This is a genomic window from Stenotrophomonas sp. TWI169 (genome assembly GCF_039674705.1).
Taxonomy (GTDB): domain Bacteria; phylum Pseudomonadota; class Gammaproteobacteria; order Xanthomonadales; family Xanthomonadaceae; genus Stenotrophomonas; species Stenotrophomonas maltophilia_P.
On sequence record NZ_JBDJOB010000006.1, the window covers coordinates 55,383 to 162,016 of the forward strand.

Sequence of the window (106,634 nt, forward strand, 5' to 3'; positions counted from 1 at the left end):
TTTGCGGCGCTGCGCCAGGTCCTGTGGGCCGGCCTCGCCAAAGCGGCGGCGGACCAGATCACGGGCGTTCTCCTGCCAGTCGCCCTCGTAGCTGTCCATCGCTGCGGCAATCGCGGCACTGTCCAGCCCATGGGTCCCCAGTTCGGCACGCACATGGATGGGGCCGTAACCGGTGTTGGCCCGCATGCGCACCAGGTTCTCGGCAAACCGGGTGTCGTCCTGCCACCCCGCCTCGGTCAGCTTGGCGACCGCTGCCTGCGCGGCTTCGTCTTCGATACCCCGCGCAGTCAGTTTGCGGGTCAATTCCTTGCGTGAATGCTCCCGGCGGACCAGCAGGCCCAGTGCCCGCTGCACCGGAGTCTGCTCGCGAGGCCGGCGCTTTCGGCCTGTCGAGGTAGGTTCGTCGCTGTCGGACATCAATCCCTCCAGGGGTGGCGCCGTCCCTGGCACCCTGCCCATCCTGGGCGGTTCGAACCTGCGGGGTAGAGCGACGTCACTGACGGCGTCACCCTACCCCACAGCAAGACTTACTCGTCGTCGCCTTCGTCGTCGCCGTCCTCACGGACGGCCTCGGACGGCTGGAATTTCTCGCGCAGCTCGGCTTCGAGCTTGGCGGCGACGGTCGGGTTGTCACGCAGATAACCGCGGGCGTTGTCCTTGCCCTGGCCGATGCGCTCTTCGCCATAGCTGTACCAGGCACCGGCCTTCTCGACCAGCTTGGCATCCACGCCCATGTCGATCAGTTCACCTTCACGGCTGATGCCTTCGCCATACAGGATCTCGGTGATTACCTGCTTGAACGGCGGGGCCAGCTTGTTTTTGACGACCTTGATCTTGGTCTGGTTACCGATGATCTCATCGCCCTTTTTGATCGCACCGATGCGGCGGATGTCCAGACGGACCGAGGCATAGAACTTCAGCGCGTTGCCACCCGTGGTGGTCTCCGGGCTCTGGCCCGGCATCATCACGCCGATCTTCATGCGCAGCTGGTTGATGAAGATCACCAGCGTGTTCGAGCGCTTGATGTTGCCGGTCAGCTTACGCAGCGCCTGGCTCATCAGGCGGGCCTGCAGACCCGGCAACTGGTCGCCCATCTCGCCCTCGATTTCGGCCTTCGGGGTCAATGCCGCGACCGAGTCGATCACCAGGATGTCCACCGAGCCGGAACGGACCAGCATGTCGGCGATTTCCAATGCCTGTTCACCGGTATCGGGCTGCGACAGCAGCAGGTCGTCCACGTTCACGCCAAGCTTGGCGGCATAGATCGGGTCGAGAGCGTGCTCGGCATCGATGAAGGCAGCGGTGCCTCCCATCTTCTGGCACTCGGCGATGGCCTGCAGCGTCAGCGTGGTCTTGCCCGAGGACTCCGGTCCATAGATTTCCACCACGCGGCCCTTCGGCAGCCCCCCGATGCCCAATGCGATGTCGAGCATCAGCGAACCGGTCGGGATGGCTTCGACGGGCTCGACCACACGGTCGCCCATGCGCATCACCGAGCCCTTGCCGAACTGCTTTTCGATCTGGCCCAGAGCAGCAGCCAATGCGCGCTTCTTGTTCTCGTCCATCGTATTGGTCCTTGCAGAGGTCATTTCGTTGGGGGTGCTGTCTTTGGGGGTCTTCTTTGCCATGGGTTCACTTTAAGGCGGACGTATCGCACAGGCTGAGATTCTGCCCGGCGCTTTGAAAAGAATTATCGGACATCCGTACCAACCTCGGTGGAACCAGAGAATCGCCACAAAAGACCGCGGGGTAACGCACCTTCGAACGCTTCAGCGATTCGGCCGCAACAGGCCGCAGTACAGGCCTTCGATCGAAAAGTCCTGGTCGGGAAGCACTTCGATCGGCTTGTAATCGGGGTTCCGGGGCAACAGCCGGATACGGTCCTTCGCGATCTTCAGCAGCTTGACGGTGATCTCATCATCGATGCGCGCCACCACGATCTGCCCCGAATGGGCGTCGCGGGTGCGGTGCACGCCGATCAGGTCACCATCGAAGATGCCTTCGTCGATCATCGAGTCACCCTGCACCTTCAGCAGGTAATCCGGCGCGGGCGAAAAGAACACCCGGTCCAGCACCACGAAATCGTCCGAGCCGATATCCGCGCCGATAGGGAGGCCGGCGGCGACCCGCCCCAGTACTGGCAGCCGCAGCACGCTCTCGGGCAGCCCGGGCTCGGCCAGGGTCTCCACGGGGGGAGCCTGCACCAGGCGGATGCCCCGGGCCTGGCCGGGAATGCGGCGGATCGCTCCCGCCTGCTCCAGCGCCTCCAGGTGGTACTGGGCCGCGCGTACGCCCTTGAAGCCGAACGCACGTGCGATTTCAGTCTGCGACGGCGGCGCGCCTTCGCTCTCGATACGCTCGGCGATCAACTGCAGGATCGCCTGCTGGGTGTCGGTCAGGTCCATGGTTAGTAGTATTACTACTAACTACGGGAACTGCAAGTGCCGGACACGACAGGGCGAAGCGTGCCGGGCGATACCGCAGCGAACGACACTCAGTCGTGCCTGCCACTTCTCCAGATGGAGAACAGGATCCAGACGCCGCAGATACCGGCCCCGACGAATCCGGAAACCCCAAGCGCCAGCAGCCAGCGGCTGGAGACCCCACCGACGCTGTGCATGACGATCGATGAGCCGATGATCAGCGCTGCAGTCACGATGCCCATCACCATTCGATTGGCCGCACGGTTCACCTGCTCGCCAAAGCCCTGCAGCGCACTGGTCTCGACCTTCAGCTGCAGGCGCCCGCGGCGCGCCGCCTGCACCAGCTTGCGCAGATCGCGCGGCAGATCGCCGGCGAAGTCGATCATTCCCAACAGGCTGCGCCGGCCGCGTTTGAGCAATGCCCGCGGCGCGTAGCGCTGCAGTACCACCCGCTCCAGGAAGGGGCGTGCGGCACTGGCCATGTCGAAGTCCGGGTCGAGCTGCCGGCCCATGCCTTCCAGGGTGAGGAACGCCTTGATCATCAGTGCGAGGTCGGCCGGCAGGGTCAGGCTGTAGCTGCGCAGCAACTGGGTGATGTCGCCCAGCATCAGGCCGATGCGCAGATCCTTCAGCGGCACGCCACGGTACTGGTCGACGAACTGGCTGATGTCGTGCTGCAGCCGGTTCTCATCCACCTCCACGCCCCCGGCCCAGTCCAGCAGGACGTCGGCCACCCCCTGCGGGTCCTGTTCGACCAGCCCGTGCAGCAGTTGCGCAACCTGGAAGCGACGCACTTCGGACAGTGCCCCGACCATGCCGAAGTCGATCACGCCGATGCGGCCGTCACGCAGATAGATGATGTTGCCCGGGTGTGGATCGGCGTGGAAGCTGCCGTCCTCGAGCACCATCTTCAATACGATGTTGGCACCGCGCCGCGCCAGTTCGCGACGGTCCAGCCCTGCTGCGTCCACGCCGGCAAGATCGCGGCCCGGAATGCCGTCCACGAAGTCCTGCACGTTCAGGCTTTCGCAGGTCCACTGCCAATGCACGCCGGGAACAAGGATGTCGTCGCGACCTTCAAAGTTGCGTGCGATGCGCTCCGCGTTGCGGCATTCGGCCGCGAAATCGAGTTCGCGCCGCAGCGATACGGTGAACTGCTGCACCACCTCTGCCGGCCGGTAACGGCGCAGATCCGGAAGACGCGCCTCGACGATTTCGGCCAGCCGTGCCAGCAGGCGCAGGTCGGCTTCGACCACGTCACGGATGCCGGGACGACGCACCTTCAGCACCACTTCGCGGCCGTCCAGCAGGCGCGCGCGATGGGCCTGCGCCAGCGAGGCCGCCGCCATCGGTGTTTCGTCGAGGAAGGCGAATACCTGCTGCGGAGGCGCGCCCAGATCGGCCTCCAGCTGCGCGCGGATCTGCGCATAAGGAAGGGCCGGTACCGCATTCTGGAGTTCGGAAAGCTCGGCGATCCACTCCGGCGGCAGCAGATCGACACGGGTCGCCAGCACCTGTCCGAGTTTGACGAACGTCGGGCCGAGGTCCTGCAGCGCGCTGCGCACCCGCACCGGCGCGGTCATCCGCAGCAGATGCTGGCGGTCCTCGTTCCAGTGCAGCAGGCGCCCGGCACGCTCCAGCACCGTGGCCAGGCCTATCCGGCGCACCACGTCGCCGAAGCCATAACGGATCAGGACCGCGGCAATTTCCTGCAGCCTCCCCAGGTCACGGACGGTGCCCAGCGTTTCCCACATCATGCGTGCTCCGGACGATTACCGCAGCAGCATGTCACAGCTGGGCGTCGATACCGTGCAATGCCGCAGCGACGGTTTGCCTGCGGATGGCTTCGCGGTCGCCATCGAACTGGAACAGTTCCGCCCGGGCGTATCCGCCGCGGCGCTTCCAGCCGATCCAGACGCTGCCGACCGGCTTGTCCGGGCTGCCGCCACCAGGACCGGCAATGCCGGTAACCGCCACCGCGATGCCGGCACCGGAGTTGATCAGAGCGCCGGACACCATCTCCAGCACCGTTTCGCGGCTCACCGCACCGAACTGCTCCAGCGTCTGCGCGCGTACCCCCAGCAGGCGCTGCTTGGCTTCGTAGCTGTAGACCACCATGCCGCAGTCGAAGAACGCCGAGGAACCGGCGATGTCGGTCATGGTCTTGGCGATCCAGCCGCCACTGCAGCTTTCAGCCGTCACAAGCTGCAGCGAGGCCTGCTGCAGGCGCTGCCCGAGTGCGGCAGCTTGGGCGTTGAGGTCGGCGTCGGTAGGGATGGACATCGAGATGACAGTGGGGTGAAGAACCCGCCTGTTGTACCGCAGATCGCAGACGCGTGTCGCGTCCCGGCCGGTACGCGCCCGACTACGCAGCGGCGCGCACCGGGATTGTGCGGCGCTATCTCACCATTCCGGCAGCTTTTCCGGCAGCAGGGCACGGATCGGCCCGCCATCAATGCCCGCCGCGAGTTTTTCGGCTTCGGCAATCGGAAGATCGACCTGCAGCAGCCAGCCCTCCTCGTCTGCCTGCTCGCTGCGGATCACTTCCAGCTGATGCAGGCGCGCGCGCAGGCGGCCCGCATCCGGCGGCAGGCGCAGCTCCCCGGTCACATGCTGCAACCCCAGGCGCTTGCCCAGCACCGCCTGCAACAGCTCCAGGCCCTGCCCGTCACGCGCGGAGATCCAGACCCGCTCGCGGCGCGACTCGTCCGGCACGCCATCCTGACCATCGTGGCGCACTTCGGCGCCCTCGATACGGTCGATCTTGTTGAACACCAGCAGCTGCGGCAGATCACCCGCACCGACCGCAGCCAGCACCTCGTCGACCTGGGCGATGCGCTCCTCGCGGTGCGGATCGGCCGCATCGACCACGTGCAGCAGGAAATCGGCCTCGCGGGCCTCGGACAGGGTCGAGCGGAACGCGGCCACCAGGTCGTGCGGCAGGTCACGGACGAAGCCGACGGTGTCGGCCAGCACGACGTTTCCACCCGGCACAGCGATGCGGCGCACCGTCGGGTCCAGGGTCGCGAACAGCTGGTCGGCCGCATAGGCCTCGGCGCCGGTCATCGCGTTGAACAGGGTCGACTTGCCGGCATTGGTGTAACCGACCAGGGCCACACGCGGCAGTTCGCTGCGCACGCGCGCACGGCGCATCTGGGTGCGCTGGACTTCGACCTTCTCCAGCCGCTTCTGCAACTGCTCCACCCGCTTCTGCAGCAGACGGCGGTCGGTTTCCAGCTGGGTTTCGCCCGGGCCGCGCAGGCCGATCGAACCACCGCGCTGGCGCTCCAGATGGGTCCAGCCGCGCACCAGCCGCGTCGCAAGGTGGCGCAGCTGCGCCAGCTCGACCTGCAGCTTGCCTTCGTGGCTGTGAGCGCGCTGCGCGAAGATGTCCAGGATCAGCCCGGTACGGTCGATCACACGGCGCTCCAGGAAGCGTTCCAGGTTGCGTTCCTGGCCGGGGCTCAGCGCATGGTTGACCAGCACCAGATCGGCGCCGGTGGCGTCGGCTGCTGCCTTGATCTCATCCAGCTTGCCGCTGCCGATCAGGGTCGAGGGATTGGGACGGTCCAGGCGCGCGGTGATCGTGGCAGCGATGCTGGCCCCTGCCGAGCGGGCCAGATCACCGAACTCTTCCAGCACGTCGTCTTCCAGCTTGCCGAAGTGCGGCTGGATCAGCAGGGCATGTTCACCCTTTTTCGAGCGGTCAAACATTCACCGCTCCGGTCTTACTCGTCTGCTTCATCACCTGCCTGACCACCTTCACCCGACTGCACATAACCACCGCCCGGCCCAACCTTCACATTGCGTGCCGGCACCACGGTGGAGATCGCATGCTTGTAGACCATCTGGCTGACCGTATTGCGCAGCAGGACCACGAACTGATCGAACGACTCGATCGTGCCCTGCAGCTTGATGCCGTTGACCAGGTACACCGAAACCGGCACGCGTTCGCGCCGCAGTGCATTCAAGAAAGGATCCTGCAGCGATTGCCCCTTGGACATTGCTCACTCCTGATTATTGTTCTTATTGGGTTGCCGGCGGCCGCCGCGGCCCCCGAGCCGCCCGCCGGACAGTGATGTTACACGGCTGGCGGCGGTTCAGCGTGCGACGAAGGTCGACACCGCGTCGGCCAGCCGCTCGTGGTCGATATGGGGGTCGAACCAGCGCGCGTCAAGCTCACCGCGCAGCCAGGTCAGCTGCCGCTTGGCCAGCTGGCGGGTGGCGAAGATCGCCTTGTCGCGGAAGCCGCCGGCATCAATCCGGCCGTCCAGATGCTCCCAAGCCTGGCGGTACCCGACCGCACGCACCGCCGGCAGGTCCAGCGGTGCCGCGACAGCGGCCATTTCCGGCATCGCGCGCAGATCGCGCACTTCGTCGAGGAAGCCCTGGGCCAGCATGGCATCGAAGCGGGCCTCGATCCGCCGGTGCAGGATTGCCCGGTCGCGCGGCGCCAGGACCAGCTTCAGGGTGCGTACCGGCAGCGGCGCCACGCCGGGCCGGCGCTGCCACTCGCTGATCGGCGTTCCCGTCAGTCGATAGACCTCCAGCGCCCGCTGGATCCGCTGTGGGTCTGTCGCATGGATGCGGGCAGCAGCGGCGGGGTCCACCTTCGCCAGTTCGGCATGCAACGCGGCCCAACCGCGCTCGGCGGCCTCGGCTGCCAGCGTGGCGCGCAGGGCCGGGTCGGCCTCCGGCATGGGGGACAGTCCCTGCAGCAGGGCGCGGAAGTACAGGCCAGTGCCCCCGGCCAGGATCGGCATCCGTCCACGCGCAACGATGTCGGCGACGACGCGGCCGGCGTCGGCGGCGAACTCCGCCGCTGAGTAGGTCTGCCACGGATCACGCAGGTCCAGCAGATGATGCGGCGCCTGTGCGCGCTCGGAAACGTCGGGCTTGGCCGAACCGATATCCAGATGGCGATAGACCAGCGCCGAGTCAACGCTGACGATCTCGCCATCCAGCTGCCGGGCCAGGGCGATCGCGGTGGCCGTCTTGCCACTGGCGGTCGGCCCCATCACGGCAATCGCCAGCGGCCGCCGGTCAACGCCCATCAGTCTTCGTCCGGCCAGCTGATCGTCGGCCGGGTGTCATCGCGTGGCGCCGGCACGGCGTCCACTGCCTGCCAGATCTTCAGTGCATCGACGGTGGCGGCGACGTCATGTACACGCACGATACGCGCACCGCGCTGCACGGCAATCAGGTGCGCGGCCACCGACGCCGCCACCCGGTCGGCCGGCGCTTCACGCCCGGTCAGCTCGCCAAGGCTGCGCTTGCGCGACAGGCCCGCCAGCATCGGCACACCCAGTTCCAGAAAACGCTCCGAACGCGCCAACAGGGTCATGTTGTGCGTGGTGTTCTTGCCGAAGCCGAAACCCGGATCGATGACCAGATGCTTCTTCGCGATGCCGGCCATCTCGGCGGCGAACAGGCGCTGCACGAGAAACCCGTGGACCTCGGCAACGACGTCGTCGTAGTGCGGATCGGCCTGCATGTTGCCCGGCTCGCCCTGCATGTGCATCAGCACCACCGGCACGTTGGCCGCAGCGGCCGCTTCCAGCGCGCCGTCCTGGCGCAGGCCGAAGATGTCGTTGATCATGCCGGCGCCGGCGGCCACCGCCGCGCGCATCACCTCAGGCTTGAAGGTATCGATGCTGATCGGCACGGAGGTACGCGCCGCAAGCTGCTCGATGACCGGAACGATGCGGCGGAGCTCTTCCTCCACCGATACCGGTACAGCGCCGGGACGGGTCGATTCACCCCCGATGTCGAGCAGGTCGGCGCCCTCTTCCACCAGCTTCAGGCCATGCGCGACTGCGGCCTCCGTGGTGTCATGGTGCCCCCCGTCAGAGAACGAATCCGGGGTGACGTTGACGATGCCCATGACCCGGGCACGGTCCAGGCGCAGGATGCGACCGGCGCAGTCGAGCTGGGGCGAGGTATCGAACATGGGCAATCCTGCAGGGACAACGGCGGGTAGTTTAGTTCGGCAGGGCTGCGCCCTGCACCCGCAGAGGCCAGAGCGACAACAACAGCCAGAGCAACAGCGGGTTTGCTGATGAAAGGCGGGGCCGGTCCGGTTGCAGGGCGTCAGCCCTGCCGACACCCCTCAACGGCGGCGGCGCTTGCGGTCCACGTACAGGGTCCTGGCAATGCTCAGGACGATGCCGATCGCAATACCCACCACGCAGCCCAGCAGCAGATTGTCGGCCCCCAGGCCCACACCCACGCCGACCACGGTGGCGATGACCATCTCGACGGTGTGGGAAATCGGTTCGGGCTTCGGGGCGGACATGCGGGCTCCAGCGTCAGATCGGTTCTTCGGGATGGGCCGAGGGCCCGGAAACGACGAAGCCGGGTTGCCCCGGCCTCGTCTGATGTCACGTGCGGCGGGGCCGTCAGTGCGATTCGGCCGGACCGGCGATCGGCGGCAGCGGACGGGCATCACCGCCCTTGTCGTTGCTGCCACCGTCCTTGTTCGACTTGTTCCAGCCCGCCGGCGGCGGCGGCTCGCGACCTTCCATGATGGCGTCGATCTGCGGCGCGTCGATGGTCTCGTACTGCAGCAGCAGCTGTGACATCGTGTGCAGCTTGTCGATGTTGTCGGTCAGCAGCTGGGTGGTGCGGGCGTAGGCCTTGTCGAGGATGTTGCGCACTTCCTCGTCAATGCGGCGCGCGGTGTCGTTGGACACGCTCTTGTGCTGCGTCACCGAGCGGCCCAGGAAGACTTCGTCGTCCTCCTCGCCATAGGCGATCGGACCGAGTTCTTCGGACAGGCCCCACTTTGTGACCATGTTGCGGGCCATCTTGGTGGCGCGCTCGATGTCGTTGGACGCACCCGTAGTGACCTTGTCGGTGCCGAAGATCAGCTCTTCGGCGACGCGGCCGCCGTACAGCGAGCACAGCTGCGACTGGATCGCCACGCGGTTCATCGAGTACTTGTCGCCCTCAGGCAGGTACATGGTCACACCCAGGGCGCGGCCGCGCGGAATGATCGTGACCTTGTAGACCGGGTCGTGCTCGGGCACCAGGCGGCCGACGATGGCATGCCCGGCTTCGTGGTAGGCGGTGAGGGTCTTCTCCTCCTCGCTCATGGCCATCGAACGGCGCTCGGCACCCATCAGGATCTTGTCGCGGGCACGGTCGAAGTGGTCCATGCGGACTTCCTTCTCGTTGCCACGCGCAGCAAACAGGGCTGCCTCGTTGCAGAGGTTGGCCAGGTCCGCGCCGGAGAAGCCCGGGGTACCGCGTGCGATCACCAGCGGCTCGACGTCGTCGGCCAGCGGCAGCTTGCGCATGTGCACCTTCAGGATGTGCTCGCGGCCCTTCACGTCGGGCAGACCGACCACCACCTGGCGATCGAAGCGACCCGGGCGCAGCAGCGCCGGGTCCAGCACGTCCGGACGGTTGGTCGCGGCGATCACGATCACGCCTTCGCCACCCTCGAAGCCATCCATCTCGACCAGCAGCTGGTTCAGGGTCTGCTCGCGCTCGTCGTGGCCGCCGCCCAGGCCGGCACCACGGTGGCGGCCGACGGCATCGATCTCGTCGATGAAGATGATGCACGGGGCGTGCTTCTTGGCCTGCTCGAACATGTCACGCACGCGGCTGGCGCCGACACCGACGAACATTTCCACGAAGTCCGAACCGGAGATCGAGAAGAACGGCACCTTCGCCTCACCGGCGATGGCCTTGGCCAGCAGCGTCTTGCCGGTACCCGGCGGGCCGACCATCAGCACGCCACGCGGAATCTTGCCGCCCAGCTTGGTGAACTTGGACGGGTCGCGCAGGAAGTCGACCAGTTCGCCCACTTCCTCCTTGGCCTCGTCGCAGCCGGCGACATCGGCGAAGGTGACCTTGATCTGGTCCTCGCCCTGCAGCTTGGCGCGCGATTTGCCGAAGGACATCGCGCCCTTGGCGCCGCCGCCGCCGCCCTGCATCTGGCGCATGATGAACAGCCAGAAGCCGATGATCAGGATGACCGGCAGGAAATTCATCAGGATCGCGCCCAGGGAGATGCCGCTGGAGGGCTCCTCCTGCACGATCTCGACGTTCTTGGTGCGCAGCACGTTGATCAGGTCGCGATCGAACGGCGCGGTGATGGTGGACGACTGTCCCCCCCGGGTGGTGTAGGTGATCTGGCTGGTGCCGCCGCGCATGTCGCCGCCGAAGGCGACCTTCTGCACGTTGCCGCTGTCCACCTGGTCCAGGAACTGCGAATAGGACGCACCCTGCGCACCGGCCCCGGAGGACTTGGGCGAGAAGCTCTGGAAGACCACCATCAGCACGACGGCGACGACCACCCATAGCAGGAGGTTCTTGGTCAAGTCGTTCATCCTCATTGGCTCCGGTGTTCCTCTCAGTGCGGGCGTTGCGTTGGGGTTGAAACTTACGTTGCGAGCTTACTTCATGTGGGCGCGTTTGCCCTGACCCAAGGCGTACACCTCGGGAGAGCGTTTGCGCGACGCTTCCGGCTTGCGGATGGAGACCTTGTCGTAGCGACGGCGCATTTCACGCACGTAGTCGTCAAAGCCCACACCCTGGAACAGCTTGATCAGGAACGCCCCGCCGGTCTTCAGGTGGTTGTCGGCGAAGTCCAGCGCCAGCTCCGCCAGATGCATCATCCGCGGCTGGTCGACCGCGTCCATGCCACTTTTATTGGGGGCCATGTCCGACAGCACAAGGTCCACCGGCTCGTCCCCGAGCATGGCTTCAAACTGAGATAGGACGGCTTCTTCCCTGAAGTCACCGTGAAGGAACTCCACACCCGCCAGCGGCGGCATGTCCAGGATGTCCAGCGCCAGCACGCGGCCGGTATCGCCCATCTGTCTCCGAACCTGCTGAGACCACCCGCCAGGGGCGGCACCGAGGTCCACCACGACCATGTTCCGCTTCAGCAGGCGGTCACGTTCAAGCAACTCTTCAAGCTTGTAGGCCGCCCGCGAGCGCATGCCTTCGGCCTGCGCCTTCTTCACGAAGGGGTCGGAGAAGTGTTCCTTGAGCCAGCGCTGGCTGCTTTTGCTGCGGGTTGCCATTGGAAATAGGGGCTGATGGGGCCGTCATGATACCCTGATCCCCCCATTCAACCGTCTTTTCCTGCATGTCCATCGCCCTGACCGCCTCCCAGACCCGTTTCCTGCGCGGCCAAGCCCACGACCTGAAGGCCCTGCTGCAGACCGGCGGCAAGGGAGTGACCCCGGCCTTCATCGCGGAGCTGAACGAAGTGCTGGAGCGCCATGAGCTGGTCAAGGTCAAGGTCGCAGCCGAGGACCGCGAGGCCCGGGACGCGATGATCGGCGAGATCGTCGAAGCCACCGACAGTGCGCTCGTGCAGCGCATCGGTCACGTTGCCGTGCTGTATCGCCCGAGCAGGGAACAGCGCCAGATCGTGCTGCCGCGCGGCTGATCGCGCTACCGCCATGCAGCTGAACCACGAGCCGCCCGATTACGCCTACAGCCTGCGCGCTGCCGATGGCCGCTCGGCCAAGGTCAATGACACGGTGCTGGCCAGCAGCTTTCTGCTGACGCCGGACCAGCTGGTCGAACATTGGCCTGTCGCCGATGCGGCGGCGCTGACGGTGGCCGACCTGGAACCGGTGCTGGCACTGAGTCCTGCATTGATCGTGCTGGGAACCGGCGAGCGGCAGGTGTTTCCGTCGGCTGCGGTCATGGCCGCCTGCCTGTCGCGCGGGATCGGCCTGGAAGTGATGAACAACCCTGCCGCGGCGCGCACCTTCAACATCCTTGCCGGCGAAGGCCGCAAGGTGGCGGCCGCGTTCATCCTGGAAGGTTGAGGACCACCGCCGGGCATGGCCCGGCGCTACCTTGATGCGCATACGCCGGGCATGGCCCGGCGCTACCGTACCTGCCTGCGCTAGCGCGCTGGCAGGTACTGCTGCGGATCGACCGGCTTGCCGTTGTAGCGGATTTCAAAGTGCAGCATGTCGCGATTCGCGCCGGTGCGCCCCATCTCGGCAATCTGCTCACCCGCCTTCACGCTCTGTCCCTCATTGACCAGGCGCTTGCGGTTGTGGCCGTAGGCCGACAGCCACTGGTCGCTGTGCTTGATGATGATCAGCTCGCCATAACCGACCAGTCCGGCACCCGAGTACACCACCACACCGTTGGCGGTGGCCTTGACGGCCTGCCCGCTGGTACCGGCGATGTCGACGCCCTGCTTGGTTGCGTCGCCGGCCACGTAGCGGCCCACGATCGCGCCATCGGCCGGCCAGCGCCAGGCGATGTTGCTCTTCACCGGACCGGCCGGTGCCGTGGCCGGTGACGTGCTGCCGCCGCTGCGCGGCGCGGTGACCACGGTGGTCGGTGCGCGGCCGCTGCTGGCCCCCGGCGGATACAGGCGGATGACCTGCCCCGGATAGATCGTCGACGGGTTGTCCAGGCTGTTCCACGCGATCAGATCGGCCGGGGTGATGTCGTGGATGCGGGCCAGCGCGTAGATCGTGTCGCCCTTGCGCACGACCACGGTCTGCCCCGGCTTGGCCACCGAAGTCTTGGGCGTAGTGACCGCCGCCCCGCCACCACTGCCATTGGGCCGCACCACCGTGGCAGTGCCACAGGCAGCCAGGCCGGAAACCAGCAGCACCAGCGCGCCGACGCGCACTCCCTTGCTCAGACGATCAGCACTCATGCGAACTTCGACCTCCATACAAGCCAGGCGATCAGCACCACCACCAACGCGGTGGCGATCCAGCCCAGCGGTTCAATCCAGCGACGCAGCGCCGCTTCGGCGCGCGCTCCACCGATGCGGATCACGGCAGCGAGCACATACACGCGCTTGCCGCGTCCGATCAGCATGCTCAGCAGGTACTGTGGCATCGGTACGCCGACGATACCCGATGCCCACGTGAAGACCTTCATCGGGATCGGCATGAAGCCGCCCAGGACCAGGAACGTGAACACCGCCCACGGCGATTCGGCCATCTTCTCCTGCACGGTGGTGATGCCCTGTTCGATTGCCGGCAACATGCCCAGCACTTCGAACAATGGCTTGATCGCCTCGAATGCGAAGTGACCCAGCGCATAGCCGACCACGGCACCGACCATCGAACCGGCCAGGCTGAGGGTCGCGAACCACCAGCCGCGCCGGGGTTGAGCCACGCACATCGGCGCCAGCATCACTTCCGGCATCACCGGAAAAATGATCGCCTCGAAAAAACTCAGCACCGTCAGGTAGGTCGGTGCGCGTTCGTGCGCCGCCCACTTCATCGCCCGCTCGTACAGCGGTCCGAAAATCTTCATGCAACCCTGCTCCGTGGATTCAGTCCAGCATGCCAGACAGCAGCGGCACGAAGGTGACCGGTGCCAGCACGCGCTGTTCGACGCTGCCGTCGGCCCTGCGGTCCAGCTGCACCAGCGACTGCGCGCTGGCACCGCCGACCGGCGCCACCAGCCGGCCACCTTCGGCCAGCTGCTCGATCAGTGCGTCGACCAGCGCCGGGGCCGCAGCTGTGACGACGATGGCATCGAACGGGCCGTGCTCGGCCCAGCCGACACGGCCGTCATCGTGCTTGGTGCGGATGTTCATGCCGAGTGCGCGGAACCGCTTGCGGGCCTGCCGCAGCAGGTCGCCGATGCGCTCCACGGTGTAGACCTCCAGACCCAGTGCACCAAGCACGGCGGCCTGGTAGCCGGAGCCCGTCCCCACCTCCAGCACCCGCTTGGGCGCCACCTGCACGACCGCTTCGGTCATCCGGGCCACCACCCAGGGTTGCGAGATGGTCTGGCCGTGGCCGATCGGCAGCGCGGTGTCTTCATAGGCCCGCGAGGCCAGGGCCTCGTCGATGAACAGATGGCGGGGCACCACCCGGATCGCGTTCAGCGTGGATTCGTCGACGATGCCGGCTTCGCGCAGGCGATCGACCAGACGATCGCGGACGCGCTGTGACGTCATGCCGATGCCGACGGCTTCCGGTTGCAGGCGCAGGCGTGGGCTCATGCCGGCTGGTCCAGCGCGGCGCTAAGACCGCCGACCCAGCTGGCCACTTTCTCAAGCGCCTGATAGCGGGTCAGATCCACCTGGATCGGGGTGATCGAGATATGCCCGGTACGCACCGCGTGGAAGTCGGTGCCGGGGCCGGAGTCCTGCTCGCGGCCCGCCGGACCGATCCAGTACACCTCGTTGCCGCGTGGATCCTTCTGCGGGATGCAGCCTTCGGCGCGATGGCGGTTGCCCAGCCGGGTGACTTCGAAACCCTTGACCTCGGTCCACGGCAGGTCGGGCACGTTGACGTTGAGGATGGTGTCCGCCGGCAGCGGGTCGGCCTTGAGGCGGGCGACGATTTCCACGGCGGCACGCGCCGCGGTCTCGAAGTGACGGGGATCGTGATTGCGGGTCACCAGGGACACCGCCACCGCGGGCAGGCCGAGGAAGCGCCCCTCCATCGCCGCCGAGACGGTTCCGGAATAGATCACGTCGTCACCCAGGTTGGCGGCGTTGTTGATGCCCGACACGACAATGTCGGGTTCGAACTCCAGCAGGCCGGTCAGCGCCAGATGCACGCAGTCGGTGGGCGTGCCGGCCACCGACACGGTGTAGTGATCGATGCGCTTGAGCCGGATGGGCAGGTCCAGGGTCAGTGAATTGCTGGCGCCTGAGCGATCGCGGTCGGGTGCGACCACCGTCACTTCGTGGCCGGCGTCACGCAGTACCGAGGCAAGCATCCGGATACCTGCGGCGTCGACGCCATCGTCGTTACTGACCAGAATTCGCATCTTCGATTTAACCGCTTGATTTTCCAAGAATTCGATTCCGTCACCGTGCGGTGTTGGCGGGACCGTCGTGCTTCCCTGCGGAAGCCGACGACCTTGCAGGGGCATCGTCTATTGTGCCGCATGCGAGCCGCAGGTCCTACCCTGCCGGCGGTCACGACTGGCCTCGCATTGCGATAGGCAGGCCCGCGTCACCGGTTTACCCTGTGCGCATGTCGCATCCAGAAGACGAAGACCCTGCCGCGCTCTTCCGCGCGGCCATCGGCGAAGTGACGCCGCTGCGCAAAGAGGCCGAACCCGCGCCGGCCGCTGCCCGGCCGAAGCCGCGCGCGCGCATGGCCGAACGCGACGAGGCCGAGGCCGCCGGCGAGTTCGCCCGGCTGTTGCGCGACAGCGCACCGCTGGAAGCCGGGGATGTGGCCAGCTACCGGCGCGACGCCCTTCCGCCGCGGCTGTTCCAGCGTCTCAAGCGCGGCCAGTACTCGGTGCAGGACGAGCTGGATCTGCATGGCGCGACCGCAGCGCAGGCCGAGGCCATGCTGCGCCAGTTCCTGCTGGAGGCGCACGCACATGAGTATGGCTGCGTGCGCATCATCCACGGCAAGGGACTGCAATCCGACGGTGGTGCGCCGGTCCTGAAGAATCTGGTCGACCGGCTGCTGCGCCTGCGCAATGATGTGCTTGCCTTCCATTCGGCGCCGACCAGCCAGGGCGGAACGGGTGCCGTACTGGTGCTGCTGTCCCGGCGCTGATGCAATCCGCTCAGGACTGCGCCGCGTCCTCGACCGGCCCGAGCTCGTGCAGGACCGCGGTGGCGTAGCAGCCCGGCGGCAGCGCGAACGACAGCTCAAGCACATCTTCCGCCAGCCATTGGTGCTGCAGCAGCGCAGGACGCAGGCGCAACGCGCGGCGCTCCTGCTTCAGCCGTGCCTCTTCCAGTCCGGCACGCAGCGCCTTCGATTCCTCGTCGTCGAGCGCACGCAGTTCGAGCTCGCGGGCGGCGCCGGTACTGCGCAGCTCGCCCTCTCCCCACAACGGCGCGCTGGGATGGATATCGAACCCGGCCAGCCGCGCTGCCAGTGCATCGGTGTAAGGCTCCGGACCAAACACGCTGCGGCTGCCATCCAGCATCCACACCTCACCGTCCAGCGGCTGGTCCCAGACACCCTGCTCCACGCGTGCGGCAAGCACGCGATTGAACAGTGCCGAACGCGCAGCCGACAGCAGCAGCGAGCGCTGGTCCTTGCGCATGCGGCGGCCACCGAACATCGCCAGCGCTGCCGGAACGTTGCCGCCATCGCGGCCGAAACGCTGCTCGCCGAACCAGTTCGGCAAACCACGATCGGCAATCTGCTGCAGGCGTTCGCTGATTGCGACCGCATCGCCGCGTACCTGGCGCAGCACCAGCCTGAAACGATTGCCGGCCAGCGCGCCACGCTGCAGCTTGCGGTTGTGCCAGGTTGCATCGAGCACTTCGATATCATCGCTGGCCAGCAGCGCCAGATCCGGCGCGACGCGCTTGGGCAGATGCACACTGAAGCGCTGGGTGGTGACCGCGTGGCGATCCTTCATCCCGGCATAGCTGACCGCCATCTCCGGCAAGCCAGCCCACTTGGCCAGCACCTTGGCCACATGCACGGTGTTGGCACCGCGCTTGCGGACATGCAGCAGCAGATGCTCGCCCTCGCCCGTGGCCTCAAAGGCCGGCAGCTCGTCGACCTGGAAATCCTCCGGCGTGGTGCGGATGCGCGCCTGCAGCAGCGGCGCACCGAACGCGAGCGGCAGCGGAATCATGCCGCCACCAGCAGGACCACAGCCTGTGCCGCGATGCCTTCACCGCGACCGGTGAAGCCAAGCTTCTCCGACGTGGTGGCCTTTACGCTGACCGCATCCAGTGGCAGCTGCAACAGTGCCGCGATGCATTCACGCATTGCCAGCGCATGCGGCCCGACCTTCGGTCGTTCACAGATCACGGTGACATCGCTGTTGCCGACGCACCAGCCACGCTCACGCAGGAGAGCGTCGCAGTGGCGGACGAAGTCGCTGCTGTCGGCTCCCTTCCAGCGATCATCGCTGGGCGGAAAGTGCTGGCCGATGTCGCCCAGCGCCAGCGCGCCGAGCATGGCGTCACACAGCGCGTGCAGGATCACGTCGCCATCGCTGTGCGCGAGCACACCGTGGCTGTGCGGCACGCGCACGCCTCCCAGCATGATGTGGTCACCCTCACCAAAGGCGTGGACGTCGTAGCCCTGGCCGATGCGGACGGGCGGGAACGGAGCAGTGCTCATGGATGCAACCCTTGCAGCAGGGCCGCGCGGGCGTTCAGCCGGCGCGGCGGGAAAGTACGAATTCGAAGCGGTCCAGGTCGGCGGGCGTGGTGACCTTGAAGTTGTCCTCGCTGCCTTCAACCAGCAGCGGGCGCTGGCCCTGGCGTTCCATGGCCATGGCTTCGTCGGTGACGTCCACGCCGGACGCAGCGGCGTCGGTCAGCGCACGGATCAACTGATGGCGGCGGAACAGCTGCGGGGTCAGCGCGCGCCACAGGCGCTCGCGGGGCTCGGTGCCGTCGATGCCACCATCGTCACCGGCCCGCTTCAGGGTGTCGCGTACCGGCGCGGCAAGAATGGCCCCGACCGGATCGGTACGGCCAACCTCCAGCAGGCGACCCAGGTCGGCCAGCGACAGATTGGGCCGCGCGGCATCGTGCACCAGCACGAACTCATCGGCGCGGACGCTCTCCGGCAGCGCAAGCAGGCCGGCCAGCACGGAGGCGGCGCGGGTCGCCCCCCCCGTGCAGGTCAGCACCGGCTTGCCGGCCCATTCGCTCCAGCCCGGCCAATCCGCGTCATCCTCGCCGATCACCACCATCGCGCCGGCAACGGCCGGGTGGGCCAGCAGTGCCTGCAGGGTGTGGGCCAGCAGCATCTGCCCGCCCGCCTGCAGATACTGCTTGGGCAGTGGCGCACCGAAGCGGGCGCCACGACCGGCAGCGGGAACGACCACCCAGATCGCCGCGCTCATGGCACGTCCGCCGGGTGGTCGCCCGCCTGTTCGGGCATCGGCACCGGCGGCTGCGCCGGACGAACCGGCGCGTCGTCGACCACCCGGTAGAACTTCTCGCCGGGCTTGATCATGCCCAGCTCACTGCGTGCGCGCTCTTCGATGGCGGACTGGCCTTCCTTGAGGTCCTTCACTTCCGCAGCCAGCGCATCATTACGCTGCTGCAGACCTTCGTTGTCCCGTTCCTGGCCGGCAACCTGGGCTTCGAGCATCATCACTTCCCCCGAATTGCCCGGGCCGAACCAGAAACGGTACTGCAGCCATGCCAGCAGCAGAGCCAGCACCAGCAGCAGCCAGCGCCAATCGCGCATGGCCTCAGCGCTTCAGCGAAACGAACGCGTCACGACCGGCGTAACGCGCGCCGGCACCGAGGGCTTCCTCGATGCGCAGCAGCTGGTTGTACTTGGCCACGCGATCGCTGCGGCACAGCGAGCCGGTCTTGATCTGGGTGGCAGTGGTCGCCACGGCGATGTCGGCGATGGTGGTGTCTTCGGTTTCACCCGAACGGTGCGACACGACAGCGGCGTAACCTGCGCGGTCAGCCATCGCAATCGCTTCCAGGGTTTCACTCAGGGTGCCGATCTGGTTGACCTTGATCAGGATGGCATTGGCAGTACCGGAGTCGATGCCCTCCTGGAAGATCTTCGGATTGGTCACGAACAGGTCATCGCCCACCAGCTGCACCTTCTTGCCGATGCGATCGGTCAGCAGCTTCCAGCCCGCCCAGTCGTTCTCGGCCAGGCCGTCTTCGATGGTGATGATCGGGTACTGCGCGGCCCAGTCGGCAAGGAAGTCGACGAACTGCTCGGAGGTCAGGCGCTTGTTCTCGCCGACCAGGTTGTACTTGCCGTTCTCGAAGAACTCGCTGGAGGCCACGTCCAGACCCAGCAGCACGTCCTCGCCCGCGGTGTAGCCGGCCTTGCCGATCGCTTCGAGAATGGTGTCCAGCGCCTCGACGTTGCTGCGGAAGTCAGGTGCGAAGCCGCCTTCGTCACCGACCGCGGTGCTCAGGCCATGCCCCTTCAGCACCGACTTCAGCGAGTGGAAGATCTCGGTGCCGGCGCGCAGCGCTTCGGAGAACGAGGTGAAGCCGACCGGCAGCACCATGAACTCCTGGAAATCGACGTTGTTGTCGGCATGCGCGCCGCCGTTGATGATGTTCATCATCGGCACCGGCAGCGACGGGGTCACGCCGGTCCTGCCGGCCAGGTACTGCCACAGCGCCTGCTTACTGGATGCTGCGGCGGCGTGCGCGGCCGCCATTGAGACACCGAGCAGCGCGTTGGCGCCCAGACGGCCCTTGTTCTCGGTGCCATCAAGGTCGATCAGGCGGCGGTCCAGGCCTGACTGGTCGGTGGCCTCGAAGCCCTTCAGCGCGGCAGCGATGGTCGTGTTGACGTTGTCGACGGCCTTGCGCACGCCCTTGCCCAGGTAGCGGGTCTTGTCGCCGTCACGCAGCTCGACCGCTTCCTTGGTGCCTGTCGAGGCGCCGGAGGGAACCGCGGCACGACCGAACGAACCGTCCTCCAGGGTGACTTCGGCTTCCAGCGTGGGGTTGCCACGGCTGTCGAGGATTTCACGGGCGTGGATGCTGCGGATCGTACTCATGGTCGGGCCGGTTACCTGTATGGAGAGGGGGCGACAAAACGAATGCCGCGTGATTATCCCCGGCTGCCCGCCCGTTGCCAAATGGCGTGAACGGCGTCAGCCCCGGCTGGCCCCCGCCCCGGCAGCAGCAGCGATACCAGGAGCACCCGCAAAGCAGCGGCCATGGCCGGACAGACGGTGCCATGCCTGCGCCGCGAGCCTGAGCGCGATCAGGCCCTTGGGCCAATCGCGTGCAGACGTGCTCGCATTCATCACAGCATTCCGTAGGACAGCGCACCGAGCCACAGCGAAAGCAGGACAACCGCCAGCCCGGCGGCCACCTTGCCGCGATTCAGGCGCCAAGCCAGCACGGCGGCAGCGATGCAGCCGCCGGCAGTCAACAGTTCGCCAGCCAGCAGCGCCATGAAGTACGCCCGCAGATTGAGCACGCTGCTGCCATCACCCGGGGACCGCACGGACGCTGCGCCGATCAGCACCAGACCGAACACGCCCGCCGTGAACAACCCCGCCAGGCCCAGTGCGATCAGGCCCCACGGCCACTGTTTCCAGTGCCGGCGGCGACGCTGGGTTTCCAGCGCCGTCCATGGGTCAGACTTCACGCGAAGCGTGAGAAACCGTGCTTCTTGGTCACCGCATCGAGCTCCATCAGCGTTTCGAGCAGTGCTTCCATCTGGTCCAGCGGCCATGCGTTGGGACCGTCGGAGAGGGCCTTGGACGGGTCAGGATGGGTCTCGGCGAACAGACCGGAGATACCCACCGCCACCGCGGCCCGGGCCAACACCGGCACATGTTCGCGCTGGCCGCCGGAGCTGGTGCCCTGCCCACCCGGCAGCTGCACCGAATGGGTGGCGTCGAACACCACCGGGCACCCGGTCTCGCGCATCACCGCCAGCGAACGCATGTCGCTCACCAGATTGTTGTAGCCGAAGCTGGCACCGCGTTCGCAGACCATGATCTGATCGTTACCGGTCGCCTTGGCCTTCTCCACGACCGGCTTCATGTCCCAGGGCGCCAGGAACTGGCCCTTCTTGATGTTGACCGGCTTCCCGGCCGAGCAAACCTTGCGGATGAAGTCGGTCTGGCGAACAAGGAATGCCGGGGTCTGCAGCACATCCACGACCGAAGCCACTTCGTCCATCGGGGTGTACTCATGGACGTCGGTCAGCACCGGCACGCCGATCTGCTTCTTGACCTCGGCCAGGACTTTCAGCCCCTCCTCCATGCCCGGGCCGCGGAAAGCGGTACCAGACGTGCGGTTGGCCTTGTCGAAGCTGGACTTGAAGATGAAGTTCACACCGAGCTTGCCGGTGATCTCCTTCAGCTTGCCGGCGGTATCGAGCTGCAACTGCATCGACTCGATCACGCAGGGGCCGGCGATCAGGAACAGGGGCTGGTCCAGCCCCACTTCGAATCCACACAGTTTCATGGCGTTTCCTTAGAGTTGTCCGCTACATCGAACGGGCCGATGCACTTGGTTCAAGCGAGCAAGATGGGGCCTGGCGGGCCCCATCGCAAGTCAGGCGCGCGCTTCCTGCAACAACTGGCCACCGGCCTTGCGCTCGCGTGCGGCGCGGATGAAGCCGATGAACAGCGGGTGGCCGTCACGCGGCGTGGACAGGAACTCCGGATGCGCCTGGCAGGCCAGGAACCAGGGATGCGCATCGCGCGGCAGCTCGACCACTTCCACCAGGGTGTCGTCCATCGACTTGCCGGCGATCACCAGGCCGGCGTCTTCCAGCTGGGTGCGGTAACGGTTGTTGAACTCATACCGGTGGCGGTGGCGCTCGGCCACCACGTCCTTGCCGTACAGCTCACGCGCCAGCGTGCCCGGCTTCAGGCGCTGCTCCTGCAGGCCCAGACGCATGGTGCCGCCCAGGTCGCTCTTGTCGTCGCGCTTCTCGACGTCACCGGCAGCGGTGCGCCACTCGGTGATCAGGCCGATCACCGGATTTGGCGACTGGCGATCATTCTCGGTGCTGTTGGCACCTTCGAGGCCGACCACGTTGCGCGCGTAATCGACCACGGCCGCCTGCATGCCGTAGCAGATGCCGAAGTACGGCACCTGGTTCTCGCGGGCGAACTTCGAGGTCAGCACCTTGCCTTCGAAACCACGGTCGCCGAATCCGCCCGGCACCAGGATGCCATCGACATCGGCCAGCGCGGCCATGTCCGTGCCTTCCAGGTCCTGCGCTTCCAGCCACTTCAGATTGACCCGGGTGCGCTGGCGCAGGCCACCATGCTTGAGTGCTTCGCCGACCGACTTGTATGCATCCTGGTGGTCGACGTACTTGCCGACCACGGCGATGGTCACCTCGTCGAGCGGATGCAGCGTGGCGTCGACCGCGTCCTCCCACACCGACAGATCGACAGGACCGGCCTTGTCAGCGAGCTTCAGCTGGTTGACGACAATCTCATCCAGGCCCTGCGCATGCAGTCCCGAAGGGATGCGATACAGCACATCCACGTCCGGCACGCTGATCACGGCGCGTTCGGAAACGTTGGTGAACTGGGCGATCTTGCGACGCTCCGAATCGGGCACGGCCTGCTCCGAACGGCACAACAGCACATCCGGCTGGATGCCGATCGAACGCAGCTCCTTCACCGAGTGCTGGGTCGGCTTGGTCTTCAGTTCGCCGGCCGCGCCGATGTACGGCACCAGGGTGAGGTGCATGAACAGCGCCTTCTCCGGACCACGCTCGGTACGCACCTGGCGGATCGCCTCCAGGAACGGCAGCGATTCGATGTCGCCGACGGTGCCGCCGATCTCGACCAGGGCGACGTCATAGCCTTCGGTGGCTTCGTCGATGCAACGACGGATCTCGTCGGTAATGTGCGGAATGACCTGCACGGTCGCGCCAAGGTAATCGCCGCGACGCTCCTTGCGGATCACGTTCTCGTAGATGCGACCGGTGGTGACCGAATTCTTGCGGCTCAGGCGCGTCCGCACGAACCGCTCGTAGTGGCCCAGATCGAGATCGGTCTCGGCACCGTCATCGGTGACATAGACCTCGCCGTGCTGGAACGGGCTCATGGTGCCCGGATCAACGTTGATGTAGGGGTCGAGCTTCATCATCGTGACCTTCAGGCCACGGGCTTCGAGAATGGCGGCCAGCGACGCAGCGGCAATGCCTTTGCCGAGCGAGGACACCACGCCGCCGGTTACGAAAATCAAGGGAGTCATGGCTGCAAGCATCCTGTCTGGAAATGGAAAACGACAGCGCCACGCACGCCCTGGGGGCGGACATGGCGCTTGAAGGGGGTTTTCCGGTTCGCTGGGGCAGCGAGGGAGGTGCCGATCCGTGCGGCGGCTGGCGCCAGACGGTAACCATCGCGCGAGGTCGGGGCAACCGCGCCGGTCACATCGACCGTCACCTGCGACCCGCATTGCTGGAGGCCACGCATGGCCGTGCCAGCCCATTCGCAAATGGTGGACACGCACTACTCCCGGAAAGCCATAGTTTACAGATAGATGGCCGCCAACCCAAGAGGCTTGTGCAGGCCGACCGAACGAAAAACGCCCCCTTGCGGGGGCGTGGCGTCGCCAGAAGCCCGCTTCTACAGGGCTTCCGCGGGAAAGGGAGGGTGCGCGTGCGCTCAGCGCTTCTTGCGCGCCTCTTCCTCTTCTTCCTGCTGCGGAACCGGCTGGCCCTTGGCCTTCAGCTCCGCATTGGCCTGCGCGCGGCGCTTGGCCTTGGCGTCGGCTTCGGCCTGTGCCTTGTCGGCCTGGTCACCCTGCTGCGGGGCCGGCTGGCCGGCGTTCTGCGCCATCACCAGCGGCACCGCAACGGCGGCAGCGGCCAGGATCGCAATGGTCAGCAACTTCTTCATGGAGTCCTCCTCGCGGTATGGCTGGGACATGGGGACGCTGGCGTCCGGATTCCAGCGGCTGCCATTTTACCCCCTCCCCGGTGGCGAGGCTGAACCGCAGGCGTGCAAATTCGCCGCCCAGACCGCACACTTGCGCGTCGCTCCGCGCTTTAGAACATAGATGAACGCCCGCTATAACGCCGCCGATATTGAAGTCCTGTCCGGCCTTGACCCGGTCAAGCGCCGTCCCGGCATGTATACCGACACCGCGCGCCCCAACCACCTGGCGCAGGAAGTGATCGACAACTCGGTGGACGAGGCCCTCGCCGGCCACGCCCGCTCGATCGAGATCACCCTGTACAAGGACGGCAGCGTGGAGGTCAGCGATGACGGCCGTGGCATGCCGGTGGACATCCATCCGGAAGAGAAGATCCCGGGTGTCGAGCTGATCCTGACCCGCCTGCACGCGGGCGGCAAGTTCAGCAACAACAACTACACCTTCTCCGGCGGCCTGCACGGCGTCGGCGTCAGCGTGGTCAACGCGCTGTCGACCCTGGTGGAGGTGCACATCAAGCGTGAAGGTGCCGAACACCGCATCACCTTCCGTAACGGTGACCGCGCCACGCCGCTGGAAGTGGTGGGCACGGTCGGCAAGAAGAACACGGGCACCCGCGTGCGCTTCTGGCCGGACCCGAAGTACTTCGATACACCGAAGTTCGCGGTGCGCGCGCTCAAGCATCTGCTGCGCGCCAAGGCGGTGTTGTGCCCGGGCCTGACCGTGAAGCTGACCGACGAAGCCACCGGCGAAGTCGACACCTGGTACTACGAGGACGGCCTGCGCGACTACCTGAAGCTGGAGCTGGGCGAGCGCGAAATGCTGCCGGCCGACCTGTTCGTCGGCAACCTGAAGAAGGACACCGAAGTGGTGGACTGGGCCGTGGCCTGGCTGCCGGAAGGCGAGCTGGTCCAGGAAAGCTACGTCAACCTGATCCCGACCGCCCAGCACGGTACCCACGTCAACGGCCTGCGCACCGGCCTGACCGAGGCGCTCCGAGAGTTCTGCGACTTCCGCAACCTGCTGCCGCGTGGCGTGAAGCTGGCGCCGGAAGACGTGTGGGACCGCGTGTCGTTCGTGCTGTCGCTGAAAATGACCGATCCGCAGTTCAGCGGGCAGACCAAGGAACGCCTGTCCTCGCGGCAGGCCGCCGGTTTCGTGGAAGGTGCCGCGCACGATGCATTCAGCCTGCTGCTGAACCAGAACGTGGAACTGGGCGAGAAGATCGCGCAGATCGCCATTGAGCGCGCCAGCGCACGCCTGAAGACCGAAAAGCTGGTGGTCCGCAAGAAGGTCACCCAGGGCCCTGCCCTGCCGGGCAAGCTGGCCGACTGCATCAGCCAGGACCTGTCGCGTACCGAACTGTTCCTGGTGGAAGGTGATTCGGCAGGCGGCAGCGCCAAGCAGGCACGCGACAAGGATTTCCAGGCGATCATGCCGCTGCGCGGCAAGATCCTGAACACCTGGGAAGTCTCCTCCAACAGCGTGCTGGCCTCGGAAGAAGTGCACAACCTGGCCATCGCCATCGGCTGCGATCCGGGCAAGGATGACATCAGCGGCCTGCGCTACGGCAAGGTGGTGATCCTGGCCGACGCCGACTCGGACGGCCTGCACATCGCCACCCTGTTGACGGCGCTGTTCCTGAAGCACTTCCCGGCGCTGGTCGACGCCGGCCACGTGTTCGTGGCAATGCCGCCGCTGTTCCGCATCGACGTGGGCAAGCAGGTCTTCTACGCGCTGGACGAGGAAGAAAAGCGCTCCATGCTGGACAAGATCGAGCGCGAGAAGATCAAGGGCGCGGTCAATGTGACGCGGTTCAAGGGCCTGGGCGAGATGAACCCGTCGCAGCTGCGTGAGTCCACCATCCACCCGGACACCCGTCGCCTGGTGCAGCTGACCGTGGACGATCGCGAGCAGACCCGTTCGCTGATGGACATGCTGCTGGCCAAGAAGCGGGCGTCTGACCGCAAGGGCTGGCTGGAGACCAAGGGCGATCTGGCGTCGCTGGAAGTCTGACCCCAGCGCGGGCCGGGGCCGTTTCCTGTCGGGAAACGGCTCTGGCTGCATGGCCTGGCAGTACCGCTTCAGGCCGCCCACCGGGGCATTACACCCCCATCGGCAAACCCTGCGGGTCCATAATGCGCGCTCATCCGCGTGGACCACCGCATTGCCCAGCCACTCGCTGCTGTTCCCCGGCCTGCCCCTGCACAGCACGCGGCTGGTCCTGAGCCCGATCCGTCGTGATGACGCTGCTGCGTTGTTCACGCTGCAATCCAACCCGGCGGTGATGCGCTGGTGGAACCATCCTGCCTGGACACGGCCGGGCGAAGCCCGCGAACAGATCGACGACGACCTCGCCGCACACGCCATCGGCACCCAGCTCAAGCTGGCCGTGCGCGAATCGCTGGAAGGGCCGTTGCTGGGCATCTGCGTGGTGTTTGCCGTCGATCGCGATGCTGCGCGTGCCGAGATCGGCTATCTGCTGGCACCTGAGGTCCAGGGCCGGGGCTACATGCATGAGGCGTTGCAGCAGGTGCTGGCCTACCTGTTCCGGACGCTGCGCCTGCATCGCGTCGAAGCCGAGATCGATCCGCGCAATGCGGCCTCCGCGCACGTGCTTGAACGCCTCGGCTTCCATCGTGAGGGCCTCCTGCGCCAACGCTGGCGCATCCAGGGCGAGTTGGCCGACTCGGCTGTGTACGGGCTGCTGGCCGATGACGAAGCCGCGACCGCCCTGCCCACTTGACCCAATCTGGCCGCAACCGACGACAACGCCCGGCCATGGCTTTGGACACATACGGCGCGGCACCCTGGAGGCCTAGCATCGAAACCCCCTTCCGCTGCCGATCCGGTGCCATGAAGTTCCTGCTGCACACTGCCGCGCTCTGCGTCGGCCTGCTCATCGCTCCTGCCAGCGTGCTGGCCGCGCCCGCCGCCGAGTCCAAGCCCGATGCCAGAGACGACAGGGCCGAAGCACCTGCGCTGCCGGCCGACGCCTCCACCCGCCAGAGCATCCGCCTGGCAGGCCGCACGCTCGACTACACCGCCACCGTAGGGACCCTGCCGGTACGTGACGAGAAGGGCAAGGTGATCGCCGATGTAGTGTTCACCGCCTACACGATGCCCGGCAAGGACCGGCCGGTGACCTTCGCGCTCAACGGCGGGCCCGGCGCGTCCTCGGTGTATCTCAATCTGGGCGCCATCGGCCCGAAGGTCGTGACCTTCGGCTCGGAGGGCGACAGCGCGTCGGCGCCGGCCACGCTGCACGACAATCCGGGAACGTGGCTGGACTTCACCGACCTGGTCTTCATCGACCCGGTCGGCACCGGCTTCAGCCGTGCCCGCATCGGCGATGACGAAGCCAAGAAGGCACTGTACAACCCCAGTGCCGACATCGAGTACCTGTCGCGATCGATCTACGACTGGTTGCTGCGCAACCAGCGCATGGCGTCGCGCAAGTATCTCACCGGTGAGAGCTACGGTGGCTACCGCGGCCCACGCATCACCCACTACCTGCAGACGCGGCTGGGCGTTGCGATGAACGGCCTGGTGCTGGTCTCGCCGTACCTGAGCCCGACCCTGGAAGACAACGCCGACGTCTCGCCGATGGCGTGGATGCAGACGCTACCGTCGATCGCAGCGGCGCACCTTGAGCGCCAGGGCCGCCTGACCGACGCGGCGATGCGCGAGGTGATCGAGTACACCCGCGGCGATTACGCCACCGCCCTGATGAAGGGCCGCAGCGATCCACAGGCCACCGAGGCGATGCTGCGCCGGGTCACCGAGCTGACCGGGCTGGACCCGCAGTTCGTGCGTCGTGCCGGCGGCCGCCTGGAAACCCAGGCCTATCTGCGCGAAGTGTTCCGCGACAAGGGCACGCTGGGCAGCCGCTACGACTCGAACGTGACGGCGTTTGATCCGTTCCCGAACGATCCGGAACAGCGCGCCAACGATCCCCTGCTCGACAGCATCATCGCGCCGACCACCACCGCGATGGTCGACTTCGTCACCCGCGTGGTGGGCTGGAAGGTCGATGCGCGCTACCAGGCATTGAACTACGAGGTGAACCGGCTGTGGGACCGCAACGGGGACCTGCGCCAGGGTGCGGTGACCCAGCTGCGCCAGGCGGTGGCGATCGATCCGAATCTGCAGGTGCTGATCGCGCACGGCTGGAATGACCTGTCATGCCCGTTCATGGGCTCGATCCTGACCGTGGACCAGATGCCGGCGATGGGCAGCAACCCGGACCGCGTGCAGGTGCGCAGCTACCCGGGCGGGCACATGTTCTACAGCCGTGCCGACAGCCAGGCGGCATTCCGCAAGGATGTGCAGGCACTGTTCCAGCGCAACTGAGGGGTTCGGCCGGGCCTGCGGCCCGGCGCCCGCTGACGGCAACGGCAACGGCAACGGCAACGGCAACGGCAAAAGCCGGGTTTCCGTGGGCTGGCGAGGTTCCTGCTGCTGTTGGTGGGTGTCGACCTTGGTCGACACGCTGGATACGGAAAAACGATCTGCCCATGAAAAAAGCCCGCCGGAATCCGGCGGGCTTTTTCATTTCCGGGGTCAGATCCCTATCTGCAGGGAAAGGGCTCTGACCCCAGGGTTGCTGGCATCAGGTCCAGCCGAACAGCTCGAACAGCTTCAGGATCAGGTACGCACAGCCGCCTGCCGCCGGGATGGTCAGGATCCAGGCCCAGACGATGCGCTCGATCACGCCGAACTTCAGCGAACGCGGATTCTTGGCAAAGCCCACGCCCATGATCGCGGTGGAGATGCTGTGCGTGGTCGAGACCGGCATGCCGAAATGGGCGGCCAGGGTCAGGATGGTGGCCGAGCTGGTCTCCGCCGCGAAGCCGTGGATCGGATGCAGCTTGACCATCTTGTGGCCCAGCGTCTTGATGATCTTCCAGCCACCCGAAGCCGTACCGGCGGCCATCACCACCGCACAGGTCAGCACGATCCACATCGCGATGCCGTCACCGGCCTGCGCATCCGGGTGCATGAAGGCCAGCCAGGACGGCAGGTTGTCCAGTGCACCGGTGGCTTCGGCACCGATCAGGGTCATGGCGATGATGCCCATGGTCTTCTGTGCGTCGTTGTGCCCGTGCGCGAAGCCCATGTAGGCGGCCGAGACGATCTGCGCCTTGCCGAAGAAGGCATTGACCCAGCGCGGACGGGCCAGGCGGCCAATCGCACCACCGACCCTGGCCAGACCGGCAATCAGGCCCCACAGCAGCACCATCACCACGATGCCCAGCAGGAAGCCGGCAATCGGCGAGGTGATCATCGGCACGAACACCTTCCACAGCAGGCCCTTGTTCTGCGCCCAGCTGCCGAGCCGTTCGGACCAGATCAGCGCGTCCCAGTTGTTGTGCGCGGCCGCCAGCCCGGCGCCGCACAGGCCACCGATCAGGGCGTGCGAGGACGAGGACGGCAGCCCCTTCCACCAGGTGATCAGGTTCCAGATGATGCCGCCCAGCAGGGCGCACAGGATCACCTGCGGGGTGACATCGACCACGTTGGTGTTGAGCAGGCCCGACGCGATGGTCAGCGCCACCGCCGTACCGGTCAGGGCACCGATCAGGTTCATGAAGGCGGCGAGCATCACCGCCCAGCCGGGCGAGAGCACCTTGGTCGCCACCACGGTGGCGATGGAGTTGGCGGTGTCGTGGAAGCCGTTGATGAACTCGAAGACGAGCGCAGCCAGGATCACCACCAGGACGAGGGTCAACATGCGGCGGCGTCCGTCAGCTGTTCTTCAGCACGATCTGGTACGCCACCACGCCGGCCTCGCGGCAGCGGTCGATGGCTTTTTCCAGGATCTCGAAGAATTCCTTGAGCAGGAACATCTGCAGGTTGTCCAGGCGCCCGGAATAGATGTCACGGTACAGCTCCAGCATCAGCCGGTCGGCCTCGTTCTCCAGCGAGCGCAGCTTCTCGTTGAGCGCGGTCATCCGGTCCAGGTTCATGTGGCGCAGGTCGGCCACCATCTCCACCACCACGCCGGCGGCCTGCTCCAGCATCGCCGCGCGCGGCGCGAAGTCGATGTGCTCCAGGTGGGTCGTGGCCAGCGAATAGCGATCGGCGAACTTCTCGATCTGCTTGGGGATCTTGTACAGCGCCGACCCCAGCGCTTCGATGTCTTCACGCTCGATCGGCGTCATGAAGCTGTCCACCAGCGCCTGGCTGATCTTGTCCGACGCCGCACGCTCGCGCAGGCGGGCCAGCTTGAAGGCGTCCAGCGCGGGCTGGCGGTCGGCCTCGCGCAGCATGGAATGCAGCGCCTTGGCGGCGTCGGAGGCCGCGACGGCAGCCTCATCGAGCAGGGTGTAGAACTGTTTGCCGGAACCGAAAATGGTCTGCAGAGAGAACATTGAGAAACCTGTCAGCCGTCGCGGGAAGGACGGCACCGGACGGAATTATGACGGCTAGATGACCATCTCGGGTATCCCCGCCCCCTTTCCGGGGGTGGAACCCGCCAACCTGAACAGGCAGTTGCCACCTTGCCACGGCCCTTTGCTAAGATGCCAGCGCGCCCTCGGGCGCACCTTATGGACGACGACCCTTATCCCCCAGCGCCGCGCCGGACTCTGCTCCTGAGCGCCTGCCGCCATCGCAAGCACCCGCCCTCCCTGCCACCAACCGGGGACGACGCCCGTGTTTGAAATGATCCTGATTGTCTTCGCGCTGGTTCTGTTGAACGGCTTCTTCGCCATGTCCGAGATGTCGGTCATGACCTCGCGCAAGAGCCGTCTCAAGCAGATGGCCGGCAGCTCCAAGCGCGCCGCCAAGGCCCTGGAGCTGTCCGAAAAGCCCGAGAGCTTCCTGTCCACGGTCCAGATCGGCATCACCGTCATCGGCGTGCTGACCGGCTACCTGGGCGGCGACGCCATCGGCGACGCCATTGCCGGCTGGCTGCAGGGCCTGATGCCCGGCTTCACCTACGCCTCCCAGGTCGGCACCACGCTGGCCGTGACCCTCATCACCTTCGTGACCCTGATCTTTGGTGAGCTGGTGCCCAAGCGGCTGGCCCTGACCCGCTCCGAGGCCATTGCCAGCCTGGTGGCCATGCCGATGAGCTGGCTGGCCAAACTGGCCCTGCCCTTCGTCTGGCTGCTGTCCAGGACGACCCAGCTGGTGCTGAAGGCACTTGGCCTGGGCAAGGACGAAGCCGCCTCGGTGACCGAAGAGGAGATCCGCATGCTGGTGGCCGAAAGCCACGAGGCAGGTGTGATCGACACCCATGAGCGCGACATGATGAACCGCGTGATGCGGCTGGGCGATCGCACCGCCGACAGCCTGATGACGCCGCGCAACCGGATCGCCTGGCTGGACACGCAGGCCGGCCTGGACCGCAACCTGGAAATCATGGCCGAGCATGAGTTCTCGCGCTATCCGGTATATCGCGACAACGACATGGATGTGGTCGGTGTGCTTGAACTGAAATCGCTGGCGACCCGCATGGCACGCGGCGACAACGCGCTGTTCCAGACCCTGCGCGAGCCGTTGTACGTTTCCGAGTCCACCCATGCGATGAAGCTGCTGGAGATCTTCCGGGAAGAACAGCAGTCGATGGCGCTGGTCGTCGACGAATACGGCGAGATCCAGGGACTGGTCACCATCAGCGACCTGATGGGCGCAGTGGTCGGCCGCCTGCAGGCGGTGGAGAATGCCGACGAGGACGCACTGGTGGTGACCCGTGAGGACGGCTCGCTGCTGGTGGACGGCTCGCTGCCGGTGGACGACCTCCGCGAGCTGATCGGCAGCAACGAGCTTCCCGACGCCGAAGAGGGCGACTACTACACCCTGGCCGGCATGTGCATCCACTACTTCGGCCGCATCCCGCACGCGGGCGAGTACTTCGACTGGGCCGGCTGGCGCTTCGAGATCGTCGACCTGGACGGTGCACGTGTGGACAAGCTGCTGCTGCGCACGCTGTCGGACGAGCAGGCCGATGAGCTCACCGCCTGAGTCCGGCCCGCGCGACGCAGCACCTGCCTATCGCAACGAAGGCATCCGCACGCTGCTGGAAATGTTCGCCTGGGGTGATCCGGCCCAGCACATGAAGCTGGGCCAGATCCTGCAGGATCTGCAGCAGAGCGCCTTCGGCGTTTTCCTGTTCGTGGCGATCCTGCCATCGTTCATCCCGATTCCGGGGCTGGGCGGTGCGGTCAGTGGCCCCCTGGTGATCCTCATCGGCCTGCAGATGCTGTGCTGCATGCGGCGCCCCTGGTTGCCGGGCTTCATCGCCCGCCGCGGGCCGAAGCGCGGCACCATGCACCGGTTCCTGGACCGCATCGACCGCCCGCTGCGGCGCTTGGACCGCATGCTCAAGCCACGCCTGCCACAGCTGCTCAAGCCGCTGCCGGCCCACGCGTTCACCGGCGCACTGCTGGTCCTGCTGGGCATCCTGCTGTCGCTGCCGATCCCTTTCACCAACTATCTGTTCGGCTTCCAGCTGCTGTTGTTCTCCCTGGCCCTGCTCGAGCGCGACGGCGCGCTGATGCTGGTCAACTGGATCGGAGCATTGGCGGCAATCGCGTTCTTTGGTTTCAGTTCCGGCCAACTGGTGAGCTACACCGTCGAACTGTTCCAGCGCTGGTTCTGAACCGGGCCCATCAACGCAGGTCGACGAAACCGTTGTCGGCAAGCTGGCCTGGCTCATCCTGTACCGCAGACAGCACGAACGTCAGCGCCCTGCCCAGCAGCGTGCCCGGTCCATCCCAGTACTCGGCCGATTCAGCCTGCACGTGGATGAGCCGAAGGTTCGGATCGTCCTTGCCGCCGGGGAAGAACAGCTTCATCGCTGGCGACCACAGCGCTTCCACCTTGGCTCGATCGTCGACGATGCGCGCGTTGCCCGCCACCGACACATAGGTGTTCTTCGACGTCGAGGCGTAGGCCACGTTGACCCGCGGATTGAGTGCGATCTCCGCCACCTTCGGGCTGTCGGCTGCGGTAGCGAACCAGAGGTCACCATCGAAGGCGACCTGCTGGGTACCAAGCGGACGGCTGTACAGGCGACCATCGACACCGACCGTGGTGAACATCGCCACCTCCACGTCCTTGATCAGTTCGGCCAGCTGGGCGATGTGTTCTGCGCGGGAATCCGACATGGGGAGCTCCAGGGGTAGGGAGCCCCCATCAGACGCGGAAGGTCTGCAATGCGCCGTGATGCAATCGTTCAGCCCGCGTGGCGATCGTGCCACGCCCGCATGGTCAGCTCGAACGAGCGCAGCCTCGCGCGATGGTCATACAGATTGGCGGTGAGCATCAGTTCGTCAGGTCGATGGCGTTCGACGAACGCGGCGATACCCTCGGCCACCTGCTGCGGATCACCCAGCACCGTGCACGCCAATGCCCGCTCGACACCCAGTTTCTCGTGCGGCTCCCAGAACGATTCGATGTCGTCGATCGGTGCCGGGATCTTGCCGGGACGCCCCCGGCGCAGATTGACGAAGCTCTGCTGCTGGCTGGTGAACAGGCGGCGCGATTCGGCTTCGCTGTCGCTGGCCACCACGTTCAATGCCAGCATCGCGTGCGGTTGCTTCAACGTGGCCGAAGGACGGAATTCGCGGCGGTAGACTGCCAGCGCCTCATCCATCGCGTCCGGGGCGAAGTGCGAGGCGAAGGCGTACGGCAGCCCCATCGATGCCGCCATGCGCGCACCGAACAGGCTGGAACCCAGGATCCACGTCGGCACCCGCAGGCCTCCGCCAGGCACGGCCTGCACCGCCTGACCGGGCTGGACCGGCTCGAAGTAATGCAGCAGCTCACGCACGTCCTGCGGGAACTGGTCAGCGCTGTCGAAATAGCGCCGCAGCGCGCGGGCGGTCGGCTGGTCGGTGCCGGGCGCCCGCCCCAGCCCCAGATCGATGCGGTCCGGATAGAGCGAGGCCAGCGTGCCGAACTGCTCGGCCACCTGCAGCGGCGCATGGTTGGGCAGCATGATGCCGCCTGCACCGACACGGATGCGCTGCGTGCCACCGGCAACGTGCCCGATCAGCACGGCGGTGGCCGCGCTGGCGATACCGGGCATGTTGTGGTGTTCGGCCAGCCAGTAGCGGCGGTAGCCCAGCGCATCGGCATGCTGGGCCAGTTCCAGCATGTTGGAGAAGGCGGCGGTGGTATCGCTGCCCTCGCAGACCGGGGCCAGGTCGAGGATCGACAACGGGATCATCAGGCGGTTTCCGTCAAAAGATCCCCTCTGCATGGGGTCGGCCCGGCACGGCGGCCAGTGCCGGTGGCGGGACGCTGATTCCTGCCGGGCGGGTCAGCTCCCCAGGTGGACCGGACAGCCGTGCACGACCGGCGCCCGGGACAGCCGCTCAGAAGGCGCTGGGGCGTGGTTCCGGCAGCGGCTCATCCACCAGCGGCCTGAGCTCCGCATCCAGCGCCACCCGTTCGTCGAACACGAAACAGCGCCCGTCGTAGCCCTCGCCGCCCACCTCCTCGAAGTAGCCAAGAATGCCGCCATCGAGCTGCAGCACGTTGTCCATGCCGTCATTGAGCATCCACAGTGCGGCCTTCTCGCAGCGGATGCCACCCGTGCAGAAGCTGACCACGGTGCTGTCCTTCAATGCGTCGCGGTGCGGCGCCAGGGCCTCCGGCAGATCGGTGAACTTGTGGATCGGCAGCACCAGCGCGTCCTTGAACGTGCCGTACTCCACCTCCTGCAGATTGCGGGTATCGAGCATCACCACCGGCTTTCCCGCATCGTCGTGGCCCTGCCGCAGCCAACGTTGCACGGTGGCCGGATCGACCGCCGGCGCGCGTGGATAGGCCAGCGGCTGGCCGTCATCGCGGCGGAAACTGATGATCTCCGGCTTCACTCTGGCCTTGAGCCGCGCGAAGGGCTGATGCTCGCTGAAGCTGGTCTTGACCCGCATTCCGGCCAGACGCGGATCCTCACGCAGTGCCGCGTAGAAGCCCTCGATGGCGGCCGGGGCGCCCGCCAGGAACAGATTCAGGCCCTCGCCCGCCACCAGGATCGTGCCGCGCAGCCCAGCCGCTTCGGCACGCGCCAGCAGCTGGTCGCACAGAACCTCGGGGGCGTCGATGGCGGTGAAATGATAGGCGGCGGTATTGGCGATCATCCGCGCATTTTAGCGCCTGGCCGCCATCGGGTCAGGCCCCGGGGTCAATGATCGGCGGCTGGAGCGCCCTACCCCCGCAGCAGCATGAACGGCAGCAGCACCAGGGCAGCAGCGCCCAGCATCGCCAGCAGTACCAGCACGACATACAGCGGCCGGCGCCGCAGCAGGCTGCCGAAGGTCTCGGCCGTGCCATCACGCAGGGCCTGCTCACGCTCGGCCCGGATGCGTGGCGCGCGCTCGGCCTGGTACTCGGCCATCAATGCCTTGGCGCGCGCATGATCGCCGTCCTCGCGGAGCCACAGCCCGCCATTGGAAATGCCCCAGGGACTGGGCTCGGTGCGGTACCAGGCGATGCCGTGGCGATCCAGGAGCGTGCAGACGTCGGCGTATTCGTCATCGCCGACATTGCGCAGATTGAGCAGGAGTTTGGCCATGGCGCCATGATACCCGGCGCCGATGCGCTACCCTTGCCGCCCTCGCCCTGCGCCCGACGGAGATGCCCGATGCGCCGACTGCTGCTTCCCCTGTTGCTGTCCCTTGCTGCTGCCGGCTGCTCGATGGAGCCGTCCGGCCCACCACCGGGAGGCTCGCTGACCACCTTCGAGCGCATCGACATCCAGCCCGGTACCGGGGCCGAAGCGGTGGCGGGACGGAAGGTCACCGTGCACTACACCGGCTGGATCTACGACAACCGCACCGAGAGCAAGCATGGCAAGACATTCGACAGCTCGGTCGGACGCGGCCAGCCGTTCACCTTCGTGCTCGGTGCCGGCCAGGTCATCCGCGGCTGGGATGAAGGCGTGGCCGGCATGAAGGTCGGCGGCAAGCGCACCCTGATGATCCCCCCGGACCTGGGCTACGGCAGCCGTCGCGCCGGCCCGATCCCGCCGGGCTCCTCGCTGGTGTTCGATGTCGAGCTGCTCGATGTCCAACCCTGATCCACATGCACCGCGCCGCGTGGCTGTCGTCGGTGGCGGCCCCGCGGGGCTGTTCGCCGCGGAGCGCCTGCGCGCTGCCGGCCTGGACGTGGATCTCTATGAAGCCAAGGGTTCCCCCGGTCGCAAGTTCCTGATCGCCGGCAAGGGCGGGCTCAACCTGACCCACTCCGATGCGCGCCCGCTGTTCGACAGCCGCTACCGCGAGCAGGCCGGTGAAGTCGGCCGCTGGCTGGACGGGTTCGACGCGCAGGCACTGCGCGACTGGGCCGCCGATCTCGGCGTGGAGACCTATGTCGGCAGTTCCGGCCGCGTGTTCCCGGTCGATCGCAAGGCTGCGCCCCTGCTGCGCGGCTGGGTGCGCCGCTTGAAGGAGCAGGGCGTACGCCTGCACGTGAATCACCGCTGGTGCGGATGGGCCAGCGACGGTGCGCTGCGCTTCAACACCGAAGACGGCCACCTCGACGTGCACGCTGATGCCACCGTGCTGGCGCTGGGCGGCGGCAGTTGGCCGCACCTCGGCAGCGACGGTGCCTGGGTGGCACCGCTGCAGGCACGCGGCGTGGACATCGCGCCGTTGCAGGCCGCCAACTGCGGGTTCGATGTTGACTGGACGCCCCTGTTCGCCCAGCGCAATGCCGGTGCCCCCTTGAAGCCAGTGGTGGCGCACTGGATCGACCTGACAGGCCAACCACGGTCACTGCAGGGCGAATGCGTCGCCAGCGACTATGGCATCGAAGGCAGCCTGATCTACGCGCTGGCGGCCGACCTGCGCGAAACCATCAACCGCAAGGGTTGTGCGCCATTGTGGCTGGACCTGGCGCCGGGTCGCGATGAAGCACGCCTGCTGGCCGATCTGTCGCGTCCACGCAAGGGCCGCAGCTTCGGTGAACACCTGCGCCGCCAGGCCGGAGTGGACGCAGTGAAAGCGGCACTTGTGTTCGAGCACCTCGGCAAGGATGCGGGCCAAGATCTTGCAGCGGTCGCAGCGACGCTCAAGCGCCTGCCGCTGAAACTGCTGCGCCCGCGGCCGATGGCCGAGGTGATCAGCACGGCCGGAGGGGTAAGGCTGGACGCGCTCGACGCAGGGCTGATGCTGCGTGCCCTGCCCGGCGTGTTCTGCGCTGGCGAAATGCTGGACTGGGAGGCGCCGACCGGCGGCTACCTGCTGACGGCCTGCTATGCCAGTGGCCTGCGCGCCGCCGAAGGCGTGATCCAGTGGTTGGCCACACGCTGAATCGCCTGTGGTAGCAGCGGGCGGGGCTCGGCGCTACCGGAAGCAGCGCCTCACCACGGCCTTCGCATGCGTACAGAGGCGAGTGGTACCCCGCTGGGATGGGGATAGATTTCCTCGCGTTCGCGGATGAAACCCTGCCGCTGATAGAAGGACACGGCATTGAGCGAGGCCGACAGCACCACCTCGCGCCCCGGATCGGCCAGCGCCAGCAGACGCTGCATCAGCGCCTGGCCGATACCCTGTCCGCCACGATCCGGATCGACGAACAGCGCATCCACCTCATTGCCATCGATATCGAGCACGCCAAAACCGAGCAGCTCGCCCTGCCCGCCTTCGGCCACCACGCATCCGCCCTGCGACAACAGCCGCGGATACTGCGCCGGCGGCGGCGACGCCGCCCAGGGTGCGATCACCTCCGGCGGATAGTGACTGCTGCAGGTCTCGCGCACGCACCGCGTGCGCAGGGCCCACAGCGGCGAGACATCGTCGATCGTCCCGGTCCTGAACTGCATGCAACCTCCGTGTGGAACCCATCACCGCGACTTGCTGGCTCTCAGCGCCTGGATCCGGGCCGGCGGCTGGAATGAATCACTGCGCGCGTCTGCCCAGAACGCATGGAATACCGCGTGATCCGGCACCCGCCGCAGCAGTTCTCCCGGCTCCAGATAGCGATACAGCGTCGCCAGCGAGCGGATCTCCACCGGCGACACGCGGCGCAGGATGTGCTCCGGCCCCAGTTCGGCCGGATCATTCAGGCCGGCCGCGCACAACAGCTCCTTCAGGGCATGCAGCGTGTGCTCGTGGTAGCTGTGCACGCGCGTGGCCTTGTCAGGCGCGTCGAGGTGCTTCCAGCGCGCCGGGTCCTGCGTGGCGATGCCGGTCGGGCACTTGTCGGTGTGGCAGCTCAACGACTGGATGCACCCCAGTGCGAACATGAAGCCACGACCGGCATTGCACCAGTCCGCGCCGAGCGCGATGGTCCGGGCAATGTCGAATGCGCTGGTGATCTTGCCGGCCGCACCGATGCGGATGCGCTCGCGCAGGTCCAGCCCGACCAGGGTGTTGTGGACCAGCAGCAGTGCCTCGTGCATCGGCACGCCGACATGATCGACAAACTCGGCCGGTGCCGCGCCCGTGCCGCCCTCGGCGCCATCGACAACGATGAAGTCTGGCAACAGGCCGGTCTCCTGCATCGCCTTGGCGATACCGAACCACTCCCAGGGATGGCCGATGGCCAGCTTGAAGCCGACCGGTTTGCCACCGGACAGTTCACGCAGGCGGGCGACGAACTGCAGCAGTTCGACCGGCGTGGAAAACGCCGAGTGCCGCGACGGAGATACACAGTCCACCCCCATCGGCACGCCCCGGGTCACGGAGATCTCGGCCGTCACCTTCGGCGCGGGCAATACGCCGCCATGACCGGGCTTGGCCCCCTGGGACAGCTTGATCTCGATCATCTTCACCTGGTCATGGGTGGCGTTGGCGACGAACCGCTCTTCGCTGAAACCGCCCTTCTCGTCGCGGCAACCGAAGTAGCCCGAACCGATTTCCCAGACCAGATCGCCGCCCATCTCACGGTGGTAGGGCGAGATCGAGCCTTCGCCCGTATCGTGATAGAAGCCGCCACGGCGTGCGCCTTCATTGAGCGCGCGGATCGCGTTGGCCGACAGCGAGCCGAAGCTCATCGCCGAGATGTTGAACACACTGGCCGAATAGGGCTTGGCGCAGCCTGCGCCGATCAGCACACGGAAATCGTGCCGGGCGATGGTGGTCGGTGCCAGCGAATGGTTGATCCATTCGTAGTCCACCGCATATGCACTACGCAGCGTGCCGAACGGCACCGTATCCATCTCGTTCTTGGCACGCTGGTAGATCAGTGCACGCTGCTGGCGCGAGAAGGGCACGTCTTCCAGATCACTCTGCACGAAATACTGGCGGATCTCCGGGCCGATCGATTCCAGCCCGTATCTGAAGTGCGCCATGACCGGATAGTTGCGGCGCAGGGTGCTGCGCTTCTGCAGCAGATCCCAGGTCCCCAGCGCCACCATCGCGGCGGTCAGACCGACGCCCCAGTACCAGGCAGGCCATATCGTGGCCAGCCACAGGCAGACGGGGAACATCAGGATGGCGAGCAGGTAGACGATATACCGGTGCATGGCGTTCCTTGGTTGCAACTGCAGCCGAGTCTACCGCGCCCGCCATCATCAACGCCTACAGGCGATCGTCGACCACGCTGCGCGGCCAGGCCGATTTCACGTCATACACCAGGCCGCCGGGCGCCAGCAGGCCGCGGATGCGGGCTTCATCCATCGCCTTGAAACTGGCATGCGCCACTGCCAATACGACCGCGTCGTAACAGCCGGCCTTCGGCTCGGCCAGCCACCGCACACCGGCATCGGCCAAGGCCGCCGGGCCCACCCATGGATCGCTGACATCGACCTGGGCGCCTGCTTCTGCCAGGCGCTGCGCCAGCTCCAGCGCACGACTGTTGCGCAGATCGGGGCAGTCTTCCTTGAAGGTGACGCCCAGCACCAGCACGCGCGCCTGGGCCGCGGTCCGCCCGCGCTCGGCCAACATGGCCAGGACGCGCATGGCCACGTGTTCGCCGACACGGTTGTTGACCTGCCGCGCGGTGTGGATGAGGTCCGGGTGGTAACCCACACTTTCCGACTTGTGCAGCAGGTAGTAGGGATCCACGCCGATGCAGTGGCCACCGACCAGACCGGGACGGAACGGCAGGAAATTCCACTTGCTGCCCGCGGCGTCCAGCACGTCCTGGGTATCGATGCCGAGACGGTCGAAAATCAGCGCCAGCTCGTTGACCAGGGCGATGTTGACGTCGCGCTGGATGTTCTCGACCACCTTGGCCGCTTCGGCCACGCGCATCGATGGCGCCGGGAAGGTGCCTGCGTCGATGATGCGGCGGTACAGCCCATCGACCACCGACGCCACCTCCGGTGTCGAACCCGAGGTGATCTTGCGGATGTCGGCCAGACGGCGCTGGCGGTCCCCCGGGCTGACCCGCTCCGGACTGTAGCCGCAGTAGAAATCTTCGTTGAATCGCAGGCCCGAACCCTGCTCCAGCAAGGGCACGCAGACTTCCTCGGTCGTGCCGGGATAGACCGTGGACTCGTAGATCACCAGATCGCCGGCGCGCAGATGGCTGGCGATCAACCGCGTCGCCGAGCGCAGGGGTTCCAGATCAGGCTGCTCGTAGGCATCGATGGGCGTCGGCACGGTGACGATGTACACGTTGCACTCGTCCAGCCGCGCAGGGTCGCTGCTGTACTCCAGCTGGCGTGCAGCGGCGAGTTCCCCGGCCTCCACCTCCAGCGTGTGGTCCTGGCCCGCGCGCAGCTCGGCGATGCGTTCGGGGTCGATGTCGAAGCCGAGCGTCGGCTGTTCCCGGCCGAATGCCACGGCCAGTGGCAGGCCCACGTAACCCAGACCGATCACCGCGAACCGAGGCGCTTCCGACGCCGACACCGGGACGCTCATCAATGTACCCGCCATGCCGGCAGCGGCGGATCGCCCACTGCCGCCGCTTCGGCCATCACGCTCATTCGCTGCCCGCTCCGGGAAGTCTTCGCAAGAGGGCTACAGCGTAACGGTGTCAGGACCTTGTCGCCAAGGTCAGGAGCCCAGTGCGACCGCGGCAGGCTCCAGCTCGCCATCGGCCCCGGTCCAGGCCTGCAGCAGGTGCTCGAACCCCACGCTGCCCAGCGTCAACCCCGGCCACGCCTCACCGACGATCTGTGCCAGCAGCTCCGCCTCGATGCGTCGCGTCCCCATGTTCCAGCGGGGGAACGCCCGCTGCGGCACGGGCGCCCGGCACAGCACCTTCAACTGGGTATGGCTGCGGGCATTGAGGATGCGCGGGAACACCGAATCGATACCATCCTGCGGACCTTCGAGATACTGCAGGAAGCGTGTACCGTCGAACATCAGCACCCCGGTGACGCCAGCCACGCGATTGAACGCCGTGGCATCGGCCAGCAGGCGGTCAAGATCGGATGTCCGCAGATCGGCGCGGGCATCGCTGACGTAGGCGATCGCGTAGAGCGACATCAGGTGGCTCCCCCCCTGGGAACGATGGTCGGGACTATGGCATGAATGGGCGATACAGTTAAGCACGCCGTGCGATGCCCGGCCGCCGGTGCTGGAGCCCCCGCTGGGCTACAATCGGCGCCGCACTGCAGGCCCGGATGGCGAAACTGGTAGACGCATCGGACTTAAAATCCGCCGACCGCAAGGTCATGCCGGTTCGATTCCGGCTCCGGGCACCAAGGCTTTTGCGACATTCGGCATCTACCATTTCGCTCCGCAATTTTCTCGTCGCTCCGCAACCGCCTCAAAACGCATGATGCCAATCGAGCAGCGCATGACGCATGCGTCCGGATGTCGCGGGTAGATCAGACACCCCGCCGCAGCTGCTGCAGCGCCGCCCTCACCCGCGCCTTCTGAGGATCCCTCGTCCTGGGCTTGGTCTCTGCCGGCGGCTTGCGCGGCTCCAGCGCTTCCTTGATCCGTGTCAGATCCAGCGCCCCAGACTCAGCCAGGCGCCGCGCCTGTTGCTGCTGCTCACGCGTAGGCGGCAGGCCGGGCAGTGGTGGCGGCAGTTGGAACCGCGTGCTGTCCGTCAGCCGAGCGACGGCCTCGCGCAGAGGCAGGTCGGGATAGAGCCTGGCCGCGCACCAGCGCTCGGCGTACCGCTTCGCCTGCCGGACGCTCGCCGCGCGCACTTCCTTCACTTCCCAAAACTTTTGGCCTTCCAGCCATAGGCGCACCCCCGGACCGCCATCGAGTTCGACGCCGGCCGTCTCCCGGCCGTTGTACCAGAGCGCCCAGCGCTCACCGGTCTGGACCCAGCCAGAGGCGATCGGGGTGGTGCGGAAACCGTGGTGGCCGTGCGAAGGAAGCATGGCCGGAAGGATACGACCGGTGGTCGCAGATCCTGCGAACGCGGCGGCGACCTGGCTGAATCGTTCGGGCAGAGTCGATTCATAGTCGACTTTGTGCCGGAACTCGATTGTTAAGGCCTGCATCGTCAGTTTGACGAAATCGTCAATTTGACCGAACTGCAGGGCCGAGCAAGGCTCGGCCCTCTCCGTAATCCGTCCCTGCTTGCGCGGCTCAGGCTTGCAGCACCTGTCGCGCACGGTCCAAGAAGTATTCGCGGACGGAAGGATCATGGATCTTGTCAGCGGCGTGGAAGCTGGCATCTGCCAACCGGGCCTCGTTCGCGACCAGGCTTGCCAGGAACTCGTCAGCGATTTCGCGACTGTGGATTACGAACTTTTCGATCATCTCTATGCTCCGTTGTTGGGAGCGCGGAACGTAGACCCAGCGGCCTCGCGAGTCAACGAAAATTTCATTATTTCGCTATATTTTTCAATGACTTGTAACGCACCCATACCAACAGTGTTATGCGCGCAAGACGGAGCCATAACGCAGGCGCTGAAGGCTATACACGCCCCGGGCACGGCCGACCGGGCTACCCTCCGGCCATGTGCGGCCGATTCGTCCAGCTCCCCGTCGTCAACTTCGGACAGGCCGAGCTGGCTGACCTTGCCCCGGGCCTGGCCGAGATCCAGCCCAGCTACAACCTGGCCCCGACACAGCGGGCGTCGGTGATCCTCGACCGCGGCGAAGGCCGGCAGGTCACCCGGCTGGCCTGGGGCCTGCTGCCGTTCTGGGCCAAGGCCAAGGGCCTGCAGGGCTCGACCATCAACGCCCGCATCGAGACCGTGGCCACCAAGCCGGCATTCCGCACGGCGTTCAAGAAACGCCGATGCGTCATCCCGATGGCCGGCTACTACGAGTGGTCGGTCAGCCCGATCGACGGGAAGAAGGATCCATGGTTCATCCACGCGGCCGAGCCGCTGCTGGCGGCCGGCCTCTGGGAGGACAGCAGCCCGCTGCTGCCCGACGGCAACCTGGGAACCTTCACCGTCATCACCGGGGACAGCAGCGGCGTGTCGGCCGACATCCACGATCGCATGCCGGTGTGGCTGCAGGCCAGCCAGATCGATGAGTGGATGGCAGCCAGCCCGGACGACGCCATGACGATGCTGCTGGCCAGCGAGACGCCGGCGATGGAGGCCTATCGCGTCAGCCGGGCAGTGAACACCCCCCGGAACGATAGAGCCGAACTTCTGCGGCCAGCGGAGCTGGCGACAGGCTGACCCTTCAGGTTGCCACTTGTGGCATGATGCGCGCCTTCCAAGGACGGCACGCCATGAGCACCAGCAGCACCAACCGGTTCCAGTTCGTTGACTCACTGCGCGGCATGGCAATTCTGGGAGTGATGGTCACTCACATCGGCTCGATGACCCTCAATGGCCACCCAGGGGTCGCCGCCTCGCTGCGCAAAATTACCGTACTGGGAGGCATGGGTGTCCCGCTGTTTTACTTGGTCAGCGCCTTCACCATCATGCTTATGTACTCCAAGCGGGTGGGCACCGAGGTCGCACCTGTGGGCTCGTTCTACATCCGGCGAATCATGCGGATCGCACCGGTCTATTGGGGCGGCATCGTTCTCTATGCAGCCTTGTACGGACTGACTGGAAGCCGGGGTTGGCAAGAGGGGCCGGAGCTATGGCATTACCCCCTTCACATCTTCTTCCTCAATATGACAAACCCCTTTACGCCCAGTACGGTCGTGCCGGGCGGTTGGTCCATCAGCAACGAGATCATCTTCTACGCCATCTTCCCGGCCATCTTTGGGTTGGTTAAATCTCCGCGTAGAGCAATTCTGTTCTTTGTAGCGTGCGTCGCTCTAAGCCCCCTTGCTGAACTGCTGGCGCGCTTTCTGGTCCATACCGAGTTCTCTACGGCCATGCCGAAGCAGGCAGAGCACTTCGCTTATCGCTGGCTACCAAATCAGCTTTCCTGCTTCGCTGCGGGATTTGTCTTCTATCATCTATTCTCGCAAGTCAAGACAATCCCGGCCGCACTCACCTCGCGCATCGCAAAAACTGCCTTTGCACTGGCATTGGTAGTCCTTCCGTTAGTCATCCTACCCGCCCGAAAAGGGCCGCTGCAGGAGAACCATCTTTGGATAATGTGGTTCCTTCTGCTCGCAACCACGATGTACCTGTATCAGTGGCCGCTTCTTGTTAACGGCATCCTCGCGTGGATCGGCAAAGTCAGCTTCTCGTGCTACATCTTCCATTTCGCAGTGATTGAATTGGTTCAACGCGCCCTTCCCGAAATGCCCCCCGTTGCCAACTTCAGCACAACTCTGGCGATCACAATGCCAGTGACACTCGGCCTTGCTTGGTTGAGCTACCGGTACTACGAGACTGCATTCATGACAGTTGCCAGCAAGATGGTCGACCGCTACCAGCGCCGGCGATCGGCAGCTTCTACCAACGCTGCCGCACTGTAGCCCACACAGGCCGATCAGCCATTCAACTGGCGCTGGTAGGGGCGCCAGTACTCTCGAAGCATGCGCTTGCCCACGTCGCTGAGCAGTCCACTTGACACGAATGCCTCTCGGCAGATGCCGGTGAATTGGGATCCGCCGTTCTGACCAGAACCTACTCGCTGGACGAACCAGGCCATGCCTAGCCCACTGGGCGCTACTGAGTTACCCGTAGTGCCAGCGAAGGCGGAGACTGACCGTCGAACTCCGTCGACTTCAAGCGCCATCGTCTTGTTGACGAAATCGATTTCTCCGATTGCTAGATAGAACCTACCCGGAACAAGGCCGGAGAAGCCGACCTGTGAGGCCGCTTGACTCACTGCGCTATGACGCGCCGTCAGCACCAGCGAGTTGGCCGATGAAAGCATGAACTTCAACATTGGCGTGGAGGTCCCGGTCGGGCTACCGCCCAGAATCGTCTTGCCTGCCCCGTAATCCTCGCCCTCGCTACCGGCCGCTGAACCGACAAGAGCAGCGATCGTCAACGCCGAGCGGCCTCCGAACAGGGTCGCTCCTGTCAGCCCGGTCGCCGCGTCTACAATCCCATATCCCGTCAGATTTGCAGCCGGCGTTGCCCGGTCCCCGGCCAGATAGGCTTGCTCGTGCAAGGACTGCTGCTTCATGCACCCCTGAAGCGCCGGGGACGAAAGCCCATAGGCCGCTTGAGTCTCGTAATCGATCAACGCTGAAACACTGCCACCGGCGTCGGCGACGGCCTCTGCACCGATCCGGGTGATCATTCCGCCTCGTGGAAACGGGATGTCGTTGAGAGTGATGCCGCCGCCAGGCAGCGCTGAATCGCGGAAAGAAATGATGCTCGTCACAGAGAAGCCTCCACGGCGTCAAAGTAATAGGAGAGAAAGTTGTAGTAGCGGCCAACCAGGTATACGAACTCCGGACGCGCCTTCCAGTGGATCCGACCGTCCGACCAGAAGTACTCCATGAGCACGGTGGGTCGCGCCAGCTTCTGGTCACTTCCAGCTCCAGAAGCGATCTGGGTGGATACCCATGTGGCGCCGCCATCCGTACTCTCGAACTTTGTTAGCTCGGAAGACTGAGGACCTCGGTTCCAGGCGGCAGCAATCACCGTGTATGGGCCAGCAATGCACATCCCTGCGAAGTACGCCTGCTGGTTCGTCAACTCCATCGGGTTTCCAGCAGAGCCCTCAGCTCCAATCTGCGTAACCACAGGAGCGCCGCCATCCGCAACGCGAATGTGTTTGAGATTCCCGCTCCACTCCGTCTTTTCGAAGTCGACTACAGCAAACTCGAGGACGCCCTCGCTGGTTTCTTGCATATCGAATAGGCGCTTGAATCGCCCAGCCGATGGCGTGTAGATCACGGACAGGCCCATTGGAGAATACGGGTCGAATGCACCGGTCGCGAACGCGTCCGCAGCAATCGTGTTTCCTTGCCAATCACGAAGACTTCTGTCAGCAAACAGGTATCGCATGTAAAGAACGCGCTGGTCCAGACCGTTGTTCGGATGCTGCTGAATGCCGATGTGTAGACCAAGGCCGTCGAGCGTCGGCTTCGTCATCATGTACAGGTCGTCGCCGGCGATGAATCGTGCAGCGTGTACCGAATCCATCTCATCTGCGCTTCGATAGATCATCCAAACTGCAGACGATGAGCCTCCCTGGCGACTGAAGGCTATGATCTCATTCGGGTTGAACGGATTGCGATGGACCTGCGCGTAGCTCATCGTGTCTGCCATCGATACCGTGCGTACACCCCCAATACCCGCAGCATTGGTGGTGGGGGAGCGCCAACAGCGCAATCGACTGCCTGCCAGGGAATGGTCGGCCTGCATTACCAACACCGGATTCTTGGCGTTTGGCCTTGGGTCAAGCGCAACCGCTGGTGCATTGTGATCGTCGGTCTGATATCCGGACTGGATGAATTGCTGGCGACCAAATTCGTACTGCATCCATGCCGCGGATCCAATTCGCTCGTTGACCGATAGACCGCCAAACCATTCGGGCGATGCACTGCCCTGCGCTACTGATCCAAGCCACTTGCGCCCGTTCATTGTGCAGAAGGTTGGAAAGACCCACTGGTTGTAGGCGGCGTCGAAGATTCGTTGCCGATCGTGCGCAGCGCCGCTGAGGACGGTCATGGGACTAGCCGACGGAACGGGCTCGGACAGAAAGTCGATATCGTCCCCGAGGGCATGACGGTATCCAGTTACGCGACCTCCGTGCAACGTCACCTGCTCGACTCCAGGAATCGAGATGTCGTCCCTGACAGCCATCTCGATACCGTCGCTCATCGACATGTTGGGCATACGCCGACGACCGGAAGCATCGAGTGCTACCAACACGTCCCCGCCTTCCGTCACGAGAATTGCCGTCGCGCCGGTCTTCCCACCGGTGGTGGTGTTATCGGCCTTCAAGGACACTACGTCACGCGCCCTCCACCGAAGCCCACCCGCGGTCATGACATACCGCCCCTGATTAGGGACCTCAGTTCCAGTTACGGGATCAATGTGAACGCCCACGTCACCGATAACAGCGACCTGGCGGTTCACTGGAATCTGCCCTGCCCCGGCGGCAGCGGCTGCTGCCTCCCACGTCGGGAACTCGATCGTGCTGCCATCGGCCAGAAACTTCTGGAAGTCGGTCTCGATCCCAGTCCAGCTCTTTCGTGTCTGACCCCTGCGGTCTACCCACGCCACTTCGGGGCCGTTGATGCCCGCATCAAGGTTCTCGGCGTTGTCGTACAGATCCAGGGGCGAGTTCGAGCCCACCGGATTGCCGGTGTTGTACTTGGTCATCTGGGTGCGTCTCCAGGAGTGCTACGGCGCTGTGGCGTCGTCGTATTGGTAGAAGGCGGGGTCGTATTGCAGGGCGGTCAGCTCTACCGAGCCGTCCTCGCCGGGCGTGAGGTCGGCCAGAACGGCGTCGTACCCAGCGCGCGTGCTGTCGCAGAAGATCAGCTCCGGCGGGTCAATCGTCGGGTCATCCATGATCCAGGTGTTGAACGCGTGTTCACCCGGCAAGGCGGAGGCAGCGACGGTGAGGCGGTGGTCATCCACGCGCGTCGGGACGATCACATTCGACAGCGTGCCGTCCTGGAAGCGCACCAGGCAACGAGGCGCCGGCAGGCTCCAGTCCAGGTACTCGCCCACCTCGATCAGCAGCTGGGTTCCGTCAAGCCGTGCCGATTCGATCATGGCGCTGATGGTGCTCGATCCCGGAATGTCGTCGAACAGCTTCACCCGATCGCCGTACTGATAGACCAGGCCCATCATTTCCGTCTTGGTCTTGTAGGTGAGCCGCTGGCCTTGGTGCTTCATCAGGCGTCGCATGCCGATCCGATACGCGCGATCGCGTGTTCCAACGCCCTGCAGCTCGTAGGTCTCCACCTTCCACGGCTCAGCCACACCGGGTAGCCGGCATTGCACCGTCTCGGATGCCCACGTCACCTCATCGATGTAGGTGACGTCCACGCCGTCATAGTCATCCGGCCCAGGCGAGATGAAAGACGTGGTCAGCGGCTCCAGCTGGCGCTGCGGCGAGATACCGCCGCGCCAGGCCTTGACCCCTTCCCTGCCAGCCGAGCACATCGAGTCGATCAGCAGGAAGTAGCCCATGCCGGACTGCGCTGCCAGCTGCAGCATGTCCAGAGCGCTGGTCCCGGACTTCTCCGCGCTCAGGTCGAAGAACTCCCCCCGCGGCGTCCAGTAGGTTTCCTCCAGGTGCTGCAGAGTATCCATGTCGATCTGGTCGCTCGGCAGGCCCAGGGAGCGCATCACATGAATCATCGCGCCACTGATGCTGCGCGCGGCACCTTCGTCGTACAGGCGCGTGGCCTCGACGTTGAACCGCCTGTCCGTCTGGGCAGCCAGCTTCGTGCCGGTGGTCACCGTAAGGCCAATGGTGGTCAGGTCGTCGTAGCGTGTCGGCCGCTGCGGGAGTCGTGCGCGCAGCCCCTGCCAGAAGCACGCGTCCCGGGCCGAGTTGCCACCACGCTCGGTGACGCGCCGCACGCGCACCTCAATCTGCCCCGGCGTCACCAGTTCGATCCGCTCAGTGAAGCCCAGCGCGTCCTCGGACGTTGCCGTATAGACGTGAGTGCGCACAGACCATGCGTCGCCAGATCCGAAGACCCGCCAGGCCACCCGCACCGTCACAGTGAACGTGCGCTTGTTGCCCTTGTCCGTGTACCAGATCAGGCCGCCCGGAAAGTTGAAGTCGTACTCAAACGCGTCGGTGGTCTCCCCACTCGGGCACACCAGGAACGGCCCGAGCCATTCCTCTCCCTCCTGGAATCCGGTCGCCCGGTAGTCGGTTGCCGTGCGGGTGGTCCAGCCCGGCCAGCCGGTATCGATTACTCCCCCCTCGGTCAGGCGCTGCACTGTCAAGGTGAGGCCGGACACCGAGTCGATGCGGTACTCACTCTGACCGCGCGACATTGCCAAAGACACAGTGCCCGGGGGCAGACCACCGAACGCGGTGCCGGTGGCGCTGTCATACGCCAGCGTCACCCGCGGGAACGTTGCCGGCGTCCCGCCCGTGGTTGCCTCGCCTGGCGTGGCGGTCGGGCTGCTGCCGAACACGGCCGCCGGCAGGCCGCTGTAGGTGATGCTGCCGCCGACATAGGGGCTCGACGCCTCGGCAATGGTCACCACACCGCCAGACTGGGTTGCCACCAGGCCACTGTCCACGAGCTGGTCGTTGATTGCAGTCAGCAGCACGCCGATGGCGATGTAGTCGGCCACCAGGGCGATGCTGTAGGTCGTCCCGCGCCAGGTGATCCCGAAGGTGACAGGAGAGCCGCTGAAATCGAAGCTGGTGGCTGCCGCAGATCCAGTCACCCGCGCCGGACTGCCGCCCTCACCAGGCACCGCCGGAGACCCGGGAACGTAGGTCGCTACGAAGAGCGCATAGTCCGCGCTGTTGTAGGTCAGCAGCACCGGCATTCCCACGTAGGGAGCGAGCTCATCCACCGCACTGCCGGCGATGATCGAGTACAGGCCGCTTGTGGTTGCCGTGAACGTGGCAGCCACCTTCAGGGTCAGCACCGCGCCAACCGTCCAGCTGGCAGGCACGGACGTCGCAGGGCGCTCCTTCCCATCTGCGTCGGTGACGGTCGCGTTGTTCAGCGTGATCACATTGCCGGACACCGTTGCCGAGTCCGCGTTGATGCCTGTAGCCACGTCCGCCGTTTCGCTCAGATCCAGACCCGCCGTTCCCGAAGCCGTCGCGCCAACCTCGGTTGAGTTGACCCAGTTCTCGGAGCGAGCGTCTCCGCCGACGTCGGTGCCCGGTGGATAGATGGTCATCTCGACATCGCTCCCGAAGGAGCTGATCGGCGTATTCCCAAGCCGCGCGGAACCCACCGGAATGATGTGCCTGCCCTTGCCGACGCAGACGAACATATGGGTTCGGTAGGTGTTGCCGCCGACGAACCGTGAGACCGGCTGCACCAGATAGTCGGCCCACACCCGGCAACGGCCCATCACCTCGCGGATGGGGCTACCCAACCGCGCAGAATTCGCCCGCGCGGTGTCGAGGCTGAGGCTATCGCCTTGCCCGAACCGGCTTCCTGATGGCAGGTTTGACGCCATGTAGATGGCGTAGGCCGCGACGACGGCAACCACGACCCAGTACACCACTGCGGCGGCACCCTCGTAGTGAGGGACTGGGTAGATACGGACATCTGCATCCGCATCGATCCATGTCGAGCCCCATGCCTCTACGGGTACGGTAGCACCGTCAACTTCTACCTCGATTGGCTGCTCACCATCGCCGGTGTATCCGCGCACCTTTGACCGCAGCCAGCTGTCGACGGTTACCCGGCCGTGTTGGTGCGTTTCCAGCGCCTCGCCGGGCATCCGCGAAGGGAACACCCGGATCACGCGTAATACTCCACCCGGTTGAAACGGCGTTCGAAGCGCGCCACCGGCAGCACGGTCACGTTCCGGCCATCGTTGCACTCCAGCGTGCACATCCGGCCCTCAACCTCCACCAGCACGGCCACATGCGTCACCATGCTGCCTTCGTAGCAGAACGCCACAGCGCCCTCCACAAGGTCGCTGCCGGCGTGCTGCAGGACGGCCTGCTGCGCCAGCTCAGGCAGGTCCTCACGGGTGGCGCCGGGATGCTCGTCCCAGGCCGGGAGGCCCAGGTCGCGGCGGACCTCGTTGACCACGCCATAGCAGTCCAGCTCGGGGAACACGCGGCCACCGCTGACCCAGACCACGTCCAGGTACTTTTCCAGATCGATGCTCATGAGATGTAGCGAAGCCCAGGATGTTGGGAAAGGTTGAAGCGATCGCGAGGCCACGCGGTGTCGAGGATGTTCATGAACCCGGCGGTCACCTGGACCTCCGTGGCCGACCACTGCCCGCCCTTGATGACCATGGACAGAGGGCGCTTGATGGGAGCCAGCAGATCGCTGCTGAGGTAAACCCGCAGGGTGACTGTCATCGCTTGCTTCGACGCCAGTGCTGCACGGATTCTGCTGCTCACCACACCGTCGATGTTGGTCAGCGCAAAACGCAGATCCTGGACGCCGTCCGCGTTTCGGGCGGGCTTTGCCACGTCCATGCCGCAGGCCTTGAAAGTGACTGTCTCGCCTGTCTCCAGCACCGCCCGCAGATCCTCCCAGCCCTTTGTCAGGTAGTAGGTGTCGCTGCCGGCCGAGATAGCCAGCGTCTCGTGCTCGATCTCGCTGCCCCCGGAGACATACAGCCGTTCCAGAATGCTCATGGCTGCGGCCACTCCCTGTTTGCTGCCAGATCGATCACGCTGGCCCGCAGGAAGCCGTCCGGGAACTCCGTCCACCCGTCCGCAAGAAGCGGACGCAGGTACAGCTCAAGCGGCGCAGTGAACATCCACAGGTTGCCGTTGGTCAGCGTGGGCCCGTCGTAGATGTCGGTGAACCGGGCTTTGTAGTAATCCATGCCCAGAGGACTGCGAAGCCGGCACGCGAACCACGCGACACCATCCGACAGCTGTTCCTGAAACCACTTCTCGAACAGCGCAGCCTGCTGGTCGTTGAGCAGCCATCGCACCTCCGTCTGGCTTGGCGTGGCTGTATAGGCGCGCCGTGCCAGCGAGCGCCCGCTCACAAAGGTTGATCGGATCAGTGGCGACACGTGGCGCAGGCCATACCCCTCGCGCAGAGGCTCCGGCAGCCACTTCGGCTGCATGATCAACGCCATTAGCCGACCTTCCTTCTGACGTTCCAGTTCGACCGCATCGCACGTGACTGTGGCCCTGTGCCTGACGTGGTGTCGGCAACGCGGTCCTGACGTGCCAGCATCACCGCCCGGGTTACGGTCTGCTCCTGCATCAACCTCTCCCGCTCGCTGATGGAGCCGTTCACATTGAAGTTGAACTCGTAGTTGTCGCCGCGCCCGCCGCTGACCGAATCTCGCGAGACCCGATCCAAGGTCGCATCCAGCTTCGCGCTGGTCGCTGCGGTGGTTACCCGCTCGCCCTTCTGCAGCAACCAGGTGCCTGTCTCGGGCACGCTATCAATACCGTCGTGAGCCATACCCACGGCAGATACCTCACCGACGAGATTGGCAACAGCCGCAGCTGCGGCGGCCATTGCAGCCAGGTTTGCGGGGAACGGCAGGCCGCTCGAAAGCGCCGAGCTGACAGCATCCTTTGCGGCGAGGGCAGCCTTGGCCACCGAGAACGCCTTGCTGATCGCGAAAGCAGCCCGGTAGATGCCAGACTGCTCGCCGAATCCAGCGCGCATTACACCCGCGACGGCAGACAAGCCCTGCTCCGCAGCTGTCAGGCCCACCTGCCACCTAGCCTTGTCCAGTTCGTCTAGCCTCGCCTGATGCGTGGCGGCCAACGCCGCCTCCTGGCTGTCCCATTGATCATTCAGATCAGCACGGGCCTTCCTGTACTCATCCAAGGCCTCAAGCTGCGCAGCGTACCGCTTGTTCTCCTCCTCGACAGCCTTGTCGATCTTGGAGAACTCACCGCTGGCGCCACCGTACAGAGCGTCCGGGCCGCGGTACTCGCTACCCATCGATCCGCCCACCTGCTCGATCGCCTTCCCGGCTACCTTCGCGAACTCTGGGTCGTTTGCGGCGCCCACGGCAGCGGCAGCCTGCAGAACCTTCAGTCTGTCGCGCGCCAACTCAACGCCCAAGGAATCCTTCTTGTTGAGCTCTTCCTTCAGCTTGACGAACGCCTCAGTTGCCTTAGCAGCTTCCTCGTTCGCTGACTTCACCCCTGCCAGCCTATCGATCTCCGTCGCCAGCGCGCGCAGTCGCTCCTGCTGGGCTGCGTTCAGGCCCTGGAGGCTGCCCTGGACCATTTCAAAGTTCAGGCGCTGCAGCTCGGTGGCCCTCCCCGACCGATCTGCACTGGTATCGAACAGCTCGATCTGACGCCGCAACTGCAGCCCGGCCGATTCATAGGCCTGCTGCAGCTGCTTCTGAGCGGCAAGACGCTTCTTCGCGTTCTCAGCGTCGGCAGCGGCCGCAGTGGCCGCAGCGCGAGCGGCGGCGTCGCCGGTGACTCCATCCGGAACAGACGCAGCAGCAGTGGCTGCTTTAGCGGCCTGCTCCATCATTCGCTGGCCCTCGGCCAGCTTCCTCTGCTCCGCCTCAATCTCGCCACGCAGGCGCTGAATCACCGTCTCTGGACGCGACAAGAGGTCCGATGGGATCAGCTCACTGGCGTTGAGCGTCGAGAGGCCAAGCGTACGCCGACCGTTCTGCACGGCATCGATCGTCCGCTGCAGGCGCTCGATACGCTCCTGAACGCGAATCACATCGGTGGCGTCTGGGCCGTTGAAGCGGGCCGACAGCTCTTCGGCGACGAATTTCGCCACGTTGCCGGTGGTGGCCGCGAACTGCGCCAGCGTTCCGATTGCCTCGACCGCGCCGGAGATCAGGTTGTTGAATCCCTCCCTCGTGGCGGGATCGTTCAGCGTGGCGATCAGCTCGTTGACCGCATCGGTTGCGCCACGGAGACTGCCGTCGCCGGCAGTAGTGATGTCGTTGAGAGTATTCCCGAGCGCCTGCAGGGCGCCTCCGAAGGTGTCCCGAGCGGCCTGCGCGGCGCCAGCGTAGGACTCTTCGAGGATCTCCAGGATCATCACCTGGGCCTCGCCTTCCTTGCCGGCCTTCACCAGCTCGTCGATCGTGCCGCGCACTTCCTTTGTGAAGGCGGCGCCGAACCCCTGCTGCGCCAGAGCGGCGGCAGCCTTGCTGGGCGATTCCAGTGCACGGCCGATGGTCTCCGCCGACTGGGTAACGCTGATGCCGAGTCGTGCTGACTGATCGATGACCGCCTGCATGGCGCGGGGGATGTTGGAGGCCAGGATGCCCGAGTAGGACAACAGGCGGGTCTGCGCCTCCACGATCTCGCCACCACTGAACGTGGACTTGCTGGACAAGGTATCAGCCATGTCCAGCAACTGCTGGCGGGTGTATCCGGCCGCTCCTCCCGTTGAACGGATGATGGCGTCAAGCTGTGCCACTTCTCGCTCGGCCGCAATGGTATTGCGACCGATCATCACGACCGCCGCTGCGATCGCCGTGCCCAGCGCAATGCCAGCGAGCTTCGCCTCTGCTTCGACCTTCTTGCGCCACTTCTCTGCCCGGCGCTCGGACTTGTCCAGGCCAGACGCAAAGCCGCCGACCTCGGCGATCACGTCGATGGTCAGCGTACCAAGGGACCGGGACATAGCTCTCTCTACAGCGGGGGCTGGCCGGCGGCCAGCCAGGTTGATGTGCACCCTATGGCGGGGCTACCACTGCTTCATCGCCTCCTCGAGGCTGATGGGCTCGGCATCCACGTGGGGCATGAAGTCGGTGGGCTTGAACGCCGCGCTGCCTGGCTTGCGGTTCGAGTTGGCGAACAGCGCGGCCAGCATCCCTGTCGCTGCATCCATCCGGCTGCCCAGGTTCAGGCTGCCGCGACGGGCTCGATAAACGCTCCAGAGCTGGAACTCCCGGATGGAGAGGCGCTCCTTCGCCTCCCCGATGCTGCGGCCGCCAATCCCGTTCAGGACCAGCTCGCACCACAGCTCATCCTCCGGGGTCAGCTCGTAGCTTTTCCCAGGTTGTTCACCTCGCCGATGGCCATCAGCAGTGCCACCGACAGGTTGCCGTCCAGGGCGCCGCGCTCCGGATCGGCCTCGCCGGTGATATCGGCAACGGTGAACACTGCCTTGCCGTCCTGGTCGCAGATGCTGGCCGCGATGCGGCCGGCAACGCCGTCGTGCTTGTTCGTGGCCGACAGCACGTCCGACACGGCCGCCTGGAAGCCCAGCGGCCGCACGTACACCGTAGCGGTCAGCTCCTCGTCGCCCTGCTTCCAGCGGATTTCCTTCTCCACCGGGCGGCCGGTGAACGCGCCGACCTTCTGCAGGCCTGCCACGCTCAGGTTGACCGCGCGGGCGGTGGCCGGCTTCTTGGCTCCCCGGCTCACGGCGTTTCGGCCTTACGCAGCCAGACGCCCGAGCCGCTGCGCTGCATGGTCGCCGCGGTGGTGACCACCGCATTGCCCTGGAAGTCGAACGGGAAGTCGCTCACGTAGGCCTGGAAGGTGTACCAGGTGCGGGTGTTGGGCAGGACCAGCTCGGCCACGGTCGAGCGCTCTGCCGTCGCCGCGGCACCTGTGCCAGCGCCGCCGCTGAATGCAACGGTGGGAACACTGGTGTACCCGGTGCCGGGGTTGGTGATGTTGACGCCGATCACCGAGCCGGAATCAACGATGGCCGTGGCCGTCGCGCCGCTGCCGCCACCACCGGTGATGGTCACGGTCGGCGCCGACGTGTAGCCGGTGCCGCCGTTGGTCACTTCGATGTTCGAGATGCTGCCGACCTGCTGGACGGTGGGTTCGATGTCCACCCCATCGGACCAGCCGATGGCCCACTGGATCGGATCGCCGCCGTCCTCCTGTTCCGCCAGCTGCCACATCAGATAGTGGCTCTCGTTCTTCGGGTCGGCGTTGATGGTCACCGAGGCCTGGCCGGGAGTTCGCAGCCCCTTCTTGTAGGTGCGAGTATTGGTCTCGGACAGACAGGTGTCGTCGATGTTGTCGGCCGGCGCGGTGCCAGGGTTGAACGCCGTGATGCACTCGATCTCGCGGACAGTGCCGTTGATCAGGCCGTACAGCTGGGTTCCTTGGGTCAGGATGCTCATCGTTTCTCCTGCGGGCAATAAAAAGCCCCGCAGTGCGGGGCGTGGGTGGGGATGTAGCGGGCGTTACCGAGGGACCAGCCAGTCCACATCGAATGACAGGCGCAACAGCTTCGTTTCGGGATCAAGCATCTGGCTGCCCCAGCGCGTGATGTACCCGCGAGGTTCGAAGGCATCGCGCAGTGCGGTGGCGCCCTGGACCAGTGATGCTTCGTCCTTCGCATACACGTCGACCTGCGTGGTCAGCGCGTCCACGTCAGGGCGCTGGGCCAAGTAGTTCTCTGGGCTACCACTGACTGTCTGCCATACCGCATAGGGCAGCGCAGGCGGATTTTCGATCAGGCCGAACGGATAGACGCGGGTCGGTGCGTCGCCGAAGGCCAGCCGCACCGGTGTGGAGGCGATGCACAGCGGGAAGATCGGGGGGATCATGTCGCCCCCTGCTTGGCCAGCACGCGGTCCAGCGCCTGGTTGAAGCTCCGCGCGAATACGTCGACTGCCTTCTGGCCGGCCTGATCCGGCACTGGCCTGAAGATCGGCTGCGCAGGCATCTTCGAGGTGCCGAACTCCAGCAAGCGCCAGTACCAGGTGATACCACCAGGGTTACTCGTCCCCTGCTGAGCGGCGCGGCCGGCCTGGGCGCCACCGAGAACGCCGACACGGAACGCCAGCACACCGTCCTGCTTGAACGCGCGTCCATTCCAGCGCACCGCGACGTTCTTCCAGATTGCGGTCTCGGTCTCGTGGTCATCCACGCGGCGGGCGTTGCTCTGCGCCTGGTCGCGCAGCACGTTGGCCGCGCGGCGCAGGGCCGCACGCCCCCCCTTGTAATTCACCTCTCGCTTTACCTGCGCCATCTTGTTGCGGATGCCGTCCAGGCCGCTCACGTCGAATCGGATGCCATCAGCCATCGTTGACACCCTCGCTGCACGGAAGCGTGAGGTACTCCAGGCCACTGACCGGGTCGGGCAACACGCCATGGATGTTCAGCACCTTGCCTCGGAACAGCACCCGGCACTTGTCGGTCACGCCTTCGCGGTGGCGGATGGTCACCCGCAACGTGACCTCGCTGTCCACCGCCTTGGCTGCCACGAACTCGCGGGCCGACAGCGGCGCCACTTCTGCCCACACATCGGCCAGCGGCTCCCAGCTGACGGTCTGCGCGCCGGTCGCACTCGACTGCCCGTAGACCTGACGCTGCAGCTGCACCCGGTGGCGCAGCCGGCCGGCGGCGATCATCGCGGCTTCCCGCTCAGGTAGTTGCCCGACCCCGCCTGTTCCGCCTCGGCGCCCTCGCTGTCGCAGAGGTAGTCCACCAGCCGATTAACCGCCTTGGCGTTCTCCATGTCGGCCTTGGTCTTTTCCTGCAGCGCCGCCACCAACTGGTGCGTCGCCTCGGTCTGGGCTCGCAGCGCGGCCAGCAATTCGCTTTGCTCGTTCATTCGCTTCTCGCATCCATTTCATGAGCCAGGCGCGACGCCGCGCGCAGCCGGAGCAGGCCACTTCAGACGCCGAGCCCGACCCGGTACGGCCACAGCAGGCTCCGGGGACCATCCTTCATCTCGGAGACGATCGTCCCGGTGATGACGCTTTCTCGGTTGGCGTAGAGATGGCCGAGCGTAAGCAGGATCGCTGCACGAATTGAGTCGTTCACCACCATGGGCTCACAACCGGCCGTACCGGCCAGAACTGCGGCCGCCATGCTGGCGGCGTCAGGGAACACCTTCCGGTTCATGAACTCCTGCGCCGCCTCCTCAGCCGCGCCGCCGTATAGCTCCAGCATTGCGTCGTCGGCGCTATCGGCCCGGCAGTGCTGCCGGGCCTTCTCGATGGTGATCAGCTGCATGGCTCAGGCCTGGGCTGGCGTCGCCGCCTTGATGGCGGTTTCGATGGCATCGATCACGGTGGCACGGGCCTTTTCGCCTTTGGCGCGCTCAGCAGCTAGCGCGGCTTCGAGGGTGGCACGATCAGTAACATCGGCCAGCGCGGCGATGACCTTCTCGACCTTCTGCCGCACCAGGGCTGCGCCAGGTTCGGGTGCCGTCGGAGCCACCTTGTTGTCCGGCGCGGGAGCCATCTTGTTCGACGGCAGCGGTGCGGCCTTCCCTTCGGCTCCTTGCGGAGCGATCAAGCCCAGTATCAGCAGCTCCTTTGCACGCGTATCCGGCCCGGTCCAGGGCTTACCGCGCTTCTGGTATCCCCCCTCGGCGTTGGGGTCATTGAACCCCTTCTTGGCGATGTACTTCATGGAATTCTCCTGTGGCGGGCCAGAAGACCCGCTACTTACTTGCACCAGCAGAGGGCCCTATTTACGGGGTCGGATCTTCGAAGGTGCCGTGCACGAAGGATTCCGGGCGATAGACAGCCAAGGCCAGGCGCTCCTCAGCGCGGATGGTCACCATGTTCTTGCGGAAGTTGTCGCCGTCCTCGGTGGAGACTTCGACGGCAGCATCCTCACGGTCGAAGACCTGGGCTGCGATATCGAACGCACCAACCAGGAATTCGCCCTCCGGCACTGCGGTGGAGTCCACCACCGGAAGCTTCCACATGCGCGGCTGACCACCCTCCACCACGTTCACCCAGATGTAGCGACCCTGCTCGTCCTTCTGCAGCTCGATGTCCGCCCAGTCCACCGGGTTCAAGGCGATACCGCTGGCGCGGTACTCCGCCACGCGGACCTGCAGGATCGCGCGACGCAGGATGTCAATCTTGGTGTCGCCAGCCTTGCGCAGGGCCTCGTTGAACGCCGTCGCCTGGGGGATCAAGCCGAGCAGGTTCTGGCCGGTGCCGTCGCCTGCCAGCAGCTGGGCTTCTTCCACGTACTTCAGGCCGTAGATGGCCCGGCCGTTGATGTAGCTCTGCAGCAGCGGAACATCGGCCAGAACCTGCTTGGAAGCCAGGAACCAGTGGGCCAGGGTCTTGACCGTGGTGGTCTTCAGCTCGAACGACAGGTCGGACTGCGGCTTCAGCGCGGTTTCCGCCACCGGTGCCGCCATGTTCTGGAAGCCCGATTCCTGCACGAACTCGATCGCGTTGGAGCCCGTGCGACCCGGCATGATGAGGTCGCGGATGGTGAAGGGGCGATCCGGGCCGGCAATGACTCCCGGAACCCGCGTCGGCTGAATGGCGGCGCCCACGCCACCAGTGCCAGTGGTGGCGCTGGTGATCGCGGTTACCGCCTTCAGGTTCATACGGGCGATGCCACGCCCCTTGGCAACCAGGTCGTTGAAGCCCTCCTGCTCGGTGAACTGCTCACCGATGCTCTTGAGGTCAACGGGATCGTTGGCCGAGAGGCGACGCGCCAGCTTCTGTTCCACTTCGAGCAGGCGAGCATTGATCTCGATGCCCCCCTTGGAAAGCAGTTCCAGCACGCCCTTGGTGTCGTCCAGGATCTTGCCGTGCTCCTTGATCTCGTTGCTGGCCTTCTCGGCGAACACCTTGATCTCGTTGTCACGTTCGTTCAGCTGGTTGATGAGGCCCTTCAGTTCCAGCGTGTCGTCCAGGGTCTGGGCGTTCTTCATTTCGCGGCCAATCGAGTTGGCCAGTGCGGTGTAGCGGGACATATGTGTGTTCCTCAGAAAGTCGGGAGGGTGAGCCGCCCCAGAACCGGGACAGCCGTGTAGTCTTCAGTCGCCTTGCTCCCGGACTCGCTCCGGTCCAGCAGATGCTTCAACCCGCGGTTGGCGATCACCGCAGATTGGCTTTTCGAGAACCCTGCCTCACGCAGGATCTGCTCAAACTCAGGCATGGTCGGCAGCGACCCATGTGCCAGCTTCGACTTGATGGCATCGATGCGGGCGTCATCGTTTGCCGGGAAGGTGACCAGGCTGATTTCCACCAAATCAACCTTCTTGAGCGTGCGCACGCGCTCCTTTTCATCCCAGCTGTCCTCACGGACGTAGTAGCCGATGGACAGGCCCGACACCGCGCCGGCCTTCATTAGCGCGTGCGCCTCCTTGGCGCGGGCCACCCCGTCGATGATGAGCTGGCCCTCGACCTTGAGCCCGTGCGCATCCTCCACCAGGCCGGTGTACACCCCGATTGGCTCACCGCTGCGGTGCTGCCACAGCACCGGCACCGGCCGGCCCTTGGATTTGATCTCTGCCAGGCTCTCGCTGAATGCTCCAGGCGCAACCACCTCGCGGTAGGAATCGACCGTGCCGAACACCGAGCCGTAGCCAGAGAAAAGGCCGTCATCGCTGACGGCCTTCACGGAGAGATCAAAGTCCCTGATCTTCAGTGCTGCGCTTTTTCGATTCATGTCGTCTTCCCGTCGTCAGATTGCAGCCAAGCCATCAGTGCCGATCGGGCCTGCTGGTCACCTGTGTTGGAGCCCAGCATGTCGATGGGCAGGAGGTTGGATTGCACAGTCAGTTCAGCGGCCTTGCCACCCTTACGCTCGAGGTTCTCGCGCTCACGACAGTCGTCTCGCGAGTAGATGCCGTTCTGTACCATCGTGCTGTAGAAGGAGGCCCTGGCCGCACTATCGGCCCGCAGGAGGCCCTCCACCGCGAACTCGGCGAAGTACTTGGCTCGTTCGACAGGAGCCATCAGATCCTTGCGAATCGACTGTTCGATGCGCCGCAGCCACGGCGCAAGGGAGAAGGTCAAGAACCCGATCATCTGTTGCTCGATTCCCGTGCCCCAGCTGGTGGATTTCTCCGCGTGCCCTACCATGAACGGGGGAACGCCAAACCACCTGCAGATTTCCTCAACGTTGAAAGCCCGGGTAGCCAGTAGCTGAGCATCTTCCGGATTCATGGGAACCTGCTGGTACTTCATGCCAGCCTCAAGCAGCATGGTCTTACCGGCATTCATCGCCCCCGCAAACTCGGCTTGCATGTTCTCGCGGAAGGTGGCCCTGTTCTTTTCGCTTAGGATCTGATCGGTGGTCAGCACGCCCCCAACGTTCATCCCGTTGGCGAACACCTTCGACGACGCCTCGTCTGCGGCCATGGCCGCGCCGAAAACTTGGGCGCCGGCTTGGATGGAAGAGATCCCCATCGACCCGTCCGTACTGAAACCACGGATGTGCCACATTCTTTCTTCGGAGATCACGCGCTGACGACCATCGGTGCCCGAGTACCGATACTCAAGCTCACCGGTTGAAAGTCGCCTAACAGCCATTCGCTGTGGCTGCAGAAACTCCAGATTCACCAAGCGTCCGGAGCTGAGCGTCTTCTCTGCGTAAGCATTTCCCCAAAGGAGCAGGCTCACCATGACGACCTCCCAGAACTGCACAGCTGTCATGTCAGCATTTGGCTGGTTGTGCAGGATCTCGTAGAGGGGGTGGTTGTTGGCTGCCACCCTGGTGCCATCGGGCTTTCGTTCAAAGAACCCAACCGGAAGTGTTGCGATGACCTGGGCGAGCAGCCGCACACATGCCATGGCCGCAGACAGCTGCAGAACCGTGCGCTGGTTCACGGTCTTTCCAGCGCTTGAACCACCGCCGGACCATGCAGCCCAGAACGCTTCATCGGCGAGGCCGATAGGCACCCCGAGCCACCGGAGAACCGATGACTTGATCCTGCCGGGACCCTTCTGCTTTGCGTCCTTCGTCATCTTCACACCACGATTGGATTTGAGAAGAAGCCGTCCAGGTCGCCCTGGCCATCTTCAGGAGTAATGGATAAGCCAATCGCCATCAGCAGCGCGGTCATGTCGTCGATCTTTTCGCTCGATCGCTTCTTGTCGGGGGCCATATTCATGTTCTGGTCCCGCCGCGCCACCAGGTTCGACGCACACCAGGTCAGCACCGGGTCTCCGTCATGGACCAGGCGCTTGCTCACATAGGCGCGCTCAAGCTCCTGCATGGCTGGGTGGTATGACTTCGGCCCCTGAATGAACTGGACCATCGGAACACCGGCGGCTAGCAGCCGGCCGACAACCTCTGTCGCGTTCCAGCTATCGAAGGCGATCGACTGCACGTTGAAGCGAGCAACAACGTCCAGGATCGACCTTTCGATGTGAGCGTAATCGGTGACCTCTCCCTCAGTGGTTTCGAGGTGCCCCGAGGCGACCCAGCCCGCGTAGGGGACAGTCCCTCGCTCAGTCCGCTGCTTAACCGCCTCCTCTGGAACCCAGCGACGGCCCCAGGTGATGATCTTTCCATCCACGCGCCAGACCAGCCGGAACGATGTCAGGTCGCTGGTGCTGGCCAAGTCCAGGCCGCCCCAGCATGGAACGTCCTTCAGCGCGTCTAGGTCGACAACTCCAGTGCAGGACGCCCACTTGCGGAGCGCCACCCAGCCGTTTGCCGCGGAGGCCGGCCGATTCAGCCGCTTGATCTGGAACTCAGCCAGCTTGGAAGGCATGGCCTTTGCCTCGACCGCCTCCTTTCGGATCGCGCCCAAGAGGTGAGGATTTACCTCCATCAGAGGGTTGGCCTTTCGCCAACTCGCCTCGTCGAAATCCTCGTCCTCTTCGTCGACCGCGTAGAAGACAGCCAGATAGTGATCGGCGGTGTGCTTGAACACGCCGGCGAGCAGCTGCTTCACGAACTGCCTGATCTCTGCCCAAGGGCCGGGATTGGTGTAGCCCTCAGTCGTGGTGAACAGCCAAAGCGGATTGCGGCGTGCACCCGCTGCAGACTGGAGAACGTTCAGCAGGTCCGGCGTCTTGTGAGCGTGGATCTCGTCCAGTCCAACGTGGGATGGGTTCAATCCGTCCTGCGTGCTTGCCTTCGCGTGGATAGGCTTGAAGCTGGCGCCAATCTCCATGCGGCTGATCGACTTGGCCCAGGTCTCAAGGCCATAGGCCTCCCGAAGGTCCGGCGTCTTCTCAACCATCCGCTTGGCAACGTTGAAGATGATCGATGCCTGCGGAAAGGTCGTCGCGGCCGAAATGACCTGCGCGCCTTCCTCGTTCTCGCAGCACTGGCAGTACAGGAGAATCGCCGATGCCAGGGTGGACTTGGCATTCTTTCGTGCCACCGCGAACAGCGCCGACGTGAAGCGTCGCGTGCCATCAAGCTTCCTGAAGCCGAATAGCTGGACCACGAAGAAGACATGCGACCTGTGCAACCGGATCTCTGCCGTCTCCCACGATCCCTCTACGTGAGGCAGTAGCTCAATGAAGCCGCAGGCATGGGCTGCATGCTCCGGTGAAAACGTGAACGGAGCCCCTCGCTTCTTCGCTCGGTTCAGGTCATCCAGAAACCGCTTGGCTGCTTGACGAATCAGCAGCCCGAACGCTTTACCCTTTCGGTCCTCCACTGCCTCCTGTGCATAGTCGATGGCCACCGCTACGTAGTCAGACGGGTCCGGCCTTGGCCGACGCCGAGGGCGCGCGGCCGCGGTCGGCTTCGCCGGCTTCTTCCTACTTGCCAGGCGGCGCGAGGGCGCCGAACTTGTTGCCGGGCTTTTTCTCGACACCACCAGAACTCACCTTGCGTCTGCTCGCCGGCGTCATCCCGAACTCAGACATCAGCGCCTTCAGCGCGGTCTGTTCAGCGGCTGTGATATCCACCCCTGCCATCTGCTTGGCGACTTGGACCTGCCAGGCGTAGCAGAGCTGCTGCAGTGCATACAGGTCCACGGTCTGGAGAACCTTGGCTGCCACCAGCTGGGGTCCCAGGTCATTCCACATTGCAGCCCCGTTGACGTTCAGGTGCTGCGGCGGGTCGGGGAACACGTCGATCAGGTCGAACTCGGGAGCGTCCGGCGCCTCACGGTCCGGCCGGGCGGTTCCGGCAATCACCTTGAGGGCCGGAGCGGTCGGCTTCCGTCCTCTCATTTTTCAAATCTCAATTTTGACGGTGCGAAAAAAAGGTTGGGCGCACGGTCAGGGAGGCGAACCGCCCCAACTTTTGACCCTCCCCCCGCCCTATCTGCCGTTGTTGCGATTCATTCGCGTCCACGCGCGCATTTCGGGGGCGCCGTGGCACCTCGGTGCCAGTTGCCGAACCCGCCGTCCTCGGTCGCAGTCTTGCGGTCGTGGCAGGGCTTGCAGAGGGGCTGCCAGTTGTCCGTGTCCCAGAACAGCGCCTGGCTGCCCTTGTGAGGCCTGATGTGATCGACCACCGTCGCAACCGTGACGTGGCCGGCTCGCTGGCACTCGGCGCACAGCGGGTGCCTCAGCAGGTAGGTCGCTCGGGCTCGCTGCCATCGGCCGCCATAGCCACGCTCAGCCGTGGTCTGCCTCATTGCTGCGGCCGGCACGTGCACGACCGCCTGCCTCGGCATGGCGTTGTGCTTCGGGGCCCGGCGCGGCATCAGCTTCCGTCCGAAGGGATGGGTTTGCCCTGCACCTGCTCGATGGCATCGAACTGGGCCTCGTACAGATCGAGGCAACGCTTGCGGCCGTTACTCACTTCGAACACAGCAGACGGCTTGCCGGCACGGGTCCAGCTGCACCGCTTTGTCAGCGCCGCATCGATGGGAACGAACGTGGCCACAGGGACACGGATGACAGCTGGTGCTGGGGGGTTGGGTTTCGGCGTCGACGAATGGCAGGACGCCAGAAAGAAGGCCGCAGCCAGGACCATCATTCGCACGTCAGTACCCCTTCAAGGCTGGGCAGGCAGAGTCGAGCAATTCCAGCGCGGCCTTGCATGTATCAGGCCGCTGCTCGTAACGTCCGCGCCAAGTGGCTGCGTCCTTCTCGGATGATTCGATGCGGCCAGCCAGAGCCTGCAGAGCGGCCGCGCTTTCAGCCTTCAACGCCTCCAGCTTCACGGCCTCGGCGCGGAGAGCATCAGCGACCTCGGCCAGTCGCTGGTCCCGGCTGTCCACATCGGCCTGCAGGCGCTCGGCATCTGCCTTCCAGTCAGCCTTGACCTTGACCACCTGCGCGCTCAGGTCGCGGATGCGCTGCTCCTTCTCATAGGCCGAAAGGCCAGAGACCAGGCAGCCGAAGGCCAGCACCGCGCAGACGAGCTTGATCTTGCTGCCCGGCTTTCTCAGCCACTGGAACGCATCAGCTGCAGCGCCGATGACCAGCTCCCACACCGAACGGAGAAACCTCAGCAGCACGCTCATGGCTTGTCGCCTCCGATTGCGCCAGTGGCCTTCTCTACCAGGCGAACATAGCTGGGTAGCAACCGGCGAATCAGAACGCCGGAAAGGCCAGCAAGCGGCAGCTGCGGCGCGCCTGCAAGCTTGTCCCAGATATAGCCGGCGATGGCGATGACCCATGCGGCCACGACCGCGTAGGCGACTACCGCTACACCCAGCGCCACCCAGCGCGCTGCCGTCTGCAGCCAGCGGTGTCCGCGCTTGCGCCCCGCATCCGCTGCAACGCGCTCCGCATCCTTCTCTGGCAGCAGCAGAACACCGATCAATGCGCCAGCGATGGCGACCAAGAGAATAGACTGGGGTACGCCCAGGATGATGCGCTCGGCTGCACGCAAGGCATCGGCGGTAGCCGGCGCCACGACTGCTGCCGTGAAGGTGCCGACGATGATCTTGAGGGTGCTCACGGGCTCAGTCACGCGGCCAGCACCTTCAGCGCGCGCGCATATCGCGCCCTGCGATCAGCGGAACCGGTCTGGCCGCCGTTCACTCGTTCGGTGATTTCGTCGAATCGGCCGGCGTCAGCCAGCTTGTTCAGGGATCGGGCATCCCAGAAGGCACCGGCCGCCAGCGCGCCCCACTTGGGCTGCTCCAGCGCCTCGGGCTGGGCCTCGAAATCGGGCACACCCTTGATGCCCTTGACACGCAGAGCGTCCCGGATAGCTGCATAGTTCGCGCGACCAGTGTTCTGGATCGGGCCACGGCCACGGAATCGGTAGCCATCGCCGCTCGCCTCGGAGCCGTTGCCCAGGCGGTTGGCGTAGGCGTTGTTGCCGATCGCTACCGGCTTCCGCTCCAGCGCGCGCGCCAGGTCGTTCGGCTTCCTCGGCTTGGCCTTCAGGTCAACGGCATAGCGGCTGGGCCAGGTTTCTGCCATGCCTTGCGCACTGTAGTTCAGGTTCTCGACGGTCCGGGTCAGGCTCGCCGACTCGTGACCGACCTGCGCCAGGAACGCTGCCACCCGCTTCGGGGTGCTGATGCCGAACGCAGTGCAAGCGTCTGTCAGGGGCTGGGCCCACTGGGCGGCCACGGCCTCACTGCAGCCGACCGCCTGCTGAATTGTCGAGGCGGTCAGGATCATAGCGGGCCCGGAAATGGAAAAGCCCCCGGAATTTCCGGAGGCTTCTATGTCATCGTGACAGCAAATCTATACAAGAGGTGCGCACCTGTCAAGGTAATTTTAGGTTGTCCCGGTGAACGAACTTCCCAGCGTCAGCTCCGACCAGTTCTGGATTGGCCAAGAGAAACTTGAAAACGCTTGGTTTAAGCGTGGCGGAGTGACGACCACCGTTGTAATCATGGGCAAATGAGACGTAACCGAGATCATCAAGCTGACGGGCGGCGACAGTCACCTCAGTATCGGTGCCGCCGACGCCAACCGTATCCCTGCGGGCCTCCACAGCTCGACGTAACACTGTCCTCATCGCGGGGCTCATTGCTGCAAAGGCTTCAACTTGCTTTTCATATTCGGCTTTTGCAGCTTGCTCCAACCTCAGCTTCTCTTTTGTCGCGTTCTCCGAAACCCGCTTGTCACGAGCCGCTGCCGCATTCTTCCGCTGCGAACGATAGGAACGGCGCTTGAAGATCTGCAGCAGACCCACGAGCAAGAACCCGACAATTCCAGCTACTCCTGCGCTGGAGATTGGAATCCCCAACGCCCCAGTGGCACTGTCAACGCGCTCCAACCATCCTGCCTTTTCAATGGAGTACTTCATCACAGTACTTACAGGGACCCACAGAGCGGCTGCTGTGGAAATCTGCACTAATGGATAGGCACGCAGAAATCTTGCGACGAATCTGATTGACCCTGTGATCCAGCCCAAGTCGGCCATGGATGCCCCCCCCATCCAGAATGAATTTTGGGATTCTATGCCGCGAGAGCTATTCCCTCCAACCTGCCCCTGACCCGTTGAAACCCAAGTTCTACCAAGGCCAGGTAGTGCCTACCTGAAACCGGCCTCTCGCCACAATTCGCCATCAGTAGATTCGCCGTCTCGAAGCGCTCGACCTTCCGACGCCCTACCCCACAGTGGTAGGCACGCATAGCGCAAGCCATCGACACGTTGTCTCGGGCGATGCTAGCGACGATATCCTCAATCATCTGCGCGCGACTATCGGACTCCAACGGTTTGTATCCTTGAGATCTACTCGGCATGTCCCCGCGGTGCTCAATCAGAACGGCTAAGAGGTTCTTAGACTGGTGACCAAGGTAGTCGCAATCCCGATGCAGCGCGAACTCTCTGCCCCAGTGTTCTAACTCTGCGCGCACGTATGCGCCAAATGTATCAACCTGCATTTTCCACGCCTCCTCGTCCGCAATCGGCCGCCTCCGGCCCTCCCGTAATCCGAACCACCACCTGGCCGCCCGGCCGGCGCTCACTGCTGACGACCGGGTGGCTGATGAAACGCTTGTCGTCGATGCCCAGAACCTGGGCGATGCCGTCCCGGTACGCCTTGAACCGCCCCAGCATGTTGTCGTCGTCCGGCAGCGCCTTCCCCGGCGCCTGGTGGAAGCTCACCCACAGGTGCAGCTTCCCCGCGGGCAGCTGCAGCGCGCGCCACCCGGCCTCGTGCGCCAGCACCACCGCCGTCTGTCGGGCGTGCTTCGTCGCCTTGGCCTTCCGGTCCCAGTGCACCCGTCCATTCGGAGACAGGTCCTTGCTCGGCCAGGGCAGCACCAGCTCCAGCGCGCGGTCAGCCTGCATGGGCCTGCACCGCTTCGACGAATGCCCGGCGCCACCGGTACGCCGTTGCCCTGCTGATCCCGAAATCTGCTCGCAACGTCTCGACCGATGGGATTCCTTGCCCATATTTGGACACCAGCAGCAGAGCCAGCGTCAGGGAGGCGTTCTGCGTGTTCGGGCTTGGCCAGCCTGCCTGCTCGCACACGTGGTCCGAAGATCTCGCCATCACGGCACCTTCCTTCTCGCGGGAATCGACTCGACGAGTGCCCACGCCTGGTCGCTGACACGACGCGACAGGGGTTTGGACTGCCCACGCCCGGCGATGAACTCGACCGAGGTGATTGCATCGCTCAGGAGATGGCGCAGTTTGGCCTCCTGCACCAGCACGTAGCCCTCGGGCGGCGTGAGGGCGGCGATGACGGCGCGCAGAGCCTCTCCAGCCTCGATCCTTTCGCCCTCGTCGTAGTCCTCGGGGTCGAGGTCGATTTCACCGCAAAGCAAATGAAGCGCCCGCTTCTCGATGGCGTCCATCACTCTCCCCCGTCTGATACGCCGGGGATTGAAGCAATCAGGCCCCAATCAATGAGGCAGCCAATAGCCTGCAGCTCGCCTTCGTAGCTCTCCAGGTCCGACCCATCGCGGACGTTCTCTGCCTCGCAGGGGTATCCGCGCTCATCCAAGGTCATGGCCAGCAGTACCCGTGCCTTCCCAGCCGTCGTGCTGGTGTCGATCTGTTCGGGGTTCATGCTGCCCGCTCCCAGCTGGCCGCCAGGCGCTGCACCTGCCCGCCGCGCGCAACGAACTGCTCCACCGTCTCGGCCGGCCGCTGGCCAGCCTTCTCCTTCCCCCACGGCTTCGCCGGGGCCAGGTCCGCCAGGAGCGCCACACGCGAGCGGTTGATGGTCATCTTGTCCGGCGCTCGCGGCCCCGCGGACTCGGCGGCCCGCAGCCGCTCCTTGTACGCCTTGGCGATCTCCCGATCCCGCTCCCTTCGGCGCTCCGGGCTCATTGGCAGTCGCCGCATCTCGGCGCCGGTGCGCTCATAGACCCCGGTCCTGCCCTCCCCGATCTTGCGCAGGTAGCCAGCGTCGACCAGATCCAGCAGTGTGCGGCGGACCTTGCCCCGCTCGACATGGCCCACCACGCCCAGACGGTCGGCTACCTGGACTCCGGTGATCTGCAGGCCGGGATCGGCTTCGAACAGCGCTCTCGAGCGGCCGGCGTATGTCTTGCTCCTGTCCATCATCGTCATGCCCTCAGTTCGTTCACGTAGGTCTGATTCGCGATCAGCTCGTCGTCGGAACCGTACGTCTCGTGGAAGGTGCGCGAGCCATCCATCAGGCTCGGGCCGTAGATCTGGCGCATCGTCGCGAAGGTGTTTCCCTCCATCGGATGCCGCATGTGGTGCCACTTGCAGAGGCCGTAGCCCTCCATGTGGCCGCGCCGCACGTTCCCGTTCTTGGCGTGGTTGTAGTCGCAGCCGTAAACCACCAGCTCCGGCTCCAGCAGCCCCTGCATCTGCAGCGCCAGGCAGGCCATGCACGGCCCGGTCTTCGCCAGTTCGATGCGTGCAGCCTCGGCCTTCGTCGGCGGCGGTGCGTTCGACCACATCAGCGCGCTCCCTTCTCGCCTTGGTCGGCCAGGCGCCAGCCGTGCTGCCATGCCTCGGCCTTCTCGGTGAAGTGGCCGATCTGCTTGGCAAGACCGCCCTCCGGCTGGTCATGCCAGACCAGGTGCGGGTTGTCGCTCAGGCGCAGGCCGTTGAGCCGCGCCGAGTAACCGGCGTTGATCTCCTTGGCGAACCTGCTGCGCGTGCTGTAGTTGGAAAAGTCCATCAGCGTTTGTTCCTCGTCGTGCCGCGGCGTGCCGCGCTCAGTTCTTGATCCTGCTTGTCCCACCCGGTCTGCCAGCGGCGCCGCCGCGTCAGGCCATCGATCCCCATCTCGTACCGTGGCGCTGACTCCCGGCCGCGGCAGGCGCACCGCGCCCAGCGGCCGGCCTGCTCGGCCTGGGCCAACTCCGCTTCAGTCACCATCGAAGTCCAGCTCAGCCGCCGCTCGCTCCATCGCAGCGCGCGCCGATTCCCGATCACGCACCGGCCGCACGCCGTGCTTCTCCTGCTCGATAGCCAGCACCGGTTCCGGCACCGGCTTGCCATCCACGACGTGCTGCACAGCGCGCGTGTAGGCCTCCTCCAGCATCCGCCGCTGCTGCGATCCGTGGTCGGCCGATGCGTAGACGTGCAGGTCCAGCAGCGAACGCACCAGCACGGTGAAGCCGCTCTGCGGCCGGCCCGGCGCCATCTCCCGCTCCACGGCCGCCATGACCGGAATGTCCAGACACATCGTCAGGAACCTCGGCGGGTTAGGCGGCCACTCGCGGCCCTCGGTCAGGCAGCAGGCCATGCCACGCGCGTGCTGTGCCCGGCTGCGGCCCTTCAACACCTGGAACCACGTACCAGCGGCGATGGTCAGGCTGCCGTCCTTCTTGAACGGCGCCGCGCCGTTCTCGCGCTCCCACTTCCCCGGGAACATGGCCGTCATCTGCTTCCAGAACTCCCACAGGTAGGCCGACTGCTGCTCGCTCAACGGCTCAGCCGACGACAGCGAACTCGGCGTCGACAACATCGCCTGACCCGAACCCAGCGCCGCCACCGTGGCCACCGTCTCCGCGTTGGGCGTAGAACTGCTGCTCGAGCTGCTCGGTGCGGTCGGCAGAACCGTGTTGAGGGCTTGCATGGGTTGCTCCGGAGTTGCGGGTTGTGGTCGACAGATCGCGTTGAAGCCAAGACGCCTCGAAGCCTCGCCAGCCGCGGGTGCAGCACTTGCTGAGGCAGTCGTCGACGGTGAACCCCATGGCGGCTGCCCGATGCAGTTCGCGGCCGAAGTTGGCCAGCACCGTCGGGGTCACCGACGCGCGGCAGGTCCGACGGTGGTGCAGCCAGTCGGCCAGAACCTGCGGCGACGGCTCGGACGGCCAGGTGGTGAAGTCCAGCGGCGCGGCGCTGGCGGCAGACGCGCTTGCGCGCCGCTTTTGCTTCTTAGGTTCCTTTCCTGGTTCTATTCCTGGTTCGTGTGCAGCTGGTGCACTACCCTGGTGCACCTCGTTCACCACCGGAGGAACGTCCTTCACTACCCCGTGGTGAACGTCCTTCACCACCAGATAGGGGTCGTTCTCTGGCTCCTTCGGCTGGGCTTGCACGCCAAAGTGGAAGTTGAGCAGGTACTGATTCGCCAGCCGCACGTTGCCGTTGGCTCGCGCCAGGATCGTGATGTAACCGGCCTCGGCCAGCTTCTGGATCTGGTCAATCACCGAACGTCGGGAAAGCCCGCAGTCCTCAGCCAGCTTGTCGTGGCTCGGTCGGCAATGCCCCGTGTCCTTGTTGTGGCGCTCGGCCAACATCAGCAGCACCAGCTTCTGGGTGCTGGTCACCTTCTGACGTGCGGCCCAGGCGAACGCTTCGAAGCTCATCTCATACCGCCAGCTGAAGGTTCTGACCCGGAGCCACCGGCCACCAGGTGCACGCAGTGCGGCCACTGACCGAGCACGGCTTGTTCGGGCCGCGCCAGACGCGCCCCTCTTTCATCAGCTCCGGCAAGCGGCGGGCGAGCATGTAGCGGTCAAGGCTCGTGGCCTGAGACAGCTCGTTGCTGGTCATGCCAGGATGGGCAGTGACCGCGCCGGCAGCCTGGTCCTGCTGGGCGGCCTGCAGGCCGCTCCTTACCACGTATGCAGCGGCGGCGTGGCTGGTCTCGATATCGGTGGAGCGAGCAGGGGTGTTCATTGGCTAGCCTCGAGGAAGAGGCTGTCGATGATGAGGACAGAGAACGCTTCGTTTGTCGCGTAACTGGCTCGAATTGGACCGGGGTTAGACATCAGCGGCCCCTCCCCTTCCGACCCTTCGAGGCCGCGCGAGCGACGTTCCGCTCCAACCGGTGCGCCATCGTGCGCAGAGCCCGCACCTCGCTCACCATCAGCTCGGCTTCGTCGCTATCGATCCGGCGGTCCAGCATCGCCTCGACGGCAGTCCCCGACAGACGGCCAACGCGAGAAGTGATCTCCAGCAGCTTCGTCTGGATGGCGCCGATCTCATCCGACCAGCCACCCTCCGGCGGCGGCGGAACCGCGTCGACGGCCATGCCGAACTGGCCGGCCAGCGCCTGCATCCACTCTAGTGCGTACTCGCAGCCGCCCGCCTTCTCCTGCATCCACTCGGTCAGCAGTTCGGCGTGTTCGATCGTCAGCGATTCGCCCTCCAGGCCGCGCAGCTTCGCGCGCAGCGTCTCCGGGTGCATCGACTTGCCGCGGCGGTCGGCCAGGTAGGCAGCCGCGTCGGCCACACCGCCGGGCGTCTTGCGCACGGAGTTGTAGAGCACGTCCAGCCAGTTCAATGAGGAGGTTCGGCAAGTCATGGGTCACCTTGGGATGACTGGTGTTTCAAGGTTTTTCAGAGAATTGCGGCGGCGCATCATGTGCGCCATGGAGATCAACAACTCACGGACGACGGGCGTCGCCCTCCTTGCGCTACGCTGGCGTTTCCACACGAACAGCCCGCAGGGAGGGCGACATGATCGATATCAAGGAACTGCACACGGACGTTCTGGCACTGAAGGTGGTCGTTACGGCTCTGGCCACCCGGCTGAATCACGACGACGAGTTCATTGCGACGGCAAAGGCGGAGTTGAAGCGCCTGAGCGCATTCGCCGCAGACGACCGGCAACGCGAACTGCTCACCGAGTCGGTCAAGAACCTCATCTACGGGTAACCACTTCGGCCCGGGAGTTCTTCGAGAGTTCTTCGAAGAACTCCCGGGAAGCGCGCTCACCACGGGCACGCGCTTCCAGTTCTTCCAGCGACGGACGATTGATCCAGTTCCGCAGCCACAGGCGCGGATTCCACTTATCGGGCAAAGAGCGCATATCAGGCAGCCTCCACGGGGATGATTCGGTTCTCGTCCGGGTCCTGCGGTGCGCTCGGCGCCTGCGGCGCTTCCTGGACGCCCAGCAGGCGCTGGATCTGCGGCAGCGCCGGCAAGACGCCCTCCTCCGGCCAGCCCTCGACCTGCTCCAGGGGCAGGCCCAGCACCTTGGCCAGCTGCTTGTCGGACTGCAGGCCGAGCTTCGCGCGCAGCGCGCGCTTGCTCATCCGGGTGTCCACCTCGCTGCGGATCTGTTCGGCCACCGTCGGCTGCGGCTGCTCCAGCCGCTGAACAGCAGCGCCAGGACCGAACACGTCGGGCCGGAGTTCATGCCGCGAGACGCCCGTTGCCATCTCGATGGCAATGCAGCGCTCAGCCGGCACTTGCTTACGGGCGTACCAGCCGAAAACGGACGGTGCCTTGATGCCCAGGAGGCTGGCGAGCGCGAGTTGGCTGCCGGCCACGGAAACAGCTTTGTCGAGAGCGGTCATGTCCATGACCCGCAAATTAGCCTAAAGCTATCCGTTGCGCAATAGCCTCCGGCTAGTTGGCGAAATTAGCCTTCGGCTTTTCAATACATCTATGCGCCCAGTAGACGAAATACGCAGGGAGAACCTGCGCACTCTCATCGCCCGTCATGGAGGCCAGCGCCCGTTCGGCGAGGCCGCTGGCGTCAAGAATCCAGCCCAGATCAGCCAGTGGGTGAACGCCTCGAAGAACTCGAAGACGGGAAAGCCTCGTGTGATGTCAGGGGCTACGGCCCGCGCGATCGAGGAAGCTCTCAGCCTGCCCAATGGCTGGATCGATACCGACCATCAGTCGGATGGCATCGAAGCGTCCACCGTCCCAACTAATGAGACGCCCCCGGGATACGTTCGCTTCGAACTGTTCGAAGGGGGTGCAGGGATGGGCGTTGGGATGGTGAACCAGGACTACCCGGAAGTGGTGAAGACCATCGAGGTGGCCGAATGGGAGGTCCGCCGGAAACTGGGATACCTGCCGCGGCCTGGCCGCATCAAGATCATCACGGGGCGAGGTCCCTCGATGCGGCCAAAGCTCGAGGACGGCGATATTGTCTGGATCGACACCACGTGCAACTACTTCGACGGCGATGACTACTACCTGATCAACGTGGGCGGCGAAACGCAGATCAAGATGCTACAGAAGCGTGGTGACGGTCTCTACGTTGTGAGCGTGAACACCGACTTCCCTGCCTACAAGCCAGATCCGGATGAGATCTCCATCCTCGGCAAGGCCCTTATCCACGCGGGGCTTCGAAAGTTCTAACGCTCCGGAGCGGAGAGACCTTCAACGTCCGGTGCTTCGTTGTGAAGGAAGCACCGGGACCATTCATTTTGCCGCCGCTTCGATAGCTCGTGAAATAGCATCGTTGAACTCAGCGCCGCGCACCCATTGGTCACATCCATACAGGTAGTTGCAGCGTCCTACAAACGTAATCCGTTGACCATGCGGCGCGCGTTCGAAATTCACTTCGATCGCCATCCTTTTGCTCACGAATTCTTGAGGATCTTCTCGCTTCGTTCGGATGGTTGAAGCGGATTCATACTCAATATCGAAAGGGCTATTCGCGAGCACCCACGACCGCGCAGCCATCCGAGCCGCCTCGCATTCCGCGTCGCTGACGCACACGGGCACGCCAGCCTTATACGCCGAACGCTGGTGATACGCGTTGAACGCATAGACGCCGAATGCGCCCATGATGGCAACGAGCATTGCCACTGATGCTGGCTTGTCCCAATTCAAGTGATCATCTCCTTCTGACCCGTAACTTTAGCGGGAAAGTGCATCAAACGGTGACAGCGTCCCCCGCACCCTGGGGCGGACGCTACCTAGTGTTGCCCACGCCCCTACGGCAGGAACTCGCCGCGTCCGGCCACGTCTGAAGAGTTTAAGCGAGCGACTCGTCGATTCTTGAAGTGCGAAAGCACAGTGACCGAGCTTCGTACCTGAACGGAATCAGGTTCGTTCATGATGTAACGCTGACATTAGCTTCGCGCTATTGCGCGATGGATAGCTTTACGCTAATTTCCTCAACGCCAAGTATGAAACCCCGCCCCGGGGTGATGGCAGGAGGAGATCCATGCAGCGCCGCAAACAGCCCATGTGGGCATTCATCCTCAGCATCTATGCGCTCGGCGCCCTCGCCCTCGGCGCGGGCGTTGGCTACGGCCAGCGCCTCTTCGGGCAGGGGTGCTGACCCATGGCCGCACTCACCATCACCAGCCGCGGCACCGCCCGCGCCGAAGCGCGGCCTGCCGCCGGGACCGTTGTCGTCAAGGTCGGCAATGAAGCCCTGATGAGCCTGACCTCGGCCGAAGCGCGTGACCTGGCCGAACACCTGGCCGTCTGCGCCGACGCGATCGACGAAGGCGCGACCGAAGTCGCCACCATCGCCCGCTCCAAGCCGCTGGCTCTCCAGCAGGCGGTGGCCGCGTGAGCGCCATCATCCTCCAGTTCCCAACCCAGCGCGCGCGCGCCAAGGCCGTGGCCGACGCCGTGCGCCTCGCCGCCCTCCGCCTCGGCTACCACCAGCACAACGCCGACTCTGCCGCCGCCATCGCCCGCAGGGACTTCGTCAGCGGCCGCTACAGCGCCGCGCGCGCCGTCAGCGAAATGGTCGACCAGCTCGCGGCCGCCATGCGCCAGATGCGCGTGAAAGGCGGTGCGGCATGAGCGCCCCTGTCGATGTGCTGGCTGTCCTTCGCTACAACGCGAGGGAGGCAACGAAGAAGTGGGGGCCGGATAACCAGGACGCCGCCACTCTGTCAGCAGTCGCCGAACTGATCGAGGCAGACGCCGTCTTTCACGACCTGCTGGCGCGGATGCGTGCATTCCCCTCGACCATTCTGGAATCGGCCATCAGGAGGGCCGAACGACGCGCCGCAAAAGCTCTCGCCCGCGTCAAAGGCGGTGCCGCATGAGCCGTCAGTACCGCGAGGATCACCCGGCTCTGGACACTCATCTCTCGACGCTGGAAGGCGCGGCAATGGATGCGTTTGACGCCGGCTGGGACGCATACCCGCCAGGTGCGCGCTGCATCGTTCGCTCACAGCGCTATGGCCACCCACCGGTCGAACGGGAGGCGTTGATCGTTAGCACCACTGTCCACCTGCACATGGGCGTCAACGGCAGGCCGTGGGCTTCGATCAATGTGCGCACGAAGAACCTGAAAACCGGGAAGTACCGCGTGTTCTACCCGTCCGTCGAAGTCGCTGGCAAGCCGAGCGTTCGCGTTAAAGGCGGCCAGCCGTGACCGACAACGACTTCTTCGCCGCCATGGCCGTCGGCATCCCGCCCATCACCCCGCCTGTCGGCCCGGCGCCCGCGCCGGCCGAACCCGTCGCCGAACCGGAGACCGAGTAATGCGCCACCTCATCCTGCCCTTCTTCTGCGCCGTCGTCGTCGGCCTCCTGCTCGCCCTGCTCGTGTGCGCCCTGCGCACCGGTGCCGACAGCTTCGCCCTCGGCGCCTCCATCGGTATCGGCTTCTTCGCCTGGCGCGGGTTCGAGGACACGAAACGCGTGTGGCCCCTGATGCGCGCCGACCGCGAGCGAGCCGCAGAGCGGCGGCGGCGCGAAGCGCAGCGGAACCGCCACCCGGTCACCGACGACCTGCACTGAGCCCCTGCCCTGCGCTCGCCCTCTGTAGCGCAGGGACCCCGGCCGGGGTCCACCAGCCGGCAACCCATTCCCTATCCGAGATCCGCCATGACCAGCACCGTCGTTGTCGATTTCTCCAAAGAACCCGAGTTCCCCAAGAAGCCCTCCGGGGAAACGCCGAAAGTCGAACTGGTACGCGAACAGCTGGCCTCCTACGTCGAGGGCTACCAGTTGGCGCGAAAGGCCACACCAGCCCGCATCGTGCTGCAGGCCAGCGACTTCAAACACTGCCTGCGTCGGATCCTCGCCCGCATGCAGAAACCGCACCGCGACCAGGCCAAGGCCGCATGGCAGGAACGCCGCAAGGCTGGTTCGAAGGAGAAGTGGCGCGACGCCAAGCCCGAGCCGATCACCGCCGCTAGCCTGACCTGGGCCGGAATCCCAATCGAAAGCGTCGGCTACAGCCGCCACCGCGCCGTGGACAAGCACTGACCCATGGCCGTGCCGGTCCAGATGGACATTTTCGATGACGACCCTGCCCTGCGGGCAGCGCGCGAGGCGGTGGCGTGGCGAGCGCAGGCGGAAGAGTCGCTCAAACACTACCAGTTCCCCGAATCGATCCGACTGGAACGGCACGCCTACTACATCGGCAAGGCCGAAGAACTCGAAGCCAGAGCGCGCGGCGCTCGCTCCAACAACAGCAAGGACACACGAGCATGAATCACGAACTGGCAGACGGCGCCCATGATCGCCTCGACGCACAGATCGCCGAAGCGCTCTTCGGTCAGCCGGGCATGAGCAAGATGGACGTAGCCAACCGCGTGCGCGAGCTGCGCGGGGATGGGCCGGCGCTGCTGGTGGGCGGGAGCCACGGCAGCGAGGTGCAGGTGGCAGATGGGCCTTGGCCAGAGATCGACGCCATCCTGGCCAATGCCTATTCCGCAGGCGCTGTGGGTCTACCGTTCGGTGGGATCGCCCGGCGTGCAGCGGCGCGTGCGGCTGTGGCCGCCCTCTCCGCCCATCCCTCCCCGGGTGGTCAGGGGGATGCGCTGCCCGCTTTGCCGTACCCGAATTACCCGGTCAGCAAGACGGGCTTGCAGAACAACCTTTACACCGCTTCGCAGATGCAGGACTACGCGCGTGCCGCCCTCGCCGCCCTCCAGCTGGTGGGGGAATCCATGTGGGTAGAGATTCGTCGGGAAGGCGACCGGACGTTCCCGCGCGTGATGAAGGGGGATCATGCCGAAGCGTTCCTGCGTACCTGCAATGTCGGGCCACTTCCGACGATCCACGCCCTCTACGCCGCCCCGCCCGCGCAGGCCGTTGACCTGGGGCAGATCATCGAGCAGATCGCCCAGCAGTGGGACGGCTGCGCCTACGACGCGGTGGGCGAAACCATCGACGTTGGAGCGGCAATCCGTGCAGCTGGAAAGCGACTGATCGACAACCAGGTGGTGGGCAAATGAGCCGGCCCACCATCCGCTGCGGACTGGTTCAACAGGGCAGGTCGAACCTGAAGTTCCACGCGATCCGTGCAGACGGTACTGCCGCATGCAGCAGCTACATCCCTGTTGTCCACCAGCCGTTCGCCGCAGCGTCTATCCCTCCTGCCGATAGGTGCAATGCGCCAGCCTGCCGAAAGCTCTTCGCCACCGCAGACAAGGATCGCGCGGAGGAACTGGCCCATGGCTGACCAGCTGCTCACCGCTGCAACGGTCCACCTGCTCGCCCTGGTCGGGGTCCTGCTGGTGCTGGGCGCCCTCTGGATCGAGCTGCAGGGCTACCGCGCCGCGCGCGCAGGGCTGCGCTGGTGCTGGCCGAGGTGCGCAGCGTGAACTACTACAGCGAATGGGATCCCTACGCAGCACAGTGGATCCGCAACCTCATCGATGCCGGGCTGATCCCGCCCGGCCACGTCGACACCAGGAGCATCACCGATGTTCAACCCTCAGACCTCGCCGGATACCGGCAATGCCACTTCTTCGCCGGCATCGCCGGCTGGTCCCTTGCAGCTCGACTTGCTGGGTGGCCCGACGACCGCGAGCTGTGGACAGGCAGCGCACCGTGCCAGCCGTTCTCCGTCGCGGGTAAAGGAAAAGCCCAGGATGACGATCGGCACCTGTGGCCCCACTTCCTTCGCCTCATCCGTGCCCGACGGCCCGCTGTCGTCATGGGAGAACAGGTTGCGGCGGCGGTTGGCAAGAACTGGCTCGACGGAGTGTCTGCTGACCTGGAAGCAGAGGACTACGCCTGCCGGGCGGTCGACGCGCCCCACCGAAGGGATCGGCTCTGGTTTGTGGCCCACACCGACAACACGGGACTGGAAGGACAGCCCGGGCATGTCGTTCGCGCCGCGCAAGGATGGTGCGAGCCGTCTAGATCTTGTCCCGAGGCAGGTGTACTGGATCGCTCAGAACACCCCTCATGCACTGTGGAGAACGCCAAACGCCCATGTGGTGGATGCGAAGTCGAACGTGGTGAAGCTAGAAGGCCGGAAGCCATCCGACCCCCAAGTTGGGCTGGCGGACCAGGTGGCGGCATTGTGGCCGACGCCTTGCGCCAGGGATCACATGCCAGCGCATTCCCCGGAGTACGTCGCGGAGAAGAAGGCGCAAGGGCATGGAATGGCAGTGCTGCCGGATTACGTGCAGCACGCTCCCATTGGGACGGGGCGGGATGGCTCATCGGACACGACGGAAAAGCCCGGCGCTTTGAACCCAGCATTCGTCTTCTGGCTCATGGGGTTCCCGCCCGAGTGGGTAAGTTGCGCGCCGGCGGCAATGCCATCGTCCCGCAGGTCGCGGCCGAAGTGATCGGCGCCTACATGGATTGCTACCCGGATCCAGACGTGCAGCTGCGCGCTGCGCTGGCCACGAACTGAAGGATTACAGCATGATCGCACCACTGCCCGCTTCCCCGGCCACCGTTGTCGAGGCCACCAAAGCATCGTCGCCTGTCGCAGCGGTCGTCACCACCATGCGCCGCCTGGGCGCCTCCGGCGCGCCAATCTCTGCCGACAAGGTTCGCGAGTGGAGCGACACCCTCCTGCAGGAGCTGTACTCGCAACCTCCCGTGCGCTGGGAGTACCGCAACCAGAACGACGTGGGGCCCGGGTGCTGGGTGACTGCCACCCCTGAGCACTTCTATCACGCCGCGAAGCGCGGCTGGGTCGTGCGCGCTCTGTGGGAAACCCCACGCGTAATCCAGCCCGAGAAGATCCACCACTTCGAGCGGCGCGTATGCGTCCGCTGCGGCGAGAGTGAGGACTGGGCTGGCCCGGACTGCTTCCCGCCCGACAAGCCGGTTGACCCGCGCACCCTGCTCCCATTCGACCCCGCCTGGCTGATCCAGCCACTGCAGTGGCTCAGGGATGCGCCGGCCAATCTCAACGTCTACGACCGCCGCCACCGTGCATCGCAAGCGGCCTTCCTTCTGGAAAAGCTGCAGGCCCACATCGAGGAGTGCAAGAAGCCATGACCCAGGAACATATCAGCCACCCGGAAGGGTTGCCGTACTGCGCCGCAGGCCATCGGGCGCGCCACATCCACGACAAGCGCTGCGCGTCAGCAGGGGGTGGTCACCTGATCGAGTGTGCCTGCAGGTCGACCAGCAAGCATGCTGATCCCGACGCAGCCATTGCCGCATGGCGCCGGCTCAACCGGCCGGCACGCAGCGCGCGCCCGGCTGCAGTGGCTGCTGGAGCCGACAACGTCCTGCAGTTCCAGCTCGGCCTGGACGATCGCAAACCCAAGAACCAGCGCGCGGCTCTGGCTGCAAACTGAAGGAGAAAGCTATGGCCAAGAAGAACAAGGCCGCCCCGGGCGCGGGGGCGCTGTGCCTGTCCCGGGAAACGATGCGGGAACTGTGCGACACCCCGTACAAGGATCGTCAGCTTGCGTTCCTGGTGCTGAACGGGATTCCGCACTACAAGGGCTTGGACGGGTGGCCGCGCGTGCTGTGGGCCGCGCTCGAAGGGGGCGACGACGTGGAGACCGAGAAGGTCACGCCCGTCGCTGGCTGGCAATCGAACAAGGTGGCATGACGATGGGGCGCAAGCCGAACAAACCGGGCGCGATTCCGCGATTCCGGCCGCGCAAGCAGAAGTCGGGCGTGGTGCACTACTACTACGACCTGGGCGGGAAGCCGCGCAAGGAGCTGCCGCTGGGCAGCAACTACGCGCTGGCAATCAAGAAGTGGGCCGAGCTGGAGGGCACCCGCGAGGCCCAGGCCGTGGCGGTCATTACCTTCCGCCACGTGACCGATGCGTACAGAAAGGAGGTCATCATCCGCAAGGCTCCCCGGACCCAGATCGACAACGGCCATGAGCTGGCCAAGCTGCTGGAATACTTCGACGACCCGCCGGCGCCGCTGGATGCCATCCAGCCTGTGACGGTTCGGCAGTATCTCACCTGGCGCACGAAGGGCGGCAAGGGCATGGTGCGCGCCAACCGCGAGAAGGCGCTGCTCTCGCACATCTGGAACTTCGCCCGCGACAAGGGCTACACCTCCCTGCCCAACCCCTGCGCCGGCATCAAGGGCTTCAAGGAAACCGGGCGTGACGTCTACATCGAGGACGACCAGTACCAGGCGATCCGTGCGGCCGCCGACGTGGTCGTGCAGGACGCAATGGATCTTGCCTACCTGATCGGCCAGCGACCGGCCGACGTGCTGTCGCTGACCGAGATGGATGTGCGAGATGGGGTCATCAACATCCGACAGGGGAAGACAAAGGCAAAGCTGCGCATCACAGTCGAGGGCGAGCTGGCGGTGCTGCTGGAGCGGCTGCGCGCACGCAAGGCTGGCCACGCCGTGCGCAACACCCTGCTCATCGTCAGCGAGCGCGGCGAAGCGGTCAGCGTGACCAGCATGTCCAGGCGCTGGGCGAAGGCCTGCGAGATTGCCGGGATTGAGGGCGTCCAGTTCCGCGACCTGCGCGCGAAGGCGGCGACCGACAAGGCCGAGTCGTCAGGCGATATCCGCAAGGCACAGCAGCAGCTGGGCCACACCACGGTGTCGATGACCGAGCACTACACGCGTAAGCGCCGCGGTCACAAGTCCACGCCGACGCGCTGAAATTCCGCTCCGCAACGGAATAGAGACGCTTGTGCGCCAAGGCTTTCAAGCCGACTGGATTACACGCATTGCGGAGCGGAAATCACCCCAAAACCCTTGCAGCACAAGGAATTCTGTGCGGACTTAAAATCCGCCGACCGCAAGGTCATGCCGGTTCGATTCCGGCTCCGGGCACCAGGGCTTTCGGGCAGAATGCGACACGCAGTGGCGTGAACCTCCCAACCACTTCAGATCGCGCGCGAATAGCGCGGCTGCTCGTGCGCTGCACGCAGATGGGGATCGAAGCACATCGCCAGCAGGCGCAGAAGCGGCCGGCCGCGTTCGCTGGCACGGACCACGCCATCGCGATACTCCACCAGGCCATCGTCCTGCAGCCGTTGCACGGCGCACAGGTCCTCGGCGAAGTAGTCGTCGAACACGATGCCGTGGCGATCGCCGAGCGCGCGTCCATCGACCTCTCCCTGGCACATCAGCTGCTGGATCAGGTCTGCGCGCAGCTGATCGTCGGCGCTGAGCGCCACGCCACGCCAGACGGGCAGCTGGCCCTGATCGACCGCACTCTCCCACGACGGCAGGTCGCGTGGGTTCTGGCTGTAGGTCGCACCGATATGACTGATCGCGCTGACGCCGAGGCCCAGCAGGTCGGTATCGGCATGGGTGGTGTAGCCCATGAAGTTGCGATGCAGCTGGCCAGCGCGCTGGGCGCGCGAAAGATCCTCTTCCGGCAGCGCGAAATGATCCATGCCGATGTACTGATAGCCCGCTGCCGACAGCTGCTGCACGGCAAGTCCCAGCAACGCAAGCTTGTCTTCCGGGGAGGGCAGCGCGCGCTCGTCGATCTGCCGCTGCGCGCGGAACAGATGCGGAAGATGCGCGTAGCCATACACCGCCAGCCGGTCCGGCCGCAGCGCCAGCACCTGCTCGAGGGTGCGGCCGAATCCTTCCTGGCTTTGTCCTGGCAGCCCGTAGATGAGATCCACGTTGACCGAGCGCATGCCGCTGTCACGACAGGCACGCAGGATGTCCAGGGTCTGCTGAACACCCTGCACACGGTTGATCGACGTCTGGACCGAGGGATCGAAGTCCTGCACGCCCAGGCTGGCGCGATTGAAGCCCAGCCGTGCCAGCATCGCCACGTCACGCGTTTCGATGAAGCGTGGATCAAGCTCGATCGAAAAATCGCGCTCGGCCGAGCAGCTGAAGTCAAAACGCCGGCGAAGGCCGTCGATCAGCGTGGTCATCGCCTCGGCATCCAGGAAGTTCGGCGTTCCGCCCCCCAGGTGCAGCTGGATCACCTCACGGCCCTTCTGGAACTGCGGCGCCAGCAGATCGGCCTCGGCCAGGACCCGTGAGACGTAGCTGTGGCCACGGCTTCGATCACGGGTGATCACCCGGTTGCAGCCGCAGTAGAAGCACGGGCTGGAGCAGAACGGGACATGCACGTACAGCGACAGCGCGCGCGCCAGCACGTCGCTGTCCGCGATCGCCTGGCGCAGTGCGGGCGCGCCGAAACCATCGTGGAAGTGCGGAGCGGTCGGATACGAGGTGTAGCGCGGTCCGGGCCGGTCATGCCGGCGCAGCAGATCGGGGTCGAAGGTCCAGGCCAGGCCGCCGGCAGCGGGAGAGAACGTGTCCATGCCGCCAGCATCGCGCCGGACAGTCAGTGCCGCCTTGACCCAGATCAATCGCGCGCAGGAACGCCCAGCACCGGCAGCGCCACCTGCGGCCAGCGCAACATCTGGTACCGGCGCCAGAACGTTTCCGCAATGCGCGCGGCCACATCATCGGCCAGCGCCTGCATCGGTGGATTGCCGCATTCGGCGGTGGTGCGCCGGAACAGCGCGAGCCAGCGGTCGAACAGATCCTTGTCCAGGGCGATGGCCATGTGCTTGGACATGGGCGATCCCTTGAAGCGACGCGTTCCCCTGAGCATCGCGGACCAGAAATCCACCAGTTGCGCCAGATGCCCAGGCCAATCGTGCACATGCGCGTCGAACACGGGGCCCAGACGCTCCTCCTCACGCACGCGTGCATAGAAGTCGTGGACCAGACGGGTCACGTCCTCTTCGGTACACAGCGCGGGCGACGCGACAGGCGGGACGAGTGATGGCGTAGCGTTCATCAGAGGCACCAGGCGATTGCCGGCAGAGTGCGCCAACCGGCCGGCACCGCCGTTGATCCAGATCAATGTCGGCGCGCGTGGGCGCGCCTAGGCTGACATGCCAGCAGGAAACATGCCCTGCGGATGCTGCGCCAGCCATGGCGGAGTATACGCGCCGCCCCCTTCCCGACCCGCGACCGCATGAATACACCCACTTCGTCCCCGCGTCAGCGCCTGATCCAGCATTGGGGCGCCATCCTCTGGCCCAGTTTCATCGCCGCCGGGCTGGCCAGCGTGGTGTTCTTCGCTTTCGTCGACCCGTTGCGCCTTCAGGCCATCAGTTTTCCGGGCACGGCGATCAGTCGCGAACTCGGCTACACGGTCGGCTTCTTCATGTTCTGGGCGGTGACGGCGCTGTCCAGCGCGATCACCGGATATCTGCTGCGGCCGATGCCGGCAGACGCAGATGATGAGCTGCCTCTGGGATGAACGCACTACGGCCCCCTTCCCCACCGTGGCGATGGCGTGGCGCACTGCGGCTCGGTGTGCTGGTTGGCTTCCTTGGGCTGCCCTGGTTGCGCTGGGACGGCCGCCAGGCGCTGCTGCTGGACCTGGACGCACGTCGCTTCGACCTGTTCGGCTGGACCCTGTGGCCCGACGACGTTGGCCTGCTGCTGGGCCTGCTGCTGGCGCTGGCGATGGCACTGGCGCTGTTGACCCACCTCGCCGGCCGCATCTGGTGTGGCCATGCCTGCCCGCAGACGGTGTGGAGCTACGCCTTCAGCCTGATCGACAGCTTTCTTGCCCAACGCCTGCCACGCGCCCTGGCGCGTCCTGCCACGCAGGCCGCATGGTTACTGCTGTCGCTATGGACCGGCATCACCTTCGTGGGATTGTTCAGCCCGATCACCGGCCTCGTCACCGCCAGTGTCCAGGGCGGCTGGAGTGGCTGGGAAACCTTCTGGGTGCTGTTCTACGCGGCAGCCACATGGGGCAACGCCGGCTTCCTGCGGGAGCAGGTCTGCCGTTCGCTGTGCCCCTTCGCGCGCGCGCAGCCATTGCTGGTCGACCCCCAGACCCCCCGGATGCTGTATGACGCGCGCCGCGGCGAACCCCGCGGGCCCCGGCCCGCTGGCCTTGGCGGCGTGATCGGCCGCGGTCGCGGCCTGCTCGATCCGACCTCCGCGCAGGACTACGTGTTCCGCGCCGCGCACCCATGGCTGGCCGGCCCCATGCCGACCTTCAGCGCCGACCGCCTCGGCGACTGCACCGATTGCGCGGCCTGTCTCCACGCCTGCCCGATGCAGCTCGACATCCGCCAGGGCCCGCAGGCCGACTGCCTGGCGTGCGGCGCCTGCCTGGATGCCTGCGAGCAGCAACAGTCCCGGGCCGGTTTCGGTCCGGGACTGATCCGCTACTGCAGCCCGCAGACGATGGCAGGGCAGCCGCGGCGCGGGTGGCGACCGCGGACCGTGGTTCTGGCATCGTTGCTGCTGGTGCTGCTGAGCGCTGGCGCCTGGCACCTGCTCTGAATCAGCGCGACCCGTTGGCGTGCGGAGGCACCAGCTGGGCACGCCGTACGATTCCGAGCTGCTCGATGATCAGCGCCATTTCATTGGTCACTTCCGTGCGCTCGGTCCCCTGCGGGACAAGCCGGTCCAGCACCTGCTGGTACGTGTCCCAGAAGGCAGGGCCGCATCCGTGTTTGTGATAGCTGGCTTCCAGTTCGCGGCGTACCCGTTCAGCCAAGCCATGCATGCCGTATTCCATACGACCTCCGTTGGACTTGTCCTGCATCGTTGACGGACTACCGACTCACTTGCGTGCTGAAAGACTCCCGGGCTTCACGACCGGTTGACCTCAATTAGTCACAGATTTCACGACAGGTCAATTACATGCGGCGACTTTTTCGATTGAAATTATTAATCGTTCACATAACGGTCTGTGATCGGCACAGGCAAAAGAAGGGGCCGATCCCGACGCCGTGGTGCCTCCGTCGCCAGGGCAGCTTCGTGGCGCGATCAATCGCAACGCGGGTTTCAATCAATTTTCCCTATATTGATAAGCATGCTTAACACATACCGCAAAGCGTGCTAAATACGACATTTGCAGACGCAACCTAGCTTGATTCGTCTTCAGAGGCCTCAGCCCAAGGGAACAGGTCGGGATGGCGCTGGTGGAGGATGAACTGTCGCAATGGAGGAATGGGCGCTTCCTGGGGCCATTGCGACACAGCGGATCGCGTTATGCCAAAGAACTGCGCCAGCTCGGCGTCGGTCTGGAATCCCAGGCGCGTGCGCACCTGCCGTTTGCTCCAGAAATCGGTCATGGTCGGTCCTGTCGTTAACCAGACTTATTCTTGCGGCAAGGATTCTTTCGCTTCCACGCGTTAAGCTGGCTTGCATAGATGAATACTCTCGGCCAACGACTCGCCATTGCCATGAAGAAAGCCGGGCACCCACGCCCGGCCGATCTGGCCCGCGCCGCCGCTTCAACGACGGCGACCATCAGCAACTGGCTCAACGACCACGTCAGCCCCTCACATGTGAAGGCCGAACAGCTGTTCCGGATCGCCGACGCAGCCAAGCTGGATGCACGCGAACTGCTGTACGGCATCCATGGGCGGGGCGTCGGCGAACGCACCAGCTATTACATGCCCAGCGAAGCGCACCTGGATGTCTGGCAGGATGCCTATGAACTGGTGAGCGTGCTGGTCGCCGAGAAGGGCCTGGAGATCGACCACCGGCGCCACGCGGCACTGGATCTGCTGGCATTCGAACTGTTGATGGATGGCGTCAGCCGCAGCAGGGTGGCCCGCGTGGTGATGACCTCCCTGCCCTGACCGGGTCGGCGCTGGTAGCATGGGGACCGATGGGGATGGGGCTCCCCCGATAACCGCCAGGCATGGCTGATGGCTCCTGCTGTGACGAACCGGGCGTTCGTCGATGGCAGGCCGTGCCCGCCATCGCGTTCGCCTCTGCATCTGCGAACACGTACTCGAGGCCCGCCATGCAAGCACTGAACAATTACGTCCTGGTCTTCCTGGGAGGCGGCGCCGGCGCCTGCCTGCGCCATGCCTGCAACCTGATCGGCACGCGGTTCGCCGTCGGCAGTCCATGGCCCTGGTCCACCTTCCTGGTCAACATCAGCGGCGCCCTGCTGATGGGGGCGGTCGTCGAGGCCTTCGCCCTGCGCAACGGCGCATCGCCGCAGCTGCGGCTGCTGCTGACCACGGGCATCCTGGGCGGCTACACCACCTTCTCCACCTATTCGCTGGAGATCGGCCTGCTGCTGCAACGGGGGCAGCACGGACTGGCCGCGCTGTATGCAGGGGGATCGATCGCACTGGGACTGGCCGGCCTGTTCGTGGGCATGAAGCTGGCCCGCCTCGCGCTGGGCTGAACGCTCAGGCCGCGGAGGTCCGCACCTGCCCCCGCCACTGCCGGGGCGATTGCCCGGTGTGCGCCTTGAACGCACGCGAAAGCGCCGCTTCACTGCCGTAGCCCACCTCGTCGGCAATCCGCTTCAGCGGTCGGCCCTGGCGCAGGGCCTGCTGCGCCAGGCCTACGCGCCAGCCCTGCAGGTACTGGCCGGGGGTGGTGCCCATCGCCTCACGGAAGCTCGCCGCGAATACGCTGCGCGACATTCCTGCGACGTCGGCAAGGTCTTCCAGCGTCCATGCCTGCGACGGCGCCTCGTGCATCGCGACCAATGCCAGACGCAGGCGCGGATGACCGAGGCCAGCAAACAGACCGCCGCGCATCTCCCCGCCTTCCATCAGCTGCCGCAGCACCTGGATCATCACCACCTCGAACAGACGATTGACCATTGCCGCACGGCCACAACGCTGCTCGAACGCCTCCTCGAACAGCATTTCCAGCACCGCATCGCTGCCGTGCAGGTCCGCCAGTGGCAGGCAGATGAAATCAGGCAATGCGGCACTGATCGGATTGAGCCGGCCGCCTTCGAAATGCAGGTTGGCGCAGGCCATGTCGGCGCCGAGGTGCGGGTCGGTCTGGAAACGGTGGGGCATCGGCCTCGGGTACAGCAGCAGGCTGGGCACCTCGACCTGCACGGTCTGTTGTCCATGGCTGACCTGCACCGGTCCACGCCGTACCAGATGCAGCTGGCCGGCTTCGTCCTCCCCTTCCAGGCTGTTGATGCCGCACAGTGCACCGGCGTGGAAGACCGACGCAGTGACCGCGAAACGCTCAAGCAGGACGGCGAGGCGATCCACCATGTCGGACTCCAGGGCAAGCAGAAGGGGGAGGAACTCGCAGATCGTATCGAATTCGGCGTCATTGCGTGCGGCGCTGGCCGCCGGCGCTGCGCGGCGCTATACAGGGGCCACCGTCCCGCGCATGGAGCCCACGATGTCGAACCGGATCGCCCGCGCCGTGTTGCCTCTGCTGCTTTTCGCCGCCCATGCGCACGCCGCTGCAACCGCAGACATTGAACAGCTCGGCTGGCTCTCCGGCTGCTGGCAGCTGGACGGGCAGCCACCTGGAGCCGGTGAGCAGTGGTCCACCGTGGCCGGCGGAACGATGTTCGGCAGCAGCCGCAGCCTGCGCGACGGGCGCACCGTGGGTTTCGAGTTCATGCAGCTGCGCCAGCACGACGATGGGCGGCTGGTGTTCACCGCGCTGCCCTCCGGCCGCAACGCTACTGATTTTAGTGCCGTCCGGGTGGAGGCCGACGAGGTCGTCTTCGAGAATCCGGCCAATGATTTCCCGCAACGGATCACCTATCGCCGCATCACTGGGCAGCGCCTGCACGCACGTATCGAGATCGCACAGGACGATCCGGCACAGGCCATGGATTTTCCGATGCACCGCGTCGCCTGCGGCGGGCCGGTGATGGCCCCCTGACCTGACGCATTGCAGCGGGCACGGCACCGCGGGCGGTTCTATGCTCGGCGTATCACCTGCCCGGATGAACACGATGCGTGCCCTTCTCCGACTGACCCTGGCACTGGCCCTGGCGTTGCCTTCCATGCCGCTGCTCGCGGCGCCGCCCGCCCCGCCACGCATGCTCAGTGGCGAGCTGCAGGGTGCGCCGTGGCGCCTGGACATCCCTGCGGACTGGAACGGCGATCTGGTGATGCTGGCGCACGGTTACGAGCCGGTGGGCACGCCACGCGAATCGCCGATGGCCGCCAACGAGGCAACCGCACCTCTGCTGGAGGCCGGCTACGCGGTCGCACAGAGCGCCTACGCGAGCCAGGGGTGGGCGGTGGCCGATGCCATCAACGATGTGGAACGCCTGCGTCAGCACACGCTGGCCGGTTTGAAGGGCGTGCGCAATACCTGGCTGCTCGGTTTTTCGATGGGCGGTGCGGTGACCGTAGCCAGTCTCGAACGGCATCCGGCCCACTACGCCGGTGGTGTTTCGCTATGCGGCGCCAACCTGTCAGGCGAGCAGCTGGCCGGCGACCTGCTCACCACCGTGGTCGCGTTCGACTACTTCTTCCCGCATGCCAAAGGACTGCCTGCTGCTGGCCTGGCATCCAGCGAAGCCGCTTCGGTACCACAGGGCGAGCTGTACCAAGGCATCGTCAACGCCCTGCAACGCGCGCCGCACTCCGCTGCACTGCTGGCCGCACAACTGCAGGTCGCATCCGATGCGCTGCCCGGAACGATCAGCCTGCACGCGCTGGTCCTGCACGAACTGGCCACGCGCAGTGGCGGCATGCCAGTCGGCAACATCGGCGTCGTCTATCGTGGATTCGGCGATGACGTTGCGTTCAATGCAGGGGTGCAGCGCATCGCCGCCGTTCCCGCAGCACAGGCGCGTGTGCGCGAAACACTCGGATTGACCGGCGCGCTGAAGCGGCCGCTGGTGATCCAGTTCAACAACGACGATCCCACCATCGCACCGCGCATGCAGGAACGCTACCCGCAACTGGCCGCGCACGCGGGTGCGACGCCGCTCCCGCGCGTACTGCCCGCAGCAGGCACGGGCCACTGTGGCTTCTCCGGAGAACAGGTGGTCGCGGCCCTGAAGGCTGCCGCGATGCGCTAGCCGCCCAGCGTGCCCATGGTGAAGGTGTAGCCGCTGCTCATCAGGAACTCACGCATGCGCATCTCGGCACGACGCGGCGATGCCAGGTTGGCAGGCCCGTACAGCGCGTAGACCACACCTGCCCCCTCGATGGCCTCGCGCCGGACCCCGCAGTGGCGGGTTTCCGAAGCGGTGCTCCAGCCATCGCGCAGGCGCTCCGGTCCGATCGATTGTCCGTTCATCAGCCGGAATGTCAGCCAGCGTACTTCCGTTGTGGGTTTGCTCATTGCCGATCCACCGCCTGTCCGCCACGCGCCATAGTCTCCCTGCCTGCCATTGCCGCGCCCGAAGGCCTCTGCACTGACCATACCCCCTTCCCATGTCGTAGGCGGCTGAGACTGGGACGTCAGGCACGTTTGGCAGCGCAGGATGACGGTGCAAAAAAAAAGCCCTGACCGAAGTCAGGGCTTTTCAATTGGAGGCCTCAAGCGGAATCGAACCGCTGTAAACGGATTTGCAATCCGGTGCATAGCCACTCTGCCATGAGGCCAACGTACTGCGCGCCAGGAATGGAGCCCCTGACATGACAAAACCCCGCGATGGGGCCTGTCGGAACATGGAGCGGGAAACGAGACTCGAACTCGCGACCTCAACCTTGGCAAGGTTGCGCTCTACCAACTGAGCTATTCCCGCATAGGCTGTCATGATACCGGAAGCCCGGAACTCACACCAGCGATTTCACACCTGATTTCACTTTTCTGACTGCGCGAAAAGCCTTGTGGCTCAACGGGCCCCGCCTTGCCAAGGGCGGGAGAAAAACAAGGCCCCAACCGGGGCCCTGTAGAATCTGGAGCGGGAAACGAGACTCGAACTCGCGACCTCAACCTTGGCAAGGTTGCGCTCTACCAACTGAGCTATTCCCGCAGATTCTTCGACCTGCGTCGAAGGAGCGCCATTGTGTCGAAGTTCCTTCACGCCGTCAACAGTCTTCCGATGGCGTGCGACGCGCGGCTTGGTCCACCGGGGCCCGCTGCCAGATCGCATACAGCGTTCCGACGATCTCCATTCCCTGCTCGAATGCCGAGAATCTGGCCTTCACCTTGCGGGGCCGGCGGCGCAGGTCGTCGTTGGCCATCAGTTCGCCAGACCGGTCGGCAGATGCCGCCTGGGCCTTCTGCAGGTACTGCTTCTCGAGGTACTTCTCGATCCCGGGAAGGTTCGACAACAGATGGGCCCCGTTGTGCCAGGGCATCAGTACCGCAACCAGGTCGTTGCGTTCTGCGATCTGGATGGCGATGTCCAGGAAGGACTCCACGATGGACCGGAGACAATGCGTCGCAAGCATGTCTTCCATGGGATTGATCGCGCGGATGATGAGGCAGCTCCCGGAAGCGTGCAGGGACGGCACGACCTCGATGTTCACCATGGCCATGCCCGCCAATCGTCGCTGCCTCGGATCGAATACGACCAGGTGGGCGTGGCGCGCCTCCTGCCACATCGCAACGCGATCGCGTGAGCATAGATTGGCGGCATGCTTGGCGAAGTACGCCGCCGGGTGCTTGGTCAACGTCGCCTGCAGATGCGTGCACGATCCGGAAGGGTCCGGGCGGCCATACCTGCCCTTCTCGCGCTTCACCCAGCGCACGCACACATCCAGAACGTGCTTGCGCATCTGCGCGAAGGCCTGATCCAGTGACATGACCGGTACCGTGCTGTCAGCGGACGGCGATGGCGGCAGCAGCCGCTGCAGCAGCTGCCCGGCGTCATCGGGAGCGAGGCCATGCAGAAAACGCTGAGTATGTTCGTCGAGGGCATCCGGCAATGCGCTGTTGAACAACCGATCCAGCTGCTCGAGGTACTCGCTGGTCTGCGCACCGTCCTCCGGCATGCTGGCGACCTCGCTGAAGGTGCTGCGCCGCCACTGGAGGATCTCCGGATCATTGCCTGCGGCAGCCAGCAGCAGGCCGAGATGGGCGGAGACCGACCACGGATCCCGCGCGGGATCCCGCAGCCGTTTTGATCGCAGGTCACGGAACCTTCGCGGCCCCTCATCCGCGCCGTGCTGGAACCGTGTCGCATGTTCGCTGGCACGTTTCAGCGCCAGCAGGCTGCTGCGCTCCAGCACGCCTGTGCGTTTTCTGATCGAGCGCTGCCAGGCCATCGGATGGAACGGCTCCAGCCTCCATCCATCCAGGTGCGACTGGAATCCGCGTGCCGCCGCCCAACTGCCACGGACGACATCGACGGACGTGCGGTAGACCATCGAAATGAGCTCCGCATCCACCTCGTCCAGCTCGGCTGACGTTGTTCCATGCCCGGCCAGCAACTGCTCGACGGCGGGCTGCAACTGGACCAGCCTGTCCTGCAGTATTGTCGTCGAGATTGCGCCTGCGCGAAGGACCGATGCGAGCAGAAGTCCGCCGGTTCCCTCCAGCATCGCGGGCAACTGCGGCAGGAGGCGCGCCATCTCTTCGCGACGCTGCGTGGCCAGCGCATCGTAGTAGCGCGCCATGGCATCTGTGTCGACGGTTCTCTGCGGGCGCGGAATCACCTGGTGCGCCCGTCGTTCGACCACCTCCAGGACGCATCGATGGTTCTGCATCATGAAGCCGAAGTTGTGGCGCTGGAAGGCGTCATCCGCCAGCAGCCGACACAGTTCGGGATCGCTGCCGCCCCACCAGGTCACCCCGTGCAGGCCCCGGGTAGCGAAGTACCAGTCGTGCAGCGCTTTTACCGAATCCAGGCCTTTGTCTTCAACCAGGTAACGCAGCAGTCCTGGACCGAGGGACGCCAGCACTTCCAGCTTCCGCAGCTCTGCAAAATCAGCTGGCGCAATGGCCGAATGCAGGTACTGGAATGCGTCCAGGCTCCCCTGTGCAAGCATTCGACCCACCCATTCGACCAGCACATCGACGTCCATGCCCGCTGTGCGCCCCGCATTGAGGGTCAACCACGCGTCCAGGCGATCGGCGTCACCGACGCGATAGCAGGCCTGGAACGCAACAACGTGGCCCGCTGCACCGAGATCATGGCGAACCAGCACCTGCAGGAATCGATCCAGCCGATCGGGCCGTCGCAGATACTGGCTGCAGGCCCCCAACTGCGTGAAGTCGAGGCAATGAGGTGCTGCCAGCAGAAGATCGATGGCGGGCTCCACATCTTCGGCCGGGGCATCATCGCTCAGCTCGCCCAGCAACCGACAGCAAGTGGCAAGTGCATCGAGGCCTGCACCACACGCGATCAGATGATGGGCGATCCAGTCAGGCGGTGGAGCATGAAACCCCAGGTAGCCGCGCAGCGTGTGGATATCCGCAGGTGTGCATGCACCGGCTGCACCCACCACCCAGGCCCACGTCTTCGTCGGCGTGCGCCATAACAGATCACGTGCAGAATCAAATACCTCGTGCACCGGCGCAATGCCGGCATCGGCCAGCAGTGTCAGATTCGCGGCCAGACGCGCCGCATCAGATTCTTCCAGGTCGACATCATGAAGCCGCGCCAGGTGCGGCCGCGCAACGCCCGCGCGCATCAGTTGGCGCACAACGGAACGCACCGGCTCGCGCTGCGTTCGCCGCGGCCGCCAGCCGACGCTCCATGCCCTGTGCGCGGACTGCAGCCACTGCAGCTCTTCCTTGTGCTGGATGATGCCTTCATCCACCATCCACCGCGCAAACCATCCAGGCGCTTCAGACCGTCCAGCACACCGGTCGAGGTCCGTCAGCCGACGGAGGCCCAGGCGATGGGTAGCGATGAGCCAGCCGGCATCCCGCAGCTGCAGCGCCCGCAGTTCTTCCCACGACGTGGCTTCGAAGCGGCGCAGGGCGATGTCCAGGCTGCGGCTGTACATGCGTGCTTCCGCATGCAGGAACAGCCGTGCGTGGAACTGGCAGTACACGTACTGGCGGCCCTCGAACGTCCGGATCCGCGACAGCGCGTGTCGCACGTACCTGAGCACCCACGGGAACGGCATGAACACCTGCACCAGAAGCGGCCACCCGCAGCCCTTGCCAGGATGCAGCGCGATGTCCGCCGGAATGCCCAGCGCACGGCGCGCCATGTCTTCCTCGGTGACCACAGTCGGGTCTTGCCCGCGCAGCGCATCGGCCACTGCGATGCGGAAGCCACGGATGCGGTTGCGCGGTACTTCGGGCCGGTCATCCGTCCGCTCATCGTCGATGTCGTCGTGGAACGCACCCGCGGATCGTCCCCGGCAACCCTCCAGCATCCGATCACGGTACGCCCGGTAGGCGGTCTGCCCACCGTCCTGCCTCGTTTCGTGCACAGCCTCCATCTGCCAGCCCTTGCCCCGCTCCCTGCGTCACCCCGACGACTACAGCGGATGATATCCATTCGGCACGGTCCGCAATGGCGGGCAGGAGGGTCCGGCCTGACCGGAAACGAAAAACGCCCCCTTGCGGGAGCGTTCTTTCTTGAATCTGGAGCGGGAAACGAGACTCGAACTCGCGACCTCAACCTTGGCAAGGTTGCGCTCTACCAACTGAGCTATTCCCGCAGATTCCGTTCGACCTGCGTCGAAGGAGCGCTATTGTGTCGAGATTGCAGCAATGCGTCAACAGAAATCTCCTCGGCGATTCCCGTTTTCCGTTCAGGTTCGGATGAGCGGAAAGCCCGGCAATCCAGGGCCGGCACGACATAAAAAAAGAGAGGCCAGAGGCCTCTCTTTCAGAATCTGGAGCGGGAAACGAGACTCGAACTCGCGACCTCAACCTTGGCAAGGTTGCGCTCTACCAACTGAGCTATTCCCGCTTGGGAGGCGAAATTCTACCCATTCTGGAAGGGGCGTCAAGGCCTTTTTTCAACCGCGCGCATCCAGCAACCAGCGCGCTTCGCAACCTGACGGGCATCCCGTGTGCCGCCGATCAACCGTTGCCCAGCTTCTTCTGTCGTGAGCGCTCGCGTGCGGCACGCTCGTCCTCGCGCAGGCTCGGCCAGGCCGCGTGCAGATACTGCAGGCCGGACCACAGCGTCAGCACCGCCGCGATGGCCAGCGTCCAGTCACCGATGTGGAAGATCGGCCAGCCCATCCAGATGTCCTCGACCGCCACGCTGGGCGCCACCGAGTACAGCAGGCACAGCAGCGCGACCATCTGCGCCGTTGTCTTCACCTTGCCGATCATCGCCACCCGCACCTTGGCACGCTGGCCAAGCTCGGCCATCCATTCGCGCAATGCCGAGACCGCGATTTCGCGGCCAACGATGACGGCGGCCCAGAACGCCATCCACGGCGTCGGATGCCCCTGCACGATCAGGAACAGCGCCACCGCCACCATCAACTTGTCCGCCACCGGGTCGAGAAAGGCGCCGAACGCCGATTCCAGCTGATAGCGGCGGGCGATCCAGCCATCGAGCCAATCGGTGATCGCGGCCAGACCGAAGATCGCCGCGGAAGCGAAGTTGGTCCAGGTGTAGGGCAGGTAGAACACCAGCACCAGCACCGGGATCATCACGATCCGCAACAGCGTCAGCCAGGTGGGCAGGGTCAACTTCATGCTTGCGCGCTTCTCTCTCTAATCGGCCGCATCGGGCGTGGCCAACCCGTGCAGGTTAGCGTAGATACGGGCCGCGAGGGCATCATTGATGCCTTCCACCTTGGCGATCTCCGCTTCACCGGCCGCCTTCAGGCCGACCAGCCCACCGAAATGCTTCAGCAGGCTGGCACGACGACGCGGGCCGATGCCCGGGATGTCTTCCAGCCTGCTGGTCATGCGCGCCTTCTGCCGGCGGCCGCGGTGACCGGTGATGGCGAAGCGGTGCGCCTCATCGCGCACCTGCTGGATGAACTGCAGGGCGGGATTGGCGGCACCGGGGCGCAACTCGCGGCCGTCGGGCATGACCAGCGCCTCATGACCGGCGCGGCGCTCCACGCCCTTGGCCACGCCCACCAGCAATACGCCCTCCACGCCCAGGTCGGCCAGCGCTGCCTGCGCCTGCGCCAGCTGGCCGGCGCCACCGTCGATCAGCAGCACGTCGGGCAGTACGCCCTGCTCTTCCACGGCACGGCGGAAGCGGCGGTCGATGGCCTGACGCATGGCGGCATAGTCGTCGCCCGGCTCGATGCCGCTGATGTTGTAGCGGCGATATTGGGCACGCACCGGACCGGCCGCATCGAAAACCACGCAGGACGCCACGGTCGCCTCACCCAGCGTGTGGCTGATGTCGAAGCACTCCACGCGCTTGACCGGCTCGGCCAGGCCCAGCATCTCGCGCAGGGCTTCGCTGCGTACGTGCTGCGCGTTGCGGCTGTTGAGCTCGGTGGCCAGCGTCAGCTGCGCGTTGCGGCTGGCCAGCTCTACATAACCGGCGCGCTCGCCGCGCACGTTCCACTTCAGCTGCACCTTGCGCTCGGCCGAAGCAGACAGCGCGGCCATCAGCAGATCGGCATCCGGAATCTCGCGATCCAGCAGGATCTCGCGCGGTGGCTCGAACTCGATGTAGTACTGGGAGACGAACGCCGCCAGCACTTCGTGCGGGCTGTCCTCGCCATTGGTGCGGGGGAAGAACGGGCGGGTGCCCAGGTTGCGCCCATCGCGGAATGCCAGCAGCAGCACGCAGGCCTGCGATCCCTGCATGGCCACGGCCAGCACGTCCAGGTCGGCGGCGCGGCCATCGACGTACTGGCGGGTCTGCATGCTGCGCAGCGACGAAATCAGGTCACGCAGGCGCGCGGCCTGCTCGAACTCCAGTGCTTCACTGGCAGCCTGCATCTGCTCACCCAGTTCACGGGTCAGCTCATCGCTCTTGCCTTCCAGGAACAGCGCCGCGCGGCGCACCGACTCGGCATACTCGCCTGCCGGTACCAGCTCGACGCAGGGGGCACTGCAGCGGCCGATCTGGTACTGCAGGCACGGCCGTGAGCGGTTGCGGAACACGCTGTCCTCGCAGCTGCGCAGCTTGAACAGCTTGTGCATCAGGTTCAGCGTCTCGCGCACCGCGGTGACACCCGGATACGGCCCGAAATAGCGGCCGGGGATCGCACGCGGCCCCCGGTGCAGGGCGATGCGTGGCCATTCCTCGCGGGTCAGCAGCACGTGCGGGTAGGTCTTGTCGTCACGCAGGGAGACGTTGTAGCGCGGTGCCAGCGACTTGATCAGCTGGTTTTCCAGCAGCAGCGCCTCGGCCTCCGAGCGCGTGACAGTCACATCCATCCGCGTGATCTGCGAGATCATCGACATGATCCGCGCGTTCTTCGGGCTGCCATTGAAATAGCTGCCCACGCGGTTGCGAAGCGCGCGTGCCTTGCCGACGTACAGCAGGGTGTCGTCGGCGGCGTACATGCGGTACACCCCGGGGGCGGTACTGAGTTGGGCCGCGAAGGCCTTGCCGTCGAAGGCCGGGACGGGGACGTCGGTCATTCGCTGATCGGTACTTCGCTGAGTACACCACTGTCAGGGTCGAAACGCAGCACGGCGTGCGCGTCGGTCTCGGCGATCCACACCGCGCCCGCGCCCACGGCCAGGCCGGCCGGGCCATGCAGGCGCCGTGGCAACGGTTGTGTGGTCAGTTCGCCGCCGCCCAGGCGCAGCGTGCGCAGGCGACCGTTGCCGGTATCGGCAATCCACAGCAGCGGTGCGCCCGGACTCAGTGCAATCGCCTGCGGGAACTGCAGGCTGGCGTGGGCACGCGGGCCGTCGGCTTCACCGAAGCGCCATGTGCCCTGCCCGAGCAGCGTCTGCACCAGATCCCCACGCAGCTGCAGCGCGCGGATCGAAGACCCCAGCGCATCGGCCACGTACAGGACCTGTTGTACTACGGCAAGCGCGGTGGGTTGCGCGAAGGCAGCCAGATGCCCACTGCCGTCACGCTCGTCGATCGCGCCACTGCCGGCGCGCCATTGCAGGCTGCGCTGGCCGAGGTGATAGCTCCAGATCCGGTTGTCACCCGCCATGGCGATATGCAGCTGGTTGTCGGCGATGGCGAGGCCGACCGGATGATCCAGCGGCACCTGTCGCGGCTGGGCGACAGGCCCTTCCACCGGCGCGCCCGGGCGTCCATTGCCGCACAGAGTGTCGACCAGACCGGTCAACAGGTTGATCCGGCGGATGGCGTGGTTGCCGGTGTCGGCGACGTACAGGGCGTCGCGCTCGAGCACCAGTGCCTGCGGCCTGTGGAAGGCGGCCTCGGCCAGATTGCCATCCATGAAATCCGCGGTCCCCAGCCCGAACTGACGAAGCACGCGGCCGCCATGGCTGCATTCGAGAATGCGGTGATGGCCGCTGTCAGCGATGTACAGGCGCTCGGTGCTGACCGCCAGGCCCAGCGGAAAGCGCAACGCATGCCGCGGCTCGGGGTGCAGCTCGTTGCCACCGCGCGGCGGGGCCGAGGGTGCACCCTCGCACAGTGCGTTCAGCGCGCGCTCGAGCTCGCCGGCAGCGCCCTGCCCGACCAGCCGCTGCCGCTCGCGTCCCTGCGCGTCGAGAAGGATCAGGGTCGGCCACGCGGTGACACCGAAACGGCGCCAGCCGTCCCAATCCGCATCCAGCAGTACCGGGGCGGTCAGGCCCTGGCGGCGCAGCAGTTTCAACGCGGCATCGGCATCGCGCTCGAAGTCGAAGCGCGGCACCTGCAATACCAGCGGCTGCAGCTTGCCCGGATGGCGCGACAGCCATTGGCCGAACTCGGCCAGGCGTTGTGCGCTCCAGGCAGAGGCAGCGTTGACGAACAGCAGCGCGACCGGCCGGCCGCGCAATTCCGCCAGGGTGCAGGGGGTGGCGTTGAGCCAGGTGGCGAACTCGGGCAGGTCCGGGACAGGCTGGGCGTTCATGCCGTGATTATGCCGGAGTCGACGTCATGCAACAGTCGTGCCACCGCACGTTCTGCCGCTTGGTCAACCAGGGCCCAGACCTGCTCGAAATGATCGCTGCCACCGGTGTACGGATCCGGAATGGCGGCCGCGCCCTGCCCGCCTGACCATGGCAGGTACAGGGCCAGGCGCTGGCGCTCCTGCGCGGTGGCCAACCGTCCGGCATCGCGCAGGTTGGCCTCATCGGCGCAGAGAATCCAGTCGAAGCGCTGGAAGTCATCGGCGCGCAGCTGGCGGGCACGCAGCCCGCTGATGTCAACGCCATGGCCGGCTGCGCAGGCGATCGCCCGCCGGTCCGGCGGCTCGCCCACGTGCCAGTCGCCGGTGCCGGCCGAATCGACCTGCACACGGCCGGCCAATGGGGATGCCTCCAGGCGCGCGCGCAATGCCCCCTCGGCCATCGGCGAGCGGCAGATGTTGCCCAGGCAGACGACCAGCAGCTTCATTGCGGGGTCATGGCCCGCAGCACCGCCTCGGCCCGCTCCAGGTCCTCCGGGGTGTCGATGCCAGGCGGAAACGCTTCAGGCGAGATGGCGACGCTGATCGGGAAGCCGGCTTCCAGCACGCGCAGCTGCTCCAGCGCTTCGATCTGCTCCAGCCGGCCCGGCGGCATCGCCGCGACCTGCTGCAGGAAGCCGGCGCGATAACCGTAGATGCCGATGTGACGAAGCCACTGGTGGCCTTCAGGCAGGGCCTCGCGACTGCGTGCGAAACCGTCCCGGTGCCAGGCGATCGGGGCGCGGCTGAAGTACAGCGCCTCGTTGCGCACATTGCGCACCAGCTTGACCACGTTCGGATCGAACAAGGTCTCGGCGTCCTCAACCGTCGTAGCCAGGGTCGACATCGGCGCCGCGCCATCGACCAGCGCCTCGGCCACGGCGCGGATGCCGGCCGCCGGCGCGAACGGCTCATCGCCCTGCAGGTTCACCACCACGGTGTCGTCGTCCCAGCCGGCGATGCGCGCGCACTCGGCCAGGCGATCCGTGCCGGATGCATGCGATGCGGCGGTCATCGCCACCTTCACTTCGCCCAGGCCCGCCAGTGCGTCGGCGATCCGCTGATCGTCGGTGGCCACCCATACCTCGCGAGCGCCAGCCAGCAGCGCACGGCGTGCCACGTGCAGCACCAGCGGCTCGCCGCCGAGCAGGCGCAGTGGCTTGCCCGGCAGCCGCGAGGCGGCATAGCGGGCGGGGATGGCAACGACGAATTCAGTCATGCGGGCGGTACTCGGCAGGCTCGTTACAACGGGAATGTGGCCAGCGGCGCCTGATTGCAAGCGTCGCCCGGCCGCTCAGTTCGGTCGCAGCTTGTCCAGGCGATCGGTCAGCGCCACCCAGAACGCGGCAGGCAGTTCAGCGCGCAACGGCACGGCGTAATGCCAGTCATTGCCGAACGCGCGGCACTTCACGGCGTCCTTCTCGGTCATCAACACCGGCAGCTGGCTGCCAAAGGACAGATCCTGCGGCTGGTAGGCATGGTGATCGGCGAAGGCATGCGGCACCACGCCGATGCCACGCGCGCGCAGCATGTCGAAGAAGCGCTGTGGATGGGCGATGCCCGCCACGGCATGCACGCGCTGGCCCTTGAAATAGCCCAGCGGGCGCGCACGCCCACCCGCGAGAGGCTGTGCGGTGTCGATATGCAGGGCCATCGGCCATTGACCGAATCCGCAGGCCTGCGCCGCGCCGTCCTCATCCGTCTGGCCCAGGTTGACCACGCGGAAATCGCACTCGGCAGCGCGGCTGACCGGCTCGCGCAACGGGCCGGCCGGGATCATCCGGCCGTTGCCGTAGCGGCGCTGCGCATCCACCACTTCGATTTCGATGTCACGCGCCAGCCGGTAGTGCTGCAGGCCGTCGTCGCAGACGATCACATCGCAACCGGCCTCGATCAGCGCACGGCCCGCCGCCACCCGATCGCGATCGACGCGCACCGGCACGCCGGTCTTCCAAGCAATCAGCACCGGCTCATCGCCGCCGGTTGCAACCGGCGTATCGGCCTTTACCCACTGCGCCTTGTCGGCGTTCTCGCGGCCATAACCACGGCTCGCCACGCCTGGCGTCCAGCCGGCCGCGCGCAGCCGCTCGACCAGGGCGATGGTCAACGGCGTCTTGCCGGTGCCGCCAGCGGTGATGTTGCCGACCACGATGACCGGCACCGGCAACGTGTGGCGCTTGCGCCAACCGCGCTGGTACAGACGTCGCCGCAGCGCGGTGACGCCGGCATACAGCGGGGCCAGCAGGCGCATGGGCCATGGAACCGAACTGCCGTCATACCAGTACGGCGGGGTCTGGGTACCCTTGCCTGCCATCAGTCCTGCCTTTCGCGGAACTGCATGCTGTGCAGGTGCTGGTACAGGCCACCCATGGCAAGCAGCTCATGATGGGTGCCACGTTCGACGATGCGGCCGTGATCCATCACCAGCACCTGGTCGGCGTGTTCGATGGTGGACAGGCGGTGGGCGATCACCAGCGTTGTGCGCTCCGGCATCAGTCGCTGCAGCGCGTCCTGCACCAGCCGTTCGGATTCATTGTCCAGCGCCGCGGTGGCTTCATCCAGGATCAGGATCGGCGCATCACGCAGGATCGCGCGGGCGATCGCCAGGCGCTGGCGCTGGCCACCGGACAGCAGCGCACCGTTCTCGCCCACCGGCGTCTGCAGCTGCTGTGGCATGCGTGCGATGAATTCCCAGGCGTTGGCCGCTTCGGCCGCGGCACGGATCTGCTCGTCGGTCGCATCCATGCCATAGGCGATGTTGGCAGCGATGGTGTCGTCGAACAGCATGACCTTCTGCCCGACGATCGCCACCTGCCGGCGCAGGTCAGCCAGCGGATAGTCATCCAGGGGTACGCCGTCCAGCCGGATGACGCCGCCGTTGGGCTCGTAGAACCGTGGCACCAGCCGGATCAGGCTGGTCTTGCCGCTGCCGGAACGACCAACGATGGCGGTGACCGTTCCGGGCCTGGCAACGAAACTGATGTCATCCAGGGCGATGCCGCTGTCTTCGCGATAACGCAGCATCACGTGCTCGAACGACAGTTCACCGCGTACGCGCTGCACGACATGCGTGCCGTCGTCGCGCTCGACCGGCATGTCGATGATGCCGAACAGGCGCTCGGCCGCCGCGACGCCACGCGAGATCGAGGTCTGCACGCTGGTCAGGCGCCGCAGCGAAGGGATGATCGCCATCATCGAGGTCATCAGGCCCATGAACTGGCCCGCATTGAGCTTGCCGGCCAGTGCTTCGCGGGTGGACACCCAGACGATCACTGCCAGGGCCAGCGCAGCGAGGAACTGGACCACGCTGGACGCGGCGGCACGCGTCACTTCGACTTTCATGTTCAGCGCCAGCATGCGGTTGGCCAGGCGCGAGTAACGGGCGATCTCATGCGCCTGCGTGCCATGCACCTTCACTTCCTGCTGCGCGGCGAGCGACTGTTCCGCCGTCTGCGCCATCGTGCCCATGCCGTCCTGGATGCCGCGGCTGATGCGGCGGTAGCGCTTGCCGACATAGGACACGATGCCGCCGATCAGCGGCACCACCAGCAGCATCGCCAGGGTCACCTTCACGCTCATCTGCAGCATCACCACCAGCATGGCGATGATGGTCAGGGTGTCGGCGACCACGGTCTTCAGTGCGTCGGCGCTGGCCTGGGTGACCTGCTCGGTGTCGAAGTTGAGGCGGCTGACCATCACCGGCGTCGCCTCGTTGTCGAAGTGCGAAGACGGCAGGTGCAGGTACTTCTGCAGAACCTGCTCGCGCAGGTCGCGGACCACGCTGCGCCCGGTCTTGGCCAGCGTGTAGTCGCTGACCCAGGTGGCCAGGCTGCGCATCAGGAACAGGCCCAGGATGGTCAGCGGCAGGATCACCGCCATGCGCGGCTCCGGGTTGACGAAGCCCCGGTTGACCAGCGGCTCCATCAGCTTGGTGAAGTGATAGCCGGCCAGTGCCTCGACCACCATCGCGATGACCGCGGCCACCATGAACACCCAATAGGCCCGTGTATAGCCGAGCAGGCGTTTGTAGATCGGCCACACCGGCGCGTGTTTGGAACTCATGGACGCACCTCTGGCGCAGTGGCGATTGCAATACGGCGGAAACCGAGCTGACCGAGCGCATCCTGCGCGGTCACGACGGCCTGGTAGGGAGTACGCGCGTCGGCACGCAGCAGCACGGTCTGTTCGCGATCACTGCCCGCCACAGCGGCAATGGTCTGCTTGACCGACTCGACGTCGCTGCGCAGCACTTCCTGGTCATTGATGAAATAGCGGCCATCGGCATTGATCAGCACGCTCAACGAACGCGGTGGTTCATCGGTGTGCTGCTGGCTGGCGGTGGGCAGCTGCACCTGCAGCGTCGAACGCGCATCGAAGGTGGTGGTGACCACGAAGAAGATGATCAGCACCAGGATGACATCGATCAGCGGTACCAGATCGATATGCGGCTCATCCTGGGATCGGTCGTTGCCGATACGCATCGATCAGGCCTTCGCCGGGGCGGGCGCAGCGGCACGTGCAGCCGATGCCGGTGCGGGCGCCATCACGCCGGGACGACCATCGAGCGTATCCAGCAACGCGCTGGCTTCCTGTTCCATCTCCAGCACGTAGCCGTGGATCCGGCCCTTGAAATAGCGATGGAACATCAGCGCAGGAATCGCCACGATCATGCCGGTGGCGGTGCAGACCAGGGCCTTGCCGATGCCACCGGCCAACTGGTTCACATCGCCCACGCCGTGGTCGAGGATGCCCAGGAACATCTGGATCATGCCGATCACCGTGCCGAGCAGGCCCAGCAGCGGGCCGGCCGAGGCAATGGTGCCGAGCGCGTTGAGGAACCGCTCCATGCGGTGTACCAGATGGCGGCCGGTGTCCTCGATGCGCTCGCGGATCTGGTCGCGCGGACGATTGCGTGCTTCCAGCGCGGCGGCCAGCAGCGCTCCCAGTGGCGAGTTGGCACGCAGCGTCTGCAGATGGGCAGGGTCGAGCTTGCCGCGCGCAGCCCAGTTGCGCACTTCCTGGCCCAGCCCCGGTGGCAGCACTTCAGCGCGCCGCAGGGACCAGAAGCGCTCCAGGACGATTGCCAAAGCCAGTACGCCCAACAGCAGCAGCGGCACCATCGGCCAGCCACCGGCCTTGACCAGTTCCCACACGTTTCAACCCTCCGGCCCAGCGGCCGCCTGTTCGATCGGCGATAGGATAGCAGCCGACCGCGCCCGCCCAGCGGCATCCCACCACCGGGCCGCGTGGATGCGCTGTTCACGCAGCTGCAGGCCTTGTGCGCCAAGCCATATGCGGATCGCGCCGGATTCGGCCGTAGCCAGCACTTCGGCGCCCACGGCGCGCCAGCGCTGCACCACGTCACGTTTCGGGTGGCCAAAACGGTTCTGGTGCCCGGCCGAGACCACGGCCAGCCGGGGAGCCACCGCTGCCACCCAGGCCGGATCCGAACTGCCCCCGCTGCCATGATGCGGCACCAGGACCACGTCCGCGCGCAGCTCGCCGGGCGCCCGCTCCACCAGGCGCCGTTCGGTCGCCGCGCCGATGTCGCCGGCCAGCAGGATCACGCCATGTGCGCTGGCGATGCGCAGCACGCAGCTGTCCTCGTTGCCGGCCGTCGGCACGTCGGGCCCGGGATGCAGCACCTCGAAGTCCACCCCGTCCCACCGCCAGCGAACGCCGCGATGGCAGCTGCCGGCACCGTCGAGGCTGCTGCCTGGGGGTGCCAGCAGCTCCAGGTGCGGCAGCTGCCGGCGCAGCCGCGGCAGTGCGCCGGTGTGATCCAGATGGTCATGACTGAGCACCACGCGACCGGGCGGCACCTGACCCAGCGCACGTACGGCCGGCAGCAGGACCCGTTCATCGCCATCGCCACCGATCGCAGGGCCGACGTCGTACCACAATGCATGCCGTGCCGTGCGCACCAGCACCGCCGTGCCCTGCCCGACATCATGCACCAGCAGCTGCACCTCCCCGGCAGCCGGTATGTCACGTGACGGCCATGACAGCGGCAGGCACAGCAGCGCGCCGGCCAGCACGCCGCCGGCCCCGCGCGGCAGCAACCACCAGAACAGGCCCGCCAAGGCCGCTGGCACGGTCCACGCCGGAGCCTCGGCCAGCCACCACATCGCCTGCGGGTGGTCTGCCAGCGGCTGCAGGGCCTGCCAGCTGAGGTCGAACAGCCAGGACGCTGCGCGCCAGGGCCATCGTCCCGCCCCGCTGTACAGGGCATCCAGAGCGGTGCCAAGCAGTGCCAGTGGCACCACCAGCAGGCTCCACCACGGGATGACCGGCAGATTGACCAGAGGCCCCAGGCGCGCGGCGCCTCCGAACAGGGCCACGCACAGCGGCAGGAGGCCGAGACTGGCCACCCCCTGGGCCGCGAAGAAGGCCTGCAGGCGGCTCCCCACACTGTCGGCGCTTGCCGTCGGCAGGCACCACAGCAGCCAGAGCACGCCACCGAAGCTGAGCCAGAAGCCGGCCGACAGCACGGACAGTGGTGCTGGCAACAGCAGCACCAGGGCCGCCAGTGACACGGCCTGGACCACGTCGGGAGGTCGCCGCCCCCCGCGTGCCAGGGCAATCAGCCCGATCATCAACGCCGTGCGTACGGTCGGCAGTTCCGCGCCGGCCACCAGGGCATAGCCGGCCGCTGCCAGCGCGGCGGCACACGCAGCGGCCTGCGGACGCGGCCAATGACGGGCCAGCGACGGCAACAGCCACCACACTGCGCTGCACAGCAGTGCCGCGCAGCCACCCACCAGGCCCACGTGGAAGCCCGAGATGGCGATCAGGTGGGTCAGCCCCAGCGCACGCAACTGATTCCAATCGGTGTCGGACAGCCATCGGGTATCGCCCAGCGCGAGCGCGCGGATGAAGCGCGATGCGGGGCTGGGAACCTGCATTGCAATCGCATCGCTGCTGCGCTCGCGCCAGGCCAGCAGCCCCTCCGGCGCCTGCAGTTCACGCGCACTGCCCGCTGCACGCACCGTGCCGTGACCGGCAATGCCGGCCAGCACGGCATGACGTTCGGCGTCGAAGCCGCCAGGATTGATCCGCGAGCGTGGCGCCCGCAGCCGCAACGGCAACCGCCACTGCGCCCCCGCACGGACCTGATGACGGCCCCCACCCTCAACGCGCGTGCGGGTTCCGGGCCATGGATCGCTCCAGGTGATCTGCAGGCGCTTGCCCGCCAGTGCGGGATGCCCCGGTGCATCGCCGACCTGCAGGACGAAACGGGTATGGCCGCCCGCCGTTACCGGCAGATCGACGACGCGCCCGCTGACCACGGCATCGCGGACCGGCATGGCCGGCGGCAGTTGCTGCTGCAGCGTCCATTGACCATGCAGGGCCGCCCACGCTGCGCCGAACAGCAGCGCGGCAACCGCGCGGCCGCGCCACGGCAGCGCCCACCCCAGGCCGGCCACGGTGCTCGCCAGCGCGCAGCTCCAGAGCGGTGGCAACGCGGGCAGCAGCACGCACGCCAGGGCGCCGCTGACGAACGCGGCAGTGCAGACCCCGCCAATGGGAGCGGGCAACGGAGTATCGGCGGCCATCGCATCAGCCTGCCGCGTGCTGCCCCTGTCCTCCTATCAGGCAACGACCCGCGCAGCGGTCAGCGCCGCACGCTGCCGCGATGGAAATTGACCCGGAAGCTGGCGCCGCCGCCGACGGCTTCACCCACACTGACCGAGCCACCGTGATGCTGGACGATCTCCTTGACCAGGTGCAGGCCCAACCCGCTGCCACTGCCCGCCGCACGCAGTCGATGGAAGGGCTCGAAGATCGCCTCGCGGTCGCCGACCGGCACGCCCGCGCCCTGGTCGCTGACTTCCAGCAGACCGGTCCGGTCAAGACGTACGCAGATCGTGCCACGCCCGCCGCCATGGACGATGGCGTTGTGCACCAGATTGGCGATGACCCGCCCCAGCGCCAGGCTGTCGCCGTGGATCCACACCGGCGTCTCTGGTGCGTCCACCTCGAAACCGTAGCCGGCGCCCACCACCAGCGGAGCCAGTTCGGCCGCCGCTTCGCGCACCACCAGGGCCAGATCCAACCGTTGCATCGCACTGGTGTTGCGATCCAGCCGCTGCAGATCCAGCAGGTGCTCGGCCACGTTGCCCAGACGAGCAATGTCGGTCAGCAACTGCGATTTCAACTCGCCCTGCGGCAGCTGCGACAGGCGCGCCTGCACCACGGCAATCGGCACGCGCAGCTCATGCGCGGCATCAGCAAGAAACTTGTCACGCGCCGCATAGCCCTGCTGCACCTTGTCGATGGCATCGTTGAACGCCTCCACCAGCGGTGCTACCTCGGTCGAGACCAGCTGCGCGTCCAGCCGCGCGCCCGGCTGGCCGATGTCCAGTTCCTTGGCCTGCTGCGCGGAGCGTCGGACACCTCGCATCGCGCGGTGGATCACGGTCGGCATCACCAGCAGGGTGACCACGATCAGCGGCAGGAAGAACCACAGGCCAATCAGGCGCAGCACCATCAGCGCGCCATCCAGCAGGCCGCCCTTCGGTGCGCCCCCCACCATCACCGTGATGCGACGCCCGTCCTCGTTGCGGATCATCACCCGCGCCACGTCCAGATAGGGCGGCACCAGTGAACCCAGTTCGGTGGCACCCAGCGTCGGCAGCCGCGCCAGCAGCGGCGCATGGATCGCCGGTACCTTGCCACGCTCGAGCCAGGCTCCCCGGTCATCGACGGCGGCGAACCAGAGGTTGCCACCGGCGCGCGCATCCAGCTTCTGCCAGCGTGCCTCGTCCAGCGCCAGGCCCCCATCCTGGCTGTGCACGGCCTTGGCCACCGCCTCGGCGGTGAACATGTCCATGCCCCAGGAATCCTTGTCACCCCAGGTGAGGATCAGTGCGACCACGGCGAACAGCACGGTGAACGCCTGCGCCAG

128 protein-coding genes, 6 tRNA genes and 1 riboswitch (2 of these 135 cut by a window edge) are annotated in these 106,634 nt (G+C 65.6%); of the genes, 35 read left to right on the top strand and 99 right to left on the bottom strand.

The annotated features are described in order from the left end of the window. The 12 genes from recX to rlmE all read right to left on the bottom strand — a co-directional run. On the bottom strand, positions 1 to 417 hold the 5' portion of the coding sequence (gene recX, locus ABE543_RS06520; protein WP_111186069.1) for a recombination regulator RecX. The gene continues 78 nt to the left of window position 1, outside the view; the window shows 417 of its 495 coding nt (coding positions 1-417); its start codon is at positions 415 to 417; its stop codon lies off the left edge, out of view. Between the two features lie 110 nt (positions 418 to 527). After that, complete coding sequence (gene recA, locus ABE543_RS06525; RefSeq protein WP_128990793.1) at positions 528 to 1,565, bottom strand: recombinase RecA; 1,038 nt, start codon at positions 1,563 to 1,565, stop codon at positions 528 to 530. A 204-nt stretch (positions 1,566 to 1,769) separates the two neighbouring features. Next, positions 1,770 to 2,405: a transcriptional repressor LexA gene (gene lexA / locus ABE543_RS06530; RefSeq protein ID WP_053520003.1), complete on the bottom strand. Its 636-nt coding sequence runs from the start codon at positions 2,403 to 2,405 to the stop codon at positions 1,770 to 1,772. Positions 2,406 to 2,494: 89 nt separating this feature from the next. Continuing rightward, on the bottom strand, positions 2,495 to 4,177 hold the full coding sequence (gene ubiB / locus ABE543_RS06535) for a 2-polyprenylphenol 6-hydroxylase (RefSeq protein ID WP_065181390.1): 1,683 nt from the start codon (positions 4,175 to 4,177) through the stop codon (positions 2,495 to 2,497). A gap of 34 nt (positions 4,178 to 4,211) precedes the next feature. After that, the gene (locus tag ABE543_RS06540) at positions 4,212 to 4,706 is read right to left on the bottom strand and encodes a CinA family protein (RefSeq protein WP_053520002.1); all 495 of its coding nucleotides are present in this window, start codon (positions 4,704 to 4,706) and stop codon (positions 4,212 to 4,214) included. A gap of 120 nt (positions 4,707 to 4,826) precedes the next feature. Beyond that, a complete protein-coding gene (gene hflX, locus ABE543_RS06545) occupies positions 4,827 to 6,137 on the bottom strand; it encodes a ribosome rescue GTPase HflX (RefSeq protein WP_065174932.1) in 1,311 nt (436 codons plus the stop codon). A 14-nt stretch (positions 6,138 to 6,151) separates the two neighbouring features. Continuing rightward, complete coding sequence (gene hfq, locus ABE543_RS06550; RefSeq protein WP_004152891.1) at positions 6,152 to 6,427, bottom strand: RNA chaperone Hfq; 276 nt, start codon at positions 6,425 to 6,427, stop codon at positions 6,152 to 6,154. Between the two features lie 96 nt (positions 6,428 to 6,523). Beyond that, entirely contained in the window at positions 6,524 to 7,477 is a 954-nt protein-coding gene (gene miaA / locus ABE543_RS06555; protein WP_346475454.1) for a tRNA (adenosine(37)-N6)-dimethylallyltransferase MiaA, read from the bottom strand. Further along, a complete protein-coding gene (folP, locus tag ABE543_RS06560; RefSeq protein WP_180876666.1) occupies positions 7,477 to 8,373 on the bottom strand; it encodes a dihydropteroate synthase in 897 nt (298 codons plus the stop codon). Before folP ends, miaA begins: the two co-directional genes overlap by 1 nt. A 159-nt stretch (positions 8,374 to 8,532) precedes the next feature. Then, entirely contained in the window at positions 8,533 to 8,718 is a 186-nt protein-coding gene (locus tag ABE543_RS06565) for a hypothetical protein (protein ID WP_053519738.1), read from the bottom strand. 103 nt (positions 8,719 to 8,821) lie between these two features. Further along, the gene (gene ftsH / locus ABE543_RS06570; protein WP_053519737.1) at positions 8,822 to 10,759 is read right to left on the bottom strand and encodes an ATP-dependent zinc metalloprotease FtsH; all 1,938 of its coding nucleotides are present in this window, start codon (positions 10,757 to 10,759) and stop codon (positions 8,822 to 8,824) included. Between the two features lie 66 nt (positions 10,760 to 10,825). After that, positions 10,826 to 11,458: a 23S rRNA (uridine(2552)-2'-O)-methyltransferase RlmE gene (rlmE, locus tag ABE543_RS06575; RefSeq protein ID WP_053519736.1), complete on the bottom strand. Its 633-nt coding sequence runs from the start codon at positions 11,456 to 11,458 to the stop codon at positions 10,826 to 10,828. Positions 11,459 to 11,523: 65 nt separating this feature from the next. Between rlmE and yhbY the strand changes: the two genes are divergently transcribed. Further along, complete coding sequence (yhbY, locus tag ABE543_RS06580) at positions 11,524 to 11,829, top strand: ribosome assembly RNA-binding protein YhbY (RefSeq protein WP_053519735.1); 306 nt, start codon at positions 11,524 to 11,526, stop codon at positions 11,827 to 11,829. Between the two features lie 13 nt (positions 11,830 to 11,842). After that, the gene (locus ABE543_RS06585) at positions 11,843 to 12,217 is read left to right on the top strand and encodes an Mth938-like domain-containing protein (protein WP_053519734.1); all 375 of its coding nucleotides are present in this window, start codon (positions 11,843 to 11,845) and stop codon (positions 12,215 to 12,217) included. A gap of 80 nt (positions 12,218 to 12,297) precedes the next feature. Here ABE543_RS06585 and ABE543_RS06590 read toward each other — a convergent pair whose 3' ends face one another. From ABE543_RS06590 to surE, 4 genes are read right to left on the bottom strand one after another with little or no spacing between them, the layout of a single operon-like run. Then, complete coding sequence (locus ABE543_RS06590; RefSeq protein WP_065181255.1) at positions 12,298 to 13,071, bottom strand: peptidoglycan DD-metalloendopeptidase family protein; 774 nt, start codon at positions 13,069 to 13,071, stop codon at positions 12,298 to 12,300. Beyond that, positions 13,068 to 13,682: a YqaA family protein gene (locus tag ABE543_RS06595; RefSeq protein WP_053519732.1), complete on the bottom strand. Its 615-nt coding sequence runs from the start codon at positions 13,680 to 13,682 to the stop codon at positions 13,068 to 13,070. The genes ABE543_RS06590 and ABE543_RS06595 overlap by 4 nt, the downstream gene beginning before the upstream one ends. A gap of 19 nt (positions 13,683 to 13,701) precedes the next feature. Beyond that, positions 13,702 to 14,379, bottom strand: a complete 678-nt coding sequence (locus tag ABE543_RS06600) for a protein-L-isoaspartate(D-aspartate) O-methyltransferase (RefSeq protein ID WP_053519731.1) — start codon at positions 14,377 to 14,379, stop codon at positions 13,702 to 13,704. Continuing rightward, positions 14,376 to 15,155: a 5'/3'-nucleotidase SurE gene (gene surE, locus ABE543_RS06605; RefSeq protein WP_053519730.1), complete on the bottom strand. Its 780-nt coding sequence runs from the start codon at positions 15,153 to 15,155 to the stop codon at positions 14,376 to 14,378. The genes ABE543_RS06600 and surE overlap by 4 nt, the downstream gene beginning before the upstream one ends. A gap of 209 nt (positions 15,156 to 15,364) precedes the next feature. On the opposite strand from surE, the gene ABE543_RS06610 reads away from it, so the two are divergent. After that, complete coding sequence (locus ABE543_RS06610; RefSeq protein WP_065181254.1) at positions 15,365 to 15,904, top strand: Smr/MutS family protein; 540 nt, start codon at positions 15,365 to 15,367, stop codon at positions 15,902 to 15,904. Positions 15,905 to 15,914: 10 nt separating this feature from the next. On the opposite strand, the gene truD is transcribed toward ABE543_RS06610, so the two are convergent. The 9 genes from truD to ABE543_RS06655 all read right to left on the bottom strand — a co-directional run bounded on the left by truD (position 15,915) and on the right by ABE543_RS06655 (position 23,648). Further along, positions 15,915 to 16,946, bottom strand: a complete 1,032-nt coding sequence (gene truD, locus ABE543_RS06615; protein WP_164152232.1) for a tRNA pseudouridine(13) synthase TruD — start codon at positions 16,944 to 16,946, stop codon at positions 15,915 to 15,917. Then, the gene (ispF, locus tag ABE543_RS06620) at positions 16,943 to 17,440 is read right to left on the bottom strand and encodes a 2-C-methyl-D-erythritol 2,4-cyclodiphosphate synthase (RefSeq protein ID WP_197570955.1); all 498 of its coding nucleotides are present in this window, start codon (positions 17,438 to 17,440) and stop codon (positions 16,943 to 16,945) included. Before ispF ends, truD begins: the two co-directional genes overlap by 4 nt. 34 nt (positions 17,441 to 17,474) lie before the next feature. Further along, on the bottom strand, positions 17,475 to 18,173 hold the full coding sequence (ispD, locus tag ABE543_RS06625) for a 2-C-methyl-D-erythritol 4-phosphate cytidylyltransferase (RefSeq protein ID WP_053519726.1): 699 nt from the start codon (positions 18,171 to 18,173) through the stop codon (positions 17,475 to 17,477). Next, complete coding sequence (gene ftsB, locus ABE543_RS06630; RefSeq protein WP_053519725.1) at positions 18,170 to 18,523, bottom strand: cell division protein FtsB; 354 nt, start codon at positions 18,521 to 18,523, stop codon at positions 18,170 to 18,172. The genes ispD and ftsB overlap by 4 nt, the downstream gene beginning before the upstream one ends. Positions 18,524 to 18,527: 4 nt before the next feature. Then, positions 18,528 to 19,820, bottom strand: coding sequence for a phosphopyruvate hydratase (gene eno / locus ABE543_RS06635; protein WP_053519724.1), 1,293 nt, complete (start codon positions 19,818 to 19,820; stop codon positions 18,528 to 18,530). Positions 19,821 to 20,071: 251 nt separating this feature from the next. Next, a complete protein-coding gene (locus tag ABE543_RS06640; protein WP_164152229.1) occupies positions 20,072 to 20,419 on the bottom strand; it encodes a hypothetical protein in 348 nt (115 codons plus the stop codon). Beyond that, positions 20,416 to 21,246 (bottom strand): 3-deoxy-8-phosphooctulonate synthase, encoded by an 831-nt coding sequence (gene kdsA / locus ABE543_RS06645; protein ID WP_053519722.1) that lies wholly within the window; start codon positions 21,244 to 21,246, stop codon positions 20,416 to 20,418. Before kdsA ends, ABE543_RS06640 begins: the two co-directional genes overlap by 4 nt. A gap of 90 nt (positions 21,247 to 21,336) precedes the next feature. Further along, positions 21,337 to 23,001: a CTP synthase gene (locus ABE543_RS06650; RefSeq protein WP_065174923.1), complete on the bottom strand. Its 1,665-nt coding sequence runs from the start codon at positions 22,999 to 23,001 to the stop codon at positions 21,337 to 21,339. 413 nt (positions 23,002 to 23,414) lie between these two features. Further along, entirely contained in the window at positions 23,415 to 23,648 is a 234-nt protein-coding gene (locus tag ABE543_RS06655) for a hypothetical protein (RefSeq protein WP_053519720.1), read from the bottom strand. A 160-nt stretch (positions 23,649 to 23,808) separates the two neighbouring features. Here ABE543_RS06655 and parE point away from each other — a divergent pair, with 160 nt between their 5' ends. The 3 genes from parE to ABE543_RS06670 all read left to right on the top strand — a co-directional run bounded on the left by parE (position 23,809) and on the right by ABE543_RS06670 (position 28,035). Next, complete coding sequence (gene parE / locus ABE543_RS06660) at positions 23,809 to 25,698, top strand: DNA topoisomerase IV subunit B (RefSeq protein WP_053519719.1); 1,890 nt, start codon at positions 23,809 to 23,811, stop codon at positions 25,696 to 25,698. A gap of 151 nt (positions 25,699 to 25,849) precedes the next feature. Further along, positions 25,850 to 26,428 (top strand): GNAT family protein, encoded by a 579-nt coding sequence (locus tag ABE543_RS06665; protein WP_065174922.1) that lies wholly within the window; start codon positions 25,850 to 25,852, stop codon positions 26,426 to 26,428. A gap of 110 nt (positions 26,429 to 26,538) precedes the next feature. Continuing rightward, complete coding sequence (locus tag ABE543_RS06670; protein ID WP_279941759.1) at positions 26,539 to 28,035, top strand: S10 family peptidase; 1,497 nt, start codon at positions 26,539 to 26,541, stop codon at positions 28,033 to 28,035. 259 nt (positions 28,036 to 28,294) lie between these two features. Here ABE543_RS06670 and ABE543_RS06675 read toward each other — a convergent pair whose 3' ends face one another. Next, positions 28,295 to 29,416 (bottom strand): inorganic phosphate transporter, encoded by a 1,122-nt coding sequence (locus ABE543_RS06675; protein WP_346475455.1) that lies wholly within the window; start codon positions 29,414 to 29,416, stop codon positions 28,295 to 28,297. Between the two features lie 13 nt (positions 29,417 to 29,429). Beyond that, positions 29,430 to 30,056, bottom strand: coding sequence for a DUF47 family protein (locus tag ABE543_RS06680; RefSeq protein WP_004152833.1), 627 nt, complete (start codon positions 30,054 to 30,056; stop codon positions 29,430 to 29,432). A 292-nt stretch (positions 30,057 to 30,348) separates the two neighbouring features. Here ABE543_RS06680 and ABE543_RS06685 point away from each other — a divergent pair, with 292 nt between their 5' ends. Continuing rightward, on the top strand, positions 30,349 to 31,653 hold the full coding sequence (locus tag ABE543_RS06685; RefSeq protein WP_065174920.1) for a hemolysin family protein: 1,305 nt from the start codon (positions 30,349 to 30,351) through the stop codon (positions 31,651 to 31,653). Continuing rightward, on the top strand, positions 31,637 to 32,290 hold the full coding sequence (locus tag ABE543_RS06690; protein WP_053519808.1) for an exopolysaccharide biosynthesis protein: 654 nt from the start codon (positions 31,637 to 31,639) through the stop codon (positions 32,288 to 32,290). The genes ABE543_RS06685 and ABE543_RS06690 overlap by 17 nt, the downstream gene beginning before the upstream one ends. A 10-nt stretch (positions 32,291 to 32,300) precedes the next feature. On the opposite strand, the gene ABE543_RS06695 is transcribed toward ABE543_RS06690, so the two are convergent. The 4 genes from ABE543_RS06695 to ABE543_RS06710 all read right to left on the bottom strand — a co-directional run bounded on the left by ABE543_RS06695 (position 32,301) and on the right by ABE543_RS06710 (position 35,212). After that, entirely contained in the window at positions 32,301 to 32,798 is a 498-nt protein-coding gene (locus tag ABE543_RS06695; RefSeq protein ID WP_053519807.1) for a pyridoxamine 5'-phosphate oxidase family protein, read from the bottom strand. A gap of 68 nt (positions 32,799 to 32,866) precedes the next feature. Then, entirely contained in the window at positions 32,867 to 33,862 is a 996-nt protein-coding gene (locus tag ABE543_RS06700) for an LLM class flavin-dependent oxidoreductase (RefSeq protein ID WP_053519806.1), read from the bottom strand. A 148-nt stretch (positions 33,863 to 34,010) separates the two neighbouring features. Further along, positions 34,011 to 34,778: a sulfurtransferase gene (locus tag ABE543_RS06705; protein ID WP_053519805.1), complete on the bottom strand. Its 768-nt coding sequence runs from the start codon at positions 34,776 to 34,778 to the stop codon at positions 34,011 to 34,013. Positions 34,779 to 34,846: 68 nt separating this feature from the next. Continuing rightward, a complete protein-coding gene (locus tag ABE543_RS06710; RefSeq protein WP_053519804.1) occupies positions 34,847 to 35,212 on the bottom strand; it encodes a DUF6164 family protein in 366 nt (121 codons plus the stop codon). Positions 35,213 to 35,281: 69 nt separating this feature from the next. On the opposite strand from ABE543_RS06710, the gene ABE543_RS06715 reads away from it, so the two are divergent. Beyond that, on the top strand, positions 35,282 to 35,716 hold the full coding sequence (locus tag ABE543_RS06715) for an FKBP-type peptidyl-prolyl cis-trans isomerase (RefSeq protein WP_065174917.1): 435 nt from the start codon (positions 35,282 to 35,284) through the stop codon (positions 35,714 to 35,716). Then, complete coding sequence (locus tag ABE543_RS06720) at positions 35,703 to 36,950, top strand: TIGR03862 family flavoprotein (RefSeq protein WP_346475456.1); 1,248 nt, start codon at positions 35,703 to 35,705, stop codon at positions 36,948 to 36,950. Before ABE543_RS06715 ends, ABE543_RS06720 begins: the two co-directional genes overlap by 14 nt. Positions 36,951 to 37,000: 50 nt before the next feature. On the opposite strand, the gene ABE543_RS06725 is transcribed toward ABE543_RS06720, so the two are convergent. The 4 genes from ABE543_RS06725 to ABE543_RS06740 all read right to left on the bottom strand — a co-directional run bounded on the left by ABE543_RS06725 (position 37,001) and on the right by ABE543_RS06740 (position 41,018). Continuing rightward, positions 37,001 to 37,462 (bottom strand): GNAT family N-acetyltransferase, encoded by a 462-nt coding sequence (locus ABE543_RS06725; protein WP_111186059.1) that lies wholly within the window; start codon positions 37,460 to 37,462, stop codon positions 37,001 to 37,003. A gap of 21 nt (positions 37,463 to 37,483) precedes the next feature. Beyond that, on the bottom strand, positions 37,484 to 39,106 hold the full coding sequence (locus ABE543_RS06730; RefSeq protein WP_053519800.1) for an FMN-binding glutamate synthase family protein: 1,623 nt from the start codon (positions 39,104 to 39,106) through the stop codon (positions 37,484 to 37,486). 55 nt (positions 39,107 to 39,161) lie between these two features. Further along, entirely contained in the window at positions 39,162 to 40,448 is a 1,287-nt protein-coding gene (locus ABE543_RS06735; protein WP_346475457.1) for a nucleotide sugar dehydrogenase, read from the bottom strand. Between the two features lie 135 nt (positions 40,449 to 40,583). After that, the gene (locus ABE543_RS06740) at positions 40,584 to 41,018 is read right to left on the bottom strand and encodes a BLUF domain-containing protein (protein WP_065174913.1); all 435 of its coding nucleotides are present in this window, start codon (positions 41,016 to 41,018) and stop codon (positions 40,584 to 40,586) included. A gap of 131 nt (positions 41,019 to 41,149) precedes the next feature. On the opposite strand from ABE543_RS06740, the gene ABE543_RS06745 reads away from it, so the two are divergent. Then, positions 41,150 to 41,236 (top strand) — tRNA-Leu (locus ABE543_RS06745). A gap of 126 nt (positions 41,237 to 41,362) precedes the next feature. Here ABE543_RS06745 and ABE543_RS06750 read toward each other — a convergent pair. Then, positions 41,363 to 41,872, bottom strand: a complete 510-nt coding sequence (locus ABE543_RS06750; protein ID WP_346475518.1) for a hypothetical protein — start codon at positions 41,870 to 41,872, stop codon at positions 41,363 to 41,365. A gap of 211 nt (positions 41,873 to 42,083) precedes the next feature. After that, positions 42,084 to 42,257 carry a hypothetical protein gene (locus ABE543_RS06755; RefSeq protein WP_346475458.1) on the bottom strand — a complete coding sequence of 58 codons (174 nt, stop codon included), beginning with the start codon at positions 42,255 to 42,257 and terminating at the stop codon, positions 42,084 to 42,086. A gap of 200 nt (positions 42,258 to 42,457) precedes the next feature. Between ABE543_RS06755 and ABE543_RS06760 the strand changes: the two genes are divergently transcribed. Both ABE543_RS06760 and ABE543_RS06765 read left to right on the top strand, forming a co-directional pair. After that, the gene (locus ABE543_RS06760; protein WP_346475459.1) at positions 42,458 to 43,135 is read left to right on the top strand and encodes an SOS response-associated peptidase; all 678 of its coding nucleotides are present in this window, start codon (positions 42,458 to 42,460) and stop codon (positions 43,133 to 43,135) included. Positions 43,136 to 43,188: 53 nt separating this feature from the next. Next, a complete protein-coding gene (locus ABE543_RS06765; protein WP_346475460.1) occupies positions 43,189 to 44,340 on the top strand; it encodes an acyltransferase in 1,152 nt (383 codons plus the stop codon). A gap of 14 nt (positions 44,341 to 44,354) precedes the next feature. Here ABE543_RS06765 and ABE543_RS06770 read toward each other — a convergent pair whose 3' ends face one another. The 37 genes from ABE543_RS06770 to ABE543_RS06950 all read right to left on the bottom strand — a co-directional run bounded on the left by ABE543_RS06770 (position 44,355) and on the right by ABE543_RS06950 (position 71,587). Further along, positions 44,355 to 45,200 carry a hypothetical protein gene (locus ABE543_RS06770; protein ID WP_346475461.1) on the bottom strand — a complete coding sequence of 282 codons (846 nt, stop codon included), beginning with the start codon at positions 45,198 to 45,200 and terminating at the stop codon, positions 44,355 to 44,357. Further along, positions 45,197 to 47,152 carry a hypothetical protein gene (locus tag ABE543_RS06775; RefSeq protein WP_346475462.1) on the bottom strand — a complete coding sequence of 652 codons (1,956 nt, stop codon included), beginning with the start codon at positions 47,150 to 47,152 and terminating at the stop codon, positions 45,197 to 45,199. Before ABE543_RS06775 ends, ABE543_RS06770 begins: the two co-directional genes overlap by 4 nt. Positions 47,153 to 47,173: 21 nt before the next feature. After that, on the bottom strand, positions 47,174 to 50,239 hold the full coding sequence (locus ABE543_RS06780) for a host specificity factor TipJ family phage tail protein (protein WP_346475463.1): 3,066 nt from the start codon (positions 50,237 to 50,239) through the stop codon (positions 47,174 to 47,176). Next, positions 50,236 to 50,613: a nitrite transporter gene (locus ABE543_RS06785; protein WP_263174779.1), complete on the bottom strand. Its 378-nt coding sequence runs from the start codon at positions 50,611 to 50,613 to the stop codon at positions 50,236 to 50,238. The genes ABE543_RS06780 and ABE543_RS06785 overlap by 4 nt, the downstream gene beginning before the upstream one ends. Then, a complete protein-coding gene (locus ABE543_RS06790) occupies positions 50,610 to 51,092 on the bottom strand; it encodes a DUF1833 family protein (protein WP_346475464.1) in 483 nt (160 codons plus the stop codon). Before ABE543_RS06790 ends, ABE543_RS06785 begins: the two co-directional genes overlap by 4 nt. After that, entirely contained in the window at positions 51,089 to 51,547 is a 459-nt protein-coding gene (locus ABE543_RS06795) for a hypothetical protein (RefSeq protein ID WP_346475465.1), read from the bottom strand. The genes ABE543_RS06790 and ABE543_RS06795 overlap by 4 nt, the downstream gene beginning before the upstream one ends. Then, positions 51,547 to 54,042, bottom strand: coding sequence for a phage tail length tape measure family protein (locus ABE543_RS06800; protein ID WP_346475466.1), 2,496 nt, complete (start codon positions 54,040 to 54,042; stop codon positions 51,547 to 51,549). The genes ABE543_RS06795 and ABE543_RS06800 overlap by 1 nt, the downstream gene beginning before the upstream one ends. Positions 54,043 to 54,105: 63 nt before the next feature. Continuing rightward, positions 54,106 to 54,249 (bottom strand): hypothetical protein, encoded by a 144-nt coding sequence (locus ABE543_RS06805; protein ID WP_346475467.1) that lies wholly within the window; start codon positions 54,247 to 54,249, stop codon positions 54,106 to 54,108. A gap of 149 nt (positions 54,250 to 54,398) precedes the next feature. After that, on the bottom strand, positions 54,399 to 54,788 hold the full coding sequence (locus ABE543_RS06810; RefSeq protein WP_263174790.1) for a phage tail assembly chaperone family protein, TAC: 390 nt from the start codon (positions 54,786 to 54,788) through the stop codon (positions 54,399 to 54,401). After that, positions 54,785 to 55,504, bottom strand: coding sequence for a phage tail tube protein (locus tag ABE543_RS06815; protein WP_346475468.1), 720 nt, complete (start codon positions 55,502 to 55,504; stop codon positions 54,785 to 54,787). The genes ABE543_RS06810 and ABE543_RS06815 overlap by 4 nt, the downstream gene beginning before the upstream one ends. Positions 55,505 to 55,567: 63 nt before the next feature. Beyond that, entirely contained in the window at positions 55,568 to 55,933 is a 366-nt protein-coding gene (locus tag ABE543_RS06820; protein WP_346475469.1) for a DUF3168 domain-containing protein, read from the bottom strand. Beyond that, positions 55,930 to 56,412 (bottom strand): HK97-gp10 family putative phage morphogenesis protein, encoded by a 483-nt coding sequence (locus ABE543_RS06825; RefSeq protein ID WP_346475470.1) that lies wholly within the window; start codon positions 56,410 to 56,412, stop codon positions 55,930 to 55,932. The genes ABE543_RS06820 and ABE543_RS06825 overlap by 4 nt, the downstream gene beginning before the upstream one ends. Further along, the gene (locus ABE543_RS06830) at positions 56,405 to 56,740 is read right to left on the bottom strand and encodes a phage head closure protein (protein WP_263174800.1); all 336 of its coding nucleotides are present in this window, start codon (positions 56,738 to 56,740) and stop codon (positions 56,405 to 56,407) included. The genes ABE543_RS06825 and ABE543_RS06830 overlap by 8 nt, the downstream gene beginning before the upstream one ends. Beyond that, positions 56,737 to 56,943 (bottom strand): hypothetical protein, encoded by a 207-nt coding sequence (locus ABE543_RS06835; RefSeq protein WP_346475471.1) that lies wholly within the window; start codon positions 56,941 to 56,943, stop codon positions 56,737 to 56,739. The genes ABE543_RS06830 and ABE543_RS06835 overlap by 4 nt, the downstream gene beginning before the upstream one ends. 62 nt (positions 56,944 to 57,005) lie before the next feature. Next, positions 57,006 to 57,347: a head-tail connector protein gene (locus ABE543_RS06840; RefSeq protein WP_263174806.1), complete on the bottom strand. Its 342-nt coding sequence runs from the start codon at positions 57,345 to 57,347 to the stop codon at positions 57,006 to 57,008. Between the two features lie 3 nt (positions 57,348 to 57,350). Then, positions 57,351 to 57,749: a hypothetical protein gene (locus ABE543_RS06845; protein ID WP_346475472.1), complete on the bottom strand. Its 399-nt coding sequence runs from the start codon at positions 57,747 to 57,749 to the stop codon at positions 57,351 to 57,353. 61 nt (positions 57,750 to 57,810) lie between these two features. After that, a complete protein-coding gene (locus ABE543_RS06850) occupies positions 57,811 to 59,064 on the bottom strand; it encodes a phage major capsid protein (protein WP_346475473.1) in 1,254 nt (417 codons plus the stop codon). An 11-nt stretch (positions 59,065 to 59,075) separates the two neighbouring features. Next, a complete protein-coding gene (locus tag ABE543_RS06855) occupies positions 59,076 to 59,762 on the bottom strand; it encodes an HK97 family phage prohead protease (protein WP_263174813.1) in 687 nt (228 codons plus the stop codon). Further along, positions 59,759 to 61,063, bottom strand: a complete 1,305-nt coding sequence (locus tag ABE543_RS06860; protein ID WP_263174815.1) for a phage portal protein — start codon at positions 61,061 to 61,063, stop codon at positions 59,759 to 59,761. The genes ABE543_RS06855 and ABE543_RS06860 overlap by 4 nt, the downstream gene beginning before the upstream one ends. A gap of 2 nt (positions 61,064 to 61,065) precedes the next feature. Beyond that, on the bottom strand, positions 61,066 to 62,742 hold the full coding sequence (locus ABE543_RS06865; protein ID WP_346475474.1) for a terminase TerL endonuclease subunit: 1,677 nt from the start codon (positions 62,740 to 62,742) through the stop codon (positions 61,066 to 61,068). A 76-nt stretch (positions 62,743 to 62,818) separates the two neighbouring features. Further along, the gene (locus ABE543_RS06870; protein ID WP_346475475.1) at positions 62,819 to 63,235 is read right to left on the bottom strand and encodes a hypothetical protein; all 417 of its coding nucleotides are present in this window, start codon (positions 63,233 to 63,235) and stop codon (positions 62,819 to 62,821) included. Positions 63,236 to 63,345: 110 nt separating this feature from the next. Next, entirely contained in the window at positions 63,346 to 63,714 is a 369-nt protein-coding gene (locus ABE543_RS06875) for an HNH endonuclease signature motif containing protein (protein WP_346475476.1), read from the bottom strand. After that, on the bottom strand, positions 63,714 to 63,989 hold the full coding sequence (locus ABE543_RS06880) for a hypothetical protein (RefSeq protein WP_346475477.1): 276 nt from the start codon (positions 63,987 to 63,989) through the stop codon (positions 63,714 to 63,716). The genes ABE543_RS06875 and ABE543_RS06880 overlap by 1 nt, the downstream gene beginning before the upstream one ends. A 7-nt stretch (positions 63,990 to 63,996) precedes the next feature. Next, positions 63,997 to 64,479, bottom strand: a complete 483-nt coding sequence (locus ABE543_RS06885) for a hypothetical protein (RefSeq protein ID WP_346475478.1) — start codon at positions 64,477 to 64,479, stop codon at positions 63,997 to 63,999. Next, entirely contained in the window at positions 64,476 to 64,919 is a 444-nt protein-coding gene (locus ABE543_RS06890) for a hypothetical protein (RefSeq protein ID WP_343205446.1), read from the bottom strand. Before ABE543_RS06890 ends, ABE543_RS06885 begins: the two co-directional genes overlap by 4 nt. An 8-nt stretch (positions 64,920 to 64,927) precedes the next feature. Beyond that, the gene (locus tag ABE543_RS06895) at positions 64,928 to 65,593 is read right to left on the bottom strand and encodes a glycoside hydrolase family 19 protein (protein WP_346475479.1); all 666 of its coding nucleotides are present in this window, start codon (positions 65,591 to 65,593) and stop codon (positions 64,928 to 64,930) included. Between the two features lie 88 nt (positions 65,594 to 65,681). Then, complete coding sequence (locus ABE543_RS06900; RefSeq protein WP_346475480.1) at positions 65,682 to 66,227, bottom strand: hypothetical protein; 546 nt, start codon at positions 66,225 to 66,227, stop codon at positions 65,682 to 65,684. 570 nt (positions 66,228 to 66,797) lie between these two features. Next, on the bottom strand, positions 66,798 to 67,217 hold the full coding sequence (locus tag ABE543_RS06905) for a hypothetical protein (RefSeq protein ID WP_346475481.1): 420 nt from the start codon (positions 67,215 to 67,217) through the stop codon (positions 66,798 to 66,800). A 204-nt stretch (positions 67,218 to 67,421) separates the two neighbouring features. Then, complete coding sequence (locus ABE543_RS06910; RefSeq protein ID WP_346475482.1) at positions 67,422 to 67,727, bottom strand: hypothetical protein; 306 nt, start codon at positions 67,725 to 67,727, stop codon at positions 67,422 to 67,424. Next, complete coding sequence (locus tag ABE543_RS06915) at positions 67,727 to 67,942, bottom strand: hypothetical protein (protein ID WP_346475483.1); 216 nt, start codon at positions 67,940 to 67,942, stop codon at positions 67,727 to 67,729. Before ABE543_RS06915 ends, ABE543_RS06910 begins: the two co-directional genes overlap by 1 nt. Further along, the gene (locus tag ABE543_RS06920) at positions 67,939 to 68,448 is read right to left on the bottom strand and encodes a hypothetical protein (protein ID WP_346475484.1); all 510 of its coding nucleotides are present in this window, start codon (positions 68,446 to 68,448) and stop codon (positions 67,939 to 67,941) included. The genes ABE543_RS06915 and ABE543_RS06920 overlap by 4 nt, the downstream gene beginning before the upstream one ends. Further along, entirely contained in the window at positions 68,445 to 68,807 is a 363-nt protein-coding gene (locus ABE543_RS06925) for a Ref family recombination enhancement nuclease (RefSeq protein WP_346475485.1), read from the bottom strand. Before ABE543_RS06925 ends, ABE543_RS06920 begins: the two co-directional genes overlap by 4 nt. Beyond that, entirely contained in the window at positions 68,807 to 69,031 is a 225-nt protein-coding gene (locus ABE543_RS06930) for a hypothetical protein (RefSeq protein WP_164186314.1), read from the bottom strand. The genes ABE543_RS06925 and ABE543_RS06930 overlap by 1 nt, the downstream gene beginning before the upstream one ends. 189 nt (positions 69,032 to 69,220) lie before the next feature. Then, positions 69,221 to 69,823: a hypothetical protein gene (locus ABE543_RS06935; protein ID WP_346475486.1), complete on the bottom strand. Its 603-nt coding sequence runs from the start codon at positions 69,821 to 69,823 to the stop codon at positions 69,221 to 69,223. Continuing rightward, positions 69,789 to 70,667, bottom strand: a complete 879-nt coding sequence (locus ABE543_RS06940) for a helix-turn-helix domain-containing protein (RefSeq protein WP_346475488.1) — start codon at positions 70,665 to 70,667, stop codon at positions 69,789 to 69,791. The genes ABE543_RS06935 and ABE543_RS06940 overlap by 35 nt, the downstream gene beginning before the upstream one ends. A gap of 1 nt (position 70,668) precedes the next feature. After that, positions 70,669 to 70,980 carry a winged helix-turn-helix domain-containing protein gene (locus tag ABE543_RS06945; RefSeq protein WP_346475489.1) on the bottom strand — a complete coding sequence of 104 codons (312 nt, stop codon included), beginning with the start codon at positions 70,978 to 70,980 and terminating at the stop codon, positions 70,669 to 70,671. A gap of 91 nt (positions 70,981 to 71,071) precedes the next feature. Then, positions 71,072 to 71,587 (bottom strand): phage regulatory CII family protein, encoded by a 516-nt coding sequence (locus tag ABE543_RS06950; RefSeq protein ID WP_346475490.1) that lies wholly within the window; start codon positions 71,585 to 71,587, stop codon positions 71,072 to 71,074. A gap of 176 nt (positions 71,588 to 71,763) precedes the next feature. Here ABE543_RS06950 and ABE543_RS06955 point away from each other — a divergent pair, with 176 nt between their 5' ends. Continuing rightward, positions 71,764 to 71,961: a hypothetical protein gene (locus tag ABE543_RS06955; protein ID WP_346475491.1), complete on the top strand. Its 198-nt coding sequence runs from the start codon at positions 71,764 to 71,766 to the stop codon at positions 71,959 to 71,961. 155 nt (positions 71,962 to 72,116) lie between these two features. Here ABE543_RS06955 and ABE543_RS06960 read toward each other — a convergent pair whose 3' ends face one another. Further along, positions 72,117 to 72,605 carry a YdaS family helix-turn-helix protein gene (locus ABE543_RS06960; protein ID WP_346475492.1) on the bottom strand — a complete coding sequence of 163 codons (489 nt, stop codon included), beginning with the start codon at positions 72,603 to 72,605 and terminating at the stop codon, positions 72,117 to 72,119. A 91-nt stretch (positions 72,606 to 72,696) separates the two neighbouring features. On the opposite strand from ABE543_RS06960, the gene ABE543_RS06965 reads away from it, so the two are divergent. Further along, on the top strand, positions 72,697 to 73,401 hold the full coding sequence (locus tag ABE543_RS06965; protein ID WP_346475493.1) for a S24 family peptidase: 705 nt from the start codon (positions 72,697 to 72,699) through the stop codon (positions 73,399 to 73,401). 63 nt (positions 73,402 to 73,464) lie between these two features. On the opposite strand, the gene ABE543_RS06970 is transcribed toward ABE543_RS06965, so the two are convergent. Further along, on the bottom strand, positions 73,465 to 73,878 hold the full coding sequence (locus ABE543_RS06970; RefSeq protein WP_346475494.1) for a hypothetical protein: 414 nt from the start codon (positions 73,876 to 73,878) through the stop codon (positions 73,465 to 73,467). A 457-nt stretch (positions 73,879 to 74,335) separates the two neighbouring features. On the opposite strand from ABE543_RS06970, the gene ABE543_RS06975 reads away from it, so the two are divergent. From ABE543_RS06975 to ABE543_RS07040, 14 genes are all read left to right on the top strand, one after another. After that, positions 74,336 to 74,572, top strand: a complete 237-nt coding sequence (locus ABE543_RS06975) for a hypothetical protein (RefSeq protein WP_346475495.1) — start codon at positions 74,336 to 74,338, stop codon at positions 74,570 to 74,572. Further along, positions 74,569 to 74,808 (top strand): hypothetical protein, encoded by a 240-nt coding sequence (locus ABE543_RS06980; protein ID WP_346475496.1) that lies wholly within the window; start codon positions 74,569 to 74,571, stop codon positions 74,806 to 74,808. The genes ABE543_RS06975 and ABE543_RS06980 overlap by 4 nt, the downstream gene beginning before the upstream one ends. Continuing rightward, a complete protein-coding gene (locus ABE543_RS06985; protein WP_346475497.1) occupies positions 74,805 to 75,056 on the top strand; it encodes a hypothetical protein in 252 nt (83 codons plus the stop codon). Before ABE543_RS06980 ends, ABE543_RS06985 begins: the two co-directional genes overlap by 4 nt. After that, positions 75,053 to 75,388: a hypothetical protein gene (locus ABE543_RS06990; protein WP_346475498.1), complete on the top strand. Its 336-nt coding sequence runs from the start codon at positions 75,053 to 75,055 to the stop codon at positions 75,386 to 75,388. The genes ABE543_RS06985 and ABE543_RS06990 overlap by 4 nt, the downstream gene beginning before the upstream one ends. Positions 75,389 to 75,497: 109 nt before the next feature. After that, entirely contained in the window at positions 75,498 to 75,755 is a 258-nt protein-coding gene (locus ABE543_RS06995) for a hypothetical protein (protein WP_346475499.1), read from the top strand. Between the two features lie 87 nt (positions 75,756 to 75,842). Then, the gene (locus ABE543_RS07000; protein ID WP_346475500.1) at positions 75,843 to 76,226 is read left to right on the top strand and encodes a hypothetical protein; all 384 of its coding nucleotides are present in this window, start codon (positions 75,843 to 75,845) and stop codon (positions 76,224 to 76,226) included. A gap of 3 nt (positions 76,227 to 76,229) precedes the next feature. Continuing rightward, the gene (locus ABE543_RS07005) at positions 76,230 to 76,454 is read left to right on the top strand and encodes a hypothetical protein (protein WP_346475501.1); all 225 of its coding nucleotides are present in this window, start codon (positions 76,230 to 76,232) and stop codon (positions 76,452 to 76,454) included. Continuing rightward, the gene (locus tag ABE543_RS07010) at positions 76,451 to 77,200 is read left to right on the top strand and encodes a hypothetical protein (protein WP_346475502.1); all 750 of its coding nucleotides are present in this window, start codon (positions 76,451 to 76,453) and stop codon (positions 77,198 to 77,200) included. The genes ABE543_RS07005 and ABE543_RS07010 overlap by 4 nt, the downstream gene beginning before the upstream one ends. A gap of 219 nt (positions 77,201 to 77,419) precedes the next feature. After that, a complete protein-coding gene (locus ABE543_RS07015) occupies positions 77,420 to 77,569 on the top strand; it encodes a hypothetical protein (protein WP_346475503.1) in 150 nt (49 codons plus the stop codon). After that, a complete protein-coding gene (locus ABE543_RS07020; protein ID WP_346475504.1) occupies positions 77,566 to 78,615 on the top strand; it encodes a DNA cytosine methyltransferase in 1,050 nt (349 codons plus the stop codon). Before ABE543_RS07015 ends, ABE543_RS07020 begins: the two co-directional genes overlap by 4 nt. Before the next feature lie 11 nt (positions 78,616 to 78,626). After that, entirely contained in the window at positions 78,627 to 79,211 is a 585-nt protein-coding gene (locus ABE543_RS07025; protein ID WP_346475505.1) for a hypothetical protein, read from the top strand. Further along, positions 79,208 to 79,516 carry a hypothetical protein gene (locus ABE543_RS07030; RefSeq protein WP_346475506.1) on the top strand — a complete coding sequence of 103 codons (309 nt, stop codon included), beginning with the start codon at positions 79,208 to 79,210 and terminating at the stop codon, positions 79,514 to 79,516. Before ABE543_RS07025 ends, ABE543_RS07030 begins: the two co-directional genes overlap by 4 nt. An 11-nt stretch (positions 79,517 to 79,527) precedes the next feature. Next, entirely contained in the window at positions 79,528 to 79,776 is a 249-nt protein-coding gene (locus ABE543_RS07035; protein ID WP_277381577.1) for a DUF4224 domain-containing protein, read from the top strand. A 2-nt stretch (positions 79,777 to 79,778) separates the two neighbouring features. Further along, positions 79,779 to 80,807, top strand: coding sequence for a tyrosine-type recombinase/integrase (locus tag ABE543_RS07040; RefSeq protein ID WP_346475519.1), 1,029 nt, complete (start codon positions 79,779 to 79,781; stop codon positions 80,805 to 80,807). A gap of 227 nt (positions 80,808 to 81,034) precedes the next feature. Here ABE543_RS07040 and hemN read toward each other — a convergent pair whose 3' ends face one another. Both hemN and ABE543_RS07050 read right to left on the bottom strand, forming a co-directional pair. Beyond that, a complete protein-coding gene (hemN, locus tag ABE543_RS07045; RefSeq protein WP_346475507.1) occupies positions 81,035 to 82,444 on the bottom strand; it encodes an oxygen-independent coproporphyrinogen III oxidase in 1,410 nt (469 codons plus the stop codon). A gap of 44 nt (positions 82,445 to 82,488) precedes the next feature. Next, positions 82,489 to 82,929: a group III truncated hemoglobin gene (locus tag ABE543_RS07050; RefSeq protein ID WP_065175929.1), complete on the bottom strand. Its 441-nt coding sequence runs from the start codon at positions 82,927 to 82,929 to the stop codon at positions 82,489 to 82,491. A 180-nt stretch (positions 82,930 to 83,109) separates the two neighbouring features. Between ABE543_RS07050 and ABE543_RS07055 the strand changes: the two genes are divergently transcribed. Together ABE543_RS07055 and ABE543_RS07060 are read left to right on the top strand one after the other, a co-directional pair. After that, entirely contained in the window at positions 83,110 to 83,397 is a 288-nt protein-coding gene (locus ABE543_RS07055; RefSeq protein ID WP_053520310.1) for a hypothetical protein, read from the top strand. Next, positions 83,394 to 84,440, top strand: coding sequence for a 4Fe-4S dicluster domain-containing protein (locus tag ABE543_RS07060; protein WP_263177901.1), 1,047 nt, complete (start codon positions 83,394 to 83,396; stop codon positions 84,438 to 84,440). Before ABE543_RS07055 ends, ABE543_RS07060 begins: the two co-directional genes overlap by 4 nt. A 1-nt stretch (position 84,441) precedes the next feature. Here ABE543_RS07060 and ABE543_RS07065 read toward each other — a convergent pair whose 3' ends face one another. Together ABE543_RS07065 and ABE543_RS07070 are read right to left on the bottom strand one after the other, a co-directional pair. Then, the gene (locus tag ABE543_RS07065; protein ID WP_019337197.1) at positions 84,442 to 84,678 is read right to left on the bottom strand and encodes a hypothetical protein; all 237 of its coding nucleotides are present in this window, start codon (positions 84,676 to 84,678) and stop codon (positions 84,442 to 84,444) included. 349 nt (positions 84,679 to 85,027) lie between these two features. After that, the gene (locus tag ABE543_RS07070) at positions 85,028 to 85,237 is read right to left on the bottom strand and encodes a hypothetical protein (protein WP_053520301.1); all 210 of its coding nucleotides are present in this window, start codon (positions 85,235 to 85,237) and stop codon (positions 85,028 to 85,030) included. Positions 85,238 to 85,348: 111 nt separating this feature from the next. Between ABE543_RS07070 and ABE543_RS07075 the strand changes: the two genes are divergently transcribed. Continuing rightward, positions 85,349 to 85,750: a hypothetical protein gene (locus ABE543_RS07075; protein ID WP_053520302.1), complete on the top strand. Its 402-nt coding sequence runs from the start codon at positions 85,349 to 85,351 to the stop codon at positions 85,748 to 85,750. A gap of 22 nt (positions 85,751 to 85,772) precedes the next feature. After that, positions 85,773 to 85,836, top strand: a riboswitch (Fluoride riboswitch). An 81-nt stretch (positions 85,837 to 85,917) separates the two neighbouring features. Beyond that, on the top strand, positions 85,918 to 86,310 hold the full coding sequence (gene crcB / locus ABE543_RS07080; RefSeq protein ID WP_053520303.1) for a fluoride efflux transporter CrcB: 393 nt from the start codon (positions 85,918 to 85,920) through the stop codon (positions 86,308 to 86,310). Positions 86,311 to 86,314: 4 nt separating this feature from the next. Here crcB and ABE543_RS07085 read toward each other — a convergent pair whose 3' ends face one another. Then, positions 86,315 to 87,148, bottom strand: a complete 834-nt coding sequence (locus tag ABE543_RS07085) for an AraC family transcriptional regulator (protein ID WP_065175878.1) — start codon at positions 87,146 to 87,148, stop codon at positions 86,315 to 86,317. Positions 87,149 to 87,281: 133 nt separating this feature from the next. Here ABE543_RS07085 and ABE543_RS07090 point away from each other — a divergent pair, with 133 nt between their 5' ends. Together ABE543_RS07090 and ABE543_RS07095 are read left to right on the top strand one after the other, a co-directional pair. After that, positions 87,282 to 87,776, top strand: a complete 495-nt coding sequence (locus ABE543_RS07090) for a DUF6265 family protein (protein ID WP_263177899.1) — start codon at positions 87,282 to 87,284, stop codon at positions 87,774 to 87,776. Between the two features lie 73 nt (positions 87,777 to 87,849). After that, the gene (locus ABE543_RS07095; RefSeq protein WP_346475508.1) at positions 87,850 to 88,929 is read left to right on the top strand and encodes a hypothetical protein; all 1,080 of its coding nucleotides are present in this window, start codon (positions 87,850 to 87,852) and stop codon (positions 88,927 to 88,929) included. On the opposite strand, the gene ABE543_RS07100 is transcribed toward ABE543_RS07095, so the two are convergent. The 18 genes from ABE543_RS07100 to ABE543_RS07185 form a co-directional block, all read right to left on the bottom strand. Continuing rightward, positions 88,926 to 89,195, bottom strand: a complete 270-nt coding sequence (locus tag ABE543_RS07100; protein WP_053520307.1) for a hypothetical protein — start codon at positions 89,193 to 89,195, stop codon at positions 88,926 to 88,928. The two genes, ABE543_RS07095 and ABE543_RS07100, sit on opposite strands and share 4 nt — an antisense overlap. A gap of 189 nt (positions 89,196 to 89,384) precedes the next feature. Beyond that, positions 89,385 to 89,458: transfer RNA gene (locus tag ABE543_RS07105), tRNA-Cys, on the bottom strand. A 67-nt stretch (positions 89,459 to 89,525) separates the two neighbouring features. After that, positions 89,526 to 89,601 (bottom strand) — tRNA-Gly (locus tag ABE543_RS07110). Between the two features lie 155 nt (positions 89,602 to 89,756). Continuing rightward, positions 89,757 to 89,832, bottom strand: a tRNA-Gly gene (locus ABE543_RS07115). A gap of 55 nt (positions 89,833 to 89,887) precedes the next feature. Then, entirely contained in the window at positions 89,888 to 93,190 is a 3,303-nt protein-coding gene (locus ABE543_RS07120; protein ID WP_346475509.1) for a hypothetical protein, read from the bottom strand. 155 nt (positions 93,191 to 93,345) lie between these two features. After that, a tRNA-Gly gene (locus ABE543_RS07125) sits at positions 93,346 to 93,421 on the bottom strand. Between the two features lie 178 nt (positions 93,422 to 93,599). Continuing rightward, positions 93,600 to 93,675 (bottom strand) — tRNA-Gly (locus ABE543_RS07130). A gap of 113 nt (positions 93,676 to 93,788) precedes the next feature. Then, positions 93,789 to 94,418 carry a CDP-diacylglycerol--glycerol-3-phosphate 3-phosphatidyltransferase gene (gene pgsA / locus ABE543_RS07135; protein WP_053519958.1) on the bottom strand — a complete coding sequence of 210 codons (630 nt, stop codon included), beginning with the start codon at positions 94,416 to 94,418 and terminating at the stop codon, positions 93,789 to 93,791. Positions 94,419 to 94,436: 18 nt separating this feature from the next. Continuing rightward, on the bottom strand, positions 94,437 to 96,281 hold the full coding sequence (gene uvrC, locus ABE543_RS07140) for an excinuclease ABC subunit UvrC (RefSeq protein WP_197570982.1): 1,845 nt from the start codon (positions 96,279 to 96,281) through the stop codon (positions 94,437 to 94,439). Continuing rightward, entirely contained in the window at positions 96,278 to 97,690 is a 1,413-nt protein-coding gene (locus tag ABE543_RS07145) for a hypothetical protein (RefSeq protein ID WP_253119602.1), read from the bottom strand. Before ABE543_RS07145 ends, uvrC begins: the two co-directional genes overlap by 4 nt. Further along, positions 97,687 to 98,175: a low molecular weight protein-tyrosine-phosphatase gene (locus tag ABE543_RS07150; protein ID WP_346475510.1), complete on the bottom strand. Its 489-nt coding sequence runs from the start codon at positions 98,173 to 98,175 to the stop codon at positions 97,687 to 97,689. The genes ABE543_RS07145 and ABE543_RS07150 overlap by 4 nt, the downstream gene beginning before the upstream one ends. Further along, on the bottom strand, positions 98,172 to 98,945 hold the full coding sequence (kdsB, locus tag ABE543_RS07155) for a 3-deoxy-manno-octulosonate cytidylyltransferase (protein ID WP_053519962.1): 774 nt from the start codon (positions 98,943 to 98,945) through the stop codon (positions 98,172 to 98,174). Before kdsB ends, ABE543_RS07150 begins: the two co-directional genes overlap by 4 nt. A gap of 75 nt (positions 98,946 to 99,020) precedes the next feature. Next, positions 99,021 to 100,040 (bottom strand): tetraacyldisaccharide 4'-kinase, encoded by a 1,020-nt coding sequence (lpxK, locus tag ABE543_RS07160; RefSeq protein ID WP_346475511.1) that lies wholly within the window; start codon positions 100,038 to 100,040, stop codon positions 99,021 to 99,023. After that, positions 100,040 to 101,788: a lipid A export permease/ATP-binding protein MsbA gene (msbA, locus tag ABE543_RS07165; protein WP_053519964.1), complete on the bottom strand. Its 1,749-nt coding sequence runs from the start codon at positions 101,786 to 101,788 to the stop codon at positions 100,040 to 100,042. Before msbA ends, lpxK begins: the two co-directional genes overlap by 1 nt. Next, the gene (locus ABE543_RS07170; RefSeq protein WP_065181236.1) at positions 101,785 to 102,207 is read right to left on the bottom strand and encodes a biopolymer transporter ExbD; all 423 of its coding nucleotides are present in this window, start codon (positions 102,205 to 102,207) and stop codon (positions 101,785 to 101,787) included. Before ABE543_RS07170 ends, msbA begins: the two co-directional genes overlap by 4 nt. A 3-nt stretch (positions 102,208 to 102,210) precedes the next feature. Next, positions 102,211 to 102,879 (bottom strand): MotA/TolQ/ExbB proton channel family protein, encoded by a 669-nt coding sequence (locus ABE543_RS07175; protein ID WP_111186048.1) that lies wholly within the window; start codon positions 102,877 to 102,879, stop codon positions 102,211 to 102,213. A 3-nt stretch (positions 102,880 to 102,882) separates the two neighbouring features. Further along, positions 102,883 to 105,282: a DNA internalization-related competence protein ComEC/Rec2 gene (locus ABE543_RS07180; protein ID WP_346475512.1), complete on the bottom strand. Its 2,400-nt coding sequence runs from the start codon at positions 105,280 to 105,282 to the stop codon at positions 102,883 to 102,885. Between the two features lie 59 nt (positions 105,283 to 105,341). Continuing rightward, positions 105,342 to 106,634, bottom strand: the 3' portion of a protein-coding gene (locus ABE543_RS07185) for a HAMP domain-containing sensor histidine kinase (RefSeq protein ID WP_053519968.1). The gene runs 51 nt beyond the window's last position; 1,293 of the gene's 1,344 nt are visible here — the last part of the coding sequence; its start codon lies beyond the right edge, outside the window; its stop codon occupies positions 105,342 to 105,344.

What these genes read in the sequence shown, in the direction of transcription:
- recA (WP_128990793.1), bottom strand. Translation starts at nt 1,565, where the DNA reads ATGGACGAGAACAAGAAGCGCGCATTGGCTGCTGCTCTGGGCCAGATC.
- lexA (WP_053520003.1), bottom strand. Translation starts at nt 2,405, where the DNA reads ATGGACCTGACCGACACCCAGCAGGCGATCCTGCAGTTGATCGCCGAG.
- ubiB (WP_065181390.1), bottom strand. Translation starts at nt 4,177, where the DNA reads ATGTGGGAAACGCTGGGCACCGTCCGTGACCTGGGGAGGCTGCAGGAA.
- ABE543_RS06540 (WP_053520002.1), bottom strand. Translation starts at nt 4,706, where the DNA reads ATGTCCATCCCTACCGACGCCGACCTCAACGCCCAAGCTGCCGCACTC.
- hflX (WP_065174932.1), bottom strand. Translation starts at nt 6,137, where the DNA reads ATGTTTGACCGCTCGAAAAAGGGTGAACATGCCCTGCTGATCCAGCCG.
- hfq (WP_004152891.1), bottom strand. Translation starts at nt 6,427, where the DNA reads ATGTCCAAGGGGCAATCGCTGCAGGATCCTTTCTTGAATGCACTGCGG.
- miaA (WP_346475454.1), bottom strand. Translation starts at nt 7,477, where the DNA reads ATGGGCGTTGACCGGCGGCCGCTGGCGATTGCCGTGATGGGGCCGACC.
- folP (WP_180876666.1), bottom strand. Translation starts at nt 8,373, where the DNA reads ATGTTCGATACCTCGCCCCAGCTCGACTGCGCCGGTCGCATCCTGCGC.
- ABE543_RS06565 (WP_053519738.1), bottom strand. Translation starts at nt 8,718, where the DNA reads ATGTCCGCCCCGAAGCCCGAACCGATTTCCCACACCGTCGAGATGGTC.
- ftsH (WP_053519737.1), bottom strand. Translation starts at nt 10,759, where the DNA reads ATGAACGACTTGACCAAGAACCTCCTGCTATGGGTGGTCGTCGCCGTC.
- rlmE (WP_053519736.1), bottom strand. Translation starts at nt 11,458, where the DNA reads ATGGCAACCCGCAGCAAAAGCAGCCAGCGCTGGCTCAAGGAACACTTC.
- yhbY (WP_053519735.1), top strand. Translation starts at nt 11,524, where the DNA reads ATGTCCATCGCCCTGACCGCCTCCCAGACCCGTTTCCTGCGCGGCCAA.
- ABE543_RS06585 (WP_053519734.1), top strand. Translation starts at nt 11,843, where the DNA reads ATGCAGCTGAACCACGAGCCGCCCGATTACGCCTACAGCCTGCGCGCT.
- ABE543_RS06590 (WP_065181255.1), bottom strand. Translation starts at nt 13,071, where the DNA reads ATGAGTGCTGATCGTCTGAGCAAGGGAGTGCGCGTCGGCGCGCTGGTG.
- ABE543_RS06595 (WP_053519732.1), bottom strand. Translation starts at nt 13,682, where the DNA reads ATGAAGATTTTCGGACCGCTGTACGAGCGGGCGATGAAGTGGGCGGCG.
- ABE543_RS06600 (WP_053519731.1), bottom strand. Translation starts at nt 14,379, where the DNA reads ATGAGCCCACGCCTGCGCCTGCAACCGGAAGCCGTCGGCATCGGCATG.
- surE (WP_053519730.1), bottom strand. Translation starts at nt 15,155, where the DNA reads ATGCGAATTCTGGTCAGTAACGACGATGGCGTCGACGCCGCAGGTATC.
- ABE543_RS06610 (WP_065181254.1), top strand. Translation starts at nt 15,365, where the DNA reads ATGTCGCATCCAGAAGACGAAGACCCTGCCGCGCTCTTCCGCGCGGCC.
- truD (WP_164152232.1), bottom strand. Translation starts at nt 16,946, where the DNA reads ATGATTCCGCTGCCGCTCGCGTTCGGTGCGCCGCTGCTGCAGGCGCGC.
- ispF (WP_197570955.1), bottom strand. Translation starts at nt 17,440, where the DNA reads ATGAGCACTGCTCCGTTCCCGCCCGTCCGCATCGGCCAGGGCTACGAC.
- ispD (WP_053519726.1), bottom strand. Translation starts at nt 18,173, where the DNA reads ATGAGCGCGGCGATCTGGGTGGTCGTTCCCGCTGCCGGTCGTGGCGCC.
- ftsB (WP_053519725.1), bottom strand. Translation starts at nt 18,523, where the DNA reads ATGCGCGATTGGCGCTGGCTGCTGCTGGTGCTGGCTCTGCTGCTGGCA.
- eno (WP_053519724.1), bottom strand. Translation starts at nt 19,820, where the DNA reads ATGAGTACGATCCGCAGCATCCACGCCCGTGAAATCCTCGACAGCCGT.
- kdsA (WP_053519722.1), bottom strand. Translation starts at nt 21,246, where the DNA reads ATGAAACTGTGTGGATTCGAAGTGGGGCTGGACCAGCCCCTGTTCCTG.
- ABE543_RS06650 (WP_065174923.1), bottom strand. Translation starts at nt 23,001, where the DNA reads ATGACTCCCTTGATTTTCGTAACCGGCGGCGTGGTGTCCTCGCTCGGC.
- ABE543_RS06655 (WP_053519720.1), bottom strand. Translation starts at nt 23,648, where the DNA reads ATGAAGAAGTTGCTGACCATTGCGATCCTGGCCGCTGCCGCCGTTGCG.
- parE (WP_053519719.1), top strand. Translation starts at nt 23,809, where the DNA reads ATGAACGCCCGCTATAACGCCGCCGATATTGAAGTCCTGTCCGGCCTT.
- ABE543_RS06670 (WP_279941759.1), top strand. Translation starts at nt 26,539, where the DNA reads ATGAAGTTCCTGCTGCACACTGCCGCGCTCTGCGTCGGCCTGCTCATC.
- ABE543_RS06675 (WP_346475455.1), bottom strand. Translation starts at nt 29,416, where the DNA reads ATGTTGACCCTCGTCCTGGTGGTGATCCTGGCTGCGCTCGTCTTCGAG.
- ABE543_RS06680 (WP_004152833.1), bottom strand. Translation starts at nt 30,056, where the DNA reads ATGTTCTCTCTGCAGACCATTTTCGGTTCCGGCAAACAGTTCTACACC.
- ABE543_RS06685 (WP_065174920.1), top strand. Translation starts at nt 30,349, where the DNA reads ATGATCCTGATTGTCTTCGCGCTGGTTCTGTTGAACGGCTTCTTCGCC.
- ABE543_RS06690 (WP_053519808.1), top strand. Translation starts at nt 31,637, where the DNA reads ATGAGCTCACCGCCTGAGTCCGGCCCGCGCGACGCAGCACCTGCCTAT.
- ABE543_RS06695 (WP_053519807.1), bottom strand. Translation starts at nt 32,798, where the DNA reads ATGTCGGATTCCCGCGCAGAACACATCGCCCAGCTGGCCGAACTGATC.
- ABE543_RS06700 (WP_053519806.1), bottom strand. Translation starts at nt 33,862, where the DNA reads ATGATCCCGTTGTCGATCCTCGACCTGGCCCCGGTCTGCGAGGGCAGC.
- ABE543_RS06705 (WP_053519805.1), bottom strand. Translation starts at nt 34,778, where the DNA reads ATGATCGCCAATACCGCCGCCTATCATTTCACCGCCATCGACGCCCCC.
- ABE543_RS06710 (WP_053519804.1), bottom strand. Translation starts at nt 35,212, where the DNA reads ATGGCCAAACTCCTGCTCAATCTGCGCAATGTCGGCGATGACGAATAC.
- ABE543_RS06715 (WP_065174917.1), top strand. Translation starts at nt 35,282, where the DNA reads ATGCGCCGACTGCTGCTTCCCCTGTTGCTGTCCCTTGCTGCTGCCGGC.
- ABE543_RS06720 (WP_346475456.1), top strand. Translation starts at nt 35,703, where the DNA reads ATGTCCAACCCTGATCCACATGCACCGCGCCGCGTGGCTGTCGTCGGT.
- ABE543_RS06725 (WP_111186059.1), bottom strand. Translation starts at nt 37,462, where the DNA reads ATGCAGTTCAGGACCGGGACGATCGACGATGTCTCGCCGCTGTGGGCC.
- ABE543_RS06730 (WP_053519800.1), bottom strand. Translation starts at nt 39,106, where the DNA reads ATGCACCGGTATATCGTCTACCTGCTCGCCATCCTGATGTTCCCCGTC.
- ABE543_RS06735 (WP_346475457.1), bottom strand. Translation starts at nt 40,448, where the DNA reads ATGAGCGTCCCGGTGTCGGCGTCGGAAGCGCCTCGGTTCGCGGTGATC.
- ABE543_RS06740 (WP_065174913.1), bottom strand. Translation starts at nt 41,018, where the DNA reads ATGTCGCTCTACGCGATCGCCTACGTCAGCGATGCCCGCGCCGATCTG.
- ABE543_RS06750 (WP_346475518.1), bottom strand. Translation starts at nt 41,872, where the DNA reads ATGCTTCCTTCGCACGGCCACCACGGTTTCCGCACCACCCCGATCGCC.
- ABE543_RS06755 (WP_346475458.1), bottom strand. Translation starts at nt 42,257, where the DNA reads ATGATCGAAAAGTTCGTAATCCACAGTCGCGAAATCGCTGACGAGTTC.
- ABE543_RS06760 (WP_346475459.1), top strand. Translation starts at nt 42,458, where the DNA reads ATGTGCGGCCGATTCGTCCAGCTCCCCGTCGTCAACTTCGGACAGGCC.
- ABE543_RS06765 (WP_346475460.1), top strand. Translation starts at nt 43,189, where the DNA reads ATGAGCACCAGCAGCACCAACCGGTTCCAGTTCGTTGACTCACTGCGC.
- ABE543_RS06775 (WP_346475462.1), bottom strand. Translation starts at nt 47,152, where the DNA reads ATGACCAAGTACAACACCGGCAATCCGGTGGGCTCGAACTCGCCCCTG.
- ABE543_RS06785 (WP_263174779.1), bottom strand. Translation starts at nt 50,613, where the DNA reads ATGAGCATCGATCTGGAAAAGTACCTGGACGTGGTCTGGGTCAGCGGT.
- ABE543_RS06790 (WP_346475464.1), bottom strand. Translation starts at nt 51,092, where the DNA reads ATGAGCATTCTGGAACGGCTGTATGTCTCCGGGGGCAGCGAGATCGAG.
- ABE543_RS06795 (WP_346475465.1), bottom strand. Translation starts at nt 51,547, where the DNA reads ATGGCGTTGATCATGCAGCCGAAGTGGCTGCCGGAGCCTCTGCGCGAG.
- ABE543_RS06800 (WP_346475466.1), bottom strand. Translation starts at nt 54,042, where the DNA reads ATGTCCCGGTCCCTTGGTACGCTGACCATCGACGTGATCGCCGAGGTC.
- ABE543_RS06805 (WP_346475467.1), bottom strand. Translation starts at nt 54,249, where the DNA reads ATGGATGCAGCGACAGGGATGCTGGCCGCGCTGTTCGCCAACTCGAAC.
- ABE543_RS06815 (WP_346475468.1), bottom strand. Translation starts at nt 55,504, where the DNA reads ATGAGCATCCTGACCCAAGGAACCCAGCTGTACGGCCTGATCAACGGC.
- ABE543_RS06820 (WP_346475469.1), bottom strand. Translation starts at nt 55,933, where the DNA reads ATGATCCCCCCGATCTTCCCGCTGTGCATCGCCTCCACACCGGTGCGG.
- ABE543_RS06825 (WP_346475470.1), bottom strand. Translation starts at nt 56,412, where the DNA reads ATGGCTGATGGCATCCGATTCGACGTGAGCGGCCTGGACGGCATCCGC.
- ABE543_RS06830 (WP_263174800.1), bottom strand. Translation starts at nt 56,740, where the DNA reads ATGATCGCCGCCGGCCGGCTGCGCCACCGGGTGCAGCTGCAGCGTCAG.
- ABE543_RS06835 (WP_346475471.1), bottom strand. Translation starts at nt 56,943, where the DNA reads ATGAACGAGCAAAGCGAATTGCTGGCCGCGCTGCGAGCCCAGACCGAG.
- ABE543_RS06840 (WP_263174806.1), bottom strand. Translation starts at nt 57,347, where the DNA reads ATGCAGCTGATCACCATCGAGAAGGCCCGGCAGCACTGCCGGGCCGAT.
- ABE543_RS06845 (WP_346475472.1), bottom strand. Translation starts at nt 57,749, where the DNA reads ATGAAGTACATCGCCAAGAAGGGGTTCAATGACCCCAACGCCGAGGGG.
- ABE543_RS06850 (WP_346475473.1), bottom strand. Translation starts at nt 59,064, where the DNA reads ATGTCCCGCTACACCGCACTGGCCAACTCGATTGGCCGCGAAATGAAG.
- ABE543_RS06855 (WP_263174813.1), bottom strand. Translation starts at nt 59,762, where the DNA reads ATGAATCGAAAAAGCGCAGCACTGAAGATCAGGGACTTTGATCTCTCC.
- ABE543_RS06860 (WP_263174815.1), bottom strand. Translation starts at nt 61,063, where the DNA reads ATGACGAAGGACGCAAAGCAGAAGGGTCCCGGCAGGATCAAGTCATCG.
- ABE543_RS06870 (WP_346475475.1), bottom strand. Translation starts at nt 63,235, where the DNA reads ATGAGAGGACGGAAGCCGACCGCTCCGGCCCTCAAGGTGATTGCCGGA.
- ABE543_RS06875 (WP_346475476.1), bottom strand. Translation starts at nt 63,714, where the DNA reads ATGCCGCGCCGGGCCCCGAAGCACAACGCCATGCCGAGGCAGGCGGTC.
- ABE543_RS06880 (WP_346475477.1), bottom strand. Translation starts at nt 63,989, where the DNA reads ATGATGGTCCTGGCTGCGGCCTTCTTTCTGGCGTCCTGCCATTCGTCG.
- ABE543_RS06885 (WP_346475478.1), bottom strand. Translation starts at nt 64,479, where the DNA reads ATGAGCGTGCTGCTGAGGTTTCTCCGTTCGGTGTGGGAGCTGGTCATC.
- ABE543_RS06895 (WP_346475479.1), bottom strand. Translation starts at nt 65,593, where the DNA reads ATGATCCTGACCGCCTCGACAATTCAGCAGGCGGTCGGCTGCAGTGAG.
- ABE543_RS06900 (WP_346475480.1), bottom strand. Translation starts at nt 66,227, where the DNA reads ATGAAGTACTCCATTGAAAAGGCAGGATGGTTGGAGCGCGTTGACAGT.
- ABE543_RS06905 (WP_346475481.1), bottom strand. Translation starts at nt 67,217, where the DNA reads ATGCAGGCTGACCGCGCGCTGGAGCTGGTGCTGCCCTGGCCGAGCAAG.
- ABE543_RS06910 (WP_346475482.1), bottom strand. Translation starts at nt 67,727, where the DNA reads ATGGACGCCATCGAGAAGCGGGCGCTTCATTTGCTTTGCGGTGAAATC.
- ABE543_RS06915 (WP_346475483.1), bottom strand. Translation starts at nt 67,942, where the DNA reads ATGAACCCCGAACAGATCGACACCAGCACGACGGCTGGGAAGGCACGG.
- ABE543_RS06920 (WP_346475484.1), bottom strand. Translation starts at nt 68,448, where the DNA reads ATGACGATGATGGACAGGAGCAAGACATACGCCGGCCGCTCGAGAGCG.
- ABE543_RS06925 (WP_346475485.1), bottom strand. Translation starts at nt 68,807, where the DNA reads ATGTGGTCGAACGCACCGCCGCCGACGAAGGCCGAGGCTGCACGCATC.
- ABE543_RS06930 (WP_164186314.1), bottom strand. Translation starts at nt 69,031, where the DNA reads ATGGACTTTTCCAACTACAGCACGCGCAGCAGGTTCGCCAAGGAGATC.
- ABE543_RS06935 (WP_346475486.1), bottom strand. Translation starts at nt 69,823, where the DNA reads ATGTTGTCGACGCCGAGTTCGCTGTCGTCGGCTGAGCCGTTGAGCGAG.
- ABE543_RS06940 (WP_346475488.1), bottom strand. Translation starts at nt 70,667, where the DNA reads ATGAGCTTCGAAGCGTTCGCCTGGGCCGCACGTCAGAAGGTGACCAGC.
- ABE543_RS06945 (WP_346475489.1), bottom strand. Translation starts at nt 70,980, where the DNA reads ATGAACACCCCTGCTCGCTCCACCGATATCGAGACCAGCCACGCCGCC.
- ABE543_RS06955 (WP_346475491.1), top strand. Translation starts at nt 71,764, where the DNA reads ATGATCGATATCAAGGAACTGCACACGGACGTTCTGGCACTGAAGGTG.
- ABE543_RS06960 (WP_346475492.1), bottom strand. Translation starts at nt 72,605, where the DNA reads ATGACCGCTCTCGACAAAGCTGTTTCCGTGGCCGGCAGCCAACTCGCG.
- ABE543_RS06965 (WP_346475493.1), top strand. Translation starts at nt 72,697, where the DNA reads ATGCGCCCAGTAGACGAAATACGCAGGGAGAACCTGCGCACTCTCATC.
- ABE543_RS06975 (WP_346475495.1), top strand. Translation starts at nt 74,336, where the DNA reads ATGGCCGCACTCACCATCACCAGCCGCGGCACCGCCCGCGCCGAAGCG.
- ABE543_RS06985 (WP_346475497.1), top strand. Translation starts at nt 74,805, where the DNA reads ATGAGCGCCCCTGTCGATGTGCTGGCTGTCCTTCGCTACAACGCGAGG.
- ABE543_RS06990 (WP_346475498.1), top strand. Translation starts at nt 75,053, where the DNA reads ATGAGCCGTCAGTACCGCGAGGATCACCCGGCTCTGGACACTCATCTC.
- ABE543_RS06995 (WP_346475499.1), top strand. Translation starts at nt 75,498, where the DNA reads ATGCGCCACCTCATCCTGCCCTTCTTCTGCGCCGTCGTCGTCGGCCTC.
- ABE543_RS07000 (WP_346475500.1), top strand. Translation starts at nt 75,843, where the DNA reads ATGACCAGCACCGTCGTTGTCGATTTCTCCAAAGAACCCGAGTTCCCC.
- ABE543_RS07005 (WP_346475501.1), top strand. Translation starts at nt 76,230, where the DNA reads ATGGCCGTGCCGGTCCAGATGGACATTTTCGATGACGACCCTGCCCTG.
- ABE543_RS07010 (WP_346475502.1), top strand. Translation starts at nt 76,451, where the DNA reads ATGAATCACGAACTGGCAGACGGCGCCCATGATCGCCTCGACGCACAG.
- ABE543_RS07015 (WP_346475503.1), top strand. Translation starts at nt 77,420, where the DNA reads ATGGCTGACCAGCTGCTCACCGCTGCAACGGTCCACCTGCTCGCCCTG.
- ABE543_RS07025 (WP_346475505.1), top strand. Translation starts at nt 78,627, where the DNA reads ATGATCGCACCACTGCCCGCTTCCCCGGCCACCGTTGTCGAGGCCACC.
- ABE543_RS07030 (WP_346475506.1), top strand. Translation starts at nt 79,208, where the DNA reads ATGACCCAGGAACATATCAGCCACCCGGAAGGGTTGCCGTACTGCGCC.
- ABE543_RS07035 (WP_277381577.1), top strand. Translation starts at nt 79,528, where the DNA reads ATGGCCAAGAAGAACAAGGCCGCCCCGGGCGCGGGGGCGCTGTGCCTG.
- ABE543_RS07040 (WP_346475519.1), top strand. Translation starts at nt 79,779, where the DNA reads ATGGGGCGCAAGCCGAACAAACCGGGCGCGATTCCGCGATTCCGGCCG.
- hemN (WP_346475507.1), bottom strand. Translation starts at nt 82,444, where the DNA reads ATGGACACGTTCTCTCCCGCTGCCGGCGGCCTGGCCTGGACCTTCGAC.
- ABE543_RS07050 (WP_065175929.1), bottom strand. Translation starts at nt 82,929, where the DNA reads ATGAACGCTACGCCATCACTCGTCCCGCCTGTCGCGTCGCCCGCGCTG.
- ABE543_RS07055 (WP_053520310.1), top strand. Translation starts at nt 83,110, where the DNA reads ATGAATACACCCACTTCGTCCCCGCGTCAGCGCCTGATCCAGCATTGG.
- ABE543_RS07060 (WP_263177901.1), top strand. Translation starts at nt 83,394, where the DNA reads ATGAACGCACTACGGCCCCCTTCCCCACCGTGGCGATGGCGTGGCGCA.
- ABE543_RS07065 (WP_019337197.1), bottom strand. Translation starts at nt 84,678, where the DNA reads ATGGAATACGGCATGCATGGCTTGGCTGAACGGGTACGCCGCGAACTG.
- ABE543_RS07070 (WP_053520301.1), bottom strand. Translation starts at nt 85,237, where the DNA reads ATGACCGATTTCTGGAGCAAACGGCAGGTGCGCACGCGCCTGGGATTC.
- ABE543_RS07075 (WP_053520302.1), top strand. Translation starts at nt 85,349, where the DNA reads ATGAAGAAAGCCGGGCACCCACGCCCGGCCGATCTGGCCCGCGCCGCC.
- crcB (WP_053520303.1), top strand. Translation starts at nt 85,918, where the DNA reads ATGCAAGCACTGAACAATTACGTCCTGGTCTTCCTGGGAGGCGGCGCC.
- ABE543_RS07085 (WP_065175878.1), bottom strand. Translation starts at nt 87,148, where the DNA reads ATGGTGGATCGCCTCGCCGTCCTGCTTGAGCGTTTCGCGGTCACTGCG.
- ABE543_RS07090 (WP_263177899.1), top strand. Translation starts at nt 87,282, where the DNA reads ATGTCGAACCGGATCGCCCGCGCCGTGTTGCCTCTGCTGCTTTTCGCC.
- ABE543_RS07095 (WP_346475508.1), top strand. Translation starts at nt 87,850, where the DNA reads ATGCGTGCCCTTCTCCGACTGACCCTGGCACTGGCCCTGGCGTTGCCT.
- ABE543_RS07100 (WP_053520307.1), bottom strand. Translation starts at nt 89,195, where the DNA reads ATGAGCAAACCCACAACGGAAGTACGCTGGCTGACATTCCGGCTGATG.
- pgsA (WP_053519958.1), bottom strand. Translation starts at nt 94,418, where the DNA reads ATGAAGTTGACCCTGCCCACCTGGCTGACGCTGTTGCGGATCGTGATG.
- uvrC (WP_197570982.1), bottom strand. Translation starts at nt 96,281, where the DNA reads ATGACCGACGTCCCCGTCCCGGCCTTCGACGGCAAGGCCTTCGCGGCC.
- ABE543_RS07145 (WP_253119602.1), bottom strand. Translation starts at nt 97,690, where the DNA reads ATGAACGCCCAGCCTGTCCCGGACCTGCCCGAGTTCGCCACCTGGCTC.
- ABE543_RS07150 (WP_346475510.1), bottom strand. Translation starts at nt 98,175, where the DNA reads ATGAAGCTGCTGGTCGTCTGCCTGGGCAACATCTGCCGCTCGCCGATG.
- kdsB (WP_053519962.1), bottom strand. Translation starts at nt 98,945, where the DNA reads ATGACTGAATTCGTCGTTGCCATCCCCGCCCGCTATGCCGCCTCGCGG.
- lpxK (WP_346475511.1), bottom strand. Translation starts at nt 100,040, where the DNA reads ATGGCAGGCAAGGGTACCCAGACCCCGCCGTACTGGTATGACGGCAGT.
- msbA (WP_053519964.1), bottom strand. Translation starts at nt 101,788, where the DNA reads ATGAGTTCCAAACACGCGCCGGTGTGGCCGATCTACAAACGCCTGCTC.
- ABE543_RS07170 (WP_065181236.1), bottom strand. Translation starts at nt 102,207, where the DNA reads ATGCGTATCGGCAACGACCGATCCCAGGATGAGCCGCATATCGATCTG.
- ABE543_RS07180 (WP_346475512.1), bottom strand. Translation starts at nt 105,282, where the DNA reads ATGGCCGCCGATACTCCGTTGCCCGCTCCCATTGGCGGGGTCTGCACT.